Genomic DNA, 110180 nt, shown 5'->3' on the forward strand with positions numbered 1-110180 from the left:
CGCGACGACCGGCCGACCGCTCCCGTTCGACGAGGTCACGCCGAACCAGGACGGGGCGGGAACAGTGGATGCCGTCGGCGACGGCGTCGAGGACCTGTCCGTCGGCCAGCGGGTGTGGGTCTACCTCGCGGCGCACCAGCGCCCGACCGGCACCGCCGCCGCGTACGCGGTTCTGCCCGCCTCCCGCGTCGTCCCGCTGCCGGACGACGCGTCGTTCGCGCTCGGCGCCAGCCTCGGCGTCCCCGCCATGACCGCGCACCGCGCCCTCACCGTCCACGAGGACGGTCCGACGCGTCTTGCGCCCGGTGCTCTCGCCGGCCGGACGGTGCTGGTCCAGGGCGGCGCCGGCGCCGTCGGTCACGCCGCGATCGAGCTGGCCGTCTGGGCGGGAGCGACGGTGATCGCCACCGTGAGCAGCGACGCGAAGGAGGCTCTGGCCCGGGCGGCGGGCGCCCACCACGTGCTGCAGTACCCCAGCGACGCTCTGGCGGACGGCATCCGGGAACTGGCGCCGAACGGCGTCGAGCACATCGTCGAGGTCGCCATCGCCGACAACGCCGCTCTCGACGTGGAGGTCGTGGCCAACCACGGCACGATCGGGTACTACGCCGACAACGGCGGGTCGACCTTCACGGCGGCCGTGCGGGAGAGCTTCGCGAAGAACGTCCGCTGGCAGGGGCTCCTGCTCTACACCGTGGGCGAGTCCGCGCTGACGGCCGCGGCCGAGGACGTGTCGGCGGCGGTGGCCGACGGCGCGCTGTCCGTCGGTGAGGAGAAGGGGCTGCCGCTGACCTGGTTCCCGCTGGAGGAGACCGCCGCCGCCCACGACGCCGTCGAGCAGGGCGCGACCGGCAAGGTGCTCATCCGCGTCGCGGACTGACCTGCAGTTTCACCCGGCCGGGCGGTGCGTCGTCGCCCGGCCGGGCACGCATGTTCACCCGGCCCGATGCGGCGGCCGGACGCTCGATGTCCGCCTTCGCGCGAGGACGGCTGCTGCACCCGCGAGCGCGAGGGCGGCGAGGCTCAGCGCGGACGCACTCCCGATGCGGTGGACCACCCCGCCCACGACCGCGCCGCCGATGAGGGCGGACCACAGCAGGAGCGGTCGCATCCACGCGGTGCGTGAGCCCCCGGTGAGCAGCGCGCTCACGGCGAGACCGAGGGTCACGAGCGTGCCGGTGGTGTACGTGACCGGCACGCGGGCGCGTCCCTCGGCGGGGAACAGCGTGTTCAGGGATCCCATCGCGGCGGCGAGCAGCGCGAGTCTTGGCAGCTCGACGCCGCCGGTGAGCGCGAGGAGGGCGCTGAGGGCGACGGCGACCGCGCTGCCCGCGACGATCCAAGGCGGCGCGCGCCGGGCGCGCACACCGACCAGGCCGCCCGCCGTGACGCCGAGGACGAACGAGCCGATCAACGCCGCCGACGTGAGCGCGACCGCTCCGCCCGCGGCCCCGAGGTCGACGGCGGCGTGCGTGGAGTTGCCGCTCATGAACGACACGAAGAGTCCGCCGCTGTCGAGGAACCCGATGGCATCCACGAATCCGGCCACCGTCGCGAGCACGGCCGAGAGGCCCAACGCCCGGCGATCGACGTCTTTCACGAGCGGTCGACGAGGGTCTCGGGGTGCAGCTGCATGCCGGGATTGTCGCAGGCGGCGCTGGCGTGCCGGAGACGTACGCGCCGGCGCCCCCGCGGTGTACATCTGCGCCACCTCACGGCCCCCGGGGGTCGGAACCAGCGCTGACTTGCCGCGAACGTACGCTCCGGCGCCCCCGCGGCGTACATCTGCGCCACCTCACGGCCCAAGGCCCGACGCGGCACGACAGCTGCCAGCTCACGGCCCGGGGGTCGCGGCGCGCGGGCGCGCGGGCGGCTCGGCCCCGCAGGAACGGCGAAGCGCCGGGACTTCCGCCCCGGCGCTCCGTCGTGTCACCGACCCGTCGTCACTCCTGGGTGCGGCGGCGGGCGATGGTCGTGCCGGCGGCGACGAGGCCGCCGAGGACGAGCATCCCGATGCCGATCGCGGGCAGGGGCGAGACGGCCAGGTCCGCGCCGGTCGTCGCGAGGCCACCGGGGCGGGTGCGGTCGCCCGCGGCCCCGGGGATGGCCGTGGCGGTCGGGCTCGGCGCCGCGGTGGGCTCTCCCGTGGGCTCCGGCGACGGGTCGCCCGGCGTGGGCTCGGGCGACGGGTCACCCGGGGTGGGCTCCGGCGAGGGATCCACCGGCGGGACGACCGCGGCCTCCCACGCCAGGGCGAAGGCGGCGTGGCCGATGGCGGGCGAGAAGATGTCGACCGATTCGCGGCTGACGTTCGCGAGGGTGTCGTTCTCGGTGTGGTAGTTCCGGTCCATGAAGACGCCCGCGGTTCCGCCGAAGAGCGCGGCCTCCTCCTCCGTCTTGATGTCGTCGCCGCCGGAGAACAGGCCGCCGGACGGGATGCCGTTGTCGATGAACGCCTGGTAGTCGGAGCGTCCCGAGTACTCGCTGTCGATCCACGGCTGGTCGATCGCGTCGAAGTAGTCGGTGTAGATCCGCTCGATCTCGGCCGACCCCTCCGGGATGGTGACGCCGTCAGCGGGGAACGTGGAGCGGTTCGCGTCGTAGACGCCGACCGTGAAGTTCTCAGAGCCGATCATGTCGTAGTTCAGGTACGACGAGATGCGGGCGAGCTCCGCGGGGTCATCCTGCACGAGGTCGTCCACATAGGCCGTCGAGCCGAGCAGACCGATCTCCTCCGCACCCCACAGGGCCAGACGGATCCGCTTGTCGTTCGGCACCTCGGCATCCGCGATGCGCTCGGCGAGGGCGAGGATCGCGGCCGAGCCGGAGGCGTTGTCGTTGACGCCGGGACCCTCGGCCACACCGTCGAGGTGGGCACCGATGACGACGGTGTCCTCGGGGTCGCCGGCGATGCTGTCGGCGATGATGTTGAAGGTCTCGCCGACGAGGAACTCCTTCTCGATGAGGGCGGTGCCCTCGACGGGAGCGTCGGCGGGCGCGGCCTCCATGAGCGCGGAGAGGGTCTCGCCGCTGGCCTGGGGGAGGGTGGCGGCGGGGGAGTCCTCGGTGTCGCGGGGACCGGAGGCGACGTTGGTCAGCTGGTCGCCGGGGGCGACGCCCTCCGCCTCGGGGCGGGCGTTGTTGTAGATGAAGACCGCGCCGGCGCCGGCGGCCGAGGCGTTGTCGATCTTCTGCTCGAAGGTGCAGACGCCGCGCTGGACGAGGACGATCGAGCCCGCGGGCACGGCGGCGAAGTCCGCCGGCTCGCAGCCGAGGTGGGCGCCGTCGGCCGACACGGGCTGCGAGAGCGCCTCGGTGTAGGGGCCGTCCGTGGCCTCGCTGCTGTCGAAGTGCGATCCGAGGTAGGTCGTGCCGTCGACGGTGAGGGAGGCCTCGCCGAACTCCGAGTAGGGCACCTCGAACGTGTGGCGCGAGACGGTGAACGCGCCGGTGTCCTCGAGGACCTGCTCGGCGTACTCGGCCGCGGCCTCGTAGCCCGGGCCGTTCCAGACGCGGTAGCCGTCCGCGGCGTAGGACTCGGAGATCTCCGCGAGCTCGGTCAGGTGGGTCATGACGTCGGCGCCGGTGAGCCCGAGGTCGGCCGGGACGTCGCCGGGGACGACAGCGGCGGTGGCCGTCGGACCGACCATCAGGGCTCCGCCGACGAGCGCGCCCGCGGCGAGCGCCGCCGAGACGCGCCGAACGCGCGGGGGAGGGGATTGCAGGGTGTGACGGGGCACGAAGGCACCTCTCCGCGGGCAGCGATGCCCGCATCATCCAGGGGGGAATGACGCGACGCTCGGGGGAGCGTTCGCGGTTCGATTCTGCGAGGAATCTCCGGAGATGGCCAGAAGCCGGCGGAATGTTTACGGTGCCGAAACACGCGCACCGGCCGCTGTCCGTCGCCCACGGCGCGCACCGGAGTCCGCGCTGACTTGCCGCAAATGCACGCGCCGGCGCCCGTGCGGCGTACATCTGCGCCAAGTCACGGCCCGGCCGGGCCGGACACGGCGCGGGCGGGTGCGCGGGGGAGCTCCCACCAGCGAATGCGCGGGGGAGCTCCCGTCAGCGGGTTGCGCCACGTCACGGCCCAGCGGGCTGCGCGCGTCACGCCCGGCCGCGCCGCCCCGTCAGCGGGTGCGGGGGACGAACCGCGGCACCCACCGGATGAAGCCGGCGGCGCCGAGCACCGCGATCACCCCCATGGCGCCCACGCCGACCGACAGCGAGGCGACGGCGGTGAGGGCGGACACGAGCAGCGGGGCGAGCGCGCCCCCGGCATCCGTCAGGGTCCGCCAGGAGCCGAGGAACGCGGCCGGCTCGGCGGGCGGGGCGATGTCGGCGCCGAGGGTGAGGAGGATGCCGCTGGAGAGGCCGTTGCCGACGCCGAGCACCGCGGCGAAGAGCGAATACCACATGGGCGCGGAGGCGAGCTCGTGCGTGAAGGACAGGGCGAGGAAACCGGCGCCCATGAGGATCATGGCGGGGAGGGCGGCCCAGAGCCGGCCGAACCGGTCCATGACCTGACCGGAGGCGTAGAAGAGGGCGAAGTCGATGGCGCCGGACACGCCGACGACGACCGCGATGGTGGAGGCGTCGAGTCCGAGGGAGACGCCCCACAGCGGAAGGACGACCTGGCGGGCGGAGCGGACCGCCGACAGCGACGCCGCGGCCAGGCCGAGCCGGGCCAGCACGCCGCGGGAGCGCCACATCGTCTGGAAGACGCCGACGCGCTCCACGGCCGGGATGGATCCGGTGACGGGCTCGCCGCTGTCCTCTCCCTCCGCGGGACGGTCGCCGTCGGTCGGGATGCCAGGAGCCCGGGCTCCGCGACCGGCGGGCACGGCCACGGCGCGCTCCGGGTCGGGGCCGAGGAACACCAGCAGGATCATGGCCACCTGGCAGACCGCGAAGAACACGACCGACGCGTTCTCGTCGCCGAAGACGCCCAGCAGTGCGGCCGAGATGAACGGACCGACGAACATGCCGAGCCGGAACGTCCCGCCGAGCAGCGACAGGGCGCGGGCGCGGAAGTGCAGGGGGACGCGCGTCGTCATGAACGAGTGCCGGGCGAGGGCGAAGCACGCGGCGCAGAACCCGATGAGGAACACGGCGGCGGCGAAGAGCGCCAGGGTCGGCGCCGTCACGATCCCGACGAGACCCAGCAGCACGACGATGCCCGCGGTGCCCATCGTGAGGCGTTCGCCGAAGCGCGCCACCGCCCAGCCTGCCGGGATGTTGCCGCACAGCTGCCCGACGACGAGCGCGGCGGCGACGAGGGCCGCGACGGCGACGTCGGCGCCGAGGCGGTCCGCGATCACCGGGATGAGCGGGATCACCGCCCCCTCGCCGACGGCGAAGAGAAGGGTGGGGCCGTAGATCATCGGCGCGAAGCGCACCAGCACGTTCCGGGGAGAGTCGGCTGTCACCGTCTCCACGATAGGCTGAATTCAAATGCTCGAACTCGATCTGACCGCCGACATCCAGGCTCTGCGCTCGACCTTCGCCGATATCCAGGCCGTGGTCGACGTCGATGCACTCACCGCCGACATCGCCCGTCTCAGCGAGGAGGCCGGTGCCCCCGACCTCTGGGACGACGTGGACAACGCCCAGAAGGTGACGAGCCGTCTCAGCCACCGTCAGGCGGAGCTGAAGCGCATCACCGAGATCGGGCAGCGGCTCGACGACCTCGAGGTGCTCGTGGAGCTCGCCAACGAGATGGACGACGAGGACTCCGCCGAGGAGGCCCGCCGCGAGCTCGCCTCGCTGCAGGACGTCATCGGACAGCTCGAGGTGCAGACCCTCCTCGACGGGGAGTACGACGCGCGTTCCGCCGTCGTCACGATCCGCTCCGGCGCCGGCGGCGACGACGCCACCGACTTCGCCGAGATGCTGCTGCGCATGTACCTGCGCTGGGCCGAGCGCCACAAGTACCCCGTGAAGGTCATGGACACGTCGTACGCCGAGGGCGCCGGCATCAAGTCCGCGACGTTCGAGATCGACGTGCCCTACGCCTACGGCACGCTCTCGGTCGAGGCCGGCACCCACCGCCTCGCCCGCATCAGCCCCTTCGGCGGCGCCGACAAGCGGCAGACGAGCTTCGCCGCGGTCGAGGTCATCCCCGTCATGGAGGAGGCCGTCGAGGTCGAGGTCCCCGAGAACGACATCCGCGTCGACGTGTTCCGCTCGTCGGGCCCCGGCGGTCAGTCGGTCAACACGACCGACTCGGCCGTGCGCATCACGCACATCCCGACGGGCCTGGTCGTCTCGATGCAGAACGAGAAGTCCCAGATCCAGAACCGCGCCGCCGCCATGCGCGTGCTGCAGACGCGCCTCCTCCTGCTCAAGCGCGAAGAGGAGGCCGCCAAGAAGAAGGAGCTCGCGGGCACGATCACCGCGAGCTGGGGCGACCAGATGCGCTCCTACTTCCTCTACGGTCAGCAGCTCGTCAAGGACCTCCGCACCGGCTACGAGGTCGGCAACCCCGCGGTCGTCTTCGACGGCGACCTCGACGGCCTGATCGCCGCCGGCATCCGCTGGCGCAAGCGCAAGGACGACGACGACTGATCGACGAATGGATGCCACCGGGTGGCATCCATTCTTCGTCCGGCCCCGGGGACACGGCGCGTCCTGACGGGCGTATCGCGACGCGCGCTTAGGCTCATCGAGCCATGATCCGGTTCGAGAATGTCACCAAGCGGTATCGCGGCACCACGAAGCCCGCGCTGAACGCGGTCGACTTCGAGGTGCAGCGCGGGGAGTTCGTCTTCCTCGTCGGAGCCTCGGGGTCGGGGAAGTCGTCCTGCCTCCAGCTCATCCTGCGGGCCGAGACGCCCAGCGAGGGACGCGTCGTCGTCCTCGGGCGCGACCTGCGCACCCTGTCCAACCGCAAGGTCCCGTACTTCCGGCGCCACATCGGGTCGGTGTTCCAGGACTTCCGCCTCCTGCCGAACAAGACCGTCGCGCAGAACGTCGCGTTCACGCTGCAGGTCACGGGTGCCTCGCGCGGCTTCATCCAGCAGGCCGTCCCCGAGGTGCTCGCGCTCGTCGGTCTCGACGGCAAGCAGAAGCGTCTGCCGCACGAGTTGTCCGGCGGCGAGCAGCAGCGCGTCGCGATCGCCCGCGCGCTGGTCAACCGTCCGCAGGTGCTCCTCGCGGACGAGCCGACCGGAAACCTGGACCCCGGCACGTCGATCGACATCATGCAGCTGCTCGCGCGCATCAACGCCGGCGGCACGACCGTCGTCATGGCCACGCACGAGGCCGGGTTCGTCGACCAGATGCAGCGCCGCGTCATCGAGCTCAAGGGCGGCGAGATCATCCGGGACGAGCGTCGCGGCGGCTACGGCGACACCTCCGGCCTCCCGCGTCTGGGCCCCGAGGTCGAGCGCGGGGCGGCCGCGGTGGCCGCGCTGACCGCCGTCCTCGAGGTGCAGCGCGAGGTCGCCCACGGGGCGACCGGACCCCTGGATGCCGCTGTCGTCCCCGCCCGCGTCGTCCCGGCGCCGACGCCGGCCCCGGCCACCGCGGCGGGCCCCCGGCCGACGTCCGCCGCCGACGCGCGTCCCTCCGCCGAGCCGCGTCCGTCCGCCGAGGACCGTCCGTCGGCGGAGACCGCCGCGCCGCGGACCACGCGACCCGCGCCCGCGTCGGACGCGCAGCGGCCCGAGCCGGCCGCCGAGCCGCGAGAGCCCGGCACGTCCACCCGCTCCATCCCCGTCACCACGCCCGATGTCGACGCGCTCGGGCTCGCCGACCGTCTCGGGCTCGGCGACCGCAAGAACCGCGACGAAGTGGGACCGACCTCATGAGACTCGGACTGATCCTCTCGGAGGCCTTCACGGGCCTCCGGCGCAACGCCTCGATGGTGATCTCGGTCATCCTCGTGACCTTCGTCTCGCTGACCTTCGTCGGTGCCGCGATCCTCATGCAGATGCAGATCGGCAAGATGCAGGACTACTGGAAGGACCGTGCCCAGGTCGGCGTCTTCATGTGCGCGACCGTATCGGACGCGCCCACCTGCGCCGCCGGTCAGGCCGCGACCGAGGACCAGATCCAGGCGGTGCGGGCGACCCTCGAGGGGGAGGCGCTGGCGCCCCTCATCCGCAACTTCACCTACGCGACCAGCGACGAGGTCTACGCGGACGCCCAGGGGCAGCTGCCCGCCGACATCGCCGGGGTCGTCACGCCCGACCAGTTCAACGCCACCTTCAGCATCAACCTCGTCGACCAGAGCCAGTCCGACGTCATCCTGGAGGCCTTCAGCGGCCAGGCCGGCGTCGAGGAGGTCGCGGACCAGATGCAGTACCTGGAGCCGTTGTTCCAGGCCCTGACGGTGGCGACCTACATCGCGATCGGCATCGCCGGACTGATGCTCATCGCCGCCGTGCTGCTCATCGCCACGACCATCCGCCTCTCCGCCTACGCCCGCCGACGAGAGCTCGGCATCATGCGCCTGGTGGGGGCGTCCAACCGGTTCATCCAGACGCCGTTCATCCTCGAGGGTGTGCTGGCGGCGCTCATCGGCTCCGCGCTCGCGAGCGTCGCGGTGTGGGGGATCGTCAACGTCGGCGTCAACGACTATCTGCGCAGCCGCATCACCTTCATCACCTCCTGGGTGAACGGAGGGGACGTGGCCCTCGTGGTCCCCGTGATCGTCGTCATCGGCGTGGTGCTCGCGGCGTTCAGCGCCGGATTCGCGATCCGCCGCTGGCTGCGGACCTGATCGTGCGCGTGCGCGCCGGGACCGGCGGGCATCGGGTAAGCTGAAGGGCTCTGTGTGCCCATGATCATGAGGAGGTGGCACCATGCCTCGTGAGCAGGGTGAGAAGCTCATCGCGTCGAACAAGAAGGCGCGTCACGACTACGCCATCGAGAAGACGTACGAAGCCGGACTGGTGCTCACCGGCACCGAGGTGAAGTCGCTGCGCCAGGGGCGCGCGAATCTCACCGATGGTTACGCCTACATCGACGGCGGTCAGGCGTTCCTCGACGCCGTCCACATCCCGGAGTACTCCCAGGGCCACTGGACCAACCACTCCGCCAAGCGCACCCGCAAGCTGCTCCTCCACAAGGAGGAGATCATCAAGCTCTCCCACGCGGTCGCCGCCGGCGGGTACACGCTGGTGCCGCTGCGGCTCTACTTCCTCGACGGCCGCGCCAAGGTGGAGATCGCCGTCGCGAAGGGCAAACGCGAGTTCGAGAAGCGCCAGACGATCCGTGAGCGCGAGGACAAGCGCGAGGCCGAGCGGGCCATGCGCACCAAGAACCGCCTGGGGGACTGACTCCGGCTCAGCTCGCCCGGAACCGTCCCTCGACTGCGGTCGAGACCACGACGTCGACCGGCTGCAGGCTGAACCCCGGGCCCGCGTCCCCGTGCGCCGCCATCGCCCGCGCAGCGAACGGCGTCGGCTGCTCGGGGCGCCCGCCGAGGAGCCCGACGTCCGCGACCTCGACGGGGACGATGGATGCCGCCCCGAGTGCGTCTGCGTACGCCTGCGCCCGCTCGACCGCTGCTCGCACGGCATCCGCCGCCACCTCGCGCTCGACGCGGGCGCGCAGGTCGGGGGTGAGACCCCACTCGACGGCGACGACCTGCACGTCGTCGGACTCGGCGACGTCCCCCAGCCACCACGACAGGGCCGCCGCGTCGACGAAGGTCGCGCTGACATCGACGCTCGCGTGGTGGACGAGGGGGAGCTGCGCGCCGTCGGAGCTCCACGGGCGCTCGGACCAGACGGTGGCGCGTCCGCTGTTCCACTCGGACACCTCCCCGGACCGCTGATGCGCCACGAGGCCGTCCTGGACGATCTCGGCCTGCCGCTGCACCCGTTCGACCACGGGGCCGCGCTCGGGTCCGTCCGCACGGACGGCGATCCGCACGACGGCCTGTTCGGCGGTGACCCGTCGCTCGCTCTCGCCCCGCACCGTGATCACGACGTCGCTCATGCGGCGAGCCTAGACGACGGGGGTGCGGGGTTCGTGTGCCGGGGTGGCCCCGGGGCGCGCAGGGTGGCCCCGGGGCCACGCGCGAAGAGGGAAACGGGGCGCCGGGTGGGGACCGCTGGAGGTGCGCTGTGCGGGCGTCCTGTGCCGGTGTGGCCCCGGGGTGCGCAGGGTGGCCCCGGGGCCACACGCGGAACAAGAGGACGGTCCACCGAGCCACGGGAATGGTTCCGGGCCCTGATCCGTTGTAGGCTGTGATGCTCGGGTGCCCGGCATCCGATTGGTAACTACACAGAGTGACAGTGGCCGCTCCTGCACGGAGTTCCCGGGGCTGATCGGTTTCGACAGCGCCTGCGAACCCGCGAGAAGCGGGCCGAGGATGTGGGGTTATCTCGTAAACGCTCCCTGCAAACCAATAAGTGCCAATGCTAAGCGCACTGACTTCGCCCTCGCTGCGTAAGCGAGCCCGATAGTCCGTCAGACCGTGTGTGACCCCGCCACGGATCCTGGCGTCATTTAGGGGTCTTGCTGCGTAACGGCGTCTGGACGTCACGCGGGACTTTTCCCAGGCTGGGCCCGTCGACTTAGGTGTCTGTGACAAAGGTCGGGGCCGAGCAGAACGTCTGCACAGACTGCGCCCGGAGAAAACGCGGAGACCCAGCGTTGGACGGGGGTTCGATTCCCCCCAGCTCCACGAGCCACTGTCACGACTCTCTCAAGAGGGTTACCCGCGACGCCCTCGTCCCACTTTGGTGAGACGGGGGCGTCGTCGTGTGTCGGGGTCAGGCGGCGGAGCGGGTGGTGATGTCGCTCTCGCCGGCGGTGCCGTTGAGGTCCACGTAGACCCTGTCCTCGGTGCGGGTGAGGGTCATGGTGCTGCGGCGCTCGACGGCCTCGGCCATGCGCTCGACGAACCCCGGCTCGAAGCTGTGGAGGAGTACGTCCTCGGCCCGGTGGATGCGCTTCCCCGTCCACGCGGCGGCGACCTTGTCCGGGTCGCGGTGCGTGTAGACGACCGCACGCGCGCCGAGCATGCTGCCGGTGTGCAAGCGGGCGGCATCCGGAGCACCCACCTCGATCCAGGCGGTGACCGCACCCGTCAGGTCCCGGACGAGCACCGCCGGCTCGTCAGTGGCGGCCACGCCCTCGCTGAACGCGATGCCCTCCTCGTACTCCAGGCAGTAGGCGAGGATGCGGGTCAGCATGTACGCGGCGGTCTCGGACGGATGCCGTGCGACGCGCAGCGCCAGTTCGTCGTACACGCCCCGATCCACGTCGGAGAGCTGCACGGTGAAGGAATGCATGGTCGCGCCGATAGCCACGAGGGTCGAGCCTACGCGGGCTCGACCTGCACCCCGCATCACGACCCTTGCCGAGGCGACGCCGGCCGTCCTACCTTCGCACTATGGGTGCTGTGATCGTCCTCGTTCTGCTCGCCGCCTCCTGGGCGGTCATCCGTCGGGGGCGCCGCCGCACCTCCCCGGTGCGCGACGACACGCTCCGGGCCGGCGGCTCCGCGGGGCTGACTCCGGCGCAGGCCAGCCGACGGGCTGAGGGCAAGGCCGCCTGGACCCGACTCGGCGGTGGCATGTGAGCCGGACGACGGACCTCGGGGTCGCCCGTGGCTGACCCGCGGTCGCTGCGCATCGACGTCGGGCCGATCGAACTGCAGCCGGACGGCCACGGGCAGTGGACGCTGTCGTCGTCCCGCGGCGGCGCGGAGGCGGCATCCGGGATCTCGTCGGGGTGGTCGGACTGGGTCGCCCTCGCGCACCGCGTCCTGCAGGCGGATGCGATCTGGCGGGACGTCGAGGGTCGCGGCGACGCGTGGGACCAGGGATTCGCGGCCGGACGCGGCGGCGGCGAGGACCCGAACCCCTACCGCGGCTGACGTACGACGCCCCCGGTCGCAGATGCTGCGCCGGGGGCCTCGATCAGGATGCTGCCGGGACGGACCCCTCCGAGTGCAAGGGGCGCGGAACGAAGACGACCGTCCCAACACGGATCACGCTAAGTCGATACGCATGACGACCGCACGGGGTTGACAGTCGATGGGCCCGGGGGGAGGATGCGGCCTTGCGGTCAGGCGACCGGCGGCCACTCGACCAGGACGAGACTCTGCCGGGTGTCGGCGAGCTTCACCCAGCCGTCGCCGAACAGGTACGTGATCCCGTATCCGTCCGCGTCCGTGAAGATGGCCCAGTCGGGGTTCTCGGTGACGTAAATCCCGTTGCTGGTGGTCTCGCTTCGCCATCCGGATGCCACGAGCTCGCGCTGCGCGGAGGCGGAGTCGGTCTCGTCGATGGGTGCCCAGCCGAAGACCTGCACGCGGTCGGTGGCGATGGTCTGGTCGCCCCACTTGCACTGGATGCCGTCGGCGAGCTCGAGCGAGCCGATGCGGAAGGGCTCCATCTGGGCGGACCAGCCGAGGCTCGTGAAGTCCTCCGCGGTCGCCGCGGGGATGATCGTGTCGCACGTGGGATCGCCGACGGGGGCGGACGCGCTCGGTGTGACCTCCGGAGCCGGCGACGACGGGATGTCGCTGGGGGCGATGCTGGGCGCGGTCTCGGGCGCAGCGGACGACGAACATCCCGCGAGCACGGCCGAGGCCACCAGGAGCGCGGCTGCGGGGGCGAGGAGGCGACGGGGGGTCATCAGGATCCGTTCCGCTCGTGGAGGAGGTCCAGGAAGGCCTCGTGCAGCACACCGTTCGTCGCGAGGGAGGACAGGGCATCCAGGCGGTCCGACCCGTCGAAGGCGGTGAACCGTCCGCCCGCCTCCCGGACGATGGGGGCGATCGCGGCGATGTCGTACTCCTTGACGTCGAACTCGGCGACGAGCTCCAGGCGGCCTTCCGCGAGCCACATGTACGGCAGGGCGTCGCCGTAGCCGCGATCCCGCCAGACGGCGCGGGTGAGGCGCGTGAGGGTGGGGAGGAGGTCGACGTCGTCCCACTGCTCGATGCTCTGGAAGCTCACGCTCGCCCGCGCGATGTCGTCGACGTCGGAGACGTGGATGCGGCGCTCCGCGCCGGTCGCCGTCGTGGTCCACGCACCATGCCCGACGGCCGCCCACCAGCGCCGCCCGAGCGCCGGCTGACTGACGACGCCCACCTGCGGGACGCCGTCGACCGTCAGGGCGATCAGGGTCGCCCAGACGGGGATGCCGCGCATGTAGTTGTGCGTACCGTCGATCGGGTCGATCACCCAGCGGCGGGAGGTGTCGCCGGACGTGCCGTACTCCTCGCCGAGGACGGCGTCGTCCTGGCGCTCCGTGTCGAGGATCGCGCGGATGGCCCGTTCCGTCGCGAGGTCGGCCTCCGTGACGTGGGACGCGTCCGCCTTCGTGTCGATGCGGAGGTCGTCGCTGTCGAAGCGGGCCATCGCCACCGCATCGGCGGCGTCGGCCAGGCGCAGGGCGAGGGCGAGGTCGTCGAGAAAGGCGGAGGTGTCGCCGTCGGGGACGTCCGCGTGTCCGGGGGCGTCGGGCGTGCGTCCGGGGGCGGAGGCGTCGGCCGGGGAGGAGGGGTCGGTGCGGGGCACCCTTCGAGGATAACCGCCGCGGATGGGCCGATTTGGCGTGCGCGCATCACGCCTGGTAATGTCATTCCTCGGTTCGCCGCTGAAAAAATGCAGCGAGTCATCTGCACCTCTAGCTCAATCGGCAGAGCAACTGACTCTTAATCAGTGGGTTCTGGGTTCGAGTCCCAGGGGGTGCACAGTTGGGAAAGCCCCCTTCCGCGCGTGTCGCGGGAGGGGGCTTTTCGTCGTCGTCGACAGCATCGGCTCTCCTCGGTGGGAGGTCGTATTCCGGGCTGAACGGGGCTACCGTGACGGGGTGATCGAGTACCGCGTGCAGTTCGCGCATCACTGGTCGGAGAAGAACGGCGACGAGCCGCCCTCTGAGGAAGTGATGACGCTCGAGGATGCGCGGCGATGGATCGCTTCGCACCCCGGCGTCGATTACGTCATCCTGCAGCGAACTCGTACCGTCGGCGCGGAGCCGTCCCTCTGGACGGTCTCCGAATGACCGCGAGAATGGGGACATGAGCATTCTTCGCGGCGTCGACATCGCGGCCGAACTGCAGCAGGTGGAGGCTCACTGGACGCCCCGGGTGATCGGCCGCGTCAACGACCAGTACGTCAAGGTCGCGAAACTGCTCGGAGAGTTCGTCTGGCACGCCCACGACGACGAGGACGAGATGTTCCTGATCGTGTCGGGCACGCTCCGCATCCAGCTCGAGGGCGGTGACGAGGTGGTCCTGAACCCGGGCGAGTTCTTCGTCGTTCCGCGCGGCGTACGCCACAACCCCATCGCCGAGTCCGAGGTCGAGATCGTCCTCATCGAGACGGTGACCACCGCGCACACCGGCGATGTGACGACCGACCGCTCCGTGCCCGTCGAGCGTCAGGTCGGCGACTTCGCGTAGCGAGGTGCCGCAGGTCGGCGACGTCGCCGCGGAGCCGGATCCGGCAGGCCCGCGTCAGGCGAACTCCCGCCCGGAGGAGCTGTAGCGCGGACATCGTCCTCCGCCCCCGGAGGGAGCGGCGCCGGGAGCGACAGCGGGTGTGCGGGAGCAGTGGGGGTGGCATCCATCCCTCCCTCGTCACGCGCCGCCGAACCTCTCGGTGCGCACCCGGTCGGGAGCGTGGCCGGCCGCGAGCAGGAGGTCTGCGGCCGTCTCGACGAACCGGGTGGGACCGCACACGAACACGAGGGGCCGCTCCGCGGCGGGGATCGTGGATGCCGCCACCGTCGCGGCGTCGATCCGACCGACAGGCCGAGATGCTCCCGGCGGGGCGGTTCGGGTGTAGACCCAGTCCGTGCGGAAGGAGGAGGTGCCGGCGGCATCCACCTCGTCCGCGTAGAGCGCGTTCTCGCGGGACCGGACCGAGTACAGCAGGCGCATCGGTGCGGTCGAGTCGGACTGCGCGTGCGCGCGGGCGATCGCGAGGAGCGGCACGATGCCGGAGCCGCCCGCGACGAGCTGGACGGGGTCGGCGACGTCGGGCGTCCAGACGAAGTACCGTCCGATGGGACCGCGGATCTCGAGCTGGTCGCCGGGTCGCGCCTCCTGGACGAGGTAGGGGGAGACCTCGCCGTCCACCACCTCGTCGACCGCGAGCTCTACGCGCGACCCCGGGCCGGAGGACGCGAGGGAGTACGAGCGTGTCGCCTGGTAGCCGTCCTCGGCGGTGAGGCGGACGTCGACGTGCTGCCCGGCCAGGTTGCCGGGCCAGCCGGGGAGGTCGATGCCGAGGACGGACCCGTGCCGGGTGACCCGGCGGGTCTCGGCGATCGTGCCGACCAGCCAGTCCTGCGCGCCGGTCACCAGTACCGCTCCTCCTTCCAGGGGTCGCCGTACATGTTGTAGCCGTTCTGCTCCCAGAAGCCCGGTCGGTCGGCGGGCAGCAGTTCGATGCTCCGCACCCACTTCGCGGACTTCCAGAAGTAGAGGTGCGGGACGATGAGGCGCGCCGGGCCGCCGTGCTCGGGGGCCAGCGGCTCGCCGTCGAACTCGAACGCCACCCACGCCTTGCCCGCCGACAGGTCCGCCCGTGGCACATTCGTCGTGTACCCGCCGTACGAGTGCACCATCGCGTGGGTGCCCTCCGGTCCGGCGTGCTCGAGGAGGTGGTCGAGCGACACGCCACGCCAGCGGGTCCCGAGCTTGGACCAGCGCGTGACGCAGTGGATGTCGGTGGTGATGTCGTCGATGGGGAGGGCCTGCAGCTCGTCCCACGACCAGGACGTCTGAACGCCGTCCATCGCGAGGACGGTGAAGCGCCACTCGTCGGTGGACACCCGGGGCGTCGGTCCGGCCGACAGCACCGGGAAGTCCTCGGTCAGATACTGGCCCGGGGGCAGGCGGTCGTCCGACTCTCGTCGTCGCCCGCCGAAGCCTCGAGTGAACACGGCCATCCGGCCCTCCCGTCGTCGTACGCGTGGCATCCATCCCATCAGGTCGACGGCGGAGCGGGGAAGGGTTGCGGGGGAGCGGGGCGGAACGATGCGCCGGGCCCTCAGAGTGTGCTCGCGTCCTCGACGCGGGCGACGAGGTCGTCCCACAGCTGCTCGAAGCGCGCGTTCCAGGGAGCGGCGAAGAGGTCCGCGTGCCAGCGCCGGTGGACCTCGTCGAGGGTGACCCAGGCGGCATCCTGGACCTCCTCCGGATCCGGCGCCACCTCGGGTTCGCCGTCGACGCGCGCGACCCACAGGTCGAAGAGGGCGCGCTCCTCGATGACGCGTCCGACGAGGACGAGCTCGTCGGGGTGGATCGCGAGGCCGGTCTCCTCCTCGAGCTCGCGCGCGGCGCCCCGGCGGCTGCTCTCGCCGCGGAGGGCGCTGCCGGCGGGGAACTCCCAGGCGTCGGGGTACTCCTTGCCCGGCGCGCGGAGGGTGAGGAGGACGCGCCCGTCGCCGCCCACCACGCAGACGGATGCCACGACGTGGAACGTGCCGGCAGCCACCGGGCCGTCGCCGCGACGATGCAGAACGCCGGTCGGTACACCGTGGATGTCGGTCACGTCCCAGATCTCGTCATCGGCCATGCGCACATCCTGCCGCACCCGCCGCGACGGCGGGCCATGGGCGCGCCCCTGCTGTCGCCGAGATCACGCGATCCCGCCGAGATCACACGCTCCGGCAGGCGAGAGCGTGTGCTCTCGGACCGAACGTGTGCTCTCGGCGGGGCGGGCGGGCGGGCATCAGGCGGCGTCGCCGATCAGGACGGCGGCTCCTTCGTCCGCGGCATCCGCGTGGCCTCGGTCGATGTGGGCGAGACGTCCGCGTCCGACGAGGATCAGGGCGGCCGAGACGACCACCGCGACCGCGGCGACGACGTAGGGGACGCCGGCGCCGGCGGCGTGCCACAGGAACGCCGCGAGCGGGGGAGCGATCGCGCCGCCGAGGAACCGGACGGCGGAGTACGCCGACGAGGCCACGGACCGGGGGAGGTCGGTGGCCTCCATCACGGCCTCGGTGAGGGCGGTGTTGACCACGCCGAGCACGAGCCCGCCGACGATGATGCAGATCACGAGCCCCACGGGGGACTCGACCACGACAGCCGCCGCCAGCAGGTCGAGCGCCAGCAGGGGAAGCGCGATCAGCAGGACGGTGGTCAGGCGCAGACGACGGAGCAGCACGGGCGCGACGACGACGCTCGTGATCGCGAGTCCGACACCCCAGCCGAAGAACGTCAGACCGATGCCCATCGCGCCGAAGCCGAGTGGGAACGGCGAGAAGGCCAGCAGCGTGAAGAAGCCGATGTTGTAGAAGAGCGCGGTCCCCGCGAGGATCGCCAGCGCGGGACGGCGGAGTGCCCGGAACGGTGCGCTGAACGGGATGGGCTGCCGCGCGGGCTGCGGTCCCCGCAGCAGGACGAGCACCGCGACGAACGCGATCGCCATCAGCGCGACGACGCCGAAGAACGGGCCCCGCCAGCTCGCCTCGCCCAGGATGCCGCCGAGGAGCGGTCCGATGGCGATGCCGAGGCCGAGCGCGGCCTCGTACAGGATGATCGCGGCCGAGCTGCCGCCGGAGGCGGCGCCGACGATCGTGGCGAGCGCGGTCGAGATGAACAGCGCGTTGCCCAGGCCCCACCCGGCGCGGAAGCCGATGACCGCGTCGACGCTGCCGCTCACGGCGCAGAGGAACGCGAAGACGACGATGAGGCCGAGACCGACGAGCAGCGTTGCCTTCGCTCCGATGCGGCTCGAGATCCAGCTGGTGACGAGCATCGCGAGGCCGGTCACGACGAGGTAGCTCGTGAACAGCAGCTCCGTCTGCACGGGGCTCGCCTGCAGGGCGTCGGCGATCGCGGGGAGGATCGGGTCCACGAGACCGATGCCCATGAACGCCACGACGCACGCGAACGCGACGGCCCACACCTGCGCCGGCTGGCGCCAGACGCCGGTCTTCTCTGCGGCGGCGCTCACCGGACGACCTCCACATCGACGCGAGCGGCGCCCGAGGCCCCGGCTGCCGCATCGACGCGAGCGGCGCCCGAGGCCCCGGCTGCCCCGCCGACACGAGTGCCGAGGGCCGCGGCGGTGACGGCGACGGCATCCCATTCCGCGTCCGTCAGATCGGCCACGTACGGCGCGAGGGCGTCGCGGAACACGTCGTACCACCGCGCGAGAGCCTCGAGCCCGGCGTCGGTGGCGCCGACCACGCTGACCCGCGAGTCGTCGGGGTGCGCGCTGCGGGTGACGAGGCCCGCGGCATCCATCTGCCCGATCAGGCGGGTCATGCCCGGCTGGCTCACCCGGCTGAGGGTGGCGAGGTCGCCGAGGCGCTGCGGTCCGTGGTCGCGCAGGAGCGTCAGCGTGCGCCACTGCGCGGCGGGGGCGTCGGTGTGGGTGTCGATGGCCGCGATGCGCGTCAAGGCGTGCACCGCGAGGATCAGTCTCTGCAGATCGTCGTCGCGGGTCATACGAAAAGCATACCGCAGGTATATAACGTAGGTATCCAACCGCTCAGCGGGAGCCGATCCTCGTCGACAGCTGGTGCGCGTGCGCGAGGAGGATGCGGCCCAGCTCGGCCTGCCGCTCGCCGGAGAAGCGGAACTCGACGCCGGTGAGACTGAGCGCCCACTGCGGGTCGCCCTGACGCGTGAACACCGCCGCGCCCAGCCCCCAGCTGCCCTCGACGATGAGGCCGGCGTTGACCGCGTAGCCGCGCGCCTGCGTCTCGCGGAGTCGCGTCCGCAGCCGCGCCGGCGCGTGCGCCGCCCCCCAGCGTCCGGCGAGATCGCCCTGCCGCTCGAGATAGGCGTCCACATCCTGGGGCGGCAGGAAGGACAGGATGGCCAGTCCCGCCGAGGCGACCCCGAGCGGGAACCGCACCCCCTCGGACAGCACATGCGACCGGATGGGGAAGCTCCCGTCCTCCCGCAGGAGGCAGACGGTCTCGTCCCCGCGCCGCACCGAGAGGAACGCGCTCTCCTCCGTCCGGACGGCGAGCGAGCGCACGACGTCGCGCGCCACGCTCGTGACGTCGAAGCGCGACGCCGCGACCGACCCCATGAGGTAGAGCTCCGGGCCGGGCAGCCAGCGTCCGGTCGCGTCGTCGCGGTCCACGAGCCCCTCGGCGCGGAGAGCCGACAGCAGGCGGTGCGTCGTCGGGCGGGTGAGGCCGGAGTCGGCGGCGAGATCGCCGACCGGCGCTCCGGAGGTCCCGGCGGCGGTCACGAGGCGCAAAAGGCGGGCGGCCCGGGCGATGGCCTGTGCACCGGGCACCGTCTGTTCCGGGGGAGCGCCGGGCGCCGTCCGCGACGAGGGAGACCTGGATGCCATGTCCACGATGTGGACGCTAGGGGAGGCGGCATCCATATGACAAGCCCCGACGCGACGCGGACCCGGGGGCGCGCACAGGATGAGGGGACGCCGTACAGAGGAGTTCGCGTGATCGACAAGACCTGGGCCTCGGCCGCCGACGCCGTCGCCGACATCCCCGACGGGGCCTCGCTCGCCGTCGGTGGCTTCGGCCTCTCGGGCAACCCCATCGCGCTCATCACGGCGCTGCTCGCGCAGGGGACGCGCGACCTGTCCGTGGTGTCGAACAACTGCGGCGTGGACGACTGGGGCCTGGGCGTCCTGCTCGGCGCGGGCAGGATCCGCAAGATGACGTCGTCGTACGTCGGGGAGAACAAGGAGTTCGAGCGGCAGTTCCTCGCCGGCGAGCTCGAGCTGGAGCTCACGCCGCAGGGCACCCTCGCCGAGAAGCTCCGGGCGGGCGGATCCGGCATCGCCGCGTTCTACACGCAGACCGGCGTCGGCACCCAGGTCGCCGAGGGCGGCCTGCCGCAGCGCTACGACGGCGCCGGGGGAGTGGCCGTCGCCTCTCCGCCGAAGGACGTCCGCGTCTTCGAGGTCGGGGGCGAGCAACGCGAGTTCGTGCTCGAGGAGGCCATCACCACCGACTTCGCGCTCGTGCACGCGTGGAAGGGCGACCGGCACGGCAACCTCGTCTTCCGCAAGGCCGCCCGCAGCTTCAACCCGCTCGCTGCGATGGCCGGGCGCGTCTGCATCGCCCAGGTCGAGGAGCTGGTGGAGCCGGGGGAGATCGACCCCGACGACGTGCACCTGCCCGGCGTCTTCGTCCACCGTGTGGTCGCGGTGGGCGCCCGCATCGAGAAGCGCATCGAGAAGCGCACCGTCCGGACGGAGTCCTGAGCCATGGCCCTCACCCGCATCGAGATGGCCGCCCGCGCGGCCCGCGAGCTGCCCGACGGCGCCTACGTCAACCTCGGCATCGGCCTGCCCACGCTCGTGCCGAACCACATGCCGCCGGGGGTCGGCGTCGTCCTGCAGTCCGAGAACGGCATCCTCGGCGTCGGCCCGTACCCGACCGAGGACGCGGTCGACCCCGACCTCATCAACGCCGGCAAGGAGACCGTGACCACGCTGCCCGGGGCGGCGTTCTTCGACTCGGCGCTGAGCTTCGGGATGATCCGCGGCGGCAAGATCGACGCGGCCGTCCTCGGAGCGATGCAGGTGTCGGCGTCCGGGGACCTCGCGAACTGGATGATCCCCGGGAAGATGGTCAAGGGGCCCGGCGGCGCCATGGACCTCGTCCACGGGGCGGCGCGCGTGATCGTGCTGATGGAGCACGTCGCGCGCGACGGCAGCCCCAAGATCGTCGCCGCCTGCTCGCTACCGCTGACCGGACGCGGGGTCGTGGACCGCATCATCACCGACCTCGCCGTCATCGACGTGACGGAGGATGGACTCGTGCTCGTCGAGGTCGCCCCCGGGGTGACGGTCGACGAGGTGCGGGATGCCACCGAGCCCCCGCTCACCGTGAGACTCACCGAGGAGGTCACCCGATGAACCCGGAAGACGTCGTGATCGTCGCCGCCGCCCGCACCCCGCAGGGTCGTCTGAAGGGGCAGCTCGCCCCGCTGACGGCCGTTCAGCTCGGGGCCGCCGCGATCCGCGGGGCCCTTGAGCGCGGCGGTGTCCCGGCCGAGGTCGTCGACGCCGTGCTCGTCGGTCAGGTCCTGCAGGCCGGCACCGGGCAGAACGCCGCCCGCCAGGCCGCGATCGCGGCGGGAATCGGGTGGGACGTGCACGCGGCGACGGTCAACAAGGTGTGCCTCTCCGGCCTCACCGCGGTCATCGACGCCGCCCGCATGCTGCGCCTCGGCGACGCGACGGTCGTCGTCGCTGCGGGCATGGAGTCGATGACCCGCGCCCCCCACCTCCTGATGAACTCCCGCGAGGGGTACGCCTACGGCTCGGTCGAGGTGCTGGACCACATGGCCTTCGACGGCCTCACCGACGCCTCCGACCGCGAGAGCATGGGCGCCTCGACGGAGCGCGCCAACGGGCGGTACGGGGTCACGCGCGAGGCCCAGGATGCCGTGTCCGCCCGCTCCCACCAGCGTGCGGCGGCCGCGCAGCGAGACGGGGCCTTCGATGCGGAGATCGTCCCGGTCGAGATCCCCCAGCGGAAGGGTGACCCGGTCGTCGTCGCGGCCGACGAGGGCATCCGCGCCGACACCACGGTCGACACGCTCGCCAGGCTGCGGCCGGCCTTTGCAGAGGGCGGTTCGATCACGGCCGGCAACGCGTCCCAGATCTCCGACGGCGCCTCCGCCGTGGTCGTGACGACGCGCGCGGTGGCCGAGCGGCACGGCTGGGACGTCCTCGCCGTCGTCGGCGCGGCCGGGCAGGTCGCCGGTCCGGACAACTCCCTGCACGACCAGCCCGCCCGCGCGATCGCCCGGGCCCTGCAGAAGCAGGGGATCGCGGCATCCGACCTCGATCTCGTCGAGATCAACGAGGCCTTCGGCGCCGTCGTGGCCCGCTCGCAGGCCGAGCTGGGACTGTCCGACGACGTCGTCAACCCGCACGGCGGGGGCATCGCGATCGGCCATCCCATCGGCGCGTCCGGGAACCGCCTGGTCGTCCACGCCGTGCACGAGCTCGTCCGGCGGGGGAGCGGCACCGCGGCGGTCGCCCTGTGCGGGGGCGGCGGTCAGGGCGATGCGCTGATCCTCACGCGCTGAGGCCCGCCTCCCCGCAGACGCAGAAGGGATGCCACCGCCCGAGGCCGTGGCATCCCTTCTGTCCGTCGGGGGCGCTCAGCGCGCCAGACGCTTCTTGAGCAGCTTCTGCTGCTTCTTGGCGACGGGGGAGTCGCCGGAGATGACCTTGCCGCGGCGGGCGCGACGCGTGTCCACGACGGCGCCGACGGCGAGAGCGAGGGTGATGCCCCAGCTCAGCCAGGCCAGGGCGGTGCGCCACGTGAAGGGCTCGTCGTTCCGCAGCGCGCGGAGCAGTGTGATGCCACCGGTGATGGCGCTGAGGAGACCCGTTCCGAAGATGTACTGACGCATGGTCACAACCTATCGAGCGGCGCCGCCGGGTCGCTGCAGCCTTGACAGTGACGGGGCCGTAGCGCATCCCGGCCATCCCCGGGGCCCGCGCGGACCCGCTGTTAGCCTGAGGAGACCGCTACCGAGGAGGACCTGTGACCCGGGCCGAGTTCGTCGTCGTCGCCAACCGTCTGCCCGTCGATCGCACCGACGGCGAGGGGTGGCGGCGGTCCCCCGGAGGGCTCGTGACGGCCCTGGAGCCCGTCATGCGCCGCCTCGACGGGGCGTGGGTGGGATGGGGCGGCAAGCCCGACCTGGAGCTCGAGCCGTTCGACTTCGAGGACACCCACCTCGTGCCGGTGACGCTGTCCGCCGCCGACGTCGAGAACTATTACGAGGGCTTCTCGAACGACACGATCTGGCCGCTGTATCACGACGTCATCGCCGCGCCGACGTATCGCCGGGCCTGGTGGGACGCCTATGTCCGCGTGAACCGCCGCTTCGCCGAGGCGGCCGCCGCCGTCGCATCCGAGAACGCCATCGTCTGGGTGCAGGACTACCAGCTGCAGCTGGTCCCGAAGATGCTGCGCGAGATCCGTCCCGACGTCACCATCGGCTACTTCCACCACATCCCGTTCCCGGCCTACGGCCTCTATGCGCAGCTGCCGTGGCGCAAGCAGGTGCTCGAGGGCCTGCTGGGTGCGGACGTCATCGGGTTCCAGCGCGTCGCCGACGCGGGCAACTTCGCCCGTGCGGTGCGCCGCCAGCTCCGCTACGAGACCAAGGCGAGCGGCATCCTGGTCCCCGAGGAGGGCGGGACGCGGACCGCGCTCGCCCGCGCCTTCCCCATCTCGATCGACGCCGACTCCTACATCGAGCTGGCGCAGCGGCCCGAGATCCAGCAGCGCGCCCGCGAGATCCGCGAGGGCCTCGGAAACCCCCGCAAGATCCTCCTCGGCGTCGACCGGCTCGACTACACCAAGGGCATCGGCCACCGCCTGAAGGCGTGGGGGGAGCTGCTGGAGGACGGCCGCGCCTCGGTCGAGGACGCAACCCTCGTCCAGGTCGCGAGCCCCAGCCGCGAGCGCGTCGACGCGTACATGCAGCTGCGCGACGAGATCGAGATGACGGTCGGCCGCATCAACGGCGACTACGACACCACGACGCACACCGCGATCCGGTACCTGCATCAGTCGTACCCGCGCGAGGAGATGGTGGCGCTGTTCCTCGCCGCCGACGTCATGCTCGTCACCGCCCTCCGCGACGGCATGAACCTCGTCGCCAAGGAGTACGTCGCCAGTCGCGTGGACAACCGAGGCGTGCTGGTGCTCAGCGAGTTCGCCGGCGCCGCGGACGAGATGGGGAGTTCACTGCTCATCAACCCGCACGACATCGACGGGCTGAAGGATGCCATCGTGCGCGCCATCGAGATGCCCTCCGCCGAGCAGGGTCGCCGCATGCGGGCCCTGCGGAAGCGCGTCCGCGAGCACGATGTGGAGGACTGGTCCCAGGAGTTCCTCGACGCGCTGACGGCCTTCCACCAGCGCAGCTCGAGCGCCGACGCGGCGGTCGCGGCGGGGGATGCCGCCGACGAGGCGTCCGCGCGGTCCGCCGCCGCCGCCGAGGCCGACCGTGCCGCGGAGGCCGATCGTGCCTCCGAGGACGGCGCGGAGGACGACCGGTGACGGCCGCCGACGCCGCCGTCGAGGCCGTCTCGACCACGGCGGAGCTGCTGGTCGCGCTCGACTTCGACGGCACGCTGTCGCCGCTGGTCGACGACCCCATGACCGCGCGCATGACCCCCGGCGCCCGCGAGGTCGTCGATGGCCTCGCGGCCCTCCCGCAGACGGTGGTCGCGCTCGTCTCGGGACGCTCCCTCGGGCATCTCCGCGAGATCGCCGAGCACGATGACGCCTCCCCGCTGTGGCTGGCGGCGTCGCACGGCGTGCAGTTCTGGGTCCCGGGGCGCGGACCGGAGGAGACCGCGGACGACGCCGCCGACCTCGCGCTGCGCGACCGCCTCCGGGCCGAGCTCGAGACCGGCACGGAGGGCCTCACGGGGGTCTGGGTCGAGCCGAAGGAGTTCGGGTTCGGCATCCATACCCGGACCGCGGATGCCGCCGACGAACGCGCCGCCCGGGAGCTGGCCGACCGCCTGGTCGCGGAGCACGCGCCTCGCTGGCGCCGTCGTACGGGGCACAGCATCCTGGAGTTCTCGTTCCGTCACGAGGGCAAGGACAGCGCGATCCGTACGTTGCGCGAGCGCACCGGCGCCACGGCCGTGCTGTTCGCGGGCGACGACGTCACCGACGAGGACGCGCTGCGGAGCCTCGAGCCGGGCGACCTCGGCGTCCGGGTCGGCGGGGGAGAGACGGCGGCCTCGCTGAGCGTGCCCGACATCGACGCCTTCGTCGACCTGCTGGGCGCCGTCGCGCGTCAGCGCGCCGCTCACGCGCAATAGACTTCGAGAATGCCCGCACCGCAGAATCCGAACACCGGCGAGTTCGACATCAAGCCCCGCAGTCGCGTCGTCACCGATGGCATCGAGGCCACCACCTCCCGCGGAATGCTCCGCGCCGTCGGCATGGGCGACGAGGACTGGGACAAGCCCCAGATCGGCATCGCGTCGAGCTGGAACGAGATCACCCCCTGCAACCTCAGCCTCGACCGTCTCGCGCAGGGCGCCAAGGAGGGCGTCCACTCGGGCGGCGGCTACCCGCTGCAGTTCGGCACCATCTCCGTCTCCGACGGCATCTCGATGGGCCACGAGGGCATGCACTTCTCGCTCGTCTCCCGCGAGGTCATCGCCGACAGCGTCGAGACCGTCATGATGGCCGAGCGCCTCGACGGCTCCGTGCTCCTCGCCGGCTGCGACAAGTCGATCCCGGGCATGCTCATGGCATCCGCCCGTCTCGACCTGTCGAGCGTGTTCCTCTACGCCGGATCGATCGCTCCGGGCTGGGTCAAGCTCTCGGACGGCACCGAGAAGGACGTCACGATCATCGACTCGTTCGAGGCCGTCGGCGCGTGCCTCGCCGGCAAGATGAGCGAGGCCGACCTCAATCGCATCGAGTGCGCCATCGCGCCCGGTGAGGGCGCGTGCGGCGGCATGTACACCGCGAACACCATGGCGTCCGTCGCCGAGGCGCTCGGGCTCAGCCTGCCGGGCTCGGCCGCCCCGCCGTCCGCCGACCGCCGCCGCGACTACTTCGCCCACCGGTCGGGCGAGGCCGTGGTCAACCTGCTGCGCCAGGGCATCACCACGCGCGACATCCTGACGAAGGAGGCGTTCGAGAACGCCATCGCCCTCGCCATGGCGCTCGGCGGCTCGACCAACGTCGTCCTCCACCTGCTCGCGATCGCGAACGAGGCCGAGGTCGAGCTGGACCTCCACGACTTCAACCGCATCGGCGACCGCACGCCCCATGTCGCCGACATGAAGCCGTTCGGCCAGTACGTGATGAACGACGTCGACCGGCACGGCGGCATCCCGGTCATCATGAAGGCCATGCTCGACGAGGGACTGCTGCACGGCGACGCGCTGACCGTCACCGGCAAGACCCTCGCCGAGAACCTCGCCGACCTGAACCCCGACCCGGTCGACGGCAAGGTCATCCACTCGTTCGACAACCCCATCCACGAGACCGGCGGCATCACGATCCTCCACGGGTCGATGGCTCCCGAGGGCGCCGTCGTGAAGTCGGCCGGCTTCGACGGCAACGTCTTCGAGGGTCCCGCGCGCGTCTTCGAGCGCGAGCGCGGCGCGATGGACGCGCTGGAGGCGGGCGAGATCGCCGCCGGCGACGTCGTGGTGATCCGCTACGAAGGTCCGAAGGGCGGCCCCGGCATGCGCGAGATGCTCGCCATCACGGCGGCCATCAAGGGCGCGGGCCTCGGAAAAGATGTACTACTCTTGACGGACGGTCGATTCTCAGGCGGCACAACCGGGCTGTGCATCGGCCACATAGCTCCCGAAGCGGTGGACGCTGGTCCCATCGCCTTCGTGCGCGATGGTGATCTGATACGGGTCGATATCGCTGCTCGCACGCTCGACCTGATCGTCGACGAGGCCGAGCTCGCCTCCCGCCGTGACGGCTGGGAGCCCCTTCCTCCGCGCTATACCCGTGGCGTCCTGGCCAAGTACTCCAAGCTCGTGCGCTCCGCTGCCGAGGGCGCTGTCACGGGCTGACGGCCGCTCCGACTCACCTTCTCCCGGTTCCGAGGTATCACCATGTCCGCCGAATTCGCACCGGCCGTTCCCCGGCCTCCCGCCCGCACCGCTCCTGCGCCCGTGCTCACGGGTGCGCAGGCGGTCGTCCGCTCGCTCGACCTGCTCGGCGTCACCGACGTGTTCGGTCTGCCGGGCGGCGCGATCATGCCGGTCTACGACCCGCTCATGGACGACGAGCACGTCCGCCACATCCTCGTCCGCCACGAGCAGGGCGCCGGTCACGCGGCCGAGGGCTACGCCGCCGCCTCCGGGCGCACCGGTGTCGCGATCGCGACGTCCGGTCCGGGCGCGACGAACCTCGTCACCGCGATCGCCGACGCCTACATGGACTCGGTGCCGCTCGTGTGCATCACCGGCCAGGTGTTCTCGACCCTGATGGGGACGGACGCCTTCCAGGAGGCGGACATCGTCGGCATCACCATGCCGATCACGAAGCACTCGTTCCTGGTCAAGACCGCCGAGGACATCCCCGGCGCGATCGCCGCGGCGTTCGAGATCGCCTCCACCGGTCGTCCCGGCCCCGTGCTCGTGGACATCACCAAGGACGCGCAGCAGGCCGAGGCGCCGTTCGTGTGGCCGCCGAAGATCGACCTGCCCGGCTACCGTCCGGTGACCAAGGCGCACGGCAAGCAGATCCAGGCGGCGGCGCAGCTGCTCGCCACCGCGAAGAAGCCCGTCCTGTACGTCGGCGGCGGGGCCATCCGCTCGAACGCCTCCGCCGAGCTGAAGGTGCTCGCCGAGGCGACCGGTGCGCCGGTCGTGACGACGCTCATGGCCCGCGGCGCGTTCCCCGACTCGCACGAGCAGCACCTGGGCATGCCCGGCATGCACGGCACGGTGCCGGCGGTCCTCGCGCTGCAGGAGAGCGACCTGATCGTCTCGCTCGGCGCCCGCTTCGACGACCGCGTCACGGGGAAGGCGTCGCTGTTCGCTCCGCACGCGCAGGTGGTGCACGTCGACATCGACCCGGCGGAGATCTCCAAGATCCGCACGGCCGACGTCCCGATCGTGGGCGACCTCCGCGAGGTCCTCGTGGACCTGGATGCCGCCTTCCGCACGGCCGCGGCCGAGAACGAGGTCGACTACAGCGAGTGGTGGACCTACCTGAACGGCCTCCGCGAGGAGTTCCCGCTCGGGTACACCCCGACGACGGACGGCCTCCTGTCGCCGCAGCACGTCATCCAGCGCATCGGCGAGCTGACCGGACCGGAGGGCGTCTACGCCGCCGGCGTCGGGCAGCACCAGATGTGGGCCGCGCAGTTCATCAAGTACGAGCGTCCCAACTCGTGGCTCAACTCCGGCGGCGCCGGCACGATGGGATACGCGGTCCCCGCGGCCATGGGGGCGAAGGTCGCTCAGCCCGACCGCGTGGTGTGGGCGATCGACGGCGACGGCTGCTTCCAGATGACCAATCAGGAGCTCGCCACCTGCGTCATCAACGACATCCCGATCAAGGTCGCCGTCATCAACAACTCGTCGCTGGGCATGGTGCGGCAGTGGCAGACCCTGTTCTTCGACGGTCGCCACTCGAACACCGACCTCAACACGGGCCACGGCACCCGTCGCATCCCGGACTTCGTCAAGCTCGGCGAGGCGTACGGCTGCCTCGCCATCCGCGTGGAGCGCGAGGACGAGATCGACGCGGCCATCCAGCTCGCCCTCGACACGAACGACCGCCCCGTCGTCATCGACTTCGTCGTGAGCGCGGATGCCATGGTGTGGCCGATGGTGCCGCAGGGCGTCAGCAACAGCTACGTGCAGTACGCCCGCGACCACTCGCCGTCGTTCGACGGGCAGGAGGACTGACATGTCGAGGCACGTGCTGAGCCTCCTCGTCGAGGACAAGCCGGGTCTGCTGACCCGTGTCGCCGGGCTGTTCGCCCGCCGCGGCTTCAACATCGAGTCGCTCGCCGTCGGCGTGACCGAGGTGCCGGGGCTGTCCCGCATCACGGTCGTCGTGGACGTCGAGGGCCTGCCGCTCGAACAGGTGACCAAGCAGCTGAACAAGCTCATCAACGTCATCAAGATCGTCGAGCTCGATGCAGCGACATCGGTGCAGCGCGAGCACGTGCTCGTGAAGGTCCGCGCCGACAACGCCACCCGATCGAACGTGCTCGAGGTCGTGAACCTCTTCCGCGCGTCCGTCGTCGACTACGCCCCGGACGCGATCGTGATCGAGATCACCGGCGACTCCGGCAAGGTCGGCGCCTTCCTCAAGGCCATCGAGCCGTTCGGCGTGAAGGAGCTCGCCCAGTCGGGCCTCCTCGCCGTCGGCCGCGGCGGCAAGAGCATCACCGAGCGCGTCCTGCGCGGCTGAGCTTCCCCACTTCCCCTCACCAGCGGCCCCGGGACGGGGCCAGAACACAAGGAGAAACATCCTCATGGCAGAGATCTTCTACGACGACGACGCCGACCTCTCGATCATCCAGGGCAAGAAGGTCGCCATCGTCGGCTACGGCTCGCAGGGGCACGCGCACGCGCAGAACCTCCGCGACTCGGGCGTCGAGGTCGCCATCGCGCTGAAGGACGGCTCGAAGTCGGCCGCGAAGGCGCAGGAGGACGGTTTCGAGGTCAAGAGCGTCGCCGACGCCGCCGAGTGGGCCGACCTCATCATGATCCTCGCGCCGGACCAGCACCAGCGCTCGATCTTCGCCGAGTCCATCAAGGACAAGCTCACCGCGGGCAAGACCCTCGCCTTCGCGCACGGCTTCAACATCCGCTTCGGCTACATCGACGCGCCCGAGGGCGTCGACGTCATCCTCGTCGCCCCGAAGGCCCCCGGCCACACCGTGCGCCGCGAGTACGTCGCCGGTCGCGGCATCCCCGACATCATCGCCGTCGAGCGCGACGCGTCGGGCTCGGCCTGGGACACCGCCCTCTCGTACGCCAAGGCCATCGGCGGCACGCGCGCCGGCGTCATCAAGACGACCTTCACCGAGGAGACCGAGACCGACCTGTTCGGCGAGCAGGCCGTCCTGTGCGGTGGCATGAGCCACCTCGTCCAGTACGGCTTCGAGACGCTCACCGAGGCCGGCTACCAGCCGCAGATCGCCTACTTCGAGGTGCTGCACGAGCTCAAGCTCATCGTCGACCTCATGTGGGAGGGCGGCATCGCCAAGCAGCGCTGGTCGATCTCCGACACCGCCGAGTACGGCGACTACGTCTCCGGCCCCCGTGTCATCTCGCCCGACGTGAAGAAGAACATGCAGGCCGTCCTCGCGGACATCCAGTCCGGCGCATTCGCGAAGCGCTTCATCGACGACCAGGACAACGGCGCCACCGAGTTCCTCGAGCTCCGCGAGAAGGAGCAGGGTCACCCCATCGAGGCCACCGGCAAGGAGCTCCGCGGCCTGTTCGCCTGGAAGCAGCAGGACAGCGACTACACGGAGGGCAGCGCCGCGCGCTGACCTCCGCCGGAGGCTGCGTCATCCATAGCGATCGCCCAGGCGATCGCGGTGGGCAGCGCTGCGCGCTGACCTCCGCCGGAGGCTGCGTCATCCATAGCGATCGCCCAGGCGATCGCGGTGGGCAGCGCTGCGCGCTGACCCTCGCCCGAACGCCCCGGCGCCGTCACGGCCCGGGGCGTTCGGCGTTCCCGCCGGGGGACCCCGCGGTCCGGGGCCGTCCACGGGGCTTCGCGCAAGACCCGCGCCGATCCCGGCCGAACCGCCCGGGCGCCATTACCGTGGACGGGTGAGCACACCGCGCGATGACGACGCCCTGTCGTGGGACGGCGACGACGACCCGACCCTCGACGTCCGCGGCGAGCAGACGCCGCCGCGCACGCGCCCTCCGGTCGCGGAGGAGCCCGAGCCGCTGGTGCCCTCCCCGGCGTCGACGCGATCCGTCGACGCGGCGCCGGCCCCGGTGGCATCCGATGTCCCGACCGCCCCGCAGGCCCCGGATGCCACGGATGCCGGGCCCCGCGAGGACGCCGACGACGCGCGTCCGTCCGGGGCGATGGGCAACGCCGGTCTCGTCGGGATCGGCATGGTCGCCGCGACGTTCCTGTTGTTCGCGGTCGGCTGGCTCGTCGCCGGGCTGCGGCTGCTCGACGCCGGGCTGCCGGTCGACGACGTCGCGCTGGTCGCCCTGACCATCGGCGCCGCCCTCGCCCCGCCGGTCTGGTTCGTCGCCACGCTGGCTCTCACCCGCCGCAAGGCGACGTGGCTGCGTTTCGTCATCCTCATCGTCGGCATCGTGCTGCTGGTGCCGTGGCCGTACCTGTCGACGGGAGCCCTCGTATGAGCGCCGACACCTCCGCCCGGGGCGCCTCGGGCCGCCGGCTGCCCCGCTGGGTCGTCGTCGCCGTCGCGACGATCTTCGGGCTGTTCTACGCCTACATCGTGTGGAGCGCCTTGGCGCTGCTCGTCGGACAGGCATCCGGCTCGTTCGGGCTGACGGGGCTCGGCTGGTTCGTATACATCCTGCCGATCGTCTTCCCGCTGGCCGCGTTCGGCGTCGCGTTCGCCCTGGGATGGAAGCGGCGCGTGGGGGAGTTCGCCCTCGTCCTGCTGGCGGGGCTGACGCTCTCGGCGGCGTTCTGGCTCGCGATCGTCGGCTACGGCGCCACCTCGTACTCGCTCTACGGCGCCTGAGGACGCGCGGCGGGGCGGGCGCTTGCCCGTGGGGCCGGGCTCTGCGCCGCGGAGTGCCGACCGGCAGCGCCTGAGGACGCGCGGCGGGGCGGGCGCTGCCCGTTGGGGGTGGGCTCTGCGCCGCGGAGCGCCGACCGGCAGCGCCTGAGGACGCGCGGCAGGGGACCGGGACCGGCATCCCGCGTCACGCGGTCCGGGCATCCGGCGGGGCCGCGCTAGGCTGGCACCGGCCCACCGGGTCGTGCGTCCGGCCCCGGGCCGGTTCGCCGCGAGGTGCGCCGATTCCCCGTGCACCGTTTCGAAGGACGCATCCGTGACGAAGCCCGTCGTGCTCATCGCCGAAGAACTCTCGCCCGCCACGATCGACGCGCTCGGCCCCGACTTCGACGTGCGCAACGTCGACGGGACCGACCGCCCCGCGCTGCTGTCGGCTCTGGCCGACGCGCACGCGGTGCTCGTGCGCTCGGCCACGCAGATCGATGCCGAGGCCCTCGCCGCGGCGCCGTCGCTCAAGGTCGTCGCCCGCGCCGGCGTCGGTCTCGACAACGTCGACATCAAGGCCGCGACGGCCGCGGGCGTTATGGTCGTGAACGCGCCGACCTCGAACATCATCTCCGCCGCCGAGCTCACCGTCGGCCACGTGCTGAGCCTCGCGCGCCGCATTCCCGCCGCGCACGCCTCCCTCGCCGAGGGGCTGTGGAAGCGCAGCTCGTTCACCGGCACCGAGCTCTTCGAGAAGACGATCGGCATCATCGGCCTCGGTCGCATCGGCGCGCTCATCGCCGCGCGCCTGCAGGCGTTCGACATGCGCGTCATCGCCTACGACCCCTACGTCACCGCGACCCGTGCGCAGCAGCTCGGCGTCCAGCTCGTCTCGCTCGACGAGCTGCTCGACCAGAGCGACTTCGTCACGATCCACATGCCCAAGACCCCCGAGACCACGGGGATGATCGGCACGGCGCAGCTGCGCCGCATGAAGAAGACCGCCTACGTCATCAACGTCGCGCGCGGCGGCCTGATCGACGAGGAGGCGCTGCACGAGGCGCTCACCACCGGCGAGATCGCCGGCGCGGGCCTCGACGTCTTCTCCACCGAGCCGCCCGCGCAGGACGGCCCGGCCCGCAAGCTCCTCGACCTGCCGAACGTCGTCGTGACCCCGCACCTCGGCGCCAGCACCGAGGAGGCGCAGGAGAAGGCCGGCGTCTCGGTGGCCCGCTCGGTCAAGCTCGCCCTCGAGGGCGACCTGGTGCCGGATGCCGTGAACGTCGCCGGCGGCGCGATCGACCCGTTCGTCCGGCCGGGCATCGCCCTCGTCGAGATGCTGGGTCAGTTCTTCAGCGGCCTCGCCGACAGCGCGTTGACGAGCCTGGACATCGAGGTGCGCGGCGAGCTGGCCGCCTACGACGTCAGCGTGTACCGTCTCGCCGCCCTGAAGGGCATCTTCAGCCGCATCGTCAGCGAGACCGTGTCGTACGTCAACGCGCCGCTGTTCGCCGAGCAGCGCGGTGTCGAGGCGCGCCTGATCGTCGAGGCCGAGAGCCCGCTCTACCGCAACATCACGATCCTCCGCGGCACGCTCGCCGACGGGTCGACCCTCACCGTCGCGGGCACCCTCGCCGGCACCCGCATGGTCCCCAAGGTCGTCGAGATCAACGGCTACGACATCGAGGTGCCGATCGAGCAGCACCACATCGTCATGCGCTACGCGGACCGTCCCGGCATCGTGGCGATCTACGGTCAGGAGCTCGGCGAGGCGGGCATCAACATCGCGGGCCTGCAGGTCGCCCGACCGGATGCCACGGGCCGCGCGCTCTCGGTCCTCACGGTGGACTCGCCGGTGCCCGACGAGATCCTGTCGTCGATGCGTCAGGCGACCAACGCCGACCTGTTCCGTCAGATCGAGATCGTCGAGAGCTGACCCGCTCCGACCGATCGACGGGCCGTACTCCTCCGGGGGTGCGGCCCGCGGTGTTCCCGCCGTCGCCGTCGGGCCGGGGTCGGACAGCCGGTCCGAGCCGGACGGTCAGGTCGTCGCGGCGACCACGGCGGCGATGAGGGCGTCGAGGTCCTTGCCCGCGAGCGCGGGGCCGGCGACGGCGTTCAGGTCCAGCACGGCGTTGAAGTAGAGGCCGTCGCTGACCAGCAGCACCATCTGCAGCGCGGTCTCGTCGCGGGTGTGCGGCCGCAGACTGTCCTCCCAGAGCTCGCGCACCCGGCGGAGCGAGGCGGATGCCGCGTCGTCGCCGTTCTGCGCGAGGCGGGACACGGCCAGGATCGTGCGGTCCAACGGCGACCCGGTGTTCTGCGACGACCGCAGGTGGGCGGCGATCACGCCCTCGGTCGACCGCTCGATCTCGTCCACGTCGTCTTTGGCGAGGGTCTCGAGCCGCGCGATGAGGGCCTCCTCGAGCGCGCTCTTCGAGGCGTAGTGGTAGAGCAGCCCGCCCTTGGACACGCCGGCCGCTTTCGCCGTGGCATCCATCGTCGCCGCCCTCTCGCCGTCGTCGACGAGGATGCGGGTGAACGCGTCGAGGACGGCGTCGCGGGCGTGAGGCGGTCTGCTCATGGCCTCTCGATCGTACTGGCGGCAGGGGCTGTAGGTTTGATACTATACCGGCTGGACGGTTAAGAAACGGAACGGAATCATGCTCACCTCGTCGTTGCCCACGCAAGAGATCGACGCCCCCCGTGCCGGCTGGCGCGGGTGGTTCGCGCTGGCGGTGCTCATGCTGCCGGTGCTGCTGGTCTCGGTCGACAACACGGTGCTGAGCTTCGCCCTGCCCGAGATCGCCCTGGACCTGCAGCCCTCCAGCATCGAGCAGCTGTGGATCATCGACGTGTACCCGCTCGTGCTCGCGGGCCTGCTCGTCACGATGGGGACGCTCGGCGACCGCTTCGGCCGCCGGCGCATGCTGCTGATCGGCGCCACGGGCTTCGCCGCGGTGTCGGCGCTGGCCGCGTTCGCCCCGACCGCCGCGCTGCTCATCGCCGGCCGCGCGCTGATGGGCGTGTTCGGCGCCATGCTCATGCCGTCGACGCTGTCGCTGCTGCGGAGCATCTTCCGCGATCGCGACCAGCGGCGGATCGCGATCGCCGTGTGGGCCTCGGCCTTCTCGGCGGGCGCCGCGCTCGGACCGATCGTGGGCGGGTTCCTGCTCGAGCACTTCTCGTGGGGCTCGGTCTTCCTCATGGCGGTCCCCGTGCTGGTGCCCCTGCTGGTGCTCGCCCCGTTCTTCGTCCCCGAGAGCCGCGACCCGCACCCCGGCAGGTTCGACGCGGCGAGCGTCGTGCTGTCGCTCGCGACGATGGTCCCGATCGTCTACGGCATCAAGAAGCTCGCCGTCGAGGGTCCGACCTCGCTCGCCCTCGCGCTCTTCGCCGCCGGTGCCGTGTTCGGCTGGCTGTTCGTCCGGCGTCAGCGGAGCCTCACCACCCCGATGCTCGACATGTCGCTGTTCCGCCGCGGCACGTTCTCGGGCGCGATCCTCGTGAACCTGCTGAGCGTCATCGGTCTCGTCGGCTTCCTCTACTTCGTCGCCCAGCACCTCCAGCTGGTCGTCGGTCTGAGCCCCATGGTCGCGGGCTTCGCGCTGCTGCCCGGCCTCGCGCTCATGATCGCGTCGGGTCTGCTCGTCGTGCCGGTCGCCAAGCGCTTCGCGCCCCGCGTGGTGGTGCCCGCCGCCCTGGCCTTCTCGGTGGTCGCGTACGTGCTGGTCGCGCTCTCCACGGCGGATCTCGTCCAGCTCGTCGTCGCGTTCGCGCTCCTCGGCATCGGCATCGGTGCCGCCGAGACCGTCTCGAACGAGCTCATCCTGTCGAGCGCCCCTCCGGCGAAGGCGGGAGCCGCGAGCGCGGTGTCCGAGACCGCCTACGAGCTGGGCGCCGTCCTCGGCACGGCCGTGCTCGGCGGCATCCTGGCGGCGTTCTACCGTGCACAGCTGGTGCTGCCCGCGGGCCTGCCCGAGCCCATCGCGGACGCCGCGCGGCAGACGCTCGCGGGAGCGGTGGCCGTCTCGCACACGATCGAGGACGCGACGCTGGCCGAGGCCCTCCGCGCCGCGGCTGCCCACGCCTTCGACTCCGGCGTCGTCGTCACGGCGCTCATCGGCGCCGCGCTCATCGTCGTGGCCGGGGTCATCGCTGCCACTACCCTGGGAGGAACCCGCGGCGCGTCGACGAAGTGATGCGCCCTGAGCGTTGAGGAGAGCGATGTCGCGCGTCGTGAAGCTGGCCGTCATCCCCGGTGACGGCATCGGTCCCGAGGTCGTCGCCGAGGCCGTCAAGGTGCTCGACGCGGTCACCGCCGAGGCGGACGTGACGTTCGAGAAGACGCCCTTCTCGCTCGGCGCCGGCCGTTATCTCGACACCGGCGACACCCTCACCGACGACGACCTCGCCGCGATCGCCTCCCACGACGCGATCCTGCTCGGTGCCGTCGGGGGAGTGCCCGGCGACCCGCGGCTGAAGGACGCGAACATCGAGCGCGGGCTCCTGCTGAAGCTCCGCTTCGAGCTCGACCACTACGTCAACCTGCGGCCGTCGAAGCTGTACCCCGGTGCGGCCGGACCGCTGGCGGACCCGGGCGAGATCGACTTCGTCGTCGTCCGCGAGGGGACCGAGGGTCCCTACGTCGGCAACGGCGGCGCGATCCGACGCGGCACCCCGCACGAGGTGGCCAACGAGACCTCCGTCAACACCGCCTACGGCGTCGAGCGCGTCGTCCGCTACGCCTTCGCCCTCGCCGAGCGCCGTCGCCACAAGCTCACGCTCGTGCACAAGACGAACGTGCTCGTGCACGCGGGCGGCATGTGGAAGCGGATCGTGGATGCCGTGGCATCCGAGTTCCCGGGGGTCGCCGTAGACTACCTGCACGTCGATGCGGCCACCATCTTCCTGGTCACGAACCCGGGCCGCTTCGACGTGATCGTCACCGACAACCTCTTCGGCGACATCCTCACCGACCTGGCCGGCGCCGTCACCGGAGGCATCGGCCTCGCCGCTTCGGGCAACATCAACCCCGACGGCGCGTTCCCCTCGATGTTCGAGCCCGTCCACGGATCGGCGCCCGACATCGCGGGCACCCAGAAGGCCGACCCCACGGCCGCGATCCTCTCCGTCGCCCTGCTGCTCGACCACCTCGGGCTCCGCGACGAGGCCGCCCGCGTCACCCGCGCGGTCGAGGACGACATCGCCGGCCGCGACGGCGGCCGCACCACCGCCCAGATCGGCGACGCCATCGCCGATCGCGTCCGGGCGTAACCTGGACCGATCGGCCCGCACCGCCACCGCGCACGAGACTCTTTGGATCACGATGACCACGATCGACACCGACCCCGACACCGGACTCGACCCCCTCGAGTTCGCCGTCACCCGCAACCTCGCCGCGAAGAGCGCCGCGCAGCGTGACGAGATCCTGGCCAGCCCCGGCTTCGGTCAGAGCTTCACCGACCACATGGTCGACATCTGCTGGTCCGTCCGCGGCGGCTGGCACCGCCCGCGCGTCTCGCCCTACGGCCCCATCTCGCTCGATCCCGCCGCGGCGGTCCTGCACTACGGGCAGGAGATCTTCGAGGGCATCAAGGCGTATCGCCACGCGGACGGCTCGGTGCACACCTTCCGTCCGGACCAGAACGGCCGTCGCCTGCAGCGTTCCGCGCGCCGCCTCGCGCTGCCCGAGCTGCCGGTGCCGTACTTCCTGCAGTCGCTGCGCGAGCTCATCGCCGTCGACGGGGCGTGGGTCCCCTCCGGCGAGGATCAGAGCCTGTACCTCCGTCCCTTCATGTTCGCGAAGGAGGCGTTCCTCGGGGTGCGTCCCGCGCACAAGGTGGCCTACTACCTCATCGCCAGCCCCGCCGGCGCCTACTTCAAGGGCGGGGTGAAGCCGGTGTCGATCTGGCTCAGCGAGGACTACTCCCGCGCCGGCAAGGGCGGCACCGGGGCGGCGAAGACCGGCGGCAACTACGCCGCGAGCCTGCTGCCGCAGTCCGAGGCGTACGAGAACGAGTGCGACCAGGTCGTCTTCCTCGACCAGGACCGCAACGTCGAGGAGCTCGGCGGCATGAACGTCGTCTTCGTCTACAAGGACGGCACGATCGTCACCCCGCAGTCCGACTCGATCCTCGAGGGCATCACGCGGGACTCGCTCCTGCAGCTGGCCCGTGACCGCGGACACCACGTCGTCGGGCGGAACGTCTCGCTCACCGAGTGGCGCGAGGGGGTCGCATCCGGTGACATCGTCGAGGTGTTCGCGTGCGGCACCGCCGCCGTCGTCACCCCGATCGGCGTGCTCAAGGGCCGCGACTTCATCGACGAGCAGCCCACCGGCACCCTCGCGCTCGAGCTGCGTCAGCAGCTGACCGACATCCAGTACGGCCGCGCCGAGGACACGCACGGCTGGCTGTACCGTCTGGACGCCTGACCCGCGATCGTCACGAAGGGGTCCTCGCCGCGGCGGGGGCCCCTTCGCCGTTCCCCGGCCCCGGCGGCATCCTGTGATCGCGGCTCCCGCTCGAGGTGGGCGTTCTCTAAGGTGCGGTGTCGCGGATTCGGCTGCGGGCCGCGGATTCGGACGTAGGCCGCGATTCCGTCCGAATCCGCCGCCGGTCTCCGATTCCGCGGCTGGCCGGGGGATGGATGCCGCTGACGTGGCACGAATGCACGCGAGAGTGGCCGCGCGGCGTACATCTGCGCCACGTCACCGCCGGAGGGGGATGGCTAGGCTGGACGGGTGAAGATCGCTCGGTTCAGCTACCAGGACGCCATCCGCTACGGCATCGTCGACGACAACGAACTCGTCGTGCTCGACGCCGACCCGATGTTCGCCGGGTTCGACACCACCGGGGAGCGCGTGCCCCTCGCCGACGTGGCGCTGCTCGCTCCGGTGATCCCGCGCTCGAAGGTCGTGTGCATCGGCAAGAACTACCGCGACCACGCCGCCGAGATGGGTGGGGAGGCGCCGGCCGAGCCGCTCATGTTCCTGAAGCCCAACACCTCGGTCGTCGGCCCGAACGACGTCATCGTCCGCCCGACGAGCCTGAGCTCGCACACCGACTACGAGGGCGAGCTCGCCGTCGTCATCGGGCGGATCGCGAAGAACGTCCCGGCGGAGCGGGCGGGTGACTACATCTTCGGCTACACCGTGGCCAACGACGTCACGGCGCGCGACCTGCAGCGCTCCGACGGCCAGTGGTCCCGCGCGAAGGGCTTCGACACCTTCTGCCCCGTCGGCCCGGTCATCGAGACGGACCTGGACCTGGACGCCGCCGCGATCACCACGCGAGTCAACGGCGAGGTGCGTCAGCAGGGCCCCGTGTCGGACATGATCCACGACATCGGCGCTCTCGTCGCGTACGCCTCCGCGGTGTTCACGCTCCTCCCGGGCGACCTCATCCTCACCGGCACCCCCGCGGGCGTCGGCCCCTTCGTCGCCGGCGACACCGTCGAGGTCGAGATCAGCGGCATCGGAGTCCTGCGCAACAGCGTGCGCGATGCCTGACGCCGCGCTGTCCGTCGAGGGGGAGGTCGACGTCGTCGCCGCCCAACGGCGGACCGTGCGGACCCTCGCGGCGGGGCAGGTGCTCACGGGCGTCGCCTTCGGCTCGACGCTGTCGCTCGGCGCGCTCCTCGCGAAGGACCTGTCCGGCCAGGACGCCCTGTCGGGGTTCGCGACCGCCGCCGTGACCCTCGGCGCCGCCCTCACGGCGATCCCGCTCGCCCGTCTCGCCGGCTTCCGGGGGCGGCGGTTCGCCCTCACGACCGGGAACGTCGCGGCGCTCGTCGGCATCACCCTGGTCGTCACGGCCGCGGCGGTCCGCTCGTTTCCGCTGCTGCTGGTCGGCATCGCGCTCATCGGCGCGGGCAACGCGGGCACGCTGCAGTCGCGTTTCGCCGCGACCGACCTGGCCGAGCCGGGCCGCCGTGGCCGCGATCTCTCCGTGGTCGTCTGGTCGACGACGGTCGGCGGCGTCGTCGGTCCGCTCCTGCTGGCTCCGGGCGAGCTCGTCGGGGCGGGCGTCGGGATGCCACCGCTCACGGGCGCGTACCTGTTCTCGTTCGCGGCGCAGGCCCTGGCGTTCGCGCTCTACGCCCTCACCCTCCGGCCGGACCCGCTGCTGCTCGCGCAGCGGCTCGCGCTCCGTCCGACCGCCGGCAGCGCGCCCGTCGCGGAGATCGACCGGCCGCTCCTCGCCCGGTACGCGATCTTCGCGGTCGCGGCATCCCATGTGACGATGGCGACGGTGATGGCCATGACCCCCGTCCACCTCTCGCACGTCGTCGCGCCCGACGCGCTCACTCTCGCCGTCGGCGTGACCATCGCCGTCCACGTGTTCGGCATGTACGGTCTCTCGCCCGTCTTCGGCATCCTGGCGGACCGCATCGGGCGCATCGCGGTCGTGCTCCTGGGACAGGTGCTGCTCGCCGCGTCGCTCGGCACCGCCGCCGCCTTCGCGGACTCGCAGGTCGGCGTGCTTGTCGCCCTCCTGCTGCTCGGTCTCGGCTGGAGCGCCGCGACCGTGGCGGGGTCGGCGCTCCTCACCGAGGCCACCCCGCTCGCGGGGCGCCCGCGCCGCCAGGGTCGCAGCGACACCCTCATGACCGCCTCGGCCGCCGCCGGCTCCGTGCTTGCGGGAGTGATCCTCGGAGCGGTCGGTTACGACGGTCTCGCGTTGTGGGCGCTCGTCCCCGTCGCGGCGGTGTGCGGTGGAGCGCTGCTCGTCCGGGTGTCGTCCCGAGCGGACGAAGGGCGGGGCGCGGCCGTCGCTCCGTGATCAGATCGCGTAGACCAGGCCGTCGAACGGCGACAGGTCGGACGCCCCGCGAACCCCGAGGGCGTGCAGCGCGCGGTCGACGTCGAGCTCGTCGTTGAAGACGTGGAACGCCACGCGCGCACGGCCCGCGCGGCCCGAGGCCGTGATGCCGTGGGCGGTGAGCTGCGCGAGCGCCTCACCGGTGGCATCCGGCCAGGTGACGATCGCCGAGGGACGCTCCGGGTGGGCCAGTCCGAGGCCGTCGCGGAAGCGCGCCGCCAAGGCGGTGACGTGGGCGTAGGTCGCGGTGATGTCGGTGTCGGCGAAGAGCGCGAGGGCCGGGGCGGCGCCGACGAACGCCTGCCACGCGGGCGACACGTCGAAGCGCCGCGCGTCCGGGGCGAGGGAACCGCCCGTCCCGTAGCAGGAGGACCACGGGTCGTCGCCGGCGTACCAGCCCGCCTGGACCGGGCGGATGCCGCGGGCGAACTCGGGCGAGATCGTGAGGAAGGCCACACCGCGCGGGCAGCACAGCCACTTGTAGGCGTGGCAGACGGTCGCGTCGAACATCGTCGCGTCGACCGGGAGCCATCCGGCGGCCTGCGTGAGGTCGCACAGCGTGCGGGCGCCGGCGCGGGCGGCCGCGGCCGCGATGCCGGCGGCATCCGCCACCTCACCGGTCGCGGACTGCACGAGGGAGAAGGCGACGAGGAAGGTGTCGGGGGAGACGGCGCGGGCGAGCTCGGCCAGGGGAGCGGTGCGGAGGCGGATGCCGCGACCCGCGTGCGCGAAGGGGGCCACGAGCGAGGAGAAGTCGCCCTCGGCACACAGGACCTCGGCTCCGTCGGGCACGGAGGAGGCGATCAGCGACACGAGCACCGACGTCTGCGACCCGATCGCGACGTCGCCCACGGGGGCGCTCACGAACCGTGCGTACGCGCTGCGCGCCTCCTCGACGGCCTCCGACGCGCCGACGACGTCGGGACGACCGGATGCCGCGGACTCGAGGTCCGCGCGGACGGCGGCCACCGTGGCGCGCGGGGGCAGGCCGAGGGTGCAGGCCGCGAGGTAGTCGCGGCCGCCGGCGAAGTGCGTGGCGAGGCTGCTCATGCCTCCAGGATCGCGAGCGCTTTGTCATTGCACCAGAGCAGGTGTTGCATGAGAACCATCACGTCTGCTTATGTGTCGGCATGGCCGAGATCGACGACTCCCTGGATGCCCATGCGCTGCGCGTGGTGAAGGCGATCGCCGACAGCGGCTCGATCACCGCCGCCGCCCGCGCCCTCGGGTACAGCCAGCCCGCGGTGAGCCAGCAGCTGCGCCGCCTCGAGCGGCGGGCCGGGACGCCGATCGTCGAACGCGTGGGGCGCGGCGTGCGTCTCACCGAGGCGGGGGCCATCCTCGCCCGGCACGCCGCGGCGGTGACGACGGCCCTGGACGCCGCGGCCGCGGACCTCGCCGAGCTGCGGGGCCTCCGCGCCGGTCGCGTGCGCATCGCGGCGTTCCTGTCGGCGTCGTCCACCGTGGTCCCGCGGGTCATCGCGGCCGTGACCGCCCGCCGCCCCGGTGTCTCGATCAGCTTCGTCGAGGCCGAGCCGCCCGAGGCCATCGCCGCGGTGCGGGAGAACCGCGCCGACATCGCCCTCACATACAGCTACCCCGGGGACCGTCGCGAACACCTGGAGTTCACGGCATCCGGCCTCTCCGTCCGCCGGATCGGCGACGACGACACCGTCGTGGTGGTGCCCACGGACCACCCCGCCGCGGCGCACGACCCCATCGACCTCTCGCAGCTCGCGGGGGAGCGGTGGATCGCCGGATGCCCGCAGTGCCGTGGCCACCTGCTCGAGGCCTGCGGCCGGGCGGGGTTCACCCCCGACATCGCGTTCGAGACGGACAACTTCATCGCCGTCGAGAACCTCGTCGCGCAGGGGGTCGGGATGGCGATCCTGCCGCGGATGGCCGTGGCATCCCTCCCGATGCTCTCGGGCATCGCAGCACCGCGCCTGCCGTCTGCCGAGGCCCGGACGCTCCACGTGGTCACCGCTCGCGGCGCCGAGCAGGTGCCCGCCGTCGGAGCGGCCCTCGACGTCATGGCGGAGGTGCTCGCCGACCACCTGCGTCTCTCGGGGAGCGGCACCGCCCGCCGGTAGGATCGAGGCGATGTCTTCCACGCCCGATCCCCGCACCACGACCGCCACCGGCGCCGACGTCCGCGTCCGCTTCTGCCCCTCTCCCACGGGGCTGCCGCACGTCGGACTCATCCGCACCGTCCTGTTCAACTGGGCCTACGCCCGGCACAACGGCGGCAAGCTCGTCTTCCGCATCGAGGACACCGATGCCGCCCGCGACAGCGAGGAGAGCTACCAGCAGCTGCTCGAAGCGCTCCGGTGGATGAACATCGACTGGGACGAGGGGGTCGAGGTCGGCGGTCCGCACGCGCCCTACCGCCAGTCGCAGCGCCACGAGATCTATCGCGGCGTGCTCGACAAGCTCGTCGCCAGCGGTGCCGTGTACGAGAGCTACTCGACCGCCGAGGAGATCGACGCGCGCAACGAGGCGAACGGTCGCGCCAAGCAACTCGGCTACGACAACTTCGACCGCCACCTCACCGACGAGCAGAAGGCCGCCTTCCGGGCCGAGGGTCGCGAGCCCGCGTGGCGTCTGCGCGTGCCCGACGAAGACCTCACCTTCGTCGACCTCATCCGCGGCGAGGTGACGTTCCCGGCCGGGTCGTTCCCCGACTTCGTGATCGTGCGGGCCGGCGGCATCCCGCTGTACACCTTCGTGAACCCCGTCGACGATGCGCTCATGGGGATCACCCACGTGATCCGCGGTGAAGACCTCATGCCCTCCACCGCGCGTCAGCTCGCGCTGTACCGGGCGCTCATCGACGCGGGCGTCACCTCGTTCGTGCCGCGCTTCGGACACATGCCGCTCGTCCTCGGCGAGACCGGCAACAAGAAGCTCTCCAAGCGCGACCCGCAGGCCGACCTCTTCCTGCAGCGCGAGAAGGGCTTCGTCCACGAGGGCCTGCTGAACTATCTCGCCCTTCTCGGCTGGTCGCTCTCGCACGACCGCGACGTCTTCTCGCTCGAAGAGCTCATCGCCGCCTTCGACATCGCCGACGTCAATCCCAACCCCGCGCGCTTCGACCAGAAGAAGGCGGAGGCCATCAACGGCGACCACATCCGGATGCTGGATGCCGCTGACTTCGCCGCCCGCATCGTGCCCTACCTCGCGGGGGCCGGTCTGATCGCGGAGCAGCCGACGGAGGAGCACCGCGCCATCATCGCCGCGGCCGCGCCGCTGGTGCAGGAACGCGTCCAGCTGCTGGGCGAGGTGCCCGGGATGCTCGGCTTCCTGTTCGTCTCGGACGTCGAGTACGCCGAGGACGCGCTGAAGGGCCTGCCCGCGAACGCCGCCGAGGTGCTGACGGCGTCGGCCCACGCGCTCGAGGGCGTGTCCGACTTCACCGCCGCGGCCGTGCAGGACGCCCTGTCGCGGGCGCTCGTCGAGGAGCTGGGGCTGAAGCCGCGCGTCGCCTACGGCCCGCCGCGCGTCGCCCTCACCGGACGTCGGGTGTCCCCGCCGCTCTTCGAGTCGATGGAGCTGCTCGGCAGGGACGAGACGCTCCGCCGCCTGCACGCCCTGGTGGCGCACCTGGGCTGAGCCCTCCGGCGGCCAGGCGTTGTCGCCGCCGGGCGTTCCTCGCAGAACCACGCGAACCTCGCAGCATCCTTCGCGGATTCTGCGAGGTTCGCGCGTTTCTACGTGCTTCGTCATGCGCGGGCGGCGGGAGCGTGCGCGTCTGCGGGACTGGTGGGGCGGGCGCGGGTGCGGCGGGCGCGTCTGCAGGACCGGTGGGACGCGTCCAGAGCCGTGGGGCGCGTGTGCCTCTCGCACCGTGGTCGGTCCTGCAGACCGGGCCGCGGTGCCTGCCAGGCGGGCGCGACGCGCGCGGGCGGGCGCCGGTTTGGTGCTGGCGTCCGTCTCGCGTAAGCTTGATCCTCGGCACGAGTTACGGCTCAGCGCCTTGGGGTATGGTGTAATTGGCAACACGGCGGTTTCTGGTTCCGTTGTTCTTGGTTCGAGTCCAGGTACCCCAGCAGAAAGAAAAGCCCGGTGATCGCGAAGATCCCGGGCTTTCTGCGTTGATGGGCGCAAGTGTCGGCGGCATACGGAGTCGGCTCGTTCAAAGACGGGCGGAGCACAATGGCGTCATGGGACTCTTCGCCTCACGCCCCGAGGAACCGACCGAGTGGGCAGGTCTGCCCGGCGAGCCGCTGCAGCCGCGGTCCGTCGCCGATCTGCTCCCCGACTAGGGGGATCGGGATGCCACCGCCCCCGACGCTCTCGGACTGCTCGGCGGTGCGACGGTGTCGGTCGGCATCCCCGTGACGATCGACGACGTCGAGCCTGGGGACGAACCGGACGAGGATTCCGGCGAGTAGCAGGTCGGATGCCGCCGTCCGACGCCGCGTCTCCCGGGGGAGCGCGCGTGCGGCGGGTAGCATCCGGATCGCGGGGCACCCGACGCCCGCCGGAAGAAGGTCACCGTGAAGCGCTCGCCCGCCGCCGCTGCCGTCCTCCTGGCGGCATCACTTCTGCTGACCGCGTGCACCGCCCCCGCCGAGAACGGTGGCCCGATCGTGCAGGGCGGGGCGCCCAACGCGGAGCCCTCGAACTCCGCGGGCGTGATGACCCCCACGATCGTCGCCCCCGACGAGCTGGACGGGACGACCGTCACCGCCGTCGTCGGTGCCGCCGTGGTGCTGACCGTCCCCGAGGGGTCGGAGGGCGAGTGGGCGGGCAGCGAGGACGACCCGACCATCGCGGAGTTCTCCGCCGGCGGGATGTCCGAGGGCGGCAGCTTCCAGCCCAGCTTCATCGCCCGCGGGACGGGGACGACCGGTGCGACGCTCGTCGGACCCGATGGCGGGATCGTGCACTTCACGATCGAGGTCACCGCGCCCTGACCCCGCCGGGCCGTCAGCATCGTCCGCCGGTGTGCCCACCGCCGCCGTCCGCCGCCGTCGTGCGGAGTTCGGCGGCGACACGCCGGCCACGGCGGTCGGGCCGCGGCGTGGCGGCCGAGACTCCGCACGACGGTTCCGGAGTGGATGCCGCACGCGGCGGCATCCACCCCTCTCACTCGACCGCGGTGTCCGGCGGGTCTGCTGCCGTCGTGCGGAGTCCTGCGGTGACACGCCGGTCTCGGCGGGCGGGGCCGCGGCGTGTCGGGCGAAACTCCGCAGGACGGTTTCGGGGAGGGATGCCGCACCCGGCGACATACCCCCTCACTCGACCGCGGTGGCCGCCTCGCGCGCCTCGCCCCGGCGACGCCCGGCGCGGGCGATGAGGAACAGCACGGAGCCGACCGCGATGTACCCGGCCGCGCCGAGCCACACGACGCCGGTCTGCTGCGCGAGCAGGACGAGGCTGGCGATGATGGCGAGCACGGGCACCGCGCGCCAGACCCGGAAATGCGGGTGGTCCACCTTGTCCTTCTTGAGGACGAGCACGCTGACGTTCGCCGTGAGGAAGACCAGCAGCAGCAACAGCACCGTGGTGGCGGCGAGCGTGGCGACGTCGCCGACGAACGACAGGGCCATGGTGACCCCCGACACGGCGAGGATCGCCACCCACGGCGTGCGTCGGCCGGGCAGCACCTTGCCGAACGCGCGGGGGAGGAGGCCCGACTCCGCGAGACCGTACGCCACGCGGCTCGCCATGACGAGGAACAGCAGCGCGCCGTTCGCGATGGCGACGAGGGCGATGGCGCCGAACAGCCACGGGGGGAGCGCGACCCCGCTGGCGTCGACGACGTCGAGCAGCGGTCCGGAGGAGGCGGCGAGCTCGGCCGGCGGCAGGACGATGACCGCGCCGATCGCGATGAGCAGGTAGATGACCGCGGCCGTCGCGAGGGCGCCGAAGAGCGCGCGGGGGTAGGTCCGCGAGGGGTTCTTGACCTCCTCGGCCATGTTGGCCGCGGCCTCGAAACCGAGGAACGAGAAGAACGCGATGACCGAGGCGGCGAACGCGCCTTCCAGCGGCGGCACGTCCGCGGCGAACTCGACCAGGCGCGACGGGTCGCCGCCGCCGCCGCCGAACACGATCGCGGCGACGACGATGACGATGACCAGACCCGACACCTCGATGACCGAGGCCACGAGGTTGGCGCCGAGCGACTCGCGCACGCCGCGCAGGTTGATCAGGGTCAGGACGGCGATGAACACCAGCGCGGTGGGGATCGGCGGCAGATCCACGAGAGCCGCCAGGTAGTCGCCCGCGAAGGCGTTGGCGAGGGATGCCGCGCTCGTGATGCCCGCGGCCATCATGAGGAAGCCCACGAGGAACGACAGGTACGGGATGCCGAACGCCCGCTCGACGTACCGGGCCGCGCCGCCGGCGTGGGGGTACTTGGTGATGAGCTCGGCGTAGGTCCCGGCGGTCAGGAGCGCCACGACGAGAGCGATCAGGAGGGGGAGCCAGATGACCCCGCCGACGTCGGTCGCCATGCTCCCGACGAGGGTGTAGATCCCGGCTCCGAGCGTGTCGCCCACGATGAAGGCGAACAGCAGGGGACCGGTGACGACGCGTTTGAGCTTGTGGGTCCCGGGGGGAGGGGCCGCGGTGATGTCCGAGGGCATCCGGACATCACACCCTGTGGATGCCGCCGGCGCAAGCCGCTGGCGGCAACTCAGAGCTCCAGGTGCCCCTCGAAGACGATGGTCGAGCGGCCGTCGTCGCCGGGCCACACCCGCGCCCGCACGCCGTAGACGTCGGCGATGAGCTCGGGGGTGAGGACCTCGCCCGGCGCCCCCGCCGCGACGACCCGCCCGGCACGCAGCACCAGCAGACTGTCGCAGAACGTCGCCGCCAGGTTGAGGTCATGGAGGGCGATGACGCTCGTGAGCGGCAGCGCGGCGACGAGCGACAGGATCTCCAGCTGATGCCGGATGTCGAGGTGGTTCGTCGGCTCGTCCAGCAGCAGCTCTCGCGGATCCTGCGCGAGCGCACGGGCGATCTGCGCGCGCTGGCGTTCCCCGCCGGAGAGCGTATGCCACGAGCGGTCCGCCTTGTCCCGCAGCCCGACCCGGGCGAGGGCGTCGTCCACCGCGGCGTCGTCGCCGGCGCTCGACCCGCCCCAGAGGGGGCGGTGGGGTGTGCGGCCGAGGCGGACCACGTCCCGGACGACGATGTCGTCCTCGGTGTCGGCGTGCTGGGTGACGACCGCGACGGCCCGGGCGATCTCGCGGCGGCGCAGGGTCGGCAGCGCCACGCCGTCGAGCAGGACCTCGCCGGAGTCCGGGCGGGCGGCGCCCTGCAGCAGGCGGAGGAGCGAGGACTTGCCGGACCCGTTGGGCCCGAGCAGCCCGACCGTGGATCCGGGCTCCGGGTGCAGGGACACCCCGTCGACGACGAGCGCGCCGCCGCGGGTCCAGGAGACCTCCCGCGTCTCGAGGGTCATTCCCGTCCCTCCGGCGCAGCAGCAGCGCGACGAACACGGGCACGCCGACGAGCGTCGTCCCCACCCCGACCGGCAGGGGCGTGGGGGCGAAGACCGTCCGGGTGACGGCATCCACCCACACCATGAAGACCGCCCCGACGACCGCCGCGAGCGGGAGGACCCGCACGTGCCGCTGGCCCACGAGCAGCCGGACCGCGTGCGGGACGACGAGGCCGACGAAGCCGACAGCGCCGACCACGCTCACGAGCACGGCGGTCATCACGGCGGTGACGACGAGCAGGGCGAGCCGCGTGCGGGCGACCGGGATGCCGAGGGAGGACGCGACGTCGTCGCCGAAGGCGAAGGCATCCAGGGTCCGAGCCGCGAGGAGGCAGACGATGCCGCCCCCGACGACGACGGCGGCGGCGAGGGCCGCGTCGTCCCAGCGCACGCCCTCCAGGGATCCGAGCAGCCAGAACATGACGCCGCGCGTCTCGTCGGAGTCGGCGAACGCGAAGACGACGAGGGACGTGAGCGCGGAGAAGAACTGCGTTCCGGCGACGCCGGCCAGGATGACCCCGGACGTGCCCCCGGAGGTCAACCGGGAGAGGAGCAGCACCACCGCGAAGGCGACGAGGGCGCCGATGAGGGCGCCGCCGGACAGGCCGACGGCCCCGCCGCCGATCCCCATGACGCCGATGACCACGGCGCCGGTGGAGGCTCCCGACGAGACGCCCAGGAGGAACGGCTCGGCGAGCGGGTTGCGCAGCAGCGACTGCATGACGACGCCGCAGAGGGCGAGGCCCGCGCCGGCGCAGGCCGCGACGAGGGCCCGGGGGAGGCGCTCCTGCCAGACGATCGCGTCCTTGGCGACCCGGACGGGGATGTCGGCGAGACCGAGGTGGTTCAGCAGCACGTCCCGCACGTTGACGAGCGAGACGTCGGCGGGGCCGAGCGTCAGGGCGACGCCCACCGAGACCACGAGCACCAGCGCCGCGAGGGCCGTCAGGCCGACCCCGGCGACCGCGGAGGCGCGCCCGGGGCTCCGCGCGACGGTGACTGTCGCGCTCAGAGCGCGCCCGCGTTCTCGTCGGCCCAGGCGCGGATCTTCTCGAGCGCGTCGACGAAACGGATCGACGGGTTCAGCTCGGCGCCGTGCAGCGCGATGTACCGGTGCTCCTTCACGGCGCTGAGGGTGCTCGTCAGCGGGTCGCTCTCGAGGAACGCGATCTTGTCGTCGAGACGGTCGCCCGGGAAGCGGTCGCGCTGCAGGTCCCCCAGCACGAGGATGTCGGGGTCCTTCTCGACGACGGTCTCCCAGCCGGTCGCGACCCAGTCGTCGCTCTCGTCCGCGAACACGTTCGTCATCCCGGACAGGGATGCCAGCAGGCCGGCGTTCGAGCGGGAGCTGGCCATGTAGGGGGTCTTGGTGTCGGCGAACCAGAACGCCACGGTCGCGCCGTCGAGGTCGACGCCGTCCAGCGCGGTCGCGGCCCGCTGCTGCAGGTCCCCGACCAGCGCCTCGCCGCGGTCGCCGACGTCGAACACCTCCGCCAGTTCGCGGATCTCGTCGTAGAGCACGTCGATCGTGAGCGGTGTGGTCCGCGTGCCGCCGGCGTTCATCATCACGTCGCCCTCGCAGTCGGTCGGCGACAGGTAGGACGGGATGCCGGTCTCGGCGAAGCGGTCGCGGGTGGCCACGCCGCCCTGCGCGAAGTGCCGGCCGAAGGAGGCCGTCACGAAATCGGGGTCGGCGCCGAGGACGACCTCGTACGTGGGGGCGTTGTCGGCCAGACGCGGGACGTCGGCGTTCGCGGCGGCAAGGGCGTCCAGGACGGGGTCGGTCCAGGACGCCGTTCCCACGACACGGTCCTGCAGTCCGAGCGCGAGCAGGATCTCGGTGGAGTCCTGGTCGAGCGAGACCACCCGCTGCGGTGGGGCGTCGATCGTGACCGACCGGCCGCAGTTCTCGAGCGTCAGCGGATACACCGTGGAGCCGGCGCCGGCCGCGGCCGTGCTCTCGGGGACGGCTTCGGACGCTCCGCACCCCGTCGCGGTGACGGCGACGGTGAGGAGCAGGGGCAGGGTCAGGGCGCGGACGCGGGGCATCGAGTTCTCCGGTGGTGGGGTGGAACGGTCGTGGGGGACTCGTGAAGTGAGGCTAGCCTTACCTGCCCGTCCTGCGCGAATCGGCCGACCCCGTCGCCTCCGCCGGGCGACGTGGTGCACCGTTCTGGCTTTTCTGTTGCTTCGTGTGGGATCGCGTTGTATTGTGTGGGAGTCTTCGAAGGAGAACCGATGTACGCAATGGAGCGCCAAGAGCTCATCGAGCGCCAGCTCCGCGACCAGGGTCGCGTGAGCGTCGTCGATCTCGCCCGGCGCTTCGACGTCACCACGGAGACCGTCCGTCGCGACCTCGATCGCCTGGAGAGCGCCGGCGCCCTGCGTCGCGTGCACGGCGGCGCCGTGGACATCTCCCGGGGCAGCACCGCCGAGGCATCCCTTCCGGAGCGCCGCCTCCGCCACGGAGACGCCAAGCGCGCCATCGGCGCGGCGGCCGCCTCGCTGCTGGGGCCCGACTTCCGCGGCTCGGTCTTCATCGACGCCGGCACCACCGCTGCGGCCGTCGCCGCCGAGCTGCCGGCCGCTCTCGGCGACAGCGCCGGACGCGTCGAGGTCGTCACGCACTCGATCGAGACCGCCCACCTCCTCGGCGGCGACGACCGCGTGTCGCTGACCATCGTGGGCGGGCGCGTGCGCGGTGTGACCGCGGCGGCGGTCGGGGCGCACACCGTGCGCGTCATCGGCGAGATGCGGCCGGACATCGCCTTCGTCGGTACCAACGGCATCAGCGCCGGGTTCGGGCTCAGCACCCCCGACCCTGACGAGGCCGCCGTCAAGACCGCCATCATCCGCTCGGCCCGACGCATCGTCGTCGTCGCCGACGCCGCCAAGTTCGGAGAGGAACTGCTCGTGCGCTTCGCCCGCCTCGACGAGATCGACGCCCTCGTGACCGACGTCCAGCCGCCGCTCGACCTGATGCGCGCCCTCGGCGACGCCGACGCGGAGGTGCGCGTCGCATGATCGTCACCCTCACGGCGAACCCGTCGGCCGATCGCGCAGTCCGGCTGACCGCCCCCCTCGCCCCGGGCGACGTGCAGCGGGCGGAGTCCTCACGCGAGGACGCGGGCGGGAAGGGCGTCAACGTCTCTCGTGCGGTCGCGGCCGCCGGTGCCCCGACGCGCGCCGTCGTCCCGGTCAACGCGCACGACCCCTACCGTCTGCTGCTCGAGGACACCGGCATCGACCTGTCCGTGGTGCCGGTCGCCGGCCGCGCGCGGGCGAACCTGACGATCACGGATCCGACCGGCGAGACGACGAAGATCAACCTCCCGGGTGCCGAGCTGTCCGCGGACGAGGCGTCCGCGCTGACCGTCGCGGTCGTCGCCGCCAGCGCCGGTGCGACCTGGCTGGTGCTGGCGGGGTCGCTGCCTCCGGGTCTCCCGGTCACCTTCTACGCCGACCTCATCACGGCCGTGCGGTCGCGCTGGGGTGCGGACGCACCGCGCATCGCGGTCGATGCGTCGGGGCCGGCGCTCGTGGCCGCCGTCGCGACCGCGCACCCGGACCTCATCAAGCCCAACGAACACGAGCTCGCCGAGCTGGTGGGGGAGGACACGTCGATCGACGACGACGTGCCCGCCGCCGCGGCCGTGCGTGCCGCCGCCCTCGTGCCGGACCGGGTGGCATCCGCCCTGGTCACCCTGGGCGCCGACGGTGCCCTGCTGTTCACGGCGGACGGCGCCTGGCGCGGACGCGCCCCCAAGATCCAGGTCGCGAGCACCGTGGGGGCGGGCGACAGCTCGCTCGCCGGCTACCTCCTCGCCGACCTCGACGGGGCCGCGGCCCCGGACCGTCTCGCGCGGAGCATCGCCTACGGTGCCGCCGCCGCGACCCTGCCGGGGACGCAGGCTCCGACCCCCGCCGATCTGCCCGCCGGGCCGATCGACGTCACCGCTTTCGCCACTCCCACCGCAACACCCTGACCACGGAGGTCATTGACAATGTCCGACATCATCACACCGGAGCTCGTCACTCTCGACGTGCCCCTGGGGACCGACAAGCAGTCGGTCATCCGTGCCCTGGCCGAGCGCGTCGTCGCGCAGGGTCGCGCACGCAGCGCCCAGGAGCTCTTCGACGACGCGTGGGCGCGCGAGCAGAAGGACGAGACCGGCCTGCCCGGCGGCATCGGCATCCCGCACGCGCGCAGCGCGTCGGTGACCGAGCCGACCCTCGCCTTCGCCCGCCTGACCCCGGGCGTCGACTTCGGCGCGCCCGACGGTCCCGCCGACATCGTGTTCCTCATCGCCGCGCCGGAGGGTGCGGACGAGGCCCACCTGTCGGTCCTGTCGCAGCTCGCCCGGAGCCTCATGCGCCCGGACTTCACCGACGGCCTGCGCGCCGCCGGGTCGCCCGCCGACGCCGTGCGCATCATCCGCGAGGCCGTCACCCCGGCCGACACCGCGGCCCCGACGGCTGCGGCCGCCGCTGCCCCGGCCGCGACGCGCGCCGAGGCCCGCACCACCACGCGCACGAAGAAGATCGTCGCCGTCACCGCGTGCGCCACCGGCATCGCCCACACCTTCATGGCCGCCGACGCCCTCACCAACGCCGGCGCCGAGACCGACGGCGTGGAGCTCATCGTCGAGCCGCAAGGCTCGAGCGGCTACAAGGCGCTCCCGCAGAACGTGATCGACGAGGCCGACGCGGTCATCTTCGCCGTCGACGTCGACGTCCGCGACCCCCAGCGGTTCGCCGGCAAGCCCGTCGTCCGTGCGGGCGTCAAGCGCGGCATCGAGCAGCCGAAGCAGCTCATCGCCGAGGCCGTCGCCGCCTCCGACAACCCGAACGCGGCTCGCGTGCAGGGCGCGGCCGGCGGCGCCGGTGCGGCCGACGCCCCCGTCGCACAGCAGTCGGTCGGCCGTCGCATCCAGCGCTGGCTGCTGACCGGTGTCAGCTACATGATCCCGTTCGTCGCCGGTGGCGGTCTGCTGATCGCGTTGGGCTTCCTGCTCGGCGGCTACCAGGTCACCACGAACGCGTCGAACATCATCATCCAGAACTCGCTCTGGGACCTTCCGACGCAGGACATCACGTCCCCGCTCGGCCCGATCGGCCAGTACCTCGGCTCGGTCGCGTTCATGATCGGTGCGACGTCGATGGGCTTCATCGTCGCCGTCCTCGCGGGCTTCATCGCCTACGCGATCGCCGACCGCCCCGGCATCGCCCCCGGATTCGTCGCGGGTGCCGTCGCGGTGCTCATGAACGCCGGCTTCATCGGCGGCATCATCGGCGGTCTGCTCGCCGGCTTCATCGCCTGGTGGCTCGGCCGCTTCGACGCGCCCCGCTGGCTGCGCGGCCTCATGCCGGTCGTCATCGTGCCGTTCCTCGGGTCGATCTTCGCCTCGGGGCTGATGATCCTCTTCCTCGGCCGTCCGATCGCCTCGCTCATGGCGGCGCTGACCGAGGGTCTCACCTCGCTCGCCGGCAGCGGCGCGGGTGCCATCCTGCTCGGCGTCATCCTGGGCCTGATGATGTGCTTCGACCTCGGCGGACCGGTCAACAAGGTCGCCTACGTCTTCGCCACCACGGGCCTGGCCGCCGCGTCGCAGACGAACACCGCGCCCTACCTGATCATGGCCGCCGTCATGGCCGCGGGCATGGTCCCGCCGCTGGCGATGGCCCTGGCATCCACCGTCCTGGCCCGCCCGAAGTTCACCCCGGTCGAGCGTGAGAACGGTGCGGCCGCCTGGCTGCTCGGCGCTTCGTTCATCTCCGAGGGCGCCATCCCGTTCGCCGCGGCCGACCCGCTGCGCGTCATCCCCGCGTCGATGGTCGGCGGTGCGATCACCGGTGGTCTGACCATGGCGATCGGCGTCCAGTCGTTCGCCCCGCACGGCGGCATCTTCGTGTTCTTCGCGATCCAGCCGTTCTGGGGTTTTGCCCTGGCGATCGTCGCGGGTACCGTCGTGACGGCTCTGCTCGTCGTCGCTCTCAAGCGCATCGGCGGCCGCAAGGAGACCCCCGTCGCAGAGGACGCCCCCCGGGCGACCGTGGCGGCGTAACACCCCGATCCGGAAGGAACACCCATGGCAGAACGTCAGGCCACCATCGCGAGCAGCTCCGGCCTCCACGCCCGTCCCGCGAAGCTCTTCGTGCAGGCGGTGCAGGAGAAGAAGATCCCCGTGACCATCGCGGCCGAGGGCGGTGCCGACCTCAACGCCGGCAGCATCCTGTCGCTCATGGGCCTCGGCGCCGGTCAGGGCACGGTCGTGACCCTGAAGGCCGAGGGCGAGGGTGCCGAGCAGGCGCTCGACGAGCTCGTCGCCCTGCTCGAGACGGACCTCGACGCGCAGTAAGCGACACCGAAGAACATCGGATGCCACGGTCCTCAGGGCCGTGGCATCCGGTGTTCCGTCGTTCGGGGCGGGGGTGTGCGTCCCTGCCGCGGATCAGACGTCGGTGGTCTCCCCCGGGGGCAGGTCCACGAAGGAGCCGCCGTTCTGCTCCGCGGCCCACGTGAGACGGGACGCGCCCATCTGCTTGCCGGCGACCGACAGGGTCATGTCGTGCGTCGCGAAGACCCGGTCGGGCTTGACGGCCAGGACGAAGTCCATCGCGTCGCCGATCTTCAGCCACGGGGCGCCGACGGGGGCGGCGAGCAGGCGCACGTGCGTGCGCTTGGGGACCGCGTACGAGTCGCCCGGGTAGTAGAGGGCGTCGTTGACGAGGACGCCGACGTTGTCGACGACGGGGATCGACTCGTGGATGACAGCGTGCTGACCACCGAAGAACTCGAGGTGGAACGGGCCGAGGTCGAGGGAGTCGCCGGGCGCCACCGCCGTCACGTCGAAGCCGGCGGCGGCCTTCACCACACCCTCCGGTCCGTAGATCGGCGTCTCCGGGTGGGCGCGCTGAAGGCGGGTCAGGTGCTCGGGCGTCCAGTGGTCGGGGTGCTCGTGGGTGATGACGATGCCCACCAGCCCGACGAGGTCCTCGAGCGGAGAGGTGAAGCTCCCGGGGTCGATGACGAGGGTGTGACCGGATTCGACGACGACGAGGGCGGCGTGCTCGTGCTTGGTGACTCGCATGCGTCGAGTCAACTCGGCGCCCCAGACTGCTGCAAGCGCTGGCGGGACCGTGTCGGTTGTGGCAGTGGCATCCCCTCGTTCACCCGCCGGATGTCCGGTGAGGTCTTCCGGTGGCGGCGTGCGCGCGCTACCGTGGGCGGGACACGCCCGGGGAGCGGGTCTGCCCGGCTCGATTTGGCGTGCGTGCCGATCCTGTTGCATACTTGATGAGTTGCGACGCGGCCCCATCGTATAGCGGCCTAGTACGCCGCCCTCTCACGGCGGTAACGCGGGTTCGAATCCCGCTGGGGTCACCAACACGAGAAGAGCTCCGACCGGAAGGTCGGGGCTCTTCTTGGTTTCCGGGGCGGGCGCCCTGCCTGCGTCCGGCCCGTCCTCCGTCCGCGATCTCGGCGGGGGAGAAGGCGCGCAGGCGAGCGCGCGGGTCAGGCGGCGGGGCGGCGGCGGGGCGGCGGGGGAGAAGCCGCGGCGCGCGGGTCAGGCGGCGGGGCGGCGGCGGCGGATCACGCGACGCACGCCCCACACCACGGCCGCGACCACGCCGCCGACGATCAGCCACGGCAGGAGGAATCCGAGCCCGATGACGATCCCGTTCAGGGTCGCCACGAGGCCGTTCCAGCCCGCGACGAGGCCGTCGCCGAACCCGGCGGGGTCTGCGGCCACGGCCTCCGGGGCGGTCTGCACCTGTACCGACAGCGAGGACAGGGCGATCTGGCTCTCGAGCAGCTCCAGCTGCTGACGGTCGGCGTCCAGCTGCGCCTGCCGGTCGGCGAGGGCGCTCTCCGCGGTGATGAGGTCGGCGACCGACGCGGCCTGGGCGACGAGCTCTGTGAGGCGGGCGACGGATGCCTCGGCGGCGGCGACCCGCGCGCGGAGGTCGACCGCCTGGTCGGTCACGTCGCTGCGGGTCACGGTCTCGTCCGTGACGGTGCCGAGACCGTCGAGGTCGTCCATCACCGTGGACAGGCTCTCCGCCGGGACGCGGACCGTGATGCCGCCGGAGGAAGCGTCCGGGATCTCCGGCTGTGCCTGGTCGATCGGCCGCACGACACCGCCCGCGCCGACCTGCGACGACTCGACGTAGCCGCCGACGGAGGTCGCGGCATCCGCGATCGCCTCGATCGCCGCGGGAACCTCGTCGACCTCGAGCGTCGCCGACGCGCTGGCCACGATCTCACGGCCGGCGGAGGCGGACCCGGCCGCTCCGCCGGAGACGTCGACGAGCCCCGAGCCCGGGTCGACGGGGACGAGGCCCGGGTCCACGCCGCTCTCGGCACCGGGCAGAACCACCGCGCTGTCGGCCGAGGAGGATCCGGCGCCCTCCATCCGGGTGCCGAGTCCGGGTGCGATGACCGCGGCCACGACGATCACGGCCGCGGCCGCGGCCGCGGCGCCGAGCACCCGCGTCCGTCGGGTCTTGCGAGAACGCCGGTCGTCCGCGATGCGGGCGAAGACCCGGCGTTCCAGGGCATCGACGCGCTCGTCGGCGAACGGGGGGAGGGTGGGGGTGGTCATGGCGTCTCCGTCTCGAGCGCTGCGGCGCGCACCCGGGACCGGATGCGGGAGAGGCGGTTGCGGATCGTTCCGTGCGTGACCCCGAGCTCGGCCGCGGCGGCTTCGTAGCCGTAGCCCTCGGCCGCGCACAGCCGGAAGATCTCGCGGTCGAGCTCGCCGAGGCCCGCGACGGTGTCGAGGATCGCGCGCACGGTCGCCGCGTCGACCACCTGCTGCTCGACGTCCACCGTCGACGGCAGTGCATCGTCGAGCGCGTCGTGCTCGCCGTGCCTCCGGCGACTGCGCAGCCGGTTCGCCGCCTGCAGCCGGCAGATGGTGGCGAGCCACGGCAGCAGGGAGGTGCCCTCGAGCCGCAGGTGCGGGATCTTGCGCCACGCCACCACGAAGGTCTCCTGTGCGACGTCTTCCGCGTCGGCGGCGTCGCCGACGAGCCCGTACGCCGTCCAGTACACGGCTCGTGCGTATGCCCGGTAGAGCCTCCGGAACGCGGGCTCCGACCCGCCTCCGGCCTGCGCGACGAGCGTGCGATCGTCGATGACGTCGTCTGTCATGGCATCCCGTCTCCTCGCCCTCTCACGGAAAGGTGTCCGCTCCGCTCGGATCGTCTCACGCGATCCGACGCGCCGCGCGGCGAGATCGCACGATCCGCGCGAGAGCGCCCCGAGCGGGCGCGCCGGAGCGGGCGATCTCGCGCCGAACGTGCGATCTCGGCGGGCCGCGGAGACCGCCCGCCGGGTCGCGGGGCCGGACGCCGCGCCGAGCGGCGGATAAGATCGAGCGTTTCCCCCGACGAAAGGCCCTCATGGAGCTGCAGCTCGACCCCGTGTTCCAGACGGTGACTCTCGTCGTCCTGGTCCTGATCCTCGTCGCGGATCTGCTCATCATCCTCAAGCGTCCGCACATCCCCTCGGCGCGCGAGTCCACGCTGTGGGTCGTCTTCTACGTGACCCTGGCGCTCCTGTTCGCGGGCGTGCTGTGGATCGTCGCCGGGGGAGAGATCGCGGGGCAGTTCGTCGCCGGCTGGCTCACGGAGTACAGCCTCTCGGTGGACAACCTCTTCGTCTTCGTCCTGATCATGGGCCAGTTCGCCGTCCCGCGCCGTTATCAGCAGGAGGTGCTGATGGTCGGCATCATCATCGCGCTGGTGCTGCGCGGCGCCTTCATCCTCGTCGGCGCGACGGTCATCGAGAACTTCAGCCCGATCTTCTACCTCTTCGGTGCGTTCCTCGTCTACACGGCGATCCGCCAGGCGTTCCCCGGCGACGACGACGACGAGCAGAAGGAGAACCTCATCGTCCGGATGCTCCGCCGCGTCCTGCCGATGAGCGACGCGTACGACGGCAAGAAGGTCGTCACCCGGGTGAACGGCAAGAAGGTCTTCACCCCGATGATCATCGTGTTCGTCGCGATCGGTGTCACCGACCTGCTGTTCGCCATCGACTCGATCCCGGCGATCTTCGGCATCACGCAGAACCCGTTCATCGTGTTCACCGCGAACCTCTTCGCCCTGATGGGTCTGCGCCAGCTGTACTTCCTGCTCGGCGACCTGCTGGACCGCCTGCGCTTCCTGCACTACGGCATCGCCTTCATCCTCGCGTTCATCGGCGTGAAGCTGGTGCTGCACGCCATGCACGTCAACGAGCTGCCGTTCATCAACGGCGGCGAGCCGATCGAGTGGGCGCCGGAGATCTCCACGTGGGTGTCGTTGGCCGTCATCATCCTGTCGATGGCGGTGGCCACGATCGCGAGCCTCGTGGTCTCGTCGCGCGAGGCGCGCGCGGCCGGACCCGTGGATGCCGCGACCCAGGTCGCCGATGAGAAGGGGACGCCCCGCAGCGTGGAGCACCCGGGCACAGACTGACGCCGAGGCGTGTCCCACGATGTGCAGGGGAGCGGCCTGATTCTGCACGAAGTGGGACATCATGCCGGACGACGACGCCGCGGGGAGCGCCCTAGAACGCCTGCAGGTTCGCGCGCAGCCCGCCGTCGACGTACTCCTCGCGCAGGATGCCGCGTCGCCGCAGGATCGGCACGAGGTCGTCGAGCACGCGGTGCACGGTGACGGGGTGCAGGTCGCCCCAGAGCAGCACGCCGTCGTTGCCCCACTCCCCGAGCTCCTCGATGCGGTCGGCGAACTCGTCTGCGGTGCCGACGAACCCGCTGCCGTCGTTCAGGCGGCCGAGACGCGCGTGCGCGGCCAGGAGGGTCCGCAGCGGGGTGTCGTCGTCGTGCTTCCCGACGAGGCGGGCGATGCTGCCCTGCGACACGTGCTCGCCGAAGATGCCGCGGTCGAGCGGGCGGTCCAGGTCCAGCGCCGTGAGGTCGGTCTCCAGGTCGCTGGACTGCTTGCGCGCGATCGCCCGCAGCGCCTCGTCGTCGGGGTGCGCGGATGCGGTGACGAGCCGGTCCGCCTCCTCCGGCGACGACACGAGCACGGGCTGCACGGCGAAGAGGATCGCGACGTCGGCGGGCCGGCGACCGGCGGCCTCGGCGGCGGCGTGGATGCGTCCGCGGTAGGCGCGGATGCTCTGTTCGTCGAGGGGGGCGAGGGCGAGCTGCACGTCGGAGTTGTGCCCGGCGAAGGCGAGGCCGCGTCCCGAGCCGCCGGGCGAGACGATGGCGGGCTCGCCGTCGGTGAACGGCACGGCGTTGAGCGGGCCGTCGAAGGAGAAGTACTCGCCGCGGTGGCGGGTGGCATCCATCCGGGTCCCGTCGGCGTACACGCCCGTCTGCTCGTCCTGGACGAGGGCGCCCGGCTGCCAGGAGCGCCAGAGGTCCCGGATGCCGCCCAGCCACTCCTCCGCACGGTCGTAGGCCGCGTCGTGACCGAGCTGCGGCGCGGCGGAGAAGTGGCGCGCGCTGCCGGTGTCGGTGACGACGTTGAGGCCGAGGCGGTGACCGCTGAGGTGCTGCAGCGTCGCGAACTGGCGCGCGGCCGTGTACGGGAGGGAGGCGGCCGGGTTGACCGTCGGGACCACCCCGAGGTGCCGTGTCGCGGCGAACAGGTACGGCGCGAGGAGGAGCGGGTCGTGCTTGGGTCCGCCGAACGCGTGGCGGACGCGCAGGTCGATCGTGTCCGCGCTGCCGAGGGACGGGGCGTCCTCGATGATCAGGAGGTCGAAGCCGGCCTGCTCGAGCGTGCGGGCGGAGTCCTGGTAGAGGTCGGGCGACGTCCACCGGTGGTTCCAGCGGAGGTACGGGTGCCCCCACCCGTGCGGGCCGAAGCCGCGGGCGAGGAACCAGCCGAAGTGCTGCAGCCGGGTCACAGGACCACCGTCTCGCGCTCCGTCGCCGGGATGCTCTCCAGCGCCTGCGAGAGGTCGGCGAGCAGGTCGTCGATGTCCTCGATGCCGATGGACAGGCGCACGGTGCCGGGGAACACCCCCGCCCGCTCGCGCTCGGCGACGGTGCGGGCCGCGTGCGAGGTGCTCTGCGGGTGCAGCACGAGCGAGCGGACGTCGCCGAGGTGGGTCATGTGGGTGATCAGCCGGACCGATTCCACGAGGTGGCGCGCCGCCTCGAGCCCGCCGCGGAGGGTGACCGTGAACACCGACCCCGTCCCGCGGGGGAGGTAGTGCCGGCCGCGCTCATGGTGGGGGTGGCTCTCGAGTCCGACGTGGTCGACCCGCTCCACCTCGGGACGGGCCTCCAGCCAGCGTGCGACCGCGAGGGCGTTGGCGGACTGCCGCTCCACGCGCAGGCTCAGCGTCTCGATTCCCTGCCCGATGAGGAAGGCGTTCAGCGGCGACGGCGCCGGACCGAAGCGCGGGGCGACGCTCTCGCGGATGTACGCGCCGCGGGCGCGCGGGCCGTGACGCTCGCTGAAGCTGGCGCGGCCCAGGCGGTCGGTGGAGACGAGATGGGGGAAGAGATGCCCGGATGCCGCAGCGTCGAACCGTCCGTCGTCGACGATGACCCCGCCCAGCACGGCGCCCTGACCGGCGAGGAACTTGCTCGCCGAGTGCACGACGACGGCCGCCCCGTGCTCGATCGGACGGACCAGGTAGGGCGTGGTGAAGGTGCTGTCCACGACGAGCGGGATGCCCTGCTCGGCCCCGACGGCCGCGACCGCGGCGATGTCGAGCACGTCGTTGCGGGCGTTCGAGAGCGTCTCGGCGAAGAGGGCGCGGGTGCGCGGCGTGATGGCGGCCCGCCAGGCGTCGAGGTCGCCGGTCTCGACGAACGTGGTCTCGATCCCGAGACGGGCGAGGTTGTCCAGGAGCAGGCCGCGCGTGCCCTCGTAGATGTGCTCCGACACGACGACGTGGTCCCCGGCGCCGGCGAGAGCGAGCAGGGCGACCGTCACCGCGGCCTGGCCGCTGGAGACGAGCACCGCCTGGTCGCCGCCCTCCAGCGACGCGAGACGCTCCTCCACGGCGTGGACGGTCGGGTTGCCCGTGCGGCTGTACCCGAAGCCGCTGCCCGTGCCGAAGTGCGCCGCGGACTCGTCGAGGTCGCGGAACGTGAAGCCGGCCGTCAGGTAGATCGGCGTGGCCCGCGGCGAGGCGGGGGCGGAGGTCGATCCGACGTGGACCTGCCGCGTGGCGAATCCGGTCTCGATGCGCTGGTCCATGCGGGCGCGCTCCTTTCTGACGTGTCGGCACAGGTTCGCACGTGGCCGCCCGCGGGGTCACATCCGTGCGGCGCCGTGTTACGGCGGACCCTCCCGGGGCCGGTGGTATCGTGGCCGGATGCGGATCGCTCGCCTCCTCCTTAGCGGCCGCGACGAGACCTCGACTTTCTAGGCCTCTCTCGTCGCGGAGTTCGTCGCGGGCCATTCACCCCCTTCGAGGAGAACGCAGAACATGAGCAGCACCCCGACCGACGGCATCCACGTCCCGGATCGTCCCCGCACCCTGGCCGAGAAGCTCTGGGACGACCACCTCGTCGTCAAGGGCGAGGACGGCCAGCCCGACCTGATCTACATCGACCTGCACCTGGTCCACGAGGTCACGAGCCCGCAGGCCTTCGACGGTCTGCGCGCCGAGGGACGCCCCGTCCGGCGCCTCGACCTGACGATCGCGACCGAGGACCACAACACGCCGACGCTCGACATCGACAAGCCGATCGCCGACCTCACCAGCCGCACCCAGATCGAGACGCTGCGCCGCAACGCCGACGAGTTCGGCGTCCGCATCCACTCGCTGGGCGACAAGGAGCAGGGGATCGTCCACGTCGTCGGTCCTCAGCTGGGTCTGACGATGCCCGGCATCACGGTGGTGTGCGGCGACTCGCACACGTCGACCCACGGCGCGTTCGGCGCGATGGCCTTCGGCATCGGCACGAGCGAGGTCGAGCACGTGCTCGCGACGCAGACGCTTCCGCTGAAGCCCTTCAAGACGATGGCCATCACGGTCGAGGGCGATCTCAAGCCCGGCGTGACGGCCAAGGACATCATCCTCGCCGTCATCGCCCGGATCGGCACGAACGGCGGCCAGGGCTACGTCCTGGAGTACCGCGGCAGCGCGATCCGCTCCCTCTCGATGGAGGGCCGGATGACGATGTGCAACATGTCGATCGAGGCGGGCGCGCGCGCCGGCATGGTGGCGCCCGACGACATCACCTTCGACTACCTCCGGGGCCGCCCGCATGCCCCGCAGGGTCAGGACTGGGACGATGCGGTCGCGTACTGGCGCACGCTCCCGAGCGACGAGGGCGCCGTCTACGACGCCGAGGTGTTCCTGGATGCCGCCGAGCTCGAGCCCTTCGTCACCTGGGGCACCAACCCGGGTCAGGGCGTGTCGCTGTCGGACGTCGTGCCGACCCCGGCCGACATCGCGGACCCGAACGAGCGCGCCGCCGCGGAGCGGGCGTTGGAGTACATGGACCTGCAGGCGGGCACCCCGATGAAGGACATCCCGGTGGATGCCGTCTTCATGGGGTCCTGCACGAACAGCCGCATCGAGGACCTGCGCGCGTTCGCGTCGATCATCCGTGGGCGCAGCAAGGCCGAGAACGTGCGCGTCATGGTCGTGCCCGGCTCGGCGCGCGTCCGCCTGGAGGCGGAGGCCGAGGGCCTGGACAAGGTGTTCACGGAGTTCGGCGCCGAGTGGCGGTTCGCCGGCTGCTCGATGTGCCTGGGCATGAACCCGGACCAGCTGGCCCCGGGGGAGCGCTGCGCGTCGACGTCGAACCGCAACTTCGAGGGCCGTCAGGGCAAGGGTGGTCGCACGCACCTGGTGTCGCCGCTCGTCGCCGCCGCCACCGCGGTGCGCGGGACGCTCTCGAGCCCGTCGGACCTCGACCCCGTGCCGTCGGCGCACGTCTCGACCGGGGCGGAGGCCTGACATGGAGAAGTTCACCACGCACACCGGCGTCGTCGCCCCGCTGAAGCGCTCGGCCGTCGACACCGACCAGATCATCCCCGCGGTGTTCCTCAAGCGCGTCACCAAGACCGGCTTCGAGGACGCCCTCTTCGCGAACCTGCGCGAGGACCCCGGGTTCGTGCTCAACCAGGACCCCTACCGCGCGGCATCCGTCCTCGTGGCCGGCCCCGACTTCGGTACCGGCTCGAGCCGCGAGCACGCCGTCTGGGCGTTGCGCGACTACGGCTTCCGCGTCGTGCTGAGCCCGAAGTTCGCGGACATCTTCCGCGGCAACGCGGGCAAGCAGGGCCTGGTCACCGGCGTGATCACCGAGGACGAGGTCGAGCGCATCTGGGCCGCCGTCGACGCCCGGCCCGGCATGGAGATGACGGTCGACCTCACCGCGCGCACCGCCACCGTGGGCGACCTCACGGTCTCCTTCGAGATCGACGATTACACTAGGTGGCGGCTTCTCGAAGGGCTCGACGACATCGGGCTCACCCTGCGCGACGCAGACAAGATCGCGCAGTTCGAGGCGCGCCGCGAGGCATGGCGGCCGCGGACGATCCCCGTCCGCTGAGCCCGATCGACCCGATCGGGGTCGATCTGCCGCCCCTCGTCCACGAAGTGAGGTCCACCCCCCATGAGCACTCTCGTCACCGATTCCGAAGACCAGACCCCCGGCCAGCCGGACTGGGAGGCGGCGGAGACCCTCTCCATCCGCGGCGGCCGACCCCTCCGCGGGACCGTCGAGGTCAAGGGCGCGAAGAACCTCGTGACGAAGGCCATGGTGGCGGCGCTCCTCGGTGAGACCACCAGCACGCTGCGCGACGTCCCGAACATCAGCGACGTCAAGGTCGTCCGTTCGCTGCTCGAGGTGCACGGCGTCACGGTGACCGAGGGCGACGAGGAGGGCACGCTCCACCTCGACCCCTCGGGCGCCGTCGCCGCGCACTTCGAGGAGATCGACGCCCACGCCGGCGCGTCGCGCATCCCGATCCTCTTCTGCGGTCCGCTGCTGCACCTCCTCGGCGAGGCGCTCATCCCGGACCTCGGTGGCTGCCGCATCGGCGACCGTCCGATCAACTTCCACATGGACGCGCTGCGCGCGTTCGGCGCCGTCGTCGACAAGAGCTACGAGGGCATCCGCATCACCGCTCCGAACGGTCTGCACGGGGCGTCCATCGAGCTGCCGTACCCCAGCGTCGGTGCGACCGAGCAGGTGCTCCTGACCGCGGTGCGCGCCAAGGGCGTCACGGAGCTGCGCAACGCGGCGATCGAGCCCGAGATCATGGATCTCATCGCCGTCCTGCAGAAGATGGGCGCGATCATCTCGTACGAGCCCAACCGCGTCATCTTCATCGAAGGCGTCGACTCGCTCGTCGGCTACGACCACCGCGCGATCTTCGACCGCAACGAGGCCGCGTCCTGGGCGTGCGCCGCTCTCGCGACCGACGGGGAGATCTTCGCCAAGGGCGCCCGTCAGCAGGACATGCTCACGTTCCTCAACGTCTTCCGCAAGGCCGGCGGCTGGTTCGACGTCCGCGAGGACGGCATCCTGTTCCGCCGCGGCGCGTCGCTCAAGCCCGTCATGGTGGAGACCGACGTGCACCCCGGCTTCATGACGGACTGGCAGCAGCCGCTCATCGTCGCGCTCACGCAGGCTCCCGGCACCTCCACCGTGCACGAGACCGTCTACGAGAACCGTCTCGGCTTCACCGAGGCGCTGAACAAGATGGGCGCCGACATCGTCGTGCACCCGAAGGGCATCTCCAGCCCGGACCGTCGCGTCCCGCGCCGCTCGCTCGAGCAGGCCGCGGTCATCAACGGCCCGACCCCGCTCCACGGCGCCGACGTCGAGGTGCCCGACCTGCGCGGCGGCTACAGCTACGTCATCGCCGCGCTGGCCGCCGAGGGCGAGTCGACGGTGCGCAACATCGGCATCATCCGCCGCGGCTACGAGAAGTTCCTCGAGAAGCTCACGGCTCTCGACGCCGACTTCGACGTCGTCGGCTGAGCCGTGGCCGTCTCGCCCGAGAAGAGCCGTCCGAGCGCGTTCTGGCCGCTCGCCGCGATCATCGTGCCCGCGGTCGGCTTGTTCGCGCGTATCGAGATCCGCGGCGCGGAGAACCTCCCGCGGGAGGGCGCGTACGTGATCGCGCCCAACCACAACTCGGAGTTCGACCCGCTCATCGTCGCCGTTGCGGTGTGGCGGACCGGGCGCGCTCCGCGGTTCCTCGCCAAGGAGAGCCTCTTCCGCGTGCCGGTGCTTGGCGCCGCGCTGCGGGCCACCGGCATGGTTCCGGTGCCGCGGACGTCCACGAGCGCGAACCAGTCCATGAAGGCCGCCCAGGAGATCGCGGCCGACGGCCGCGGCGTCATCGTCTACGCCGAGGGCACGCTCACCCGCGACCCCGACCTCTGGCCGATGCGCGGCAAGACCGGGGCGGTTCGTCTCGCCCTGGCGGGCGACCTGCCGCTCATCCCCATGGCGCAGTGGGGGGTCCAGCAGATCCTCCCGCGCTACGGCAAGCTGAAGTTCCCCCGTCGCTCCCGCGTCGTGGTGGAGTTCGGGGAGGCGCTCGACCTGTCCGAGTACGCCGACACGCCCACCCAGCCCGCCGCGCTCGCGCGCGCCACCGACGTCATGATGAACCGCGTGGCGGACATGCTCGCCGCCATCCGCGGCATCCCGGCTCCCGCCGAGCGCTGGAACCCCTCCCAGCACGGTCAGAACGAGACGGGGCGCCTTGAGTCGTAAGAACGTCGCACCCGCCGCGGGTCCGAAGGTCGCCGTGATCGGCGCCGGCAGCTGGGGGACGACGTTCGGCAAGATCCTGGCCGACGGCGGCGCCTCGGTGGTCATGTGGGCGCGCCGTGCCGAGCTCGCGGCCGAGATCACCGAGAGCAAGCGCAACAGCCGGTACCTGTCCGGCATCAACCTGCCGCGCACGATGACGGCCACGACGGACCTGACCGCGGCCCTCGCCGGTGCCGAGCAGATCTACCTGTCGGTGCCCAGCCAGTCGCTGCGCGAGAACCTCGCCGCCTTGAAGCCCCTCGTCGAGCGCACGGACGTCCCGATCGTCTCGCTCATGAAGGGCGTCGAGAAGTCGACCGGGCTGCGCATGAGCCAGGTGATCGAGGAAGTGCTGCAGTGCGATCCCGCGCGGATCGCCGTGGCGTCGGGGCCGAATCTCGCCCTCGAGATCGCCCGGGAGCAGCCCACGGCCGCGGTCATCAGCTCGCTCAGCCCCGAGACGGCCGAGGCCGTCGCCCGCCGGGCGCGGAACCGGTACTTCCGGTCGTTCGTCAACACCGACGTGATCGGCACCGAGTTCGGCGGCGTGCTGAAGAACCTCATCGCCGTCGCGATCGGCATCGTCGACGGCGTCGGGTACGGCGAGAACACGAAGGCGTCCATCATCACGCGCGGTCTGGTCGAGATGACCGACTTCGCCGTGGCGCAGGGCGCGCAGCCCGAGACGCTGCAGGGCCTCGCCGGGCTCGGCGACCTCATCGCGACGTGCCAGTCGCCGTTGAGCCGCAACAACACCGCCGGGCGCCTGCTCGGGCAGGGATACGGCTACAAAGAGGTGGTCGCGCAGATGCAGCAGACCGCCGAGGGCCTGGCATCCGTCGCCCCGGTCCTGCAGCTGGCGAAGCAGGTCGGCGTCGACATGCCGATCGTGCGGCAGGTGAAGATGGTGCTCGACGGCACCATGGACCCGCGCGACATCGCACCGCACCTGACCACCGACGACGATCAGCCGCAGGGCGAGAGGACGCAGAATGACCAGACCGGCGGTGGTGGTGCTCTTCGGCGGGCGCTCCAGCGAGCACTCGATCAGTTCCGCCACGGCGGGCGGGGTCCTGCGGGCGATCGACCGTGACCGTTTCCGGGTGATCCCGGTCGGGATCACCCGCGAGGGCGCGTTCGTCCTCGAGGACGACGACCCCGACAAGTTCGCGCTGCGCCCCGAGGCGCTGCCCGAGGTCCGCGACAACGGCACGCGCGTGCGTCTGCCCGACTCGACGCGTTCGCGCGAATGGACGGTGACGGATGCCGAGGGCACCCGCTCCCTCGGCGAGGTGGATGTCGTGCTGCCGATCCTGCACGGGCGTTTCGGCGAGGACGGCACGGTGCAGGGACTGCTCGAGCTCCTCGACATCCCCTACGCCGGCGGCGGCGTCCTCATGTCGGCGATCGGCATGAACAAGAACGTCACCAAGCGCGTGCTCCGCTCGGCGAACGTGCCCGTGGTGCCGTGGGTGGCCGTCACCCGCGCGGACCTCGCGCGCGACCGCGACCTGTGGGAGCGCCGCATCCGAGCGCTCGACTTGCCCGTCTTCGTCAAGCCGAACGAGGCCGGCTCGAGCGTCGGCGTCACCAAGGTGTCGCGCTGGGAGGACCTGGATGCCGCCCTCGACACGGCTTTCGCCGAGGACGGTCTGGTGCTCGTGGAGAAGGCGGTGGTCGGGCGCGAGCTCGAGTGCGGCGTGCTGCCCGGCCGTGACGGCGGTCCCGTGCGCGTGAGCGTGGCGGGCGAGATCGTGGTGACGGGCCGCGAGTTCTACGACTTCGAGGCGAAGTACCTGAACGCGCCCGGCGTGGATCTCGTGTGCCCGGCCGAGCTGGGCGACGGAGAGCTCGCCGAGATGCAGCGCATCGCGGCCCAGGCGTTCGAGGCGCTCGGCGGCCAGGGACTGGCTCGTGTCGACTTCTTCTACACGGGCACCGAGTTCTTCGTGAACGAGGTCAACACCATGCCCGGCTTCACGCCGATCTCGATGTTCCCGACCTGCTGGATCGCCTCCGGCCTGTCCTACCCCGACCTCATCAGCGACCTGCTCGACGCCGCGCTCGCGCCGGCCTGAGTCGTGAGCGGGGTCCTCCGGGGCCCCGCCGCGCACACCGGCGAGCGGTGACGACGTCGCCCGGCCGGCGAGCGGTGGCGAGGGGCCCGCGCCGGCGAGCGGTGGCGAGGGGCCCGCGCCGGGTCAGGAGCCGGCGTCCGGCGTCGGCGTCGCCTCCTCGCCCGGACGCGCCGTGCAGGAGCGACCGGTGTCGGCGGTGTAGCGCTGCACGAGGGACCCGAGCGCCTGTGCGACGTCGGCGCTGGAGACCGTCTGGTAGTCGAAGAACACCTGGACCGCGGGGGAGTGCCCGAAGGTCGTGATCGTGTACCGGTCGTCCTCGGCCTGGGACTCGTCGACCAGCCAGTCGACGCCCTCGAAGTCCCGGCACGGCAGGGTCGACGGGGCCGGGTCCTCGAGACCGCAGGTCATCAGGACGCTCGTGGGCGACCCCCACGCGCCGGTGCCCTGGGCGTCCGTCCACCGGCGCTCCTGCCCCGACAGCGAGTCGGGCAGTCGCGAGACGATCTCGGCGCACGCCGGGTCGTTCGCCAGGCGCGCGGGCTCCATCGACACGGTCGCGGTGCAGGACGCCAGTCCCGGGAGGAGGACGGCGGCGGTGAGCAGCGCGAGGGCGCGGGAGGAGCGGGACACCGTTCCAGGCTAATAGCGTGGGACGGTGACCGACGCCGAGCCGACCGTGGGAGAGCTGTCCGAGGGGCAGATCCTCCGCGGCATCCTGGACCGCCTTCCCCCCTCGACGGCACCGGTGGGCCCCGGGGACGACGCCGCGGTGCTCGCCGTCCCCGACGGCCGCGTCGTCGCGACGACCGACACGCTCGTGCACGGCCCGGACTTCCGTCTGACGTGGTCGTCGCCGTTCGACCTCGGATTCAAGGCGGCCGCGGTCAACCTCTCGGACGTCGCGGCGATGGGCGCCCGTCCGATCGCGCTCCTCGTCGCCCTCGCCCTGCCGGACGACACCCCGCTGTCGTTCGTGCGCATCTTCGCCGACGGGCTGGCCGCGGCCTGCGCCGAGCTCGCGCCCGGCTGCGCGGTCGAGGGCGGCGACCTCACCGTCTCGGACACGCTGACGATCGCCGTCACCGCCTTGGGCAGCCTCGACGGGCGCGTACCCGTCCTGCGCTCGGGCGCGCGTCCCGGTGACGCCGTGCACGTGGTGGGGGAGCTCGGCGAGGCGGATCGCGGTCTCCGCGTGCTCTTCGAAAGGTTCACGGATGCCACCGGCGCGCCGGTCCCGGTGACGCCCGACGCCCGCGCGGAACTGTCGCCCGGGGACGAACGGGCGTTGGACCGTCAGCTGCGTCCGCGTCCGCCCATCGCGGAGGCTCTCGCCGCGGCCGCCGCCGGCGCGACGGCCATGATGGACATCTCGGACGGTCTCGCCCTGGATGCCACCCGGCTCGCCGAGGCGTCCGGGGTCACCGTCGCGCTGGACGCGGCCGCGCTCGGCGACGACCCCGGACAGGCGCTGCAGGGCGGCGAGGACCACGGGTTCCTCGTCACGTTCCCGCCCGGAGCGGCGGGGGCGGGCCGGCGCATCGGCGTCGTCGAGGAGCGCGGCCGTGCGCCGCTCGTCGTCGACGGCACGCCGTACACCGGGCGCGGGGGATGGGACCCGTACCGGGACTGGGACGCCGGCCGCGGCTAGGCGGGCAGGCCACCCCACCACATCGTCGTGTCGCCGTAGGCGCGGTCGCGCTCGGCGACGAGCCCGGCTGCGGCCCAGTCCGGAGCGCCGGAGCGCGTGGACCGCTCCACGACGACGACCGCGTCGGAGGAGAGGTGCGGGGCGAGTGCGGTGAGGGCCCGGGTGAGGTCCGCGTCGGCGAGGTCGTAGGGCGGATCGAGGAACACGAGGTCCCACTCCGCCTCGACGGAGGTGAGGTAGGCGGTGACGTTCGCGCGGTGGACGGACGCGCGGGCGGACACCCCCGCGGCGCCGACGCGGGCGGCGTTGCGCCGGATGAGTCCCGCGGCCGGGGCCGACAGCTCGACGAGGTCCGCCGAGGCGGCGCCGCGACTCAGGCTCTCCAGCCCCAGCGCGCCCGATCCCGCGTACAGGTCCGCGACCCGGGCGCCGTCGAGGAGGCCGGCCGACTCCAACGCGCCGAAGAGGGACTCGCGGACGCGGTCGCTCGTGGGGCGCGTGCCCTTGGCCGGGACGTCGAGGACCGTGCCGCCGGCGCGGCCGGAGATGATGCGGGTCACCGTCCCAGCCTACAAACGGCGTGTCCGACCCGATGCCTAGACTCGAAGGCATGCCGGGCCTCTCCCTCTCCTCGCGCCTCGACGGCGCGGTCGGCGGCAAGACCGCCACGGCGTTCGACAAGGCCTTCGGCACGAAGACCGTCGGCGAGCTGCTCGAGCACTATCCGCGCCGGTACGCGCGGCGGGGGGAGCTCACGCCCATCGCCTCGCTGCCGCTGGGCGAGCCGGTGACGATCGTCGCCGAGGTGGTCAGCGCGACCGAGCGCCGCATGCAGAACCGCCGCGGCTCCCTGCTCGAGGTCGTCATCAGCGACGGCGACGGACGCATGTCGCTGACCTTCTTCAACCAGTCCTGGCGCCTGAAGGACCTCACGCCCGGGCGCCGGGGCATCTTCTCGGGCAAGGTCGGCGAGTACCGGCGCCAGACGCAGCTGACGCATCCCGACTACGAGCTGTTCGACGACCTGGCCGAGGCGCGGGCCGAGGCGGAGGTCAACGCCAAGCGGCCGATCCCCATCTACCCCGCGACCAGCAGCATCCCCAGCACCCTCGTGCAGAAGACGATCTCGCTCGTCCTCGACGGGCTCGGCGAGATCGACGACCCGCTGCCCGAGGCCCTGCGCCGCCGTCACGGTCTGCTGTCGGCACGCACCGCGCTCGAGCACATCCACCGCCCGGAGCACGACGACGAGATCGGCCCGGCCGTCGACACCCTCCGCTGGCAGGAGGCCTTCGTCCTGCAGACCGCGCTGCTGCAGCAGCGGCAGTTCGTCCGCGCCCTGTCGGCGGCGAAGCGTCCCGCGGCGCCGGGCGGTCTGCGCGAGCGCTTCGACGCGGCGCTGCCGTTCGCGCTCACGCCCGACCAGGCCGACGTGGGCGAGCGCATCGCCCGCGACCTCGTCGGGGACTGGCCGATGAACCGGCTGGTGCAGGGCGAGGTCGGCTCGGGCAAGACGCTGGTGGCCCTGCGGGCGATGCTGCAGGTCGCCGAGTCCGGCGGGCAGTCGGCGCTCATCGCCCCGACCGAGGTGCTGGCGGCCCAGCACGTGCGCTCGATCGCCCGCTCCCTGGGCCCGCAGCTGGCGCCGGAGCTCATGCCCACGCTCCTCACGGGTCAGCTCCCCGCCGCCGAGCGGCGGAAGGCCGCCCTGCGCGTGGCCTCGGGGCAGGCCCGCATCGTCGTCGGCACGCACGCGCTGCTGAGCTCCACGACGACCTTCGCCGACCTCGGGCTCGTCGTCGTGGACGAGCAGCACCGCTTCGGGGTGGACCAGCGCGAGGCGCTGCGCTCGAAGGGCGACTCGCCGCACACGCTCGTGCTCACCGCGACCCCCATCCCGCGCACGGTCGCCATGACGGTGTTCGGCGACCTCGACGTCTCGACGATCCGCACCATGCCGGCGGGCCGCGCGGGCATCTCGACGTTCGTCGCCCCGCTCGCAGAGAAGCCGGGGTGGTTCGCGCGGGTGTGGGACCGCGTGGCGGAGGAGGTCGCGCAGTCGCGCCAGGCGTTCGTCGTGTGCGCGGCCATCGACGCCGAGCAGCTGACCTCGGACGAGGTGGGCGATGAGCCGGTGGCATCCCCTCCGGCGTCCGCGGGATCCGCCGAGCCCGCGCGGACGCGCTGGGGGGTCGTGCAGGTGGCCGAGCTGCTGTCGCGCCTGCCGCAGTTCGCCGACATCCGCGTCGAGGTCCTGCACGGCAAGATGCCCGCCGATCAGAAGGACGCGGTCATGCAGGCGTTCGCGCGCGGCGACATCGACGTGCTCGTCGCCACGACGGTCATCGAGGTCGGCGTCGACGTGCCCAACGCCTCGACCATGGTCATCCTCGAGGCGGACCGGTTCGGGGTCTCGCAGCTCCATCAGCTGCGCGGTCGCGTCGGCCGTGGCGGCCTCCCGGGGCTCTGCCTCCTCGTGACCGAGGCCTCGCCCGGGTCCTCGTCCCGCGCCCGCGTCGATGCCGTCGCACGCACGCTGGACGGCTTCGAGCTCGCCGAGGTCGATCTCGAGCTGCGCGGCGAGGGCGACGTGCTGGGAGACCGGCAGTCGGGTGCCCGGTCCTCGCTCCGCATGCTGCGCGTCGTCACGGACGCCGCCCTCATCACGGAGGCCCGGGCGGAGGCCGAGCGGGTGCTCGACGACGACCCCGCCCTGCAGCGGCATGCGGGACTGGCGGCGGCGCTGGAGCGCCGTGTCGGCGTGGAAGAACGTGCGGCCCTCGCCAAGTCGTGACCGCCGCGGCCCTGGGTAGGCTGAATCCATGAATCCGCGGATCGCTGTGGTGCCCGGCTCGTTCGACCCGCCCACCCTCGGCCACCTCGACGTCATCCGTCGTGCCGCGTCCCTCTTCGACCAGCTGCACGTCCTCGTCGTGCACAACCCCGGCAAAGAGGCGATGCTGCCGATCGCGCAGCGTCAGGCGCTGCTGGAGCAGTCCATCGCCGAGGCGGGCGTCGAGGGCGACGTCGTCGTCGCGTCGTGGAGCGTGGGACTGCTCGTCGACTACGCCACCGACGTCGGGGCGCAGGTGCTCGTGAAGGGCATCCGGTCGCAGGTCGACGTGGCGTACGAGACGCCGATGGCGATCGTCAACCGCGACCTCGCGCACGTCGAGACGGTGTTCCTGCTGCCCGACCCCGCGCACGCGCTGGTCTCCAGCTCGCTGGTGCGGCAGGTGGCGGGGCTCGGCGGCGACGTGTCGCCGTACGTGCCGCCGGCAGTCTCGCGCTTCCTCGACACGGGGTCGCGCGGCCTCTGACCCGGCCCGCGTGTCGGAGGGCGCGGGTAGCATGGACGACCGTGAGAACCCACCGACCCGGCCCTTTCCAGCTCCCCGTGCGCGACATCGTCCGCAAGCCGGGTGAGATGCGCGAGCACGAGCTCGAGATCCCCGCCCCCGAGAAGTGGGGCGAGGGTCTGGTGTCCGTCCCCGAGGCCGAACCGCTCGAGATCGACGTGCGGCTCGAGTCCGTGCACGAGGGCATCCTCGTCTCCGGCACCGTCGACACGACCGCCGTGGGCGTGTGCGGGCGCTGCCTGACCGACATCGAAGAGGCTGTCGAAGTCGAGTTCCAGGAACTTTTCACGTATCCTGGGGACGAAGCGAACGACTTCGACGTTCAAGACGACCACGTGGATCTTGAAAATCTGGTCCGGGACGCCATCGTCCTCTCGCTTCCGTTCCAGCCGGTGTGTCAGCCGGATTGCCCCGGGCTCGACCCGAACACGGGTGAGAGGCTGACGGAGAACGCCGGCGACACGGAGCAGACGCCCGTCGATCCTCGGTGGGCAGCGCTCCAGCAGTTCACCCCAGACGACGGCGATGCGCTCCGCGCCGCCCCCAAGACAGAGAAGAGCTAGTCATGGCAGGTAACCCCCCGAAGCGGAAGGTCTCCCGCTCGAACACCCGCTCGCGCCGCGCGCAGTGGAAGGCCGAGGCGCCTGCGCTGGTCAAGACCATCGAGAACGGCAAGGTCGTCTACAGCCGCCCGCACCAGGCCAAGGTCGTCACCGACTCGCAGGGCACCGAGCTGTTCCTCGAGTACAAGGGCCGCAAGGTCGCCGACGTCTGATCCGCGTTCCGTGACGCGAAACTCCGTCGGGCGGCGAACGCTCACCGAGAAGCTCGGGGTCGATATCGACCCCGAGCTTCTTTCTCTTGCCCTGACGCACCGGTCCTACGCCTACGAGCACGGAGCGATCCCGCACAACGAGCGCCTCGAGTTCCTCGGCGACTCGGTGCTCGGCCAGGCGGTGACGGTGCGCCTGTTCACGCGGCATCCCGAGCTCGACGAGGGCAGCCTCGCCAAGCGCCGGGCGAGCGTCGTCTCGACCGTGGCCCTCGCCGAGGTCGCCCGTGGCATCGGTCTCGGGGCGCACGTGCGCCTCGGGCGTGGCGAGGACCTGACCGGGGGCCGCGACAAGGACTCGATCCTCGCGGACACCATGGAGGCCGTCTTCGGCGCGACGTATCTCTCGGCGGGGCCGGAGGCGGCGACCGCGCTCGTGCTGCGACTCGTCGAGCCCCTGCTCGAGGACCCCGACCGCTACGGCGCCGCGATGGACCCGAAGACGAGCCTGCAGGAGATCGCGGCCCGACACGGGCTCGCGGCCCCGGGCTATGCGGTCGAGGCGACCGGTCCCGACCACGACCGGCGCTTCACCGCGACGGTGACCGTCGGCGACGTCCGCACCCAGGGGATCGGCTCGAGCAAGAAGCAGGCGGAGATGGCGGCCGCCCTGGCGGCGTGGCGCGAGCTCGACGCCCGTGCCTGAGCTGCCCGAGGTCGAGGTCGTCCGCGCCGGTCTCGAGCCCGCGGTCACGGGCGCCCTCATCACCTCCGTCGACGTGCGCGACGCCCGCGCGCTCACCCGCCACAGCGGCACGCCCGAGCACTTCGAGACCGAGCTGACCGGACGGCGGATCGTCGCGGCCGTGCGGCGGGGCAAGTTCCTGTGGATGCCGCTCGCGGCGGATGCGGCTGACCCGTCGACTCCCGACGAGGCGATCGTGACGCATCTGGGGATGAGCGGGCAGATGCTGCTGCGCGTCCCCGGCGCCCCGCCGGAGCGCCACGAGCGGATCCGCCTCGAGGTGGAGCACCCGGAGCACGGCCCGCTCTCGGTCGTCTTCGCGGACCAGCGCACGTTCGGCTCCCTCGCGGTCGACGACCTCGTCGCCACCCCCGACCGCGCCGCGGGCGGTCGCGGGTCGGCGCTGCCCGTCGTGCCGACACAGGTCGCGCACATCGGCCGCGATCCGCTCGACCCCGCGTTCGACGCCGCGGCGTTCCGCCGCCGCCTCGCCCGCACCTCGTCCGGAATCAAGCGAGTGTTGCTCGACCAGACGGCCGCGAGCGGCATCGGCAACATCTACGCCGACGAGTCGTTGTGGGCCGCGCGCATCCACCCCGAGACGGCGGCATCCACTCTCCCGACCCGCGCGGTGAACCGTCTGCTCGCCGAGGTGCAGGCCGTGCTCGAGAAGGCCCTCGCCGAGGGCGGGACGAGCTTCGACGCGCAGTACGTGAACGTCAACGGCCAGGCCGGGTACTTCGCGCACTCGCTCAACGCCTACGGGCGGACCGGTCAGCCCTGCCCGCGATGCGGCCGGCCCATCGTCCGCGTCTCGTTCATGAACCGGTCGTCGCACTTCTGCCCGCGCTGCCAGCGCGTCCGCTGACCCGTCGGGACCCGCGCGCGTGCCCGCGGCGGGTCCCGACGCTCAGATGAGGACCTTCTTCCACGCGCCCTCGTAGGACACCGGGCGGAAGCCGATCTCCTCGTTGATCGAGAGCATGGGGCGGTTCTCCTCCGCGTTGTAGGTCATCACCCGGGGGGAATCCGGCGCGACGTCCCGCCAGGCGAGCAGGCCGGCGCACTTGACGAGCATGCCGAGGCGGTGACCGCGGTGGGCGGCGACGACGAGCGTGTCCTCCTGGTGGGTGATGCCCGTACGGTCCTTGCCGACGACCAGCTCGTTGAACGCGGCGAGCTCGCCGCTGTCCACGTGCTGGGCGGCCGTCACGAGGAGGTGGCGTCCGGCGTCGAGGTACGTCCGCTCGAAGCGGCGCAGCCGGGCGGCATCCCAGACCTCCTCGTCGTATTCGAGGTCGGCACTGGGGGCGTCCGTCACCATGCGCGCCTTCATCGCGGCGTACCCGTCGACGAACTCGTCCGGCGTCGGCAGCGTCCACTGCACGACCCGGTACCCGGCGGCGGCCTCCTCGGCCGCGGCGAGCAGCCGGCGCAGGTGCGGCTCGGACCCGCCGAGGTCGAGCACGCTCACGCGCACGATCTGCTCGAGGGTGTTGCCGGACGCCTCGAAGAACCGGGCCGCGTGATCGCGCGGCACCGCGCCGAAGCCGGTCGGCGCGGTCAGCTGCGGCCCGTCCGCGGCCGGGTGCTCCGCCCACGAGGAGAGCACCGTGCGCCCCTGGTCGCGCGCGGTGCGTTCTATGAGGGCGAGGGCGGCGCGTCCGATGCCGCGACCCCAGACGGAGCGGCGCAGTTCGACGAGCCAGTGGCCGGACCGGGCGCCCTCTTCCAGCGGCAGGTCGAGCCCGGCACGGCCGACGACCTCCCCGTCTAGGACGACGATCCAGCTGAAACGCCGTGCGGACGGGTCGGGCTGATACGCGGGCAGGAGCTCGTCCGCCGGCATCCGGTGGTCGTCGTGCCCGGAGACCTCGGCGTACACGAGGTTGCGGATGCGCGTCATCTCGAGGAAGTCGGCGGCATCCGGATCGTCGATGGATGCCGGGATGCGGAGGGGCCGCAGCTCAAGGCCGGGCGGGGTGTGGTCGGTGCTCATGATGCGTCTTTCAGTCTCGAGGGGAGTGGGCGATGCCGTGCCCGTCGGAGGGAGGGGACTCGACGGGCCATGGCGTCGCCGTCGAGGGAGGGGGCGGGGCGGGGGAGACACCCCCGCCCCGCGGGTCAGCTGCGCGGACGGGTCAGCAGCGCCGCCCGTTCCCAGGCGAGGCGCCGCTGCTCCTCGGCGACGGCGTTCCGCCGCGCGCGGAGGAGGACCTCGCTGGCGGCGACCGACCGCACGCGGCGGACGGTGCGCAGCAGCAGCCAGACGCTGACGCGCAGCGCGAGGCGGTGCGCCACCGACAGGCTCCGCATCGGGGGCAGGTCGGCGACAGGGGGTTCGGCCAGGACGGCCTGGACACGCGAGAGCGTGGTGTTCATGGTGTTCTCCGGAAGGTCGGCGAGAGGAGGTCGCTCGACGGCGACGCCGAGGGACGAGAAGGGAGGGCCGCTGCGTCCGTCCTCCGCCGAGGGCGGGGCGCCGCGAGCATGCGGCGGGACGAGCGGACACCGCGCGGAGCGGTGGCGGGATGACGGGCGGAGACGACGGAGTCGTCTCGACGCGGCGGGTCAGCCGGCTCGGTGAGCGGACAGCCCGACGGTGAGGGTCACTCCCGCACGCGTGGCAACGGCGAGCGTGCCGACGGCGGCGAACTCTGGGGTGAAGCGAATCATGGGATGACCTCCTTCCGAGGCTGTTGCGACCCCCGACGCTAGCGAAGGCTCACAGCGAAAGTCAAGCATTCATTCAGAAACAAGGATCTCCCGGGCGCGCCGCGGCCCGGAGCCGGCACCGCCGAGCGGGGTGGCGAACCGGCCGGGAGCGCCCGTTCGGGTACCGTGAGGCGGTAATCCACCCGTCCGGAAGGCGCGTGCACATGCACCTGAAGAGCGTGACGCTCAAGGGCTTCAAGTCCTTCGCGCAGTCGACCACGTTCGCGCTCGAACCGGGTGTCACCTGCATCGTGGGGCCCAACGGCTCCGGCAAGTCCAACGTCGTCGACGCGCTGGCGTGGGTGATGGGCGAGCAGGGGGCCAAGACCCTGCGCGGCGGCAAGATGGAGGACGTCATCTTCGCCGGGACGTCCACCCGCGGTCCCCTCGGCCGCGCCGAGGTGCAGCTGACGATCGACAACGCCGACGGCGCCCTTCCGATCGACTACTCCGAGGTGACGATCAGCCGCACGCTGTTCCGCACCGGCGCCAGCGAGTACGCCATCAACGGGCAGACGTGCCGGCTGCTCGACGTGCAGGAGCTGCTCAGCGACAGCGGGCTCGGCCGCGAGATGCACGTCATCATCGGCCAGGGGCGTCTCGACACGGTGCTGCAGGCCACCGCGGAGGACCGACGCGGCTTCATCGAGGAGGCCGCCGGCATCCTGAAGCACCGCCGTCGCAAGGAGAAGACGCTCCGCAAGCTCGAGGCGATGGAGACCAACCTCACCCGCCTGAGCGATCTCGCCGGGGAGCTGCGGCGACAACTGAAGCCGCTGGGCAAGCAGGCCGAGATCGCCCGCGAGGCCGCGACGATCGCCGCCGTCGTCCGCGACGCCAAGGCCCGGCTGTTCGCCGACGACCTCGTGCGCCTGCGGCGGGAGCTCGCGGACGCCGCCGGCGCGGAGCACGAGCGCCACGCCGAACGCCTCGTGCTGCAGGATCAGGCGGACGCGCTCCGTCAGCGGGTCGAACGGCTGGAGGACGAGCAGCGGTCCGAGGCCGTCGACGAGGCCCGCCGCGTGACGTTCGCCCTCGAGCAGGTGCAGGAGCGCCTGCGCGGTCTCTACAGCCTCGCCGGGCAGCGGCTGGCCCTGCTCGCGGACGACGGCGGTGAGCGGGCATACGCGCCGACCGTCTCCACCGCCACGATCGACGACGCGCGCGCGGAGGTCGACGCCGTCGCGGGCGTGATCGGACAGGCCCAGGATGCCGCGGCCGACGCCGCCCGCCGGGTCGCGCGCGCCCGGGTGGATCTCGACGCGCTCGACACGGAGATCGCCGCGCAGAGCGCACTCGTCTCGGCGCACGACATGGCCGTGCAGACGCTGCGCGGTCGAGCCGAGGCGGCGCAGTCCACCCTCGCCGCTCTGCGCGCCGGCGTGGACCGTCAGCAGCGCGCGCTGGACGCGGCGCTGGCCCGGCGCGACGAAGCGGAGCAGGCGCGCGCCGACCTCGACCCTGAGCTGACCGCGGAGGGGGAGTCGGCGACCCACGCCGCCGCCTACGACCGCGCCCAGCGCGACACGGCAGAGGCGGAGACCGAGGTCGCCGCGCTGCGAGACCGGCTGCACGCGGCGGAACGCGAACGCGACGCCCTCACGGCCCAGACGACGGCCCTCGGCCGCGCCCTCGACGTCCGCAACGCCGCCGCCGACCTCGTCGCAGCGGGCGGCACCGGCGTCCGCGGACTCGTGTCCGACGCCATCAAGGTCACCGCGGGCTACGAGGCGGCCGTGGCCGCCGCCCTCGGCTCGCTCGCCGAGGGGCTGCTGGTGGACGACGCGCCCGCCGCGTTCACGGCGGCCCGCACGGCCCGCGGCGGCGACCTCGGTCTCGTCGAGATCGCCGTCGCCGACGCGACGGTTCCCGGTGCGGAGGTCTCGCTGCCGGGCGCCGTGCCCGCGACCGAGGTGGTGTCCGCACCGCCCGGGGTGCGCGGCATCCTGTCCCTCGTCCTCATCGTGGAGGACCTGGATGCCGCCGAGGCCGCGCTGCCGTCGCTGACCGGCGCCCCCGCCGGCACGACCCTGGTCACGCGCGACGGCGAGGTGCTGACGGCGCACACGGTGCGCGCCGGGTCGGGCTCGGGGCGTTCCCGGCTCGAGCTCGCGGCCGAACGCGACGGCGCGGCGGAGCGCCTCGCCGAGATCGTCGTGGTCGCGGACTCCCTGCGGGAGGCGCTCGCGGAGCGGACGCGCGCGCTCGGGGACGCCCGCCAGCAGGCCAAGGAGGCGCTGGCCACGCTGCGCGCGCACGACGCCGCCATCGCCGCCCAGGCCGAGAAGGTCAATCGCGTCACGGTCCGTCACGAGGCCGCTGTGGCGGAGTGCGACCGTCTGGCGACAGGGCTCGCTCAGGCCGCGGCGGCCGTCGCAGAAGCGGAGGACGCCGCCCGCGTCGCCGATGACGACCTCGTCCGGGCGCAGGAGAAGCCGCGTCCGCTCCTGGACGTGTCCGCTCGGGACGGCCTGCTCGCCGAGCTCGAGACCGCGCGGGAGCTCGAGGTGCGGGCGCGACTGGAGGTCGAGACGCTGCGGGAGCGCGTCCGTGCGGGCGGCGATCGGATCCGTCAGCTCGAAGCGCAGCGCGAGCGCGAGGAGGCCGCCGCGCAGGAGGCCGCCCGCCGCGCCGTGATCCGCCGGGCGCAGCGCGACGTCGCCGCGGAGGTGGCCGGCGCCCTGCCGATGCTGCTCGACTCCGTCGACCGCTCCGTCAGCCGGGCCCGTGTCGAGCTGGCCGCCGCCGAGTCGGCCCGCTCCGCGGTGACCGCCGACCTCGCCCGCGCGCGGACGGACGAGACGGCGGTGCGCACGCGCCTCGCGCAGCTGACCGAGAGCGTGCACGGACTCGAGCTGGAGATGCACGAGAAGCGCCTGCACGTCACGAGCCTGCTGGAACGGGTGCAGTCCGAGCTGGCGCTCGACGAGGACGTCCTCGTGTCCGAGTACGCGCCCGACCAGCCGGTCCCCGGCGGCGTCGAGGGCGAGGAGCCCGTCGCGTACGACCGCGCCGGGCAGCGGCGCCGGCTCCAGGACGCGGAGCGCACGCTCGCGCAGCTCGGCCGCGTGAACCCGCTCGCGCTCGAGGAGTTCGCCGCGCTGGAGCAGCGGCACGCGTTCCTCACCGAACAGCTCGCGGACCTGCAGCAGACGCGCACCGACCTCCTGACGATCATCGAGGACCTCGACGAGCGCATGCAGACGATCTTCCTCGCCGCGTTCGAGGACACCCGCGCCGCCTTCACCGAGATCTTCCCGATCCTCTTCCCCGGCGGCACCGGCAGCATCGCCCTCACCGACCCGGCGTCGCCGCTGACCACGGGCATCGACGTGTCGGTGCGCCCCGTCGGCAAGAAGATCGAGCGTCTGTCTCTCCTCTCCGGCGGGGAGCGGTCGCTCGCGGCCGTGGCGTTCCTGACCGCCATCTTCACGGCGCGGCCCAGCCCGTTCTACATCCTCGACGAGGTCGAGGCGGCCCTCGACGATGCGAACCTGGGCCGCCTGCTCGGGGTGTTCGAGAAGCTCCGCGAGAGCAGCCAGCTGCTCGTCATCACGCACCAGAAGCGCACGATGGAGATCGCGGACGCGCTCTACGGCGTCTCGATGCGGCAGGACGGGGTGTCGGCGGTCGTGGGGCAGCGGGTCGGCGACCGCGCCGCCCGCGAACCGGCGAAGGAGCCCGCCCCCGTAAACTGACGGGATGGCGGAGAACTCCTGGTCGCTCGGCCGCGCCCTGCGCGGACTGTTCGTCAAGCCCACGATCGACGAGAACACCTGGGACGATCTCGAGACGGCGCTCATCACCGCCGACTTCGGTCCCGACGTCACCGAGCGCATCGTGGACGAGCTGCGCGAGAAGGTCGACCGCTACCGTACGACCGACCCCCGTGATCTCCAGCGCATGCTGCGCGAGACGCTCGAGGAGCACTTCGCCAAGTTCGACACGACGCTCCGCCTCACCGACCGCCCGGCGGTCGTGCTCGTGGTCGGCGTCAACGGCGTCGGCAAGACCACGACGATCGGCAAGTTCGCCAAGTTCCTGCAGCGCTACGGCCGCACCGTCGTCGTGGGCGCGGCGGACACCTTCCGCGCCGCCGCCGTCGACCAGCTCGCCACGTGGGCCGAGCGCGGGGGAGCGACCATCGTCCGCCCGCAGCAGGAGGGCCAGGACCCGGCCTCCGTGGCGTTCCAGACCGTCGCCTACGCCAAGGAGACGAACACCGAGATCGTGCTCATCGACACCGCCGGGCGCCTCCACACCAAGGGCGGCCTGATGGACGAGCTGGGCAAGATCAAGCGCGTCATCGAGAAGCAGTCGCCCATCGCCGAGGTGCTCCTCGTCCTCGACGCCACCACCGGGCAGAACGGCCTCATGCAGGCCCAGGCCTTCCTCGACAGCGCGGGGGTCACCGGACTGGTGCTCACGAAGCTGGATGGATCGGCCCGCGGCGGCTTCGTCCTCGCGGTGCAGGAGCGCACCGGCATCCCGGTCAAGCTCCTCGGACAGGGTGAGGGCATCAACGACCTCACGGGTTTCACCCCGCACGTGTTCGCCGCCTCGCTCGTCGACTGAGCCTCTTATCGCACGGGCGGCCGCGCGCGCGTCGCCTACCGCCGAGCCGCCGGGACTGGTTCTATAGGGCCATGGCGATCGAGCACGACTTCTTCGGACTCCTCGAGTCGGGCCCGGACGGATCCATCTTCTGGTCCGAGAACGTGGAGTTCGGCGACCAGAGCGTGACCGTCGATCTGACCGCCCCCGATCAGGACGACGTCTCCATCGACGCGCTCGACGTGGCCGCCGCCATGGTGTCCTCGCTGGAGGCCATCGACCTCACGGCTCGCAACGCCATGGTCAACGAGCTCGACGACCGCACGAGCGAGGTGACCGAGTACATCCTGCAGCAGCAGGCGAGCCTCGGCGACGAGCTCGAGGACCTCCTCGTGGATGCCTCGGGCGACACCCACATCGACGTGATCAAGGCCCTGCAGCTCGTGAGCATGACGATCCTCGCCGACGAGCACGGGGGCGCGGACCCGTTCGCCGTCCTGGAGTACGCGCTGGACCCCGATGCGACCGACGAGGTGCTGCTCGTCAACCTGGCGTCCGACGGACGGGTGCAGTCGGTCACGAGCGCCGACTGACGTGCAGACCTTCCTGCCGTACCCGTCGTTCGTCGAGTCCGCCCGGGCGCTGGACTCCCGACGTCTCGGCAAGCAGCGCGTGGAGACGTTCCAGCTGCTGCGGGCCCTCACGGTCCCCGGGCACGGGTGGCGCCACCACCCCGCCGCGAAGATGTGGGACGGCCACCTCCCGGCGCTGGTCTCCTACGGCCTCGTCATGACCGATGCCTGGATCGCCGAGGGGCGGGCCGACACGGTGCGGGACAAGATCCTCCCCTTCGCACCGGAGGTCGACGGCATCCCTCAGGACGACCTCGACCTGCCGCCGTGGCTCGGCGACCCGGCCCTGCATCTCTCGCACCGGTCGAACCTCATCCGGAAGGATGCCGCGTTCTACCGTCCGAAGTTCGGCGACGTCCCGGACGACCTGCCCTACGTCTGGCCCGTGTGACTCAGACGGCCTGGGCGAAGCCCGCGTCGGCGGAGGCGATGTCCTTCGCGAGGTGACCGAGGTGCGGCGGGATCTCCCGCCCCTTCGACACCATCGACTGCGCCCACAGGCGTCCGGCACGATACGACGAGCGCACCAGGGGCCCGGCCAGCACGCCGAGGAAGCCGATCCGCTCCGCCTCCGCCTTGAACTCGACGAACTCGTCGGGCTTGACCCAGCGCTGCACCGGGAGGTGGCGCGGCGTGGGGCGCAGGTACTGCGTGATCGTGATGATGTCGGTGCCCGCCTCGTGCAGGTCGTTCAGCGCCTGGACGACCTCTTCGGGCTCCTCGCCCATGCCGAGGATGAGATTCGACTTGGTGATCAGACCCGCCTCGCGGGCCGCGGTCAGGACGCCGAGGGAGCGCTCGTACCGGAAGGCCGGACGGATGCGCTTGAAGATGCGCGGCACCGTCTCGACGTTGTGCGCGAAGACCTCTGGGCGCGACGAGAAGACCTCCTCGAGGTGCGCGGGGTTGCCGGAGAAGTCGGTCGCGAGGATCTCGACACCCGTGCCGGGGTTCTCGGCGTGGATGCGACGGACCGTCTCGGCGTGCAGCCACGCGCCCTCGTCGGGGAGATCGTCGCGGGCGACGCCGGTGACGGTGGCGTACCGCAGCTGCATCCGGGTGACGCTCTCGGCGACACGGCGGGGCTCGTCGGTGTCGTAGTCGGCGGGCTTGCCCGTGTCGATCTGGCAGAAGTCGCAGCGGCGGGTGCACTGCGAGCCGCCGATGAGGAACGTCGCCTCGCGGTCCTCCCAGCATTCGAAGATGTTGGGGCAGCCGGCCTCCTGGCACACCGTGTGCAGCTCCTCGCTCTTCACGAGCTTCTGGAGCGCGGTGTACTCGGGTCCGAGCCTGGCCTTCGTCTTGATCCACTCGGGCTTGCGCTCGATGGAGGTCTGCGCGTTGCGGACCTCGAGGCGCAGCATCTTCCGGCCATTGGGGGCGGTGGACGGCTCGGCCCCGGCGCCGCGGGTGCCGCAGGCGCTCATGCGGACACCGCCGCGTACTCGGCGGTGAAGAGGCCCTCGATCGACGACAGGACGTCGACGGGGGACACGTCGGCGCCGACGACCTCGCTGATCGTCGTGACCCCGGCATCCGTGATCCCGCAGGGGACGATGCGCCGGAACCCGGCGAGGGAGTTGTCGCAGTTGACGGCGAAGCCGTGCATGGTCACACCTCTTTCGACGCGGACGCCGATCGCCGCGATCTTGTCGACGCCGAGGGGGCGTCGGACCCATACTCCGCTGCGGCCGTCGACCCGGAACCCGTCGACCCCGTGCACGGCCAGGGCGGCGATGAGCAGCCCCTCCAGCCGGCGGACGTGGGCGACGACGTCGATGGGCTCGGGCAGGCGCACGATCGGGTAGCCGACCAGCTGGCCCGGTCCGTGCCACGTGATCTTGCCGCCGCGGTCCACGTCGACGACGGGCGTGCCATCGGTCGGTCGCTCGTGCGCCTCGGTGCGCTTGCCGGCCGTGTAGACCGCCTCGTGCTCGAGGAGCAGGAGCGTGTCGGGGCGATCACCGGACACGACGTCCGCGTGCACCGCGCGCTGCAGCGCCCAGCCGTCGAGATACGGCACGTAGTCGGGGGCGAACCCCACGTGTTCGATGTCCAGCATGGACGCTCCCGCCGCTTCTTGGATTGCGTCCAAGATTACACGTGGGACGGCGTCCTAGGCTGAGGCCATGGCCACCCAGTCCCGGAGCGGGCGACCCCGCGCGTCGTCGCGCGAGGTGCTGTCCGAAGCGGCCTGCGAGCTCTTCCTCGAGCGCGGCTATCACGCCACCTCCGTCTCCGACATCACGCGTCGCGCCGGCGTCAGCCGCTCCAGCTTCTTCAACTACTTCGACGGCAAGGCCGACGTGCTGTGGGGCGGTCTGGATCAGCGCATCCTCGCGCTGACGACGCGCCTGCGCGACGACGAGGAGGACGACGAGCATCCGGATGCCGCCGTCCGCGCGGCCGTCCAGGCGCTGGCCGAGGACTTCCGGCCGGACAGCCTCGCTCTGGCCTTCGGTCAGGCGGAGGCCATGGGCGTCGTCGAGGAGCTCCTCCGGGAAGGCGCCCTGCGTCAGGCCCGCCTCGCCGCCGTCGTCGCCGAGCGGCTCCGCGCCGCCGGCGTGGACGGGCTCCGCGCCGACGTCGTCGGCGCCGCCTACGGGGGCGCGGTCCTGGCCGCCATCCAGCGGTGGGCGGTGGCAGGCGCCGGGCGCACGATGCTCGAGTCCCTGCTGTCCCGGGCGCTCGAGGCGGTCCCCGCCGCAATGCCGGCGCGCGAGCGCGGGTCGCGGGTCCCGGGGGACGAGCCCGGCCATCGGCCGTCGTCACGGTCGGACGGCGGCGACCCGACGGGGGAGCGGGCGACGGGGGACGACGCGCCCGCGTAAACTCGTCTCATCATGGCGACTTTCGGCACCCTCTCCGACCGGCTCACAGAGACCTTCCGCAATCTCCGGAAGAAGGGCCAGCTCACGCCCGCCGACGTCGACGGGACGGTACGCGAGATCCGCCGTGCCCTGCTCGACGCCGACGTCGCCCTGCCGGTGGTCAAGGAGTTCACGGCCGCGGTCCGCGAGCGCGCCCTCGGCGACGAAGTCAACCGCGCCCTGAACCCCGCGCAGCAGGTCGTGCAGATCGTCAACGACGAGCTGATCGGCATCCTGGGCGGCCAGCAGCGCCGTCTGCAGTTCGCGAAGAACCCGCCGACCGTCATCATGCTCGCCGGTCTCCAGGGCTCGGGCAAGACGACGTTCGCGGGCAAGCTCGCGAAGATGCTCGAGAAGGACGGCCACACGCCGCTCCTCGTCGCCTGCGACCTGCAGCGCCCGAACGCCGTCAACCAGCTCCAGGTCGTCGCCGAGCGCGCCGGTGCCGCGATCTACGCGCCCGAGCCCGGCAACGGCGTCGGCGACCCGGTGAAGGTCGCCCGCGACGGCGTCGCCCACGCGACCCGCCAGCAGCACGACATCGTCATCATCGACACCGCCGGCCGCCTCGGCGTCGACGCCGAGCTCATGAAGCAGGCCTCCGACATCCGCAAGGCGACCCAGCCCGATGAGGTGCTCTTCGTCATCGACGCGATGATCGGTCAGGATGCCGTGAACACGGCGAAGGCCTTCCAGGACGGCGTGGACTTCACCGGAGTGGTGCTGTCGAAGCTCGATGGCGACGCGCGCGGTGGTGCCGCGCTCTCGGTCGCCTCCGTCACGGGCCGGCCCATCATCTTCGCGTCCACCGGAGAAGGTCTCGACGACGTCGAGCCCTTCCACCCCGACCGCATGGCATCCCGCATCCTCGACCTCGGTGACATCCTCACCCTGATCGAGCAGGCGCAGAACGCGTTCGACGAGGCCGAGGCGATGAAGGTCGCCGAGAAGCTCGCGACCGAGACGTTCACGCTCGAGGACTTCCTCGAGCAGATGCAGCAGATGAAGAAGATGGGCTCCATGAAGAAGATGCTCGGGATGCTCCCGGGCATGGGGAGCATGAAGCAGCAGCTCGAGGACTTCGACGAGCGCGAGATCGACCGCACCGAGGCCATCATCCGGTCGATGACGCTCGCCGAGCGCCGCAACCCGAAGATCCTCAACGGCTCGCGCCGTCTGCGCATCGCCCGCGGTTCGGGCATGACCGTCACCGACGTCAACCAGCTCGTCCAGCGCTTCGACCAGGCCGCCAAGATGATGAAGACCGTCGCGCGCGGCGGGGTGCCCAACATCCCCGGCATGGGTCCCGTCGGGGGCAAGCCCGGCGCCTCGTCCAAGCGCGGCAAGCAGCAGAAGGCGAAGGGCTCGCGCTCGGGCAACCCCGCCAAGCGCGCGGCCGAGAACGCCGGGGTCGCCGCGTCGGCGCCCACCGGCTCGGGCTTCGGACTCGGCGGTCAGGCGGCGCCCAGCGAGGCGGACCTCGCCGAGCTGCAGAAGCTCCTCGGCCGCGGCTGAGCGCCGACGGCATCCCTTCGGTGAACCGCTGAGGCTGACGGCGATCTCCCGGGGGCCGGTGTGCGCCGGCGGCATCCCTTCCGGGAGCCCCGTCAGGGGAGCACGCCGGCGGCCTGCAGCCGCGACATGACCGTCTGCTCGATCGCCTTCTGGCCGCGCGCGGTCGGGTGCACGTCGTCGGGCTGCATCCAGTCCGGGTGACCCGCCAGCGGCTGCCCGACGTCGATGTAGGTGCCGTCGACGAGGTCCAGCGCGTCGGCGAGGGCGTCCGAGGTCAGCTGCACCTCCTCGGGCATGTCGTCCTCGTCGTTCCAGATCGTGCTGAGGCCGACCAGCCGCGCGTTCGGGGCCGCCTCCTGCATCTCCTCCACGGTCGTGAGGGTCTCCGCGGCGATGTCGTCGGGGTCCTCGCCGAAGTCGTTGCTGGAGGACTCGATGATGACGAGGTCCGGCTGCAGCGCGGCCAGGGCGGGGGCGAAGCCGACGTAGGGCGTGCCGCAGTCGCCGGAGACGACGAAGCCCATGCCGCTGCACGCGAGGTTGGTGAGCGAGAGATGGGCGCGACCGGCCAGGAGCACGGGCCACGCCTGGCCGAGGTCGAGACCGAAGCCGGACATGAGCGAGTCGCCGACGGTGACCACGCGCAGGCGGGGCGGCGTGGTGGCGCTCGCGTTCGGGGCGGGGGAGGCGGCGGAGAACGTGAGGGTCGGTGCGGGTGCGGGTGCGGGGGCGGGCTGCGGCGCGCAGGCGGCCAGGGCTGCGACGAGTACCGCGGAGAGGGCGACGAGGGGGCGCCGGACGGTCATGGCGCGATCCTAGGGGCGCACGGCTATGAGTCGGCAGCGAGTCCGTCAGACGCGGAGGGCGGCGAGGTGCTCGCGCAGCGTCGGTCCGGCGCGGAACTCCCGGATCAGGTGCTGGACGACCGCGTGGAGGTCGCCGTCCGCGGCCTCGGCGACGGCGATCTGCCGGGCGGAGCTGCCGCCGGTGGCGAGGATGGTCTCGAGGCTGGCGAACTCGCGGGCGCACTTCAGCTCCACCGCGACGTCGGCCAGCTCCTCCATGGTCTCGCGCAGGTGGTCCACGACCGGGACCTGCGTCCCCTGCCGGTCGACGATGACGCGGGCGTCGAGCCCGTACCGCGCCGCGCGCCATTTGTTCTCGCGGGCGTACCACGGGGGGATACCGGGGAGCTCGCGCCCCTCGTCCAGCAGCCGGGAGAAGTGCTCGACGAGCGTCTGCGCCAGGGCGGCCACGGCGGCGAGCTCGGGGAGGGTCGACATGCCGTCGCACGCCCGGATCTCGACGGTTCCCCACTTCGGCGCGGGGCGGATGTCCCATCGCACCTCGGAGGCGTCCGCCATGACCCCCGTGCGGACCATGTCGTCGAGGTAGGACTCGAACTCGCTCCAGTCGTTCAGCTGCCACGGCAGACCCGCCGTGGGCAGCTGCTGGAAGACGAGGGCGCGGTTCGAGACGTACCCGGTGCGCTCGCCCGCCCAGAAAGGACTGGATGCCGACAGCGCCTGCAGGTGGGGGAGGTAGACGGTCAGCGCGTTGACGATCGGGAGGACCTTCGTGACGTCGTCGACGCCGACGTGCACGTGCACACCCCAGATCATCATGTTGCGCCCCCACCACTGGGTGCGCTCGATGAGCGTGTGGTAGCGCGTCTTGTCGGTGACCTCCTGGTCGTACCACTGCGCGAAGGGGTGGCTGCCGGCGCAGAGGATCTCCACGCCGCGGGGCTCGGTCTCCGCACGCAGCGCGCCGATGGCATCGGCGATGTCGTCGACGGCGGCGGCGACCGTCGTGCCCACACCGCTGGTGACCTCGACCGTGTTCGTCAGCAGCTCGCCCGTGACGGTGAACCGCTCGAGGGCCGTCGCCTCCTCCACCTCGGCGAGGATCTCGGGGGCTCGGGGGACCAGGTCGCCCGTCTCGCGGTCGGCGAGCATCAGTTCCCACTCCAGACCCACGGAGGAACGCGTGGACGCGGCGAACGGCAGCACCATGCGGTCAGTCTGACACGGCGGCGCGGATGTCACGCGGCATGCCGGGTGATCTGGCAGAATAGAGGGTCGGACCCGCCACTCGACCCTCTATCCAGTGTCGGGCCCCCTCTTTGAGCTTCCGCCGGGTGTGCACCCCACGCTCCAGGCGACCGGTTCGTTCATTTCCACCACAGGAGAAATCGTGGCTGTCAAGATCCGTCTCAAGCGTCTCGGCAAGATCCGTGCGCCCTACTACCGCATCGTCGTCGCCGACTCGCGCACCAAGCGCGACGGTCGTGTGATCGAGGAGATCGGCAAGTACCACCCCACCGAGGAGCCCTCGTTCATCGAGGTCGACTCGGAGCGCGCCCAGTACTGGCTCGGCGTCGGCGCTCAGCCGACCGAGCAGGTGCGCGCCATCCTCAAGCTGACCGGCGACTGGGGCACCCACAAGGGTGAGAAGGACGCCAAGTCCACCGTCAAGGTCCGCGAGCCGAAGGCCGCGTTCGAGGCCGACTCCGCCAAGAAGTCGGTCGTCAAGCCCAAGGCCGAGAAGAAGGCCGACGAGACGCCCGCCGCCGACGCGCCCGCCGAGGACGCCGCCGAGACCTCGGCCGAGTAATTCCCGTGCTGTCTGCCGCGCTCGAACACGTCGTCAAGGGGATCGTCGATCACCCCGAGGATGTGGACATCCGAACCAGCTCGTCGCCGCGCGGCGACGTCCTGGTCGTCCGCGTGCACCCCGATGACCGGGGTCGCGTGATCGGGCGCGGCGGACGCACCGCCAAGGCGCTGCGCACGCTCATCACCGCTCTCGCCGACGGTCGCCGCGTGCGCGTCGACGTCGCGGACGACTGATGGCGGCCGGCGACACCGGCGGGGGCGGCCCCGCCAAGACCCAGCTCCGCGTCGGACGCCTCGTGAAGGCCCACGGCCTGAAGGGCGCCTTCAAGCTGGAGCTGTACACCGACGACCCCGAGGGCCGCTTCGTGCCCGGGGCGACGTTCACCCTGCAGGTCCCCGAGTCCTCTCCGTGGCACGGGCGCCCGCTGACCGTCCGCGAGTTCCGGTGGATGAACTCGCACCCCGTCGCCTTCTTCGAGGGCGTCGACGACCGTACCGCGGCGGAGGAGCTCGTCAAGGCGATCCTCTGGATCGACCAGGACACCGAGACCGCGCCCGCGGAGGACGACGCCTGGTACGACCACCAGCTGGTCGGCCTCGACGTCGTCCGCGACGGCCAGGTCGTGGGACGCGTCGTGCGCGTCGACCACTTCCCCGCTCAGGACCTTCTCATCGTGCGTCCGACCGGTGAGGGCGAGGACCGCGAGGTGCTCGTCCCCTTCGTCAGCGCCATCGTCCCCGAGGTCGACGTCCCCGGCGGACGCGTCGTCGTGACGCCCCCCACGGGTCTGTTCGAGGACATCCCGTCCGACGACGACGACGAGCCCGCGCCGGACGCCGTCGACGACGAGACCCCGTCCTCCGACGATCGTCCGGACGCGGCTGCGGCCGCGGACTCCACGGACGACGCGGCGGGACGCGCCTGACGTGCGCATCGACGTCGTCTCGATCTTCCCCACCATCTTCGACGCGCTCGAGGTCTCCCTCCTCGGCAAGGCCCGTCAGAGCGGGCTCCTCGACGTCCGCGTGCACGACCTGCGCGCCTACACGCACGACCGTCACCGGACCGTGGACGACACCCCGTACGGCGGGGGCGCCGGCATGGTGATGAAGCCGGAGCCCTGGGGCGAGGCGCTGGACGACGTGACGCGGGATGCCACCGAGCCGCCCGTCGTCATCTTCCCGTCGCCCGCGGGCGAGCGTTTCACGCAGGCCACGGCGCGGGAGCTGTCGACGGCGTCGCATCTGGTCTTCGGGTGCGGTCGCTACGAGGGCATCGACGAGCGCGTGTTCGACTACGCCGCCACGATCGGCCCGGTCCGGCTCATCAGCCTCGGCGACTACGTGCTGAACGGCGGCGAGGTGGCCGTGATGGCCATGGTCGAGGCCATCGGCCGCCTCATCCCTGGTGTCGTCGGCAACCCGGAGAGCCTCGTCGAGGAGTCGCACGAGGACGGCCTCCTCGAGTACCCGTCGTACACCAAGCCCGCCGTGTGGCGGGACCGCGAGGTGCCGCCGGTGCTCCTCAGCGGCAACCACGGTGCGGTCGCGACCTGGCGCCGCGAGCAGCAGATCGAGCGCACGCGCACGCGTCGGCCGGACCTGCTGCCGGACTGACGTCGCACGGCGTGCCCGGACGGCCTCGTTCCGGTCGCGCATCCGCTTCCCGCGGCGCGTGCCGCGTCGACGGCTTCGCGCCATGAGGCAGCGGGGATGCCGCGACCCCGGGGCCGTGGCATCCCTCCTCCTCCGTCAGTCGACGCCGAGGAAAGACCGGTCCGTGAGCACGAGCGGCCCGTCCGCGGTGATCGCGACGGTGTGCTCCGAGTGGGCGCCGCGCGAGCCGTCTGCGCTGCGCAGGGTCCAGCCGTCGGCGTCCGTGACGAGCTTGTCGGTGGTCTGCAGGAACCACGGCTCGAGCGCGACGACGAGCCCCGCGCGCAGCGGGTAGCCGCGGCCGGCCTTGCCGTCGTTGGCCACGTGCGGGTCGCCGTGCATCGTGCGCCCGACGCCGTGCCCGCCGAAGTCGAGGTTGACGGAGAGGCCGTCCGCGTGGGCGACGTCGCCGATCGCCGCGGAGATGTCGCCGATCTTGCGGCCGACGGTGGCCGTGTCGATCGCCGCGGCGAGGGCGCGCCGGGTCGTGTCGATGAGGGCGAGGTCCTCGTCCCGCGGGGTGCCGACCACGAAGGAGACCGCCGAGTCGGCGACCCACCCGTCGACGGACGCCGCGAAGTCGAGAGACACCAGGTCGCCGTCCCGCAGCACGTAGTCGTGCGGGAGGCCGTGGAGCACCGCGTCGTTGACCGAGGTGCAGAGCACCTTGCCGAACGGGCTCGCCCCGAAGGACGGGTGGTAGTCGATGTAGCAGGACTCCGCCCCGGCGGCGCGGATCATCTCGTGTGCGCGACGGTCCAGGTGCAGCAGGTTCGTCCCCACCTTGGTCTCGTCGCGCAGGGTCGCCAGCACCTCGGCGACGAAGCGGCCCGCGGGGCGCATCGCGTCGATCTCGGCGGGGGTGCGCAGTTCGATCATGGGGGAGTTCCTTCCGTCGACCTCCCATTGTCCCCGACTTCGGCCCGTCACAAGGCAGGGGCCGCCCGCCGGGCCTTCTCACGGCTGCCTCCGGGGTGCGCCGCGTACGCTGAGCCCATGGTGCTGCGTCGTCTCTTCACCCGCTGGATGTTCCCCGCCGCGTTCGTGCTGCCGCTCTGGCTCTTCGTGGGCTGGATCGCGTTCAGCGGCGGCAGCGCGTGGGCGCTGCTGTGGGTGTTCATCGCCGTCCCGTCGGTGTTCGTGACGCAGCTCGTCCTCGCCCTGCTGACGCGAGCCCGGGCGAGCGTGCGGACGCTCGGGGTGATGTCCGGGAAGGACGTCGCCCTCTTCGGCGCTTGGCACCTCGTGATCGTCGCCCTCGGCCTCTTCGACGGCCGTGCCTTCGTCCCCCTCCTGCTGCTGTCCGTCGCCGGCGCCCTCGGACTGTTCTGGTGGACGTTGACGGCGCTCTGGCGGGAGGCGCGCGACGGCACGGTGGCCGTGCTCCGGACGACGGACGGCACGGGGTACATCCCGCCGACCCGGGAGCAGCCGCGGTCCCGCCCGCGCATCGACGGCGAGGTCATCGTCGTTCCCGAGGGGCGTCGCGACGTCTGACCCCGGGAGCGCGGGGCCCTCTGCGAACGGACGCGCTCGGCGCGCGGTTTGGCCCCCGTGCCCGGCCATGGCAGAATAGGCGTTTGTGCCCTGACCGGCTCTGCCTCAGGGGAGTCCGCCGCTTCCGCGGCTCGGGCACGCATCCATCTTTTTCCCAATCATCGTGCGATCGACCTGTGGCGGTCGCAGGAAGTGACGATCATGCAGATCCTCGACGCCGTCGACGCGGCTTCGCTCCGCTCCGACATCCCCGCCTTCTCGCCCGGTGACACCGTCAAGGTGCACGTCAACATCACCGAGGGCAACCGCTCGCGCATCCAGGTCTTCCAGGGTGTCGTCATCGGTCGCTCGGGCGATGGCGTCCGCGAGACCTTCTGCGTCCGCAAGGTCAGCTTCCAGGTCGGCGTGGAGCGCACGTTCCCCGTCCACAGCCCCGTCATCGACCACATCGAGGTCGTGACCCGCGGTGACGTCCGTCGCGCGAAGCTGTACTACCTGCGTTCGCTGCGCGGCAAGAAGGCCAAGATCAAGGAGAAGCGCGACCGCTGAGTCCCGCCTCTCGAACGCCCCGTGGCTCCGGCCGCGGGGCGTTCGTCGTTCCCGGGCGCGTCGGGCCGATGGATGCCGCCTCCCCGGCGCCCGAGAGGTGGTGGCATCCGGGGATCTTCCGAGGTGATTTCCCGGCTCGGTGGTCGGGGCCCGGGGCGTCGATGTGCGACCCTGGATCATGCGGTCGCGCCGACGTTCGGCGCGCCGATGAAGGAACCACATGAGCGATCAGACCGCGTCGGCTTCGGATGCCGAGATGCTGGCCCCCGAACCGCGGCGTCGCCGTGGATGGGCGGTGTTCCTGCGGGACGTGCTCGTCATCGTCGTCATCGCGCTGCTCGTGTCGTTCCTGGTCAAGACGTTCGTCGTGCGGTCGTTCTACATCCCGTCCGCGTCGATGGAGAACACCCTGATGATCAAGGACCGCATCCTCGTCGACGAGCTGACGCCGCGCTTCGGCGAATACGGGCGCGGCGACGTGGTGGTGTTCCGCGACCCGGGCGGATGGCTGCCGTCGAACTCCGGTCAGCCGCCGCGCCCGCCGCTGGTGGAGGGCGTCGACTGGGTCCTCTCGCTCGTCGGCCTGTCGGCGCCGGACAGCGACGACCACCTCATCAAGCGTGTCATCGGCACCCCCGGCGACCACGTCGTCTGCTGCAACGCGCTCGGGCAGACCGAGGTGAACGGCGTCCCGATCGACGAGACGCCTTACGTCAAGCTCGCCCCGGGCAGCACCGCTCCCGACCCCGTCCCGTACGACGTGACGGTCCCCGAGGGATCGCTCTGGGTGCTCGGCGACAACCGCAACAGCTCCCGCGACTCGCGGTACAACCAGGATCAGCCCGGGCAGGGCTTCGTGCCGATCGACAACGTCGTGGGTCGCGCGTTCGTCATCACCTGGCCGTTCTCTCGGCTCGGTCTCATCGACTTTCATCACGAGGTCTTCGCGGGGGTGCCCGCGCCGGAGGCGGCGCCGTGATCGAGCCCACTCTGACGCTCGAACGCAGGCTGCTGAAGGAGCACGCGCTCGTCATCGCCCTCGACGAGGTGGGCCGGGGGGCGCTGGCGGGACCGGTGGCGGTCGGTGCCGCCGTCATCGACCCGACACGGTCGCGCAAACGGGTGCCGGCGGGTCTGCGGGACTCCAAGCTCGTGCCCGAGGCGCGGCGGCCCGAGGTGGCGGCACGCGCGGCGGCCTTCGTCCAGGCCAGCGCGGTGGGGTTCGCGAGCTCCGAGGAGATCGACGAGATCGGCATCATCCGGGCGCTGGGACTGGCCGCGGTCCGTGCCATCGCCGACCTCCGCGCGCACGGCATCGTCCCCGAGGACGCCCTGGTCATCCTCGACGGCAACCACGACTACATCACCCCGCACGGGGAGCCCGGGCTGCGGGTGCGGCCGATCATCAAGGCCGACCGGGACTGCGCGAGCGCGGCCGCGGCATCCGTCATCGCCAAGGTCGCCCGCGATGACATCATGACGGGCCTGCACGACGATCTGCCCGCGTACGGGTGGTGCCGGAATAAGGGCTACGCGAGTCTCGATCACCGCGAGGCGATCCGCGACCACGGCATGAGCGTGCACCACCGGCATTCGTGGGCGATCGCCGCAGCGCCGACGCTGTTCTGACGTCCGCCCGGGCGTGCCGGTGCGGACGCGCGACGCGCCCGGGCGGTCGGTGCAGCGGCCCGAACGGCATCCGTCCGGGCGTGCCGCGCCTAGGATGGGAGCACCATGGATGACGACGTCTTCGAGGATTACGACCGCGAACTCGAACTGGCCCTGTACCGCGAGTATCGCGACGTCGTTCAGCAGTTCCAGTACGTGATCGAGACCGAGCGCCGGTTCTATCTCGCGAACGACGTCAACGTCGTGCGTCGCGACACCGAGCACGACTTCTACTTCGAGATCTCGATGTCCGACGTGTGGGTGTGGGACATCTACCGCGCCGACCGCTTCGTGAAGTCGGTGCGCGTGCTGACGTTCAAGGACGTCAACGTCGAGGAGCTGTCGCGCCGCGACTTCCAGCTCCCGGAAGAGCTGTCGCTGGACAACTGATCTCTCCTCCCCAGACGGGGAGTTGCAGGATCCGTCCCCATTTGCGGGGTCGGCGCCCCACGGCGGGTGCGTGCGGCTGACACGCTCCACGGCATGGCAGCGAAAGACGACCTCGGCCGAGCCGGGGAGGACCGTGCCGTCGCCCACCTCGAGGCGTGCGGCTACCGGATCATCGAGCGCAACTGGCGGTGCAGCCAGGGCGAGATCGACATCGTCGCGGAGACCTCCGGGGTCCTCGCGGTGGTGGAGGTCAAGACGCGCACGAGCGAGGACTACGGCCATCCCTTCGAGGCGATCGACCGGCGCAAGGCGGATCGTCTCTGGCGGCTCGCTCTCGCCTGGATCGCCGCGCATCCCGAGGCCGCGCGCGGTCACCGTCTGCGGCTGGATGCCATCGCGGTGACGGGCGCCGATCCGGCGACGGGTCGCCTCGAACACCTCGAGGACGCGCTGTGACCGTGGCGCGGACGTGGGCGGTGGCGCTGTCCGGCCTGCGCGGCGACATGGTGGAGGTGGAGGCGGACCTGTCTCCGCAGACACCGGAGTTCACGATCATCGGACTCCCGGACAAGGCGCTGGGCGAGGCGGGGCGCCGCGTGCGCAACGCGTGCGGCAACCGCGGCCTCGAGCTGCCCAAGCGCCGGCTGACGGTGAATCTGTCGCCCGCGAGCCTGCCGAAACGGGGCTCCGGCTTCGACGTGGCGATCGCCGTCGCGGCCCTCGCCACGACCGGAGGGATGGATGCCGCCCGCGTCGCGGACACCGTCCACGTCGGCGAGCTCGGGCTCGACGGACGACTGCGGCCCGTGCCGGGCGTCCTCCCGTCGGTCGTCGCCGCCGTGCGCGCGGGACGGCGGCGGGTCGTCGTCCCCGCCGCGAACGCGGCGGAGGCGGCGCTGGTCGACGGCGTGGAGCTGCTGGCGGCGACCTGCCTCGCCGACGTCGTCCGCTGGCACGGCGGCCGCAGCGACGCGCCGGAGCTGCCCGCGGTCCCGTCCTCGGCGCTGCCGACCGACGGCGACGAGCCGCTCGAGCTGGCGGACGTGGTGGGGCAGTCCGAGGCGGTCGACGCGTTGATCGTCGCCGCGGCCGGAGGGCACCATCTGCTGATGAGCGGACCGCCCGGCGCGGGCAAGACCATGCTCGCCCGCCGGCTCCCCGGCATCCTCCCCGAGCTGGACGACGAGGCCGCGCTCTCGGTCGCCTCGGTGCGATCGCTCGCGGGGGAGAGCGTCACCCGGCTGTCGCGGACGCCTCCCTTCGAAAGCCCCCATCACGGTGCCAGCGCGGCGGCGCTGATCGGCGGAGGGTCGGGGGTGATACGTCCGGGGGCGATCGCGCGCGCCAGCGAGGGGGTGCTCTTCCTCGACGAGGGTGGCGAGTTCCCGGCGCATGTCCTCGACGCGCTGCGCCAGCCGCTCGAGAACGGCGTCATCCAGGTGCACCGGTCGGGGTCGAGTGCGACGTATCCCGCGCGCTTTCAACTCGTGATCGCGACGAACCCATGCCCGTGCGGCCAGTACGACGTCCCCGGCGGGCGGTGCGAGTGCGCGCCGAGTGCGATCCGGCGGTACACGCGGCGGCTGTCCGGCCCTCTGCTGGACCGGATCGACATCGACCTCCGCCTGCGCCGGGTGTCCGCGGCGCGGCGCGACCTCGAGGACCGGGTGGTCTCGACCGCCGCCGCGCGCACGGCGGTCGTCGGCGCGCGGTTCCGCGCCGCCCAGCGGTGGCGGGCGACACCGTGGCGACGCAACGCCGACGTGCCGGGCACGTGGCTGCGGGGGCCGGCGGCCCCGCGGGCCGAGGTGCTCGCGCCGCTGGACACGGCGCTCCGGCGCGGGGCGATAACCCTCCGCGGGTACGACCGCATCCTCCGCGCGGCGTGGACCGTCGCCGACCTCGCGGGTCACGATGCGATCGACATGGACGACATGGGCCGCGCGCTCCTCCTGCGGCGGGGGGCGGCCGCATGAGCGCCCCCGGTCAGGCCGACGGTGTCGCCGTGGGGCGGCTGGTCGAGAGCGTCCGCGCGGGGGAGCCGACCGCGGACGTGCGGGCGCGAGTCGTGTGGAGCGTGCTGGTGGAGCCCGGCGACGGGGTCGCGGGCGCCCTGATCGCCGCGTACGGCCCCGCCGAAGCGCTCCGCCGGGCGGTGACCGGCGAAAACGAAGAGCTCGCCGTCGCCCGTCGACGCTGGCTGCCGCGACTGCGGCACGACACCGCCGAGGCGGCGCTCGACTCCGCACGGAGGGCGGGGGTGCGGCTGGTGCTGCCGGGCGACCCGGACTGGCCGGCCCGGTTCGACGACCTCGGGGCGCACGCCCCCGTCGCGTTGTGGACGCGCGGCAGGGTCGGTTGGGCCGACCCACCCACCGTCGCGCTCGTGGGCGCGCGAGCGGCGACCGCGTACGGCGAAGGTGTGGCGGCGGATCTCGCCGCCGAGCTCGCCGCCGACGGCGTGGTGATCGTGTCGGGGGCGGCCTACGGCATCGACGGGGCCGCGCACCGCGCGGCGCTGTCCGCCGGTGGGACCACGATCGCGCTGCTGGCCGGCGGGGTGGATCGCGCCTACCCGCGCGGCCACGAGGGGCTGCTGGCGCGGGTGTCGGCGTCGGGCGCGGTGTGGAGCGAGATCCCCTGCGGCGCGGCGCCCACCAAATGGCGGTTCCTCGCGCGCAACCGGCTCATCGCGGCGTTAGCGGACGCGGTCGTCGTCGTGGAGGCGGGCTGGCGGAGCGGGTCTCTGAACACCGCCGCGCACGCGGCCGAGCTCGGGCGGTCGCTCGGGGCCGTTCCCGGACCCGTGACGAGCGCGGCCTCGGCCGGATGCCATCGCATCCTCCGCGAGTTCTCCGGTGTCTGCGTGACGTCGTCCGAGGACGTGCGGGAGATGATCGGCCTGTCGGACCCGGCCACCCACGCTGCGGTGTCGCCCACGGCGGACACCGGTCGCACCGACGACAGGACCCGGGTGCTCGACGCGCTCTCGTCGCGCACCGGGCGCTCCACCGCAGAGGTCGCGCGGCGGTGCGGAATTGATCCGGACCGAACCCTCGCGCTGCTCGGTCTCGCCGAGCTGCGCGAAGAGGCGCAGCGCGACGAGGACGGGACCTGGCGCCGGAGCGGCGGACGCTGACGTGGACCGGCGGCGCGCTTCCCGCGCGCCGCGGTGCCCGGCGTCGAGACCGGGGGCAAGCTGGAGGCATGCGGACCACGGAGGCGATCGAGGCGTACCTCGAGCAGCTGCGATCGGTTCGGCGGCTGTCCTCCGCGACGGTCCGCGCCTACCGCTCCGATCTGGCGTCGCTCGTCGCCCAGGTCGGCGACCTGCCGCTGGCGGACGTCGATCTCGAGCACCTGCGGTCCTGGCAGTGGGACGCGACCCGCAGCGGCCTGGCGAAGAGTACGGCCGCCCGCCGCACCGCCGCCATCCGCGGCTTCTTCGCCTGGGCGTCGGAGGCGGGCGTCATCGGCACCGACCCGTCGCACCGACTCGTCTCGCCCAAACGCGGGCGCACCCTCCCGGTCGTCGCCACCGCCGATGCGCTCGACGAGGTGCTGCGCGCCGCGCGCGCGGCCGCGGTGGACGGCGACGCCGTCGCGCTTCGCGATCATGCGCTCCTCGAGCTCATCTACGGGTCGGGCACGCGCGTGTCCGAGGTGGTCGGACTCGACCTCGACGACATCGACGACGAGCGCCGCACCCTCCGGGTCCGCGGCAAGGGCGACAAGGAGCGGGTCGTGCCGTTCGGCGGCCCGGCTGCCGACGCGCTCGACGCCTACCTCGTGCGCGGCCGCCCCGTGCTCGTCGCTCGCGGCGACGGCGGGGCGGGGCGTGCCGTCTTCTTCGGCAGCCGCGGTGGGCGCCTCGGGCCGCGGGCCGTCCATGCGCTCGTCTCGCGGACCGTCGGCCCCACCGTGGGGGCGGAGAACCTCGGGCCGCACGCCCTGCGTCACTCGGCGGCGACGCACCTCCTCGACGGCGGCGCCGACCTCCGGACGGTGCAGGAGATCCTCGGACACGCCAGTCTCGGCACGACGCAGATCTACACGCACGTGTCGGGGGAGCGCCTGCGCGAGGCGTACCGTCTCGCCCACCCGCGCGCCTGACCCGCGTGAGCGATGCGACGCCCCTGGCGGTGCCCGGTCGGGCGCTCTACCGTGGGTCCGTGAACGGATCACGGCGGAGCCTCTCCTCACTGACGACGGTTGCGGCCGTCGCCATCGTGCTGTGCGGGTGCGTCGCGCTCCCGCAGCCCGTGGAGACGCGGCTACCTCCAGCCGCCCCCGACGCCACTCCCACGGCCGCATCCCCGGCGACGCCTTTCCCCGCGGCATCCCCGTCCCCGTTCGTCAGCCCTTCGGCATCCGCCTCCTCCTCGGCTCCCGTCGGGGACGTGATCGCCTGCGGCGACGGCCCGGTCGCTCTCAACGGCGAGGAGTCGACGGTGCGGCTGGAGGGCACGTGCGACAGCGTGATCGTCTCCGGCAGCGCCTTCACCGTCGACGCGACGGCGGCGACGATCCGCACCCTCGAGATCCAGGGCGATCGCATCCGCCTGGACGCGGCCGCCGCCGACACGATCACGCTGCAGGGCAACGACGGCGTGGTGTCGGTCGCGCAATCGGTCACGCGGGTGACCCTCCGCGGCGACCGGTCGACGGTCTCCTCGACCGGCGACATCGCCGCCGTCGAGATCCAGGGGCAGGACAACACCATCCGGGCCGACGGCTCGGTGCAGAACGTGACGCTCGAGGGTCGCGGCAACACGGTCTCCTGACACCCCCGGCGCTGACGTGCCCCAATGCACGCGAAAGGCGCCGCGGCGCGTACGTCTGCGACAAGTCACGGCGAGAACCCGCAGCGCTGACGTGCCCCATATGCACGCGAAGGGGCCCGCAGCGCGTACATCTGCGACAAGTCACGGCCAAGACAGGGGCTGCGCGGGAGGGCGGGTCAGGGAGCGGGGGAGAGCGCGGCGCAGCAGGGGAGGAGCACCGCCCGCGGGACGCCGCCGAGGAGCCGCAGCGGATTCACGTACTCGCCGTGCAGCCGCACCCCGACGTGCACGGTTCCCGGCCCGGTGTGCCCTCCGGCCGCGACAGTGCCGAGGACCTCCCCTCGCCGGACATCCGTCCCCACCGCGAGATCCGACGTCACGGGCTCGAAGCTCGACACCAGCCCGTCCCCGTGATCGATGTCAGCACGGGCCGACCGGCCACCGGGCCGGCGAAGGCGACGGTCCCCGCCGCCGGGGCCCGGACGGTCGCGGCGCCGCCGAGGTCCACGCCGCGATGGCCAGGACCGTAGGCGTGCGCCGGAGCGATGAAGGGGCGCTCGAGCCGGACTTCCTCCACCGGCCAGACCCACCCGCGGGCGGCGAGGTCGTCCGCGGGAGGAGGACTGCCGCCGACCAGCACGAGCGCGGCGAGCACGAGTCCGAGGACGGAGGCGAGAGACGGCATGCCGGGAGTCTGCCGCGGCGTCCGCGGGTCCCGCAGGGGCGGACCCGACGCTCGGGGACACCCCGGCGAACACGCCGTGTGGGGAGGAGCCGTCCTGTATGCTGGAGGTCGCATCCCGTCCATCGGGATGACTCCGCGTGCCCCTGACGCACCGCGAGTCCCTCATCGGGTCCCGCATCGCGTGGCATCCACACCCCACGGTCCTCCGCTCCGGCGGAAGGCGGGTGTGCGCCGGGCACCAGGCTCGCCGGTCACCATTGTCCGGCGCGAATAACCGCAACAACGGCGCGCACGCGCCCAGAACAGGAGTACGACCATGGCCGTCGTCACCATCCGCCAGCTGCTCGACAGCGGCGTGCACTTCGGACACCAGACCCGCCGGTGGAACCCGAAGGTGAAGCGCTTCATCCTCACCGAGCGCTCCGGCATCCACATCATCGACCTCCAGCAGTCGCTGTCGTACATCGACAAGGCCTACGAGTTCGTCAAGGAGACCGTCGCGCACGGCGGCACCATCCTCTTCGTCGGCACCAAGAAGCAGGCGCAGGAAGTCCTCGCCGAGCAGGCGACGCGCGTGGGCCAGCCCTACGTCAACCAGCGCTGGCTCGGTGGCCTCCTCACCAACTTCTCGACGGTGTCGAAGCGCCTCGCCCGCATGAAGGAGCTCGAGGAGCTCGACTACGAGAACCCGGCCGAGAGCGGCTTCACCAAGAAGGAGCTCCTGCTCAAGAAGCGCGAGCTCGACAAGCTGCACAAGTCGCTCGGTGGTATCCGCAACCTGCAGAAGACCCCCTCGGCGATCTGGGTCGTCGACGCCAAGCGCGAGCACCTCGCGGTCGACGAGGCCAAGAAGCTCGGCATCCCCGTCATCGGCATCCTGGACACCAACGCCGACCCGGACGAGTTCCAGTACCCGATCCCCGGCAACGACGACGCGATCCGCTCGGTGAGCCTGCTCACGCGCATCATCGCCGACGCCGCCGCCGAGGGCCTGATCCAGCGTCACCAGCCCGCCGGTGAGGCCGAGGCCGCCGAGCCGCTGGCCGAGTGGGAGCGCGAGCTGCTCGAGCAGGGCACCCCGGAGCAGTCCTCCGCCGGCACCGAGAAGGTCGCCGACGAGAACGAGGCCCAGGCCGAGGCCGCCGAGGTCGTCGCCGACGAGCAGGCCACCGAGGCCGGCGCCGAGTCGACCGACGAGACCGCCGCCACCGAGAAGTAAGACGCCGGGTCGTCGCGCCACCGCGACGTCACCCGCACCAGCTACGATCCGGCGGGGTCGTGACGGCCCTCCCTCGCGGAGGGGCCCACGGCCCCGCCGGCTCACTGAACGCACCACGACAAGGAGACGCCACACCATGGCAAACTTCACGATCGCCGACATCAAGGCGCTGCGCGAGCAGCTCGGCACCGGCATGGTCGACACCAAGAAGGCGCTCGAGGAGGCCGACGGCGACGTCGAGAAGGCCGTCGAGATCCTGCGCCTCAAGGGCGCCAAGGGCAACGCCAAGCGCGCCGACCGCTCCACGAGCGAGGGCCTGGTCGTCGCCAAGGAGACCGAGGGTGCCGTCACGCTCCTCGAGCTCGCCTGCGAGACCGACTTCGTCGCCAAGAACGAGCGCTTCATCGCGCTGGCCGACAAGGTCGTCGCCGCGGCCGCCGCCGCCGGCGCCGACTCGACCGAGGCCGCCCTCGCCGCGGACGCCGACGGCCAGACCGTCGAGCAGCTCATCTCGGACGAGGCCGCCATCATCGGCGAGAAGGTCGAGCTCCGTCGCGTGCGCACCCTGCGCGGCGACAAGTTCGAGACCTACCTCCACAAGACCAGCAAGGACCTGCCCCCGCAGGTCGGCGTGGTCCTCGTGTACCAGGGCGACGACGCCGAGACCGCTCGCAGCATCGCGCAGCACATCTCGTTCGCCAACCCCTCGTACCTCACCCGCGACGAGGTCCCCGAGGCCGAGGTCGAGAAGGAGCGCGAGATCGTCACCGAGATCTCCCGCAACGAGGGCAAGCCCGAGGCCGCTCTGCCGAAGATCGTCGAGGGCCGCGTGAACGCCTTCTTCAAGCAGGTGTCGCTCCTCGACCAGGACTACGCGAAGGACAACAAGCTGTCCGTCGCCAAGGTCGCGTCCGACGCCGGTCTCACCCTGACCGACTTCGCCCGCTTCAAGGTCGGCGCGTAAGACGATGACGAAGGCCCGGGATGCCATGGCATCCCGGGCCTTTTCCCTGCCCTGCCGCGGATGGTCCCCGTCCGCCGCGGGCCGATGTCCGCGCACGAGGCGGACCGCTAGTTTGGACCCGACGAGAGGACAAGATCCGTGACCCAAGAATCGAACAAGCGCCGCCGTGTGCTCCTGAAGCTCTCCGGTGAGGCGTTCGGCGGTGGGCAGCTCGGCGTGAATCCCGACGTCGTCTCGCAGATCGCCCGCGAGATCGCCGAGGCGGTCGAGCACGTCGAGATCGCCATCGTCGTGGGCGGCGGCAACTTCTTCCGCGGAGCCGAGCTCAGCCAGCGCGGCATGGACCGCGGACGCGCCGACTACATGGGCATGCTGGGCACGGTCATGAACTCGCTCGCCCTGCAGGACTTCCTCGAGCAGGCGGGTGCCGCCACCCGCGTGCAGTCCGCCATCTCGATGACGCAGGTCGCCGAGCCCTACATCCCGCGTCGCGCCGTGCGGCACATGGAGAAGGGCCGCGTCGTGATCTTCGGCGCCGGCGCCGGCCTCCCGTACTTCTCGACCGACACCGTCGCCGCTCAGCGTGCGCTGGAGATCGGCGCGACCGAGGTGCTCATGGCCAAGAACGGCGTCGACGGCGTCTACACCGCCGACCCGCGCACCGACCAGGACGCGGTCAAGCTCGACCGACTGACCTACATGGACGCCCTGCAGCAGGGTCTGAAGGTCGTCGACTCGACCGCGTTCAGCCTCTGCATGGACAACGGCGTGACCATGCGCGTGTTCGGCATGGAGCCGGAGGGCAACGTGACCCGTGCCCTCCTCGGCGACACGATCGGCACGCTCGTCACCGCATGACGCGCCGCGCCCGGCCCGGTCGCCCGGGCCGGGCGCGACTAGACTGAATCGTCAGTCCCAACGAATGGAGTCACCGTGATCGCCGATGTCCTCGCCGATGCCGGAGCGCGCATGGACCGCGCCGTGGAGGCCGCCAAGGAGGACTTCGCGACCGTCCGCACCGGGCGCGCGAACCCCCAGATGTTCCAGAAGGTCCTCGTGGACTACTACGGATCGCCCACCCCGCTGGCTCAGCTCGCCTCGCTGAACAACCCCGAGGCCCGCACGCTCGTCATCAACCCGTATGACAAGTCCGCTCTCAAGGCCATCGAGCAGGCCGTGCGCGACATGCCGAACCTCGGCGTGAACCCCACCAACGACGGCACCATCGTCCGCGTGACAATGCCCGAGCTCACCGAGGAGCGCCGCAAGGAGTACGTCAAGCTCGTCCGCGGCAAGGGCGAGGACGCCAAGGTGCAGGTGCGCAACCTCCGCCGCAAGGCGAAGGACGACCTGGACGCGCTGAAGAGCGACGTCGGCGAGGACGAGCTGGTCCGCGCCGAGAAGGAGCTGGACGGCATCACGCGCACGCACGTCGACCAGATCGACGACGCGCTCAAGCGCAAAGAGGCCGAACTGCTCGAGGTCTGACCGATGGCCCAGGCCCCCGGCACCGACGACGCGGAGCCGAACGACTCCTCCCCGCGCCGCCGCGCCGACGCGCTCCGGCGCGGTCCGGTGACGGGGGAGGGCGTCACCGCCTTCGAGTCGCAGTTGCGGTCGATGCGCTCCGATGCGGAGCAGCACCTCGCGCAGGCGCGCGCCGAGTTCGATCAGCGGAACGAGCGGCTCAAGGAGCGCACCGGCCGCGACCTCATCGTGGCGACCCTCATCGGCCTCGCGATCGGCGTCGTCGTCGTCGCCTCGCTCATCTTCGTCAAGTGGCTCTTCGTGCTCTTCGCCGCCGCGGCGGTGGGGCTCGCGATGTTCGAGTTCGCCCGGGCGCTCCAGGTCGCCGGGCGCCGAGTGGACGTCGTCCCGCAGCTCGTCGTCGGGCTGGGGCTCCTGCTGAGCGGCTTCTTGGTCGGGTTGTGGCTGCACTGGGTCTTCGCGATCGTCGCCGTCGCCGTCGTCATCATCTGGCGCCTCGTCGCGCAGATGCACGTCGCCGACGGCCGCTCGTACGCCGACGTGATGGGCGACGTGCTGGTCGCGGGCTTCATCCAGCTGTACCTGCCGTTCCTCGGGAGCATGGCCACGATCCTCCTGGCCCAGGACCGAGGGGAATGGTGGGTCCTGGCGTTCCTCGTCCTCGCCGTCGTCGCCGACACCGGCGCCTACGTCTCCGGCCTCACCTTCGGACGCGGCGGACGCCACCCGATGGCGCCCCGCATCAGCCCGAAGAAGACGTGGGAGGGATTCGCGGGCGCCTGCGTCGCCGCCCTCGTCGCAGGGGTCGTGCTCGCGATCTTCATGCTGCAGGTGCCGTGGTGGGCGGGACTCGTCTTCGGGGCCGTCGTGCTCGCGACCGCCACCGTGGGCGACCTCGGCGAGTCGATGGTCAAGCGCGACCTCGGCATCAAGGACATGAGCTCCTGGCTGCCCGGTCACGGCGGCGTCCTCGACCGTCTCGACTCGATCCTGCCGTCGGCCACGGCGGCACTGGCGCTGTACTACCTGCTGTCCCCGCTGGGAGGGTCGTGATCATGGTCGAGACCGCTGCGAGCCCGTCCGCCGCGCCGATGTTCGTCGACGCCCCGGCGCGGGCGCGGGGGTACGAGAAGCGCGCGGTCGACGTGTTCTTCGCGAAGGCCCGCGCCGCGTTCGAGGCGGACGAGCCGGGGACCCTCCGCGCGGCGGAGGTGCGCGGCATCGCCTTCCCCCTCGTGCGCGGCGGGTACGCCGTCGGCCCCGTCGACGCGGCGCTCGGTCGCATCGAGGACGCGTTCGCCGCCCGGGAGCGCGAGCACGCCCTCTCGCGTCTCGGCGCACGCGCGTGGGTGGCGGAGACGCGGGACACGGCGCAGATCGTGCTCGACCGCCTCACCCGCCCGCGTGGGCACCGGTTCGACCGCGTCGGCATCCTGCACTACGGCTATCGCGTCGACGAGGTCGACGTCGTGGCCGACCGCCTCTCCGCCTATCTCGCGACCGGTGACCCCGTGACGCCCGAGCAGGTGCGGGCCGTGGCCTTCCGCATGCAGCGCGGCGGCTACCGCGAGACCCAGGTGGACGCGGTGCTCGACGCCGTCATCGAGGTCATGCTGGCGGTCGGGTGAGGTCGGACCGCGGCGCGCGCCGTGCGTCGGTAGAATCGGCGGCACTGTGACTTCCGGAATCGAGCCCACCCCCGCGTCCTCGGGCCGCGTGGCGCGGCGCGCGGACACGATCGACGTGGTCCCGCCGCCCGCTCCGCACCGTCCCGGTCCGCGGTGGTCGCGGCGCCGCGGCGTCGTCGGCGTCTTCGGTGCGACGGCGGCCCTGCTGTTCGCCGCGGCGTACGTCGGCCCGATGGGCGGGGCCATCCTCAGCGCCCAGGCCGACGAGCCCGAGACCGTCACGCTGTACGCCGAAGGGCTCGGCGACACGCAGGCCGTGTCGACCGGGGGAGAGCGCGCGGCGCCGGTGCTGGACCGCTCCGCCTACAACGTCTTCGTCAAGCCGAAGCCCACCCCGACGCCGACTCCGACCCCGTCGAGCCGCACCGGCTCATCCTCGTCATCGGACTCCGAGGGGTCCTCGCGCGCGGCCGGCCCCGTGCTCTACTCGGGCGGCGGGTCCTCGGCCGAGTGGATGGCGGCCGCCGGCATCGCCGAGTCGGACTGGGGCTACGTCGACTACATCGTCAGCCGCGAGAGCGGGTGGAACCCCAACGCCACCAACCGCTCGTCCGGAGCGTGCGGCCTCGTTCAGGCGCTGCCGTGCAGCAAGGTCCCCGGCAACGGTTACGACCCCGTCGACAACCTGCGCTGGGCGACCGGGTACGCCGTGGGCCGTTACGGCAGCTGGGCGGCCGCGTACGGCTTCTGGACCAGCAACCACTGGTGGTGAGCGGCATCCATGCCCCGGTCCCGTAAGCGCCGCCCTCCGTCCGATCGGGGGGACGACTCGCTGGACCGTCTGATCGCCGGCTGGAAGCGCACCGAGACGCGGCGCGGTGGCGAGTGGACGGTGCAGCCGATCTCGGCCCCGCAGGCGCAGAAGGAGTACATCTGCCCCGGGTGCGGACGTACCGTCGGCATCGGCGTCGCCCACGTGGTGGTGTGGCGCGCGGACGGGGTCCTGGGGGATGCCGCCGACCTGGCGGCGCGCAGACATTGGCACACGCACTGCTGGAGGATCGCCTGATGGAGATACGCGGACCCGTCCTGCTGCCCGCGCGGCGGGAGGACATCGAGCTGGAGACCCTCGACGGCCTCACCCTCGTCGGTGAGCTCGCCCTGCCCGCCGAGCGTCCGCCGGTCGCCACGCTGGTGACCCTGCACCCGCTGCCCACCGCGGGCGGGTTCATGGACTCGCACATCCTGCGCAAGGCCGCGGGGCGCCTGCCGGCCCTCGCCGACCTGGCGGTGCTCCGCTTCAACACCCGGGGGACGACCTCTCCCCGGGGGACGAGCGAGGGCGCGTTCGACGGCGGGGCGTCCGAGGCGTTCGACGTCGCCGCGGCGGTGGACTTCGCGCGCGAGCGCGGCCTGCCCCGCCCGTGGCTGGTCGGCTGGTCCTTCGGCACCGAGCTCGCGCTGAAGTACGGCCGCGACCACGACGTCGACGGCGTCATCCTGCTCTCGCCGCCGCTGCACCGCGCCACGGCCGAGGAGGTCGCAGCCTGGGCCGGCGACCCGCGCCGCATGGTGATCCTCGTCCCCGAGTTCGACGACTACCTGCGTCCGGCCGAGGCGCGCGAGCGTTTCGCGTCGGTTCCGGATGCCACCCTGATCGCCGTCGACGGCGGCAAGCACCTTTGGGTCGGCGAGACGCAGACCCGCCGCGTGCTCACCGAGATCGTCGCGGCCGTCGCCCCCGAGGCGCTCCCGCTGCCGACCGAGTGGGACGGACCCATCGCCGGCTGAGCCCGGCGTCAGCGCTCGTTCTGCCGCGGGATGACGACCTCGCGGTAGATGATGAGGATGCTCGCGGCCACCGGGATGGCGATGAGCGCGCCGAGCAGGTTCAGCAGCGCGCCGCCCGCGAGCGCCGAGATCACGACGACCGATCCCGGCACGGACACCGCCCGGTTCATGATGCGGGGCGCCAGCACGTACGCCTCGACCTGCATGTAGACGAGGTAGTAGATCGCCGCGGCGAGGATCGCCCACGTGGGTGTCCCGAGCCCGGGGATGAGGCACGTCAGCACGATGATCGTCGATCCCGTGAGCGTCCCCACGAGGGGGATGAGGGAGAAGAAGAAGGCGATGACGGCCAGCACCGCGGGGAACGGGGCGCCGATGATGCTGAGGAAGATGGCGCTCAGGATGCCGTTGATCACGCCGAGGCTGACCTGGCCCATGACGTAGTAGCCGACGGAGTCCGTGATCTTCTCGGCGAGCTCGATGAACCGCGCGCGCTTGGACGCCGGCACCAGCTGGTAGACCGCCGACTTGAGCGACGGCGTCGACGCGGTGAAGTAGATGGTCAGGATCAGGACGATGAACGCCCCGCCGAGGCCGGCGGCCACGGCCCCGCCGAAGGTCAGCAGGCTGTTGCCCACCATGGTCGACACGGAGCCGAGGTCCAGGGAGCGGAACCACTCCTGGATCCCGTTCCACACCTCGTCGATCTGAAGCCAGGGGAACGTCGCCGAGGCCCACGCCTCCACGTCCGCGACCGTCTGATTCCACCGTTCGGGCTGCAGGAGCTGCTCCACCTCGACGACGAGCTGGCTGATCTGGCTGACGATGATCGGCACGATCATGAGGATGATGCCGGCGAAGATGCCGAGCACGGCGACAATGGTGAGCAGCACCGCCGCCCAGCGGGGGAGCCCGCGGCGCTCGAGGAAGGACACCACCGGGTCCAGGCCGAGGGAGAGGAACAGGGCCGTGCCGACGTAGAGGAGGATCGTCGACAGGCTCTGGACGCTGCCGATCAGCAGGAGGCCGACGCCGACGCCGAGCGTGGCCAACAGGGCGACCCGGAACGGGTTGTGGATCTTCATGCTGTGCACTCCGCTTCGTCCGGGTGCGCACGCGCCCGTCCGGTCAGGATACTGACGCGAGGCGGCGCGGGAGGACAGCGACGGGCCTCGGTGGGAACTTTCAGACACCCTCGGATAGTCTGAAACGTCGATTCTTCGGTGGCCGCCCGAGCCGCCGGTGGGGATGGTGTGTAGCGTGCGATTCGTCTGGGCCGTGGTGGCGTTCGTCATCGCCGCCGTCATGATCGGTGCGGGCATCGCCCAGCGCACCGTCTTCCAGGGTCCGTCGGAGGCCGCGCAGACCGTGCAGACGGATGCCACGACCGCCTACACCCTCGTGGACGGAACGGTCCTCGGCGCCCTGCCCGGTGCGCAGACGCTCCGCATCGAGGGCGACGGCCAGGTCTTCGCCGCCTACGGCCGCACGGACGACGTCCGCGCCTGGCTCTCCGACACTGAGTACACCGCCGTCACGCTCGACGCGGAGGGACGCGCGCAGACCTCGACCGTCGAGCCGACGGCCGACGCGTCCGCGGCATCCGGCTCCGAGGAGTCCGCGACGCCCCGGACCCCCGTGGGCTCGGACCTGTGGCTGGACGAGTTCCAGCAGGACGGCTCGCTCGCCACGACGCTCCAGCTCCCCGCGAACATGAGCGTCCTCATCGCCTCCGACGGCGTCGCGCCCGCGCCGTCCACGATCTCGGTCACGTGGCCGGTCGACGACTCCACCCCGTGGGCGGGACCGCTCATCGTGGGCGGCTCGATCGCGCTGCTGATCGGCATCGTCCTGTACTTCCTCGGCATCCGGCACGTGCGCCGGCAGCGTCGTCCGCGCCGCAAGGGCCTGCCGCTCCCGGTGACCGAGCCGATCTCGACCGTCGACCTGGATGCCGCCGACAAGGGCGTGGTCAGCTCCACACCCGGCCGTCGTGCGTCCGGCCGCGGCCGCGGGGTGCTCGGCGCCGGGCGCCGTGCCCTCGTCGCGGTCCCCGCACTGGGCCTGTCCGCGGTGCTGTTCGCCGGCTGCTCGGCGGATGCGTGGCCCCAGCTGGCGGCGAGCGAGACGCCCAGCCCGACCCCGACCGTCATCGTCCCGGAGGGGCAGTTCCCGCCGGCGGTGACCGAGGAGCAGGCCAAGCGCATCGTCGCCCGGATCTCGCAGGCGGTGTCCGAGGCCGACGCGTCGCTCGACCCCGCCGTGGCGGAGACCCGTCTGAGCGGGTCGGCCCTCGCCGAGCGCGAGACCAACTACACCCTGCGGGCGGCCCTGCCCGATCGCCCCGCCCTCGCGTCGATCCCGGCGGAGCCGGTGCAGATCGTCCTGCCGCAGACGATCGGCGGCTGGCCCCGGTCCGTCATGGCGGTGGTGGAATCTCAGGATGCCGCGGCTCCCGCGACCACGATCATGATGATGACCCAGGAGGACCCCTGGGCCGACTACAAGGCCTCCTACGTGGGCAACCTCGAGGCATCCACGAACCTCCCCGAGCTCGCCGCGGCCTACGTGGGGGCGACGCAGGTGCCGCCGGACTCGTCGTTCCTGGTGCTGCGTCCCGATCAGGTGGCCGCCGCCTACGCCGATCTCATCAACAACGGCGAGAACAGCGCCTACTGGTCGCAGTTCGACACCGCGAACGACCTGCTCCTCCCGGCCATCGCGGAGAACAAGCGGACGCGCACCGAGGAGTTCGCACAGACCGCCTCCGGCACCGGTGAGCTGACGTTCACTGCGAGCGCGGGCACGGCGGCGCCGATCGCCCTCGCGACCCTCGACACGGGCGCCATCGTCGCGGTGAACGTCCTCGAGAGCGACACCGCGCGGTCGACCAACTCCGACGCGGTCATCAAGCTGGACAACAATCCGGCGGTCAAGGCCCTCACGGGGGTCGACCAGTCCGCGACAGGATTCACCACGACCTACTCCGACCAGATCTTCTTCTACGTCCCCAGTCAGGGGTCGGATGAGAAGATCCGTCTCCTCGGATACCGTTCCAGCCTCCTCGAAGCGAAGGTGACTCCGTGAGCAACCCCGCCGCCCCCGGTTCCGTCATGCGCGGCGCCGTCGACCTGTCGTCGCTCCGCAACCGGCCGCAGACGCCTGCCGCCCCCGCCGAGGCCTCGGCCGCGGGTGCGGCCTCCGCCCTCGTGTTCGACGCCACGGACGCCTCCTTCGGCCAGGTGCTCGAGCTCTCGCGCACCGTGCCGGTGGTCGTGGACCTCT

The 110180-nt window shown here is 72.0% G+C and carries 114 protein-coding genes, 3 tRNA genes, 1 other RNA gene and 1 pseudogene (2 of these 119 only partly in view); 82 read left to right on the forward strand and 37 right to left on the reverse strand.

Annotation, left to right across the window (positions count from 1 at the left end; genetic code table 11):
* Positions 1 to 880 carry the 3' portion of an NADPH:quinone reductase gene (locus tag MRBLMI1_RS02320; RefSeq protein ID WP_367726527.1) on the forward strand. The gene continues 140 nt to the left of window position 1, outside the view, so the window shows 880 of its 1020 coding nt (coding positions 141-1020); the start codon falls outside the window, past its left edge; the stop codon is at positions 878 to 880.
* A gap of 54 nt (positions 881 to 934) precedes the next feature.
* Here MRBLMI1_RS02320 and MRBLMI1_RS02325 read toward each other — a convergent pair whose 3' ends face one another.
* From MRBLMI1_RS02325 to MRBLMI1_RS02335, 3 genes are all read right to left on the reverse strand, one after another.
* The gene (locus MRBLMI1_RS02325) at positions 935 to 1600 is read right to left on the reverse strand and encodes a YoaK family protein (protein ID WP_367726528.1); all 666 of its coding nucleotides are present in this window, start codon (positions 1598 to 1600) and stop codon (positions 935 to 937) included.
* Positions 1601 to 1943: 343 nt separating this feature from the next.
* On the reverse strand, positions 1944 to 3740 hold the full coding sequence (locus tag MRBLMI1_RS02330) for a M20/M25/M40 family metallo-hydrolase (RefSeq protein ID WP_367726529.1): 1797 nt from the start codon (positions 3738 to 3740) through the stop codon (positions 1944 to 1946).
* Positions 3741 to 4130: 390 nt separating this feature from the next.
* Entirely contained in the window at positions 4131 to 5384 is a 1254-nt protein-coding gene (locus tag MRBLMI1_RS02335) for an MFS transporter (RefSeq protein WP_367727546.1), read from the reverse strand.
* 70 nt (positions 5385 to 5454) lie between these two features.
* On the opposite strand from MRBLMI1_RS02335, the gene prfB reads away from it, so the two are divergent.
* The 4 genes from prfB to smpB all read left to right on the forward strand — a co-directional run bounded on the left by prfB (position 5455) and on the right by smpB (position 9284).
* Positions 5455 to 6567: a peptide chain release factor 2 gene (gene prfB, locus MRBLMI1_RS02340; protein ID WP_367726530.1), complete on the forward strand. Its 1113-nt coding sequence runs from the start codon at positions 5455 to 5457 to the stop codon at positions 6565 to 6567.
* A gap of 104 nt (positions 6568 to 6671) precedes the next feature.
* Positions 6672 to 7811: a cell division ATP-binding protein FtsE gene (ftsE, locus tag MRBLMI1_RS02345; RefSeq protein WP_367726531.1), complete on the forward strand. Its 1140-nt coding sequence runs from the start codon at positions 6672 to 6674 to the stop codon at positions 7809 to 7811.
* On the forward strand, positions 7808 to 8725 hold the full coding sequence (gene ftsX / locus MRBLMI1_RS02350) for a permease-like cell division protein FtsX (RefSeq protein WP_367726532.1): 918 nt from the start codon (positions 7808 to 7810) through the stop codon (positions 8723 to 8725). The genes ftsE and ftsX overlap by 4 nt, the downstream gene beginning before the upstream one ends.
* An 82-nt stretch (positions 8726 to 8807) precedes the next feature.
* Positions 8808 to 9284, forward strand: coding sequence for an SsrA-binding protein SmpB (gene smpB, locus MRBLMI1_RS02355; RefSeq protein WP_367726533.1), 477 nt, complete (start codon positions 8808 to 8810; stop codon positions 9282 to 9284).
* Between the two features lie 7 nt (positions 9285 to 9291).
* On the opposite strand, the gene MRBLMI1_RS02360 is transcribed toward smpB, so the two are convergent.
* Complete coding sequence (locus MRBLMI1_RS02360; RefSeq protein WP_367726534.1) at positions 9292 to 9948, reverse strand: SIMPL domain-containing protein; 657 nt, start codon at positions 9946 to 9948, stop codon at positions 9292 to 9294.
* Between the two features lie 324 nt (positions 9949 to 10272).
* Between MRBLMI1_RS02360 and ssrA the strand changes: the two genes are divergently transcribed.
* Positions 10273 to 10642: a transfer-messenger RNA gene (ssrA, locus tag MRBLMI1_RS02365) on the forward strand.
* A gap of 85 nt (positions 10643 to 10727) precedes the next feature.
* Here ssrA and MRBLMI1_RS02370 read toward each other — a convergent pair.
* A complete protein-coding gene (locus MRBLMI1_RS02370) occupies positions 10728 to 11267 on the reverse strand; it encodes a YaeQ family protein (RefSeq protein ID WP_367726535.1) in 540 nt (179 codons plus the stop codon).
* 83 nt (positions 11268 to 11350) lie between these two features.
* Here MRBLMI1_RS02370 and MRBLMI1_RS02375 point away from each other — a divergent pair, with 83 nt between their 5' ends.
* Positions 11351 to 11539 carry a hypothetical protein gene (locus MRBLMI1_RS02375; protein ID WP_367726536.1) on the forward strand — a complete coding sequence of 63 codons (189 nt, stop codon included), beginning with the start codon at positions 11351 to 11353 and terminating at the stop codon, positions 11537 to 11539.
* 27 nt (positions 11540 to 11566) lie between these two features.
* Positions 11567 to 11836 carry a hypothetical protein gene (locus MRBLMI1_RS02380; protein ID WP_367726537.1) on the forward strand — a complete coding sequence of 90 codons (270 nt, stop codon included), beginning with the start codon at positions 11567 to 11569 and terminating at the stop codon, positions 11834 to 11836.
* Positions 11837 to 12027: 191 nt separating this feature from the next.
* Here the strand turns inward: MRBLMI1_RS02380 and MRBLMI1_RS02385 are convergent, their stop codons facing one another.
* Complete coding sequence (locus MRBLMI1_RS02385) at positions 12028 to 12600, reverse strand: hypothetical protein (protein WP_367726538.1); 573 nt, start codon at positions 12598 to 12600, stop codon at positions 12028 to 12030.
* Positions 12600 to 13361, reverse strand: a complete 762-nt coding sequence (locus tag MRBLMI1_RS02390) for an inositol monophosphatase family protein (RefSeq protein ID WP_367727549.1) — start codon at positions 13359 to 13361, stop codon at positions 12600 to 12602. Before MRBLMI1_RS02390 ends, MRBLMI1_RS02385 begins: the two co-directional genes overlap by 1 nt.
* A 229-nt stretch (positions 13362 to 13590) precedes the next feature.
* Between MRBLMI1_RS02390 and MRBLMI1_RS02395 the strand changes: the two genes are divergently transcribed.
* From MRBLMI1_RS02395 to MRBLMI1_RS02405, 3 genes are all read left to right on the forward strand, one after another.
* Positions 13591 to 13663: transfer RNA gene (locus MRBLMI1_RS02395), tRNA-Lys, on the forward strand.
* Between the two features lie 119 nt (positions 13664 to 13782).
* Positions 13783 to 13974 carry a hypothetical protein gene (locus MRBLMI1_RS02400; protein WP_367726539.1) on the forward strand — a complete coding sequence of 64 codons (192 nt, stop codon included), beginning with the start codon at positions 13783 to 13785 and terminating at the stop codon, positions 13972 to 13974.
* 16 nt (positions 13975 to 13990) lie between these two features.
* The gene (locus tag MRBLMI1_RS02405) at positions 13991 to 14374 is read left to right on the forward strand and encodes a cupin domain-containing protein (RefSeq protein WP_367726540.1); all 384 of its coding nucleotides are present in this window, start codon (positions 13991 to 13993) and stop codon (positions 14372 to 14374) included.
* A 177-nt stretch (positions 14375 to 14551) separates the two neighbouring features.
* Here the strand turns inward: MRBLMI1_RS02405 and MRBLMI1_RS02410 are convergent, their stop codons facing one another.
* The 6 genes from MRBLMI1_RS02410 to MRBLMI1_RS02435 all read right to left on the reverse strand — a co-directional run bounded on the left by MRBLMI1_RS02410 (position 14552) and on the right by MRBLMI1_RS02435 (position 19241).
* Complete coding sequence (locus MRBLMI1_RS02410) at positions 14552 to 15277, reverse strand: FAD-binding oxidoreductase (protein ID WP_367726541.1); 726 nt, start codon at positions 15275 to 15277, stop codon at positions 14552 to 14554.
* On the reverse strand, positions 15274 to 15867 hold the full coding sequence (locus MRBLMI1_RS02415; protein WP_367726542.1) for a sulfite oxidase-like oxidoreductase: 594 nt from the start codon (positions 15865 to 15867) through the stop codon (positions 15274 to 15276). The genes MRBLMI1_RS02410 and MRBLMI1_RS02415 overlap by 4 nt, the downstream gene beginning before the upstream one ends.
* Before the next feature lie 101 nt (positions 15868 to 15968).
* Positions 15969 to 16496 carry an NUDIX hydrolase gene (locus tag MRBLMI1_RS02420; protein ID WP_367726543.1) on the reverse strand — a complete coding sequence of 176 codons (528 nt, stop codon included), beginning with the start codon at positions 16494 to 16496 and terminating at the stop codon, positions 15969 to 15971.
* 156 nt (positions 16497 to 16652) lie between these two features.
* On the reverse strand, positions 16653 to 17882 hold the full coding sequence (locus MRBLMI1_RS02425; RefSeq protein WP_367726544.1) for an MFS transporter: 1230 nt from the start codon (positions 17880 to 17882) through the stop codon (positions 16653 to 16655).
* Positions 17879 to 18379: a MarR family winged helix-turn-helix transcriptional regulator gene (locus MRBLMI1_RS02430; RefSeq protein WP_367726545.1), complete on the reverse strand. Its 501-nt coding sequence runs from the start codon at positions 18377 to 18379 to the stop codon at positions 17879 to 17881. Before MRBLMI1_RS02430 ends, MRBLMI1_RS02425 begins: the two co-directional genes overlap by 4 nt.
* A 43-nt stretch (positions 18380 to 18422) precedes the next feature.
* A complete protein-coding gene (locus tag MRBLMI1_RS02435; protein WP_367726546.1) occupies positions 18423 to 19241 on the reverse strand; it encodes an IclR family transcriptional regulator in 819 nt (272 codons plus the stop codon).
* Between the two features lie 108 nt (positions 19242 to 19349).
* On the opposite strand from MRBLMI1_RS02435, the gene MRBLMI1_RS02440 reads away from it, so the two are divergent.
* The 3 genes from MRBLMI1_RS02440 to MRBLMI1_RS02450 are packed head-to-tail and all read left to right on the forward strand — an operon-like array spanning position 19350 to position 21958.
* A complete protein-coding gene (locus MRBLMI1_RS02440) occupies positions 19350 to 20120 on the forward strand; it encodes a CoA transferase subunit A (protein ID WP_367726547.1) in 771 nt (256 codons plus the stop codon).
* A gap of 3 nt (positions 20121 to 20123) precedes the next feature.
* Positions 20124 to 20777 carry a CoA transferase subunit B gene (locus MRBLMI1_RS02445; RefSeq protein ID WP_367726548.1) on the forward strand — a complete coding sequence of 218 codons (654 nt, stop codon included), beginning with the start codon at positions 20124 to 20126 and terminating at the stop codon, positions 20775 to 20777.
* On the forward strand, positions 20774 to 21958 hold the full coding sequence (locus MRBLMI1_RS02450; RefSeq protein ID WP_367726549.1) for an acetyl-CoA C-acetyltransferase: 1185 nt from the start codon (positions 20774 to 20776) through the stop codon (positions 21956 to 21958). The genes MRBLMI1_RS02445 and MRBLMI1_RS02450 overlap by 4 nt, the downstream gene beginning before the upstream one ends.
* A 75-nt stretch (positions 21959 to 22033) precedes the next feature.
* On the opposite strand, the gene MRBLMI1_RS02455 is transcribed toward MRBLMI1_RS02450, so the two are convergent.
* Positions 22034 to 22288: a hypothetical protein gene (locus MRBLMI1_RS02455; protein WP_367726550.1), complete on the reverse strand. Its 255-nt coding sequence runs from the start codon at positions 22286 to 22288 to the stop codon at positions 22034 to 22036.
* Positions 22289 to 22422: 134 nt separating this feature from the next.
* On the opposite strand from MRBLMI1_RS02455, the gene otsA reads away from it, so the two are divergent.
* The 9 genes from otsA to serA all read left to right on the forward strand — a co-directional run bounded on the left by otsA (position 22423) and on the right by serA (position 33014).
* Positions 22423 to 23952: an alpha,alpha-trehalose-phosphate synthase (UDP-forming) gene (gene otsA, locus MRBLMI1_RS02460; RefSeq protein WP_367726551.1), complete on the forward strand. Its 1530-nt coding sequence runs from the start codon at positions 22423 to 22425 to the stop codon at positions 23950 to 23952.
* The gene (gene otsB, locus MRBLMI1_RS02465) at positions 23949 to 24728 is read left to right on the forward strand and encodes a trehalose-phosphatase (RefSeq protein ID WP_367726552.1); all 780 of its coding nucleotides are present in this window, start codon (positions 23949 to 23951) and stop codon (positions 24726 to 24728) included. Before otsA ends, otsB begins: the two co-directional genes overlap by 4 nt.
* Positions 24729 to 24737: 9 nt before the next feature.
* Positions 24738 to 26456 (forward strand): dihydroxy-acid dehydratase, encoded by a 1719-nt coding sequence (gene ilvD, locus MRBLMI1_RS02470; RefSeq protein ID WP_367726553.1) that lies wholly within the window; start codon positions 24738 to 24740, stop codon positions 26454 to 26456.
* A 42-nt stretch (positions 26457 to 26498) separates the two neighbouring features.
* Entirely contained in the window at positions 26499 to 28304 is a 1806-nt protein-coding gene (locus tag MRBLMI1_RS02475; protein ID WP_367726554.1) for an acetolactate synthase large subunit, read from the forward strand.
* Between the two features lies 1 nt (position 28305).
* On the forward strand, positions 28306 to 28815 hold the full coding sequence (gene ilvN / locus MRBLMI1_RS02480) for an acetolactate synthase small subunit (protein WP_367726555.1): 510 nt from the start codon (positions 28306 to 28308) through the stop codon (positions 28813 to 28815).
* Between the two features lie 64 nt (positions 28816 to 28879).
* Positions 28880 to 29905 carry a ketol-acid reductoisomerase gene (gene ilvC, locus MRBLMI1_RS02485; RefSeq protein ID WP_367726556.1) on the forward strand — a complete coding sequence of 342 codons (1026 nt, stop codon included), beginning with the start codon at positions 28880 to 28882 and terminating at the stop codon, positions 29903 to 29905.
* A 286-nt stretch (positions 29906 to 30191) separates the two neighbouring features.
* Positions 30192 to 30746 carry a DNA polymerase III subunit gamma/tau gene (locus tag MRBLMI1_RS02490; RefSeq protein ID WP_367726557.1) on the forward strand — a complete coding sequence of 185 codons (555 nt, stop codon included), beginning with the start codon at positions 30192 to 30194 and terminating at the stop codon, positions 30744 to 30746.
* A complete protein-coding gene (locus MRBLMI1_RS02495; RefSeq protein ID WP_367726558.1) occupies positions 30743 to 31096 on the forward strand; it encodes a bacitracin resistance protein in 354 nt (117 codons plus the stop codon). The genes MRBLMI1_RS02490 and MRBLMI1_RS02495 overlap by 4 nt, the downstream gene beginning before the upstream one ends.
* Positions 31097 to 31409: 313 nt before the next feature.
* Complete coding sequence (gene serA / locus MRBLMI1_RS02500; RefSeq protein WP_367726559.1) at positions 31410 to 33014, forward strand: phosphoglycerate dehydrogenase; 1605 nt, start codon at positions 31410 to 31412, stop codon at positions 33012 to 33014.
* A gap of 105 nt (positions 33015 to 33119) precedes the next feature.
* On the opposite strand, the gene MRBLMI1_RS02505 is transcribed toward serA, so the two are convergent.
* Positions 33120 to 33662 (reverse strand): TetR/AcrR family transcriptional regulator, encoded by a 543-nt coding sequence (locus tag MRBLMI1_RS02505; protein ID WP_367726560.1) that lies wholly within the window; start codon positions 33660 to 33662, stop codon positions 33120 to 33122.
* A gap of 79 nt (positions 33663 to 33741) precedes the next feature.
* Between MRBLMI1_RS02505 and MRBLMI1_RS02510 the strand changes: the two genes are divergently transcribed.
* The 5 genes from MRBLMI1_RS02510 to MRBLMI1_RS02530 all read left to right on the forward strand — a co-directional run bounded on the left by MRBLMI1_RS02510 (position 33742) and on the right by MRBLMI1_RS02530 (position 39864).
* The gene (locus tag MRBLMI1_RS02510) at positions 33742 to 35280 is read left to right on the forward strand and encodes an MFS transporter (protein WP_367726561.1); all 1539 of its coding nucleotides are present in this window, start codon (positions 33742 to 33744) and stop codon (positions 35278 to 35280) included.
* 25 nt (positions 35281 to 35305) lie between these two features.
* The gene (locus MRBLMI1_RS02515; RefSeq protein ID WP_367726562.1) at positions 35306 to 36355 is read left to right on the forward strand and encodes a 3-isopropylmalate dehydrogenase; all 1050 of its coding nucleotides are present in this window, start codon (positions 35306 to 35308) and stop codon (positions 36353 to 36355) included.
* A gap of 52 nt (positions 36356 to 36407) precedes the next feature.
* Positions 36408 to 37514 carry a branched-chain amino acid aminotransferase gene (locus MRBLMI1_RS02520; protein WP_367726563.1) on the forward strand — a complete coding sequence of 369 codons (1107 nt, stop codon included), beginning with the start codon at positions 36408 to 36410 and terminating at the stop codon, positions 37512 to 37514.
* A 309-nt stretch (positions 37515 to 37823) separates the two neighbouring features.
* Positions 37824 to 38591, forward strand: coding sequence for a fumarylacetoacetate hydrolase family protein (locus MRBLMI1_RS02525; RefSeq protein WP_367726564.1), 768 nt, complete (start codon positions 37824 to 37826; stop codon positions 38589 to 38591).
* On the forward strand, positions 38584 to 39864 hold the full coding sequence (locus MRBLMI1_RS02530; RefSeq protein WP_367726565.1) for an MFS transporter: 1281 nt from the start codon (positions 38584 to 38586) through the stop codon (positions 39862 to 39864). The genes MRBLMI1_RS02525 and MRBLMI1_RS02530 overlap by 8 nt, the downstream gene beginning before the upstream one ends.
* On the opposite strand, the gene MRBLMI1_RS02535 is transcribed toward MRBLMI1_RS02530, so the two are convergent.
* Positions 39865 to 40953, reverse strand: a complete 1089-nt coding sequence (locus MRBLMI1_RS02535; protein ID WP_367726566.1) for an aminotransferase class V-fold PLP-dependent enzyme — start codon at positions 40951 to 40953, stop codon at positions 39865 to 39867. It lies immediately after the preceding gene.
* Positions 40954 to 41033: 80 nt separating this feature from the next.
* Here MRBLMI1_RS02535 and MRBLMI1_RS02540 point away from each other — a divergent pair, with 80 nt between their 5' ends.
* The 4 genes from MRBLMI1_RS02540 to MRBLMI1_RS02555 all read left to right on the forward strand — a co-directional run bounded on the left by MRBLMI1_RS02540 (position 41034) and on the right by MRBLMI1_RS02555 (position 44822).
* Positions 41034 to 41996 (forward strand): LysR family transcriptional regulator, encoded by a 963-nt coding sequence (locus MRBLMI1_RS02540; RefSeq protein WP_367726567.1) that lies wholly within the window; start codon positions 41034 to 41036, stop codon positions 41994 to 41996.
* Positions 41997 to 42006: 10 nt separating this feature from the next.
* On the forward strand, positions 42007 to 43515 hold the full coding sequence (gene gltX / locus MRBLMI1_RS02545) for a glutamate--tRNA ligase (protein ID WP_367726568.1): 1509 nt from the start codon (positions 42007 to 42009) through the stop codon (positions 43513 to 43515).
* Between the two features lie 365 nt (positions 43516 to 43880).
* Positions 43881 to 43952 (forward strand) — tRNA-Gln (locus tag MRBLMI1_RS02550).
* 450 nt (positions 43953 to 44402) lie between these two features.
* Positions 44403 to 44822, forward strand: a complete 420-nt coding sequence (locus MRBLMI1_RS02555; RefSeq protein ID WP_367726569.1) for a hypothetical protein — start codon at positions 44403 to 44405, stop codon at positions 44820 to 44822.
* A gap of 321 nt (positions 44823 to 45143) precedes the next feature.
* Here MRBLMI1_RS02555 and MRBLMI1_RS02560 read toward each other — a convergent pair whose 3' ends face one another.
* The 4 genes and pseudogenes from MRBLMI1_RS02560 to MRBLMI1_RS02575 all read right to left on the reverse strand — a co-directional run bounded on the left by MRBLMI1_RS02560 (position 45144) and on the right by MRBLMI1_RS02575 (position 49405).
* Complete coding sequence (locus MRBLMI1_RS02560; RefSeq protein ID WP_367726570.1) at positions 45144 to 46496, reverse strand: APC family permease; 1353 nt, start codon at positions 46494 to 46496, stop codon at positions 45144 to 45146.
* Between the two features lie 50 nt (positions 46497 to 46546).
* Entirely contained in the window at positions 46547 to 47317 is a 771-nt protein-coding gene (locus MRBLMI1_RS02565; protein WP_367726571.1) for an ABC transporter ATP-binding protein, read from the reverse strand.
* 7 nt (positions 47318 to 47324) lie between these two features.
* Positions 47325 to 48395, reverse strand: a pseudogene (locus tag MRBLMI1_RS02570) (FecCD family ABC transporter permease); the annotation flags it as partial.
* Positions 48365 to 49405, reverse strand: coding sequence for an ABC transporter substrate-binding protein (locus MRBLMI1_RS02575; protein WP_367726572.1), 1041 nt, complete (start codon positions 49403 to 49405; stop codon positions 48365 to 48367). The pseudogene MRBLMI1_RS02570 and the gene MRBLMI1_RS02575, both read right to left, overlap by 31 nt.
* A 189-nt stretch (positions 49406 to 49594) precedes the next feature.
* Between MRBLMI1_RS02575 and MRBLMI1_RS02580 the strand changes: the two genes are divergently transcribed.
* The 4 genes from MRBLMI1_RS02580 to MRBLMI1_RS02595 are packed head-to-tail and all read left to right on the forward strand — an operon-like array spanning position 49595 to position 53715.
* Positions 49595 to 50380, forward strand: coding sequence for a DeoR/GlpR family DNA-binding transcription regulator (locus tag MRBLMI1_RS02580; RefSeq protein ID WP_367726573.1), 786 nt, complete (start codon positions 49595 to 49597; stop codon positions 50378 to 50380).
* Positions 50377 to 51342, forward strand: coding sequence for a 1-phosphofructokinase family hexose kinase (locus MRBLMI1_RS02585; protein ID WP_367726574.1), 966 nt, complete (start codon positions 50377 to 50379; stop codon positions 51340 to 51342). The genes MRBLMI1_RS02580 and MRBLMI1_RS02585 overlap by 4 nt, the downstream gene beginning before the upstream one ends.
* Before the next feature lie 18 nt (positions 51343 to 51360).
* Complete coding sequence (locus MRBLMI1_RS02590; RefSeq protein ID WP_367726575.1) at positions 51361 to 53421, forward strand: PTS fructose transporter subunit IIABC; 2061 nt, start codon at positions 51361 to 51363, stop codon at positions 53419 to 53421.
* A gap of 24 nt (positions 53422 to 53445) precedes the next feature.
* Positions 53446 to 53715, forward strand: coding sequence for an HPr family phosphocarrier protein (locus MRBLMI1_RS02595; RefSeq protein WP_367726576.1), 270 nt, complete (start codon positions 53446 to 53448; stop codon positions 53713 to 53715).
* Positions 53716 to 53808: 93 nt separating this feature from the next.
* Here MRBLMI1_RS02595 and MRBLMI1_RS02600 read toward each other — a convergent pair whose 3' ends face one another.
* Positions 53809 to 54447, reverse strand: a complete 639-nt coding sequence (locus MRBLMI1_RS02600; RefSeq protein ID WP_367726577.1) for an MBL fold metallo-hydrolase — start codon at positions 54445 to 54447, stop codon at positions 53809 to 53811.
* 220 nt (positions 54448 to 54667) lie between these two features.
* Between MRBLMI1_RS02600 and MRBLMI1_RS02605 the strand changes: the two genes are divergently transcribed.
* Positions 54668 to 54743, forward strand: a tRNA-Glu gene (locus MRBLMI1_RS02605).
* 181 nt (positions 54744 to 54924) lie between these two features.
* On the opposite strand, the gene MRBLMI1_RS02610 is transcribed toward MRBLMI1_RS02605, so the two are convergent.
* Together MRBLMI1_RS02610 and MRBLMI1_RS02615 are read right to left on the reverse strand one after the other, a co-directional pair.
* Complete coding sequence (locus MRBLMI1_RS02610) at positions 54925 to 55962, reverse strand: DUF4349 domain-containing protein (protein WP_367726578.1); 1038 nt, start codon at positions 55960 to 55962, stop codon at positions 54925 to 54927.
* Positions 55959 to 56513: an RNA polymerase sigma factor gene (locus MRBLMI1_RS02615; protein ID WP_367726579.1), complete on the reverse strand. Its 555-nt coding sequence runs from the start codon at positions 56511 to 56513 to the stop codon at positions 55959 to 55961. The genes MRBLMI1_RS02610 and MRBLMI1_RS02615 overlap by 4 nt, the downstream gene beginning before the upstream one ends.
* Before the next feature lie 251 nt (positions 56514 to 56764).
* Between MRBLMI1_RS02615 and MRBLMI1_RS02620 the strand changes: the two genes are divergently transcribed.
* Positions 56765 to 57823, forward strand: coding sequence for a TerC family protein (locus tag MRBLMI1_RS02620; protein WP_367726580.1), 1059 nt, complete (start codon positions 56765 to 56767; stop codon positions 57821 to 57823).
* A gap of 91 nt (positions 57824 to 57914) precedes the next feature.
* Here MRBLMI1_RS02620 and MRBLMI1_RS02625 read toward each other — a convergent pair whose 3' ends face one another.
* Both MRBLMI1_RS02625 and MRBLMI1_RS02630 read right to left on the reverse strand, forming a co-directional pair.
* A complete protein-coding gene (locus MRBLMI1_RS02625; RefSeq protein WP_367726581.1) occupies positions 57915 to 59228 on the reverse strand; it encodes an LLM class flavin-dependent oxidoreductase in 1314 nt (437 codons plus the stop codon).
* Positions 59225 to 60535, reverse strand: coding sequence for an O-acetylhomoserine aminocarboxypropyltransferase/cysteine synthase family protein (locus tag MRBLMI1_RS02630; RefSeq protein WP_367726582.1), 1311 nt, complete (start codon positions 60533 to 60535; stop codon positions 59225 to 59227). Before MRBLMI1_RS02630 ends, MRBLMI1_RS02625 begins: the two co-directional genes overlap by 4 nt.
* Positions 60536 to 60767: 232 nt before the next feature.
* Here MRBLMI1_RS02630 and leuC point away from each other — a divergent pair, with 232 nt between their 5' ends.
* From leuC to MRBLMI1_RS02660, 6 genes are all read left to right on the forward strand, one after another.
* Entirely contained in the window at positions 60768 to 62249 is a 1482-nt protein-coding gene (gene leuC, locus MRBLMI1_RS02635) for a 3-isopropylmalate dehydratase large subunit (protein WP_367726583.1), read from the forward strand.
* A 1-nt stretch (position 62250) separates the two neighbouring features.
* The gene (leuD, locus tag MRBLMI1_RS02640; RefSeq protein WP_367726585.1) at positions 62251 to 62847 is read left to right on the forward strand and encodes a 3-isopropylmalate dehydratase small subunit; all 597 of its coding nucleotides are present in this window, start codon (positions 62251 to 62253) and stop codon (positions 62845 to 62847) included.
* A 63-nt stretch (positions 62848 to 62910) separates the two neighbouring features.
* Positions 62911 to 64284, forward strand: coding sequence for a UDP-N-acetylglucosamine 1-carboxyvinyltransferase (murA, locus tag MRBLMI1_RS02645; protein ID WP_367726586.1), 1374 nt, complete (start codon positions 62911 to 62913; stop codon positions 64282 to 64284).
* A 3-nt stretch (positions 64285 to 64287) separates the two neighbouring features.
* A complete protein-coding gene (locus MRBLMI1_RS02650) occupies positions 64288 to 65028 on the forward strand; it encodes a lysophospholipid acyltransferase family protein (protein ID WP_367726587.1) in 741 nt (246 codons plus the stop codon).
* Positions 65018 to 66160: an NAD(P)H-dependent glycerol-3-phosphate dehydrogenase gene (locus tag MRBLMI1_RS02655; protein ID WP_367726588.1), complete on the forward strand. Its 1143-nt coding sequence runs from the start codon at positions 65018 to 65020 to the stop codon at positions 66158 to 66160. The genes MRBLMI1_RS02650 and MRBLMI1_RS02655 overlap by 11 nt, the downstream gene beginning before the upstream one ends.
* Positions 66060 to 67145, forward strand: coding sequence for a D-alanine--D-alanine ligase family protein (locus MRBLMI1_RS02660; protein WP_367726589.1), 1086 nt, complete (start codon positions 66060 to 66062; stop codon positions 67143 to 67145). Before MRBLMI1_RS02655 ends, MRBLMI1_RS02660 begins: the two co-directional genes overlap by 101 nt.
* A gap of 123 nt (positions 67146 to 67268) precedes the next feature.
* On the opposite strand, the gene MRBLMI1_RS02665 is transcribed toward MRBLMI1_RS02660, so the two are convergent.
* A complete protein-coding gene (locus MRBLMI1_RS02665) occupies positions 67269 to 67778 on the reverse strand; it encodes a DUF3515 family protein (RefSeq protein WP_367726590.1) in 510 nt (169 codons plus the stop codon).
* A gap of 25 nt (positions 67779 to 67803) precedes the next feature.
* Here MRBLMI1_RS02665 and thiL point away from each other — a divergent pair, with 25 nt between their 5' ends.
* Positions 67804 to 68796: a thiamine-phosphate kinase gene (gene thiL / locus MRBLMI1_RS02670; RefSeq protein ID WP_367726591.1), complete on the forward strand. Its 993-nt coding sequence runs from the start codon at positions 67804 to 67806 to the stop codon at positions 68794 to 68796.
* Here thiL and MRBLMI1_RS02675 read toward each other — a convergent pair.
* Positions 68793 to 69356, reverse strand: a complete 564-nt coding sequence (locus MRBLMI1_RS02675; RefSeq protein ID WP_367726593.1) for an RsmD family RNA methyltransferase — start codon at positions 69354 to 69356, stop codon at positions 68793 to 68795. The genes thiL and MRBLMI1_RS02675 overlap by 4 nt on opposite strands.
* A gap of 50 nt (positions 69357 to 69406) precedes the next feature.
* On the opposite strand from MRBLMI1_RS02675, the gene MRBLMI1_RS02680 reads away from it, so the two are divergent.
* From MRBLMI1_RS02680 to mutM, 6 genes are all read left to right on the forward strand, one after another.
* On the forward strand, positions 69407 to 71590 hold the full coding sequence (locus MRBLMI1_RS02680) for an ATP-dependent DNA helicase RecG (RefSeq protein ID WP_367726595.1): 2184 nt from the start codon (positions 69407 to 69409) through the stop codon (positions 71588 to 71590).
* Between the two features lie 28 nt (positions 71591 to 71618).
* Positions 71619 to 72116 carry a pantetheine-phosphate adenylyltransferase gene (coaD, locus tag MRBLMI1_RS02685; RefSeq protein WP_367726596.1) on the forward strand — a complete coding sequence of 166 codons (498 nt, stop codon included), beginning with the start codon at positions 71619 to 71621 and terminating at the stop codon, positions 72114 to 72116.
* A 107-nt stretch (positions 72117 to 72223) separates the two neighbouring features.
* Positions 72224 to 72718, forward strand: a complete 495-nt coding sequence (locus tag MRBLMI1_RS02690; protein WP_367726597.1) for a YceD family protein — start codon at positions 72224 to 72226, stop codon at positions 72716 to 72718.
* Between the two features lie 2 nt (positions 72719 to 72720).
* Entirely contained in the window at positions 72721 to 72930 is a 210-nt protein-coding gene (gene rpmF, locus MRBLMI1_RS02695; RefSeq protein WP_013586329.1) for a 50S ribosomal protein L32, read from the forward strand.
* A gap of 10 nt (positions 72931 to 72940) precedes the next feature.
* Positions 72941 to 73633, forward strand: a complete 693-nt coding sequence (gene rnc / locus MRBLMI1_RS02700; RefSeq protein ID WP_367726601.1) for a ribonuclease III — start codon at positions 72941 to 72943, stop codon at positions 73631 to 73633.
* Positions 73626 to 74540 carry a bifunctional DNA-formamidopyrimidine glycosylase/DNA-(apurinic or apyrimidinic site) lyase gene (mutM, locus tag MRBLMI1_RS02705; protein ID WP_367726603.1) on the forward strand — a complete coding sequence of 305 codons (915 nt, stop codon included), beginning with the start codon at positions 73626 to 73628 and terminating at the stop codon, positions 74538 to 74540. The genes rnc and mutM overlap by 8 nt, the downstream gene beginning before the upstream one ends.
* Before the next feature lie 42 nt (positions 74541 to 74582).
* Here mutM and MRBLMI1_RS02710 read toward each other — a convergent pair whose 3' ends face one another.
* Complete coding sequence (locus tag MRBLMI1_RS02710; protein WP_367726604.1) at positions 74583 to 75671, reverse strand: GNAT family N-acetyltransferase; 1089 nt, start codon at positions 75669 to 75671, stop codon at positions 74583 to 74585.
* A 125-nt stretch (positions 75672 to 75796) separates the two neighbouring features.
* Complete coding sequence (locus MRBLMI1_RS02715; protein WP_367726605.1) at positions 75797 to 76054, reverse strand: hypothetical protein; 258 nt, start codon at positions 76052 to 76054, stop codon at positions 75797 to 75799.
* A gap of 497 nt (positions 76055 to 76551) precedes the next feature.
* On the opposite strand from MRBLMI1_RS02715, the gene smc reads away from it, so the two are divergent.
* From smc to MRBLMI1_RS02735, 4 genes are all read left to right on the forward strand, one after another.
* Positions 76552 to 80085, forward strand: a complete 3534-nt coding sequence (gene smc, locus MRBLMI1_RS02720) for a chromosome segregation protein SMC (protein ID WP_367726606.1) — start codon at positions 76552 to 76554, stop codon at positions 80083 to 80085.
* A gap of 4 nt (positions 80086 to 80089) precedes the next feature.
* The gene (ftsY, locus tag MRBLMI1_RS02725) at positions 80090 to 80962 is read left to right on the forward strand and encodes a signal recognition particle-docking protein FtsY (RefSeq protein WP_367726607.1); all 873 of its coding nucleotides are present in this window, start codon (positions 80090 to 80092) and stop codon (positions 80960 to 80962) included.
* A 71-nt stretch (positions 80963 to 81033) separates the two neighbouring features.
* Positions 81034 to 81534, forward strand: a complete 501-nt coding sequence (locus tag MRBLMI1_RS02730; RefSeq protein ID WP_367726609.1) for a DUF2004 domain-containing protein — start codon at positions 81034 to 81036, stop codon at positions 81532 to 81534.
* A 1-nt stretch (position 81535) separates the two neighbouring features.
* Positions 81536 to 81964: an MSMEG_6728 family protein gene (locus MRBLMI1_RS02735; RefSeq protein WP_367726610.1), complete on the forward strand. Its 429-nt coding sequence runs from the start codon at positions 81536 to 81538 to the stop codon at positions 81962 to 81964.
* A 1-nt stretch (position 81965) separates the two neighbouring features.
* Here the strand turns inward: MRBLMI1_RS02735 and lipA are convergent, their stop codons facing one another.
* Both lipA and lipB read right to left on the reverse strand, forming a co-directional pair.
* On the reverse strand, positions 81966 to 83000 hold the full coding sequence (gene lipA / locus MRBLMI1_RS02740; protein ID WP_367726611.1) for a lipoyl synthase: 1035 nt from the start codon (positions 82998 to 83000) through the stop codon (positions 81966 to 81968).
* A complete protein-coding gene (gene lipB / locus MRBLMI1_RS02745; RefSeq protein ID WP_367726612.1) occupies positions 82997 to 83635 on the reverse strand; it encodes a lipoyl(octanoyl) transferase LipB in 639 nt (212 codons plus the stop codon). The genes lipA and lipB overlap by 4 nt, the downstream gene beginning before the upstream one ends.
* A gap of 67 nt (positions 83636 to 83702) precedes the next feature.
* Between lipB and MRBLMI1_RS02750 the strand changes: the two genes are divergently transcribed.
* The gene (locus MRBLMI1_RS02750; protein WP_367726613.1) at positions 83703 to 84404 is read left to right on the forward strand and encodes a TetR/AcrR family transcriptional regulator; all 702 of its coding nucleotides are present in this window, start codon (positions 83703 to 83705) and stop codon (positions 84402 to 84404) included.
* Positions 84405 to 84416: 12 nt separating this feature from the next.
* Positions 84417 to 85958, forward strand: a complete 1542-nt coding sequence (ffh, locus tag MRBLMI1_RS02755) for a signal recognition particle protein (protein ID WP_367726614.1) — start codon at positions 84417 to 84419, stop codon at positions 85956 to 85958.
* Between the two features lie 92 nt (positions 85959 to 86050).
* Here the strand turns inward: ffh and MRBLMI1_RS02760 are convergent, their stop codons facing one another.
* Together MRBLMI1_RS02760 and MRBLMI1_RS02765 are read right to left on the reverse strand one after the other, a co-directional pair.
* Complete coding sequence (locus MRBLMI1_RS02760; RefSeq protein WP_367726615.1) at positions 86051 to 86764, reverse strand: SGNH/GDSL hydrolase family protein; 714 nt, start codon at positions 86762 to 86764, stop codon at positions 86051 to 86053.
* 45 nt (positions 86765 to 86809) lie between these two features.
* Positions 86810 to 87973 carry a glutamate--cysteine ligase gene (locus MRBLMI1_RS02765; protein ID WP_367726617.1) on the reverse strand — a complete coding sequence of 388 codons (1164 nt, stop codon included), beginning with the start codon at positions 87971 to 87973 and terminating at the stop codon, positions 86810 to 86812.
* A gap of 181 nt (positions 87974 to 88154) precedes the next feature.
* On the opposite strand from MRBLMI1_RS02765, the gene rpsP reads away from it, so the two are divergent.
* Genes rpsP through trmD form a run of 4 tightly spaced genes read left to right on the forward strand, consistent with a single transcriptional unit; the run spans position 88155 to position 90193 of the window.
* Positions 88155 to 88574, forward strand: a complete 420-nt coding sequence (rpsP, locus tag MRBLMI1_RS02770) for a 30S ribosomal protein S16 (RefSeq protein ID WP_367726619.1) — start codon at positions 88155 to 88157, stop codon at positions 88572 to 88574.
* Positions 88575 to 88579: 5 nt separating this feature from the next.
* Entirely contained in the window at positions 88580 to 88810 is a 231-nt protein-coding gene (locus tag MRBLMI1_RS02775) for an RNA-binding protein (RefSeq protein ID WP_367726620.1), read from the forward strand.
* Positions 88810 to 89502 (forward strand): ribosome maturation factor RimM, encoded by a 693-nt coding sequence (rimM, locus tag MRBLMI1_RS02780; protein WP_367726622.1) that lies wholly within the window; start codon positions 88810 to 88812, stop codon positions 89500 to 89502. The genes MRBLMI1_RS02775 and rimM overlap by 1 nt, the downstream gene beginning before the upstream one ends.
* Before the next feature lies 1 nt (position 89503).
* On the forward strand, positions 89504 to 90193 hold the full coding sequence (trmD, locus tag MRBLMI1_RS02785; protein WP_367726623.1) for a tRNA (guanosine(37)-N1)-methyltransferase TrmD: 690 nt from the start codon (positions 89504 to 89506) through the stop codon (positions 90191 to 90193).
* Between the two features lie 135 nt (positions 90194 to 90328).
* Here trmD and map read toward each other — a convergent pair whose 3' ends face one another.
* Entirely contained in the window at positions 90329 to 91111 is a 783-nt protein-coding gene (map, locus tag MRBLMI1_RS02790; protein WP_367726624.1) for a type I methionyl aminopeptidase, read from the reverse strand.
* 117 nt (positions 91112 to 91228) lie between these two features.
* On the opposite strand from map, the gene MRBLMI1_RS02795 reads away from it, so the two are divergent.
* The 10 genes from MRBLMI1_RS02795 to MRBLMI1_RS02840 all read left to right on the forward strand — a co-directional run bounded on the left by MRBLMI1_RS02795 (position 91229) and on the right by MRBLMI1_RS02840 (position 99120).
* Positions 91229 to 91729, forward strand: coding sequence for an MFS transporter permease (locus MRBLMI1_RS02795; protein WP_367726626.1), 501 nt, complete (start codon positions 91229 to 91231; stop codon positions 91727 to 91729).
* Between the two features lie 201 nt (positions 91730 to 91930).
* Entirely contained in the window at positions 91931 to 92278 is a 348-nt protein-coding gene (gene rplS / locus MRBLMI1_RS02800; RefSeq protein ID WP_367726627.1) for a 50S ribosomal protein L19, read from the forward strand.
* Between the two features lie 220 nt (positions 92279 to 92498).
* Positions 92499 to 93257 (forward strand): signal peptidase I, encoded by a 759-nt coding sequence (gene lepB / locus MRBLMI1_RS02805; RefSeq protein ID WP_387054174.1) that lies wholly within the window; start codon positions 92499 to 92501, stop codon positions 93255 to 93257.
* The gene (locus MRBLMI1_RS02810; protein ID WP_367726628.1) at positions 93254 to 93907 is read left to right on the forward strand and encodes a ribonuclease HII; all 654 of its coding nucleotides are present in this window, start codon (positions 93254 to 93256) and stop codon (positions 93905 to 93907) included. Before lepB ends, MRBLMI1_RS02810 begins: the two co-directional genes overlap by 4 nt.
* A 105-nt stretch (positions 93908 to 94012) precedes the next feature.
* Positions 94013 to 94336 carry a DUF2469 family protein gene (locus tag MRBLMI1_RS02815; protein ID WP_013586353.1) on the forward strand — a complete coding sequence of 108 codons (324 nt, stop codon included), beginning with the start codon at positions 94013 to 94015 and terminating at the stop codon, positions 94334 to 94336.
* Between the two features lie 93 nt (positions 94337 to 94429).
* Positions 94430 to 94792 (forward strand): YraN family protein, encoded by a 363-nt coding sequence (locus MRBLMI1_RS02820; RefSeq protein ID WP_367726629.1) that lies wholly within the window; start codon positions 94430 to 94432, stop codon positions 94790 to 94792.
* Entirely contained in the window at positions 94789 to 96312 is a 1524-nt protein-coding gene (locus MRBLMI1_RS02825) for a YifB family Mg chelatase-like AAA ATPase (protein WP_367726630.1), read from the forward strand. Before MRBLMI1_RS02820 ends, MRBLMI1_RS02825 begins: the two co-directional genes overlap by 4 nt.
* Positions 96309 to 97475, forward strand: coding sequence for a DNA-processing protein DprA (dprA, locus tag MRBLMI1_RS02830; RefSeq protein ID WP_367726631.1), 1167 nt, complete (start codon positions 96309 to 96311; stop codon positions 97473 to 97475). The genes MRBLMI1_RS02825 and dprA overlap by 4 nt, the downstream gene beginning before the upstream one ends.
* Before the next feature lie 68 nt (positions 97476 to 97543).
* Complete coding sequence (locus MRBLMI1_RS02835; protein WP_367726632.1) at positions 97544 to 98449, forward strand: tyrosine recombinase XerC; 906 nt, start codon at positions 97544 to 97546, stop codon at positions 98447 to 98449.
* Between the two features lie 59 nt (positions 98450 to 98508).
* Positions 98509 to 99120: a DUF3060 domain-containing protein gene (locus MRBLMI1_RS02840; RefSeq protein WP_367726633.1), complete on the forward strand. Its 612-nt coding sequence runs from the start codon at positions 98509 to 98511 to the stop codon at positions 99118 to 99120.
* Between the two features lie 176 nt (positions 99121 to 99296).
* Here MRBLMI1_RS02840 and MRBLMI1_RS02845 read toward each other — a convergent pair whose 3' ends face one another.
* Positions 99297 to 99500, reverse strand: a complete 204-nt coding sequence (locus MRBLMI1_RS02845; RefSeq protein WP_367726634.1) for a hypothetical protein — start codon at positions 99498 to 99500, stop codon at positions 99297 to 99299.
* Positions 99497 to 99805, reverse strand: coding sequence for a hypothetical protein (locus tag MRBLMI1_RS02850; protein ID WP_367726635.1), 309 nt, complete (start codon positions 99803 to 99805; stop codon positions 99497 to 99499). Before MRBLMI1_RS02850 ends, MRBLMI1_RS02845 begins: the two co-directional genes overlap by 4 nt.
* A 316-nt stretch (positions 99806 to 100121) precedes the next feature.
* Here MRBLMI1_RS02850 and rpsB point away from each other — a divergent pair, with 316 nt between their 5' ends.
* From rpsB to MRBLMI1_RS02895, 9 genes are all read left to right on the forward strand, one after another.
* A complete protein-coding gene (rpsB, locus tag MRBLMI1_RS02855; protein ID WP_367726636.1) occupies positions 100122 to 101024 on the forward strand; it encodes a 30S ribosomal protein S2 in 903 nt (300 codons plus the stop codon).
* 136 nt (positions 101025 to 101160) lie between these two features.
* Positions 101161 to 101988, forward strand: coding sequence for a translation elongation factor Ts (tsf, locus tag MRBLMI1_RS02860; RefSeq protein WP_367726637.1), 828 nt, complete (start codon positions 101161 to 101163; stop codon positions 101986 to 101988).
* A gap of 138 nt (positions 101989 to 102126) precedes the next feature.
* Complete coding sequence (gene pyrH, locus MRBLMI1_RS02865; RefSeq protein WP_367726638.1) at positions 102127 to 102846, forward strand: UMP kinase; 720 nt, start codon at positions 102127 to 102129, stop codon at positions 102844 to 102846.
* 75 nt (positions 102847 to 102921) lie between these two features.
* A complete protein-coding gene (gene frr / locus MRBLMI1_RS02870; RefSeq protein ID WP_367726639.1) occupies positions 102922 to 103476 on the forward strand; it encodes a ribosome recycling factor in 555 nt (184 codons plus the stop codon).
* 3 nt (positions 103477 to 103479) lie between these two features.
* A complete protein-coding gene (locus tag MRBLMI1_RS02875) occupies positions 103480 to 104529 on the forward strand; it encodes a phosphatidate cytidylyltransferase (RefSeq protein ID WP_367726640.1) in 1050 nt (349 codons plus the stop codon).
* Positions 104530 to 104531: 2 nt separating this feature from the next.
* Positions 104532 to 105104: a DivIVA domain-containing protein gene (locus MRBLMI1_RS02880; RefSeq protein WP_367726641.1), complete on the forward strand. Its 573-nt coding sequence runs from the start codon at positions 104532 to 104534 to the stop codon at positions 105102 to 105104.
* A gap of 46 nt (positions 105105 to 105150) precedes the next feature.
* The gene (locus tag MRBLMI1_RS02885; protein WP_367726642.1) at positions 105151 to 105876 is read left to right on the forward strand and encodes a transglycosylase SLT domain-containing protein; all 726 of its coding nucleotides are present in this window, start codon (positions 105151 to 105153) and stop codon (positions 105874 to 105876) included.
* 9 nt (positions 105877 to 105885) lie between these two features.
* Positions 105886 to 106173, forward strand: a complete 288-nt coding sequence (locus MRBLMI1_RS02890) for a hypothetical protein (RefSeq protein ID WP_367726643.1) — start codon at positions 105886 to 105888, stop codon at positions 106171 to 106173.
* Entirely contained in the window at positions 106173 to 106895 is a 723-nt protein-coding gene (locus tag MRBLMI1_RS02895) for an alpha/beta hydrolase (protein ID WP_367726644.1), read from the forward strand. Before MRBLMI1_RS02890 ends, MRBLMI1_RS02895 begins: the two co-directional genes overlap by 1 nt.
* 8 nt (positions 106896 to 106903) lie before the next feature.
* On the opposite strand, the gene MRBLMI1_RS02900 is transcribed toward MRBLMI1_RS02895, so the two are convergent.
* Positions 106904 to 107980 carry an AI-2E family transporter gene (locus tag MRBLMI1_RS02900; protein ID WP_367726645.1) on the reverse strand — a complete coding sequence of 359 codons (1077 nt, stop codon included), beginning with the start codon at positions 107978 to 107980 and terminating at the stop codon, positions 106904 to 106906.
* Positions 107981 to 108155: 175 nt separating this feature from the next.
* On the opposite strand from MRBLMI1_RS02900, the gene MRBLMI1_RS02905 reads away from it, so the two are divergent.
* Together MRBLMI1_RS02905 and MRBLMI1_RS02910 are read left to right on the forward strand one after the other, a co-directional pair.
* Positions 108156 to 109982, forward strand: coding sequence for a glycosyl transferase (locus MRBLMI1_RS02905; RefSeq protein WP_367726646.1), 1827 nt, complete (start codon positions 108156 to 108158; stop codon positions 109980 to 109982).
* Positions 109983 to 110008: 26 nt separating this feature from the next.
* Positions 110009 to 110180, forward strand: partial view of a tetratricopeptide repeat protein gene (locus MRBLMI1_RS02910; RefSeq protein WP_414685803.1) — the 5' end (the start) only. It continues 734 nt past the right edge of the window; the window shows 172 of its 906 coding nt (coding positions 1-172); the start codon lies at positions 110009 to 110011; its stop codon lies off the right edge, out of view.

Source organism: Microbacterium sp. LMI1-1-1.1, from assembly GCF_040815675.1.
GTDB lineage: Bacteria > Actinomycetota > Actinomycetes > Actinomycetales > Microbacteriaceae > Microbacterium.

Excerpts from the sequence above, each read along its gene's own strand:
- MRBLMI1_RS02495 (WP_367726558.1), top strand. The coding sequence starts at position 30,743 with ATGAGCGCCGACACCTCCGCCCGGGGCGCCTCGGGCCGCCGGCTGCCC.
- MRBLMI1_RS02420 (WP_367726543.1), bottom strand. The coding sequence starts at position 16,496 with ATGGCCGATGACGAGATCTGGGACGTGACCGACATCCACGGTGTACCG.
- MRBLMI1_RS02615 (WP_367726579.1), bottom strand. The coding sequence starts at position 56,513 with ATGACAGACGACGTCATCGACGATCGCACGCTCGTCGCGCAGGCCGGA.
- MRBLMI1_RS02730 (WP_367726609.1), top strand. The coding sequence starts at position 81,034 with ATGGCGATCGAGCACGACTTCTTCGGACTCCTCGAGTCGGGCCCGGAC.
- rimM (WP_367726622.1), top strand. The coding sequence starts at position 88,810 with ATGGCGGCCGGCGACACCGGCGGGGGCGGCCCCGCCAAGACCCAGCTC.
- MRBLMI1_RS02760 (WP_367726615.1), bottom strand. The coding sequence starts at position 86,764 with ATGACCGTCCGGCGCCCCCTCGTCGCCCTCTCCGCGGTACTCGTCGCA.
- MRBLMI1_RS02435 (WP_367726546.1), bottom strand. The coding sequence starts at position 19,241 with ATGGCATCCAGGTCTCCCTCGTCGCGGACGGCGCCCGGCGCTCCCCCG.
- murA (WP_367726586.1), top strand. The coding sequence starts at position 62,911 with ATGAGCACTCTCGTCACCGATTCCGAAGACCAGACCCCCGGCCAGCCG.
- MRBLMI1_RS02385 (WP_367726538.1), bottom strand. The coding sequence starts at position 12,600 with ATGACCCCCCGTCGCCTCCTCGCCCCCGCAGCCGCGCTCCTGGTGGCC.
- MRBLMI1_RS02445 (WP_367726548.1), top strand. The coding sequence starts at position 20,124 with ATGGCCCTCACCCGCATCGAGATGGCCGCCCGCGCGGCCCGCGAGCTG.
- MRBLMI1_RS02660 (WP_367726589.1), top strand. The coding sequence starts at position 66,060 with ATGACCAGACCGGCGGTGGTGGTGCTCTTCGGCGGGCGCTCCAGCGAG.
- MRBLMI1_RS02585 (WP_367726574.1), top strand. The coding sequence starts at position 50,377 with ATGATCGTCACCCTCACGGCGAACCCGTCGGCCGATCGCGCAGTCCGG.
- MRBLMI1_RS02795 (WP_367726626.1), top strand. The coding sequence starts at position 91,229 with ATGGTGCTGCGTCGTCTCTTCACCCGCTGGATGTTCCCCGCCGCGTTC.
- MRBLMI1_RS02580 (WP_367726573.1), top strand. The coding sequence starts at position 49,595 with ATGTACGCAATGGAGCGCCAAGAGCTCATCGAGCGCCAGCTCCGCGAC.
- MRBLMI1_RS02820 (WP_367726629.1), top strand. The coding sequence starts at position 94,430 with ATGGCAGCGAAAGACGACCTCGGCCGAGCCGGGGAGGACCGTGCCGTC.
- MRBLMI1_RS02595 (WP_367726576.1), top strand. The coding sequence starts at position 53,446 with ATGGCAGAACGTCAGGCCACCATCGCGAGCAGCTCCGGCCTCCACGCC.
- MRBLMI1_RS02590 (WP_367726575.1), top strand. The coding sequence starts at position 51,361 with ATGTCCGACATCATCACACCGGAGCTCGTCACTCTCGACGTGCCCCTG.
- leuD (WP_367726585.1), top strand. The coding sequence starts at position 62,251 with ATGGAGAAGTTCACCACGCACACCGGCGTCGTCGCCCCGCTGAAGCGC.
- MRBLMI1_RS02600 (WP_367726577.1), bottom strand. The coding sequence starts at position 54,447 with ATGCGAGTCACCAAGCACGAGCACGCCGCCCTCGTCGTCGTCGAATCC.
- MRBLMI1_RS02515 (WP_367726562.1), top strand. The coding sequence starts at position 35,306 with ATGTCGCGCGTCGTGAAGCTGGCCGTCATCCCCGGTGACGGCATCGGT.
- dprA (WP_367726631.1), top strand. The coding sequence starts at position 96,309 with ATGAGCGCCCCCGGTCAGGCCGACGGTGTCGCCGTGGGGCGGCTGGTC.
- MRBLMI1_RS02375 (WP_367726536.1), top strand. The coding sequence starts at position 11,351 with ATGGGTGCTGTGATCGTCCTCGTTCTGCTCGCCGCCTCCTGGGCGGTC.
- MRBLMI1_RS02415 (WP_367726542.1), bottom strand. The coding sequence starts at position 15,867 with ATGGCCGTGTTCACTCGAGGCTTCGGCGGGCGACGACGAGAGTCGGAC.
- lipA (WP_367726611.1), bottom strand. The coding sequence starts at position 83,000 with ATGAGCGCCTGCGGCACCCGCGGCGCCGGGGCCGAGCCGTCCACCGCC.
- rpmF (WP_013586329.1), top strand. The coding sequence starts at position 72,721 with ATGGCAGGTAACCCCCCGAAGCGGAAGGTCTCCCGCTCGAACACCCGC.
- MRBLMI1_RS02510 (WP_367726561.1), top strand. The coding sequence starts at position 33,742 with ATGCTCACCTCGTCGTTGCCCACGCAAGAGATCGACGCCCCCCGTGCC.
- MRBLMI1_RS02565 (WP_367726571.1), bottom strand. The coding sequence starts at position 47,317 with ATGACCCTCGAGACGCGGGAGGTCTCCTGGACCCGCGGCGGCGCGCTC.
- ftsE (WP_367726531.1), top strand. The coding sequence starts at position 6,672 with ATGATCCGGTTCGAGAATGTCACCAAGCGGTATCGCGGCACCACGAAG.
- MRBLMI1_RS02690 (WP_367726597.1), top strand. The coding sequence starts at position 72,224 with ATGCGCGAGCACGAGCTCGAGATCCCCGCCCCCGAGAAGTGGGGCGAG.
- MRBLMI1_RS02575 (WP_367726572.1), bottom strand. The coding sequence starts at position 49,405 with ATGCCCCGCGTCCGCGCCCTGACCCTGCCCCTGCTCCTCACCGTCGCC.
- MRBLMI1_RS02560 (WP_367726570.1), bottom strand. The coding sequence starts at position 46,496 with ATGCCCTCGGACATCACCGCGGCCCCTCCCCCCGGGACCCACAAGCTC.
- smc (WP_367726606.1), top strand. The coding sequence starts at position 76,552 with ATGCACCTGAAGAGCGTGACGCTCAAGGGCTTCAAGTCCTTCGCGCAG.
- ftsX (WP_367726532.1), top strand. The coding sequence starts at position 7,808 with ATGAGACTCGGACTGATCCTCTCGGAGGCCTTCACGGGCCTCCGGCGC.
- coaD (WP_367726596.1), top strand. The coding sequence starts at position 71,619 with ATGAATCCGCGGATCGCTGTGGTGCCCGGCTCGTTCGACCCGCCCACC.
- MRBLMI1_RS02475 (WP_367726554.1), top strand. The coding sequence starts at position 26,499 with ATGTCCGCCGAATTCGCACCGGCCGTTCCCCGGCCTCCCGCCCGCACC.
- MRBLMI1_RS02535 (WP_367726566.1), bottom strand. The coding sequence starts at position 40,953 with ATGAGCAGCCTCGCCACGCACTTCGCCGGCGGCCGCGACTACCTCGCG.
- ffh (WP_367726614.1), top strand. The coding sequence starts at position 84,417 with ATGGCGACTTTCGGCACCCTCTCCGACCGGCTCACAGAGACCTTCCGC.
- MRBLMI1_RS02620 (WP_367726580.1), top strand. The coding sequence starts at position 56,765 with ATGGAGCTGCAGCTCGACCCCGTGTTCCAGACGGTGACTCTCGTCGTC.
- MRBLMI1_RS02850 (WP_367726635.1), bottom strand. The coding sequence starts at position 99,805 with ATGCCGTCTCTCGCCTCCGTCCTCGGACTCGTGCTCGCCGCGCTCGTG.
- ftsY (WP_367726607.1), top strand. The coding sequence starts at position 80,090 with ATGGCGGAGAACTCCTGGTCGCTCGGCCGCGCCCTGCGCGGACTGTTC.
- MRBLMI1_RS02875 (WP_367726640.1), top strand. The coding sequence starts at position 103,480 with ATGGCCCAGGCCCCCGGCACCGACGACGCGGAGCCGAACGACTCCTCC.
- MRBLMI1_RS02430 (WP_367726545.1), bottom strand. The coding sequence starts at position 18,379 with ATGACCCGCGACGACGATCTGCAGAGACTGATCCTCGCGGTGCACGCC.
- MRBLMI1_RS02530 (WP_367726565.1), top strand. The coding sequence starts at position 38,584 with ATGCCTGACGCCGCGCTGTCCGTCGAGGGGGAGGTCGACGTCGTCGCC.
- MRBLMI1_RS02710 (WP_367726604.1), bottom strand. The coding sequence starts at position 75,671 with ATGAGCACCGACCACACCCCGCCCGGCCTTGAGCTGCGGCCCCTCCGC.
- lipB (WP_367726612.1), bottom strand. The coding sequence starts at position 83,635 with ATGCTGGACATCGAACACGTGGGGTTCGCCCCCGACTACGTGCCGTAT.
- MRBLMI1_RS02715 (WP_367726605.1), bottom strand. The coding sequence starts at position 76,054 with ATGAACACCACGCTCTCGCGTGTCCAGGCCGTCCTGGCCGAACCCCCT.
- MRBLMI1_RS02900 (WP_367726645.1), bottom strand. The coding sequence starts at position 107,980 with ATGAAGATCCACAACCCGTTCCGGGTCGCCCTGTTGGCCACGCTCGGC.
- MRBLMI1_RS02750 (WP_367726613.1), top strand. The coding sequence starts at position 83,703 with ATGGCCACCCAGTCCCGGAGCGGGCGACCCCGCGCGTCGTCGCGCGAG.
- gltX (WP_367726568.1), top strand. The coding sequence starts at position 42,007 with ATGTCTTCCACGCCCGATCCCCGCACCACGACCGCCACCGGCGCCGAC.
- MRBLMI1_RS02540 (WP_367726567.1), top strand. The coding sequence starts at position 41,034 with ATGGCCGAGATCGACGACTCCCTGGATGCCCATGCGCTGCGCGTGGTG.
- ilvD (WP_367726553.1), top strand. The coding sequence starts at position 24,738 with ATGCCCGCACCGCAGAATCCGAACACCGGCGAGTTCGACATCAAGCCC.
- prfB (WP_367726530.1), top strand. The coding sequence starts at position 5,455 with ATGCTCGAACTCGATCTGACCGCCGACATCCAGGCTCTGCGCTCGACC.
- smpB (WP_367726533.1), top strand. The coding sequence starts at position 8,808 with ATGCCTCGTGAGCAGGGTGAGAAGCTCATCGCGTCGAACAAGAAGGCG.
- MRBLMI1_RS02455 (WP_367726550.1), bottom strand. The coding sequence starts at position 22,288 with ATGCGTCAGTACATCTTCGGAACGGGTCTCCTCAGCGCCATCACCGGT.
- MRBLMI1_RS02680 (WP_367726595.1), top strand. The coding sequence starts at position 69,407 with ATGCCGGGCCTCTCCCTCTCCTCGCGCCTCGACGGCGCGGTCGGCGGC.
- MRBLMI1_RS02815 (WP_013586353.1), top strand. The coding sequence starts at position 94,013 with ATGGATGACGACGTCTTCGAGGATTACGACCGCGAACTCGAACTGGCC.
- MRBLMI1_RS02335 (WP_367727546.1), bottom strand. The coding sequence starts at position 5,384 with ATGATCTACGGCCCCACCCTTCTCTTCGCCGTCGGCGAGGGGGCGGTG.
- MRBLMI1_RS02765 (WP_367726617.1), bottom strand. The coding sequence starts at position 87,973 with ATGGTGCTGCCGTTCGCCGCGTCCACGCGTTCCTCCGTGGGTCTGGAG.
- MRBLMI1_RS02450 (WP_367726549.1), top strand. The coding sequence starts at position 20,774 with ATGAACCCGGAAGACGTCGTGATCGTCGCCGCCGCCCGCACCCCGCAG.
- map (WP_367726624.1), bottom strand. The coding sequence starts at position 91,111 with ATGATCGAACTGCGCACCCCCGCCGAGATCGACGCGATGCGCCCCGCG.
- rpsB (WP_367726636.1), top strand. The coding sequence starts at position 100,122 with ATGGCCGTCGTCACCATCCGCCAGCTGCTCGACAGCGGCGTGCACTTC.
- leuC (WP_367726583.1), top strand. The coding sequence starts at position 60,768 with ATGAGCAGCACCCCGACCGACGGCATCCACGTCCCGGATCGTCCCCGC.
- ilvN (WP_367726555.1), top strand. The coding sequence starts at position 28,306 with ATGTCGAGGCACGTGCTGAGCCTCCTCGTCGAGGACAAGCCGGGTCTG.
- MRBLMI1_RS02895 (WP_367726644.1), top strand. The coding sequence starts at position 106,173 with ATGGAGATACGCGGACCCGTCCTGCTGCCCGCGCGGCGGGAGGACATC.
- rplS (WP_367726627.1), top strand. The coding sequence starts at position 91,931 with ATGCAGATCCTCGACGCCGTCGACGCGGCTTCGCTCCGCTCCGACATC.
- tsf (WP_367726637.1), top strand. The coding sequence starts at position 101,161 with ATGGCAAACTTCACGATCGCCGACATCAAGGCGCTGCGCGAGCAGCTC.
- MRBLMI1_RS02405 (WP_367726540.1), top strand. The coding sequence starts at position 13,991 with ATGAGCATTCTTCGCGGCGTCGACATCGCGGCCGAACTGCAGCAGGTG.
- MRBLMI1_RS02520 (WP_367726563.1), top strand. The coding sequence starts at position 36,408 with ATGACCACGATCGACACCGACCCCGACACCGGACTCGACCCCCTCGAG.
- MRBLMI1_RS02835 (WP_367726632.1), top strand. The coding sequence starts at position 97,544 with ATGCGGACCACGGAGGCGATCGAGGCGTACCTCGAGCAGCTGCGATCG.
- ilvC (WP_367726556.1), top strand. The coding sequence starts at position 28,880 with ATGGCAGAGATCTTCTACGACGACGACGCCGACCTCTCGATCATCCAG.
- MRBLMI1_RS02360 (WP_367726534.1), bottom strand. The coding sequence starts at position 9,948 with ATGAGCGACGTCGTGATCACGGTGCGGGGCGAGAGCGAGCGACGGGTC.
- MRBLMI1_RS02890 (WP_367726643.1), top strand. The coding sequence starts at position 105,886 with ATGCCCCGGTCCCGTAAGCGCCGCCCTCCGTCCGATCGGGGGGACGAC.
- lepB (WP_387054174.1), top strand. The coding sequence starts at position 92,499 with ATGAGCGATCAGACCGCGTCGGCTTCGGATGCCGAGATGCTGGCCCCC.
- MRBLMI1_RS02630 (WP_367726582.1), bottom strand. The coding sequence starts at position 60,535 with ATGGACCAGCGCATCGAGACCGGATTCGCCACGCGGCAGGTCCACGTC.
- MRBLMI1_RS02880 (WP_367726641.1), top strand. The coding sequence starts at position 104,532 with ATGGTCGAGACCGCTGCGAGCCCGTCCGCCGCGCCGATGTTCGTCGAC.
- MRBLMI1_RS02505 (WP_367726560.1), bottom strand. The coding sequence starts at position 33,662 with ATGAGCAGACCGCCTCACGCCCGCGACGCCGTCCTCGACGCGTTCACC.
- MRBLMI1_RS02610 (WP_367726578.1), bottom strand. The coding sequence starts at position 55,962 with ATGACCACCCCCACCCTCCCCCCGTTCGCCGACGAGCGCGTCGATGCC.